Source organism: Spirosoma jeollabukense (assembly GCF_054777855.1).
Genome location: NZ_BAAHAD010000010.1, coordinates 56910 through 172252, shown reverse-complemented (window position 1 = coordinate 172252; position 115343 = coordinate 56910). Strand labels below are relative to the sequence as shown.

96 protein-coding genes and 1 tRNA gene (2 of these 97 cut by a window edge) are annotated in these 115343 nt (G+C 48.2%); 53 read left to right on the top strand and 44 right to left on the bottom strand.

The annotated features are described in order from the left end of the window. From ACYVEA_RS27275 to ACYVEA_RS27265, 3 genes are all read left to right on the top strand, one after another. Nucleotides 1–221 carry the final stretch of an MFS transporter gene (locus tag ACYVEA_RS27275; RefSeq protein WP_461116594.1) on the top strand. The gene continues 1141 nt to the left of window position 1, outside the view, so the window shows 221 of its 1362 coding nt (coding positions 1142–1362); the start codon falls outside the window, past its left edge; its stop codon occupies nt 219–221. Nucleotides 222–282: 61 nt separating this feature from the next. Next, entirely contained in the window at nt 283–1275 is a 993-nt protein-coding gene (locus tag ACYVEA_RS27270; RefSeq protein ID WP_461116593.1) for a PfkB family carbohydrate kinase, read from the top strand. A 159-nt stretch (nt 1276–1434) separates the two neighbouring features. After that, the gene (locus tag ACYVEA_RS27265; protein ID WP_461116592.1) at nt 1435–2940 is read left to right on the top strand and encodes a tagaturonate reductase; all 1506 of its coding nucleotides are present in this window, start codon (nt 1435–1437) and stop codon (nt 2938–2940) included. Between the two features lie 194 nt (nt 2941–3134). On the opposite strand, the gene ACYVEA_RS27260 is transcribed toward ACYVEA_RS27265, so the two are convergent. The 3 genes from ACYVEA_RS27260 to greA form a co-directional block, all read right to left on the bottom strand. Beyond that, a complete protein-coding gene (locus ACYVEA_RS27260) occupies nt 3135–3956 on the bottom strand; it encodes an aldo/keto reductase (protein ID WP_461116591.1) in 822 nt (273 codons plus the stop codon). Nucleotides 3957–4021: 65 nt separating this feature from the next. Next, nucleotides 4022–4411 carry an HIT family protein gene (locus ACYVEA_RS27255; protein ID WP_461116590.1) on the bottom strand — a complete coding sequence of 130 codons (390 nt, stop codon included), beginning with the start codon at nt 4409–4411 and terminating at the stop codon, nt 4022–4024. An 84-nt stretch (nt 4412–4495) separates the two neighbouring features. Beyond that, nucleotides 4496–4969, bottom strand: a complete 474-nt coding sequence (greA, locus tag ACYVEA_RS27250) for a transcription elongation factor GreA (protein ID WP_461116589.1) — start codon at nt 4967–4969, stop codon at nt 4496–4498. A gap of 308 nt (nt 4970–5277) precedes the next feature. Here greA and fmt point away from each other — a divergent pair, with 308 nt between their 5' ends. The 9 genes from fmt to ACYVEA_RS27205 all read left to right on the top strand — a co-directional run bounded on the left by fmt (nt 5278) and on the right by ACYVEA_RS27205 (nt 23266). Beyond that, nucleotides 5278–6201 (top strand): methionyl-tRNA formyltransferase, encoded by a 924-nt coding sequence (fmt, locus tag ACYVEA_RS27245; protein ID WP_461116588.1) that lies wholly within the window; start codon nt 5278–5280, stop codon nt 6199–6201. A 113-nt stretch (nt 6202–6314) separates the two neighbouring features. Continuing rightward, on the top strand, nt 6315–7319 hold the full coding sequence (locus ACYVEA_RS27240; RefSeq protein WP_461116587.1) for a polysaccharide deacetylase family protein: 1005 nt from the start codon (nt 6315–6317) through the stop codon (nt 7317–7319). Between the two features lie 68 nt (nt 7320–7387). Further along, a complete protein-coding gene (locus tag ACYVEA_RS27235; protein ID WP_461116586.1) occupies nt 7388–7888 on the top strand; it encodes a dihydrofolate reductase in 501 nt (166 codons plus the stop codon). Nucleotides 7889–8060: 172 nt separating this feature from the next. Further along, nucleotides 8061–11408, top strand: a complete 3348-nt coding sequence (locus tag ACYVEA_RS27230; RefSeq protein ID WP_461116585.1) for a caspase family protein — start codon at nt 8061–8063, stop codon at nt 11406–11408. Between the two features lie 135 nt (nt 11409–11543). Next, the gene (locus ACYVEA_RS27225; protein ID WP_461116584.1) at nt 11544–14606 is read left to right on the top strand and encodes a caspase family protein; all 3063 of its coding nucleotides are present in this window, start codon (nt 11544–11546) and stop codon (nt 14604–14606) included. A 28-nt stretch (nt 14607–14634) separates the two neighbouring features. Beyond that, complete coding sequence (locus ACYVEA_RS27220) at nt 14635–17019, top strand: tetratricopeptide repeat protein (RefSeq protein ID WP_461116583.1); 2385 nt, start codon at nt 14635–14637, stop codon at nt 17017–17019. A 116-nt stretch (nt 17020–17135) separates the two neighbouring features. Next, nucleotides 17136–18695, top strand: coding sequence for a CHAT domain-containing protein (locus tag ACYVEA_RS27215; RefSeq protein WP_461116582.1), 1560 nt, complete (start codon nt 17136–17138; stop codon nt 18693–18695). A 5-nt stretch (nt 18696–18700) separates the two neighbouring features. Then, nucleotides 18701–19699, top strand: coding sequence for an AAA family ATPase (locus ACYVEA_RS27210; RefSeq protein WP_461116581.1), 999 nt, complete (start codon nt 18701–18703; stop codon nt 19697–19699). A 3-nt stretch (nt 19700–19702) separates the two neighbouring features. Continuing rightward, a complete protein-coding gene (locus tag ACYVEA_RS27205) occupies nt 19703–23266 on the top strand; it encodes a hypothetical protein (protein WP_461116580.1) in 3564 nt (1187 codons plus the stop codon). Between the two features lie 39 nt (nt 23267–23305). Here ACYVEA_RS27205 and ACYVEA_RS27200 read toward each other — a convergent pair whose 3' ends face one another. Continuing rightward, nucleotides 23306–24352 (bottom strand): DNA/RNA non-specific endonuclease, encoded by a 1047-nt coding sequence (locus ACYVEA_RS27200; protein WP_461116579.1) that lies wholly within the window; start codon nt 24350–24352, stop codon nt 23306–23308. Between the two features lie 129 nt (nt 24353–24481). Here ACYVEA_RS27200 and ACYVEA_RS27195 point away from each other — a divergent pair, with 129 nt between their 5' ends. Further along, nucleotides 24482–25708, top strand: a complete 1227-nt coding sequence (locus tag ACYVEA_RS27195) for a BaiN/RdsA family NAD(P)/FAD-dependent oxidoreductase (RefSeq protein ID WP_461116578.1) — start codon at nt 24482–24484, stop codon at nt 25706–25708. Between the two features lie 67 nt (nt 25709–25775). Here ACYVEA_RS27195 and ACYVEA_RS27190 read toward each other — a convergent pair whose 3' ends face one another. The 6 genes from ACYVEA_RS27190 to truA form a co-directional block, all read right to left on the bottom strand. Further along, nucleotides 25776–26708: a bifunctional riboflavin kinase/FAD synthetase gene (locus ACYVEA_RS27190; RefSeq protein WP_461116577.1), complete on the bottom strand. Its 933-nt coding sequence runs from the start codon at nt 26706–26708 to the stop codon at nt 25776–25778. After that, nucleotides 26705–27415 carry a tRNA pseudouridine(55) synthase TruB gene (gene truB, locus ACYVEA_RS27185; protein ID WP_461116576.1) on the bottom strand — a complete coding sequence of 237 codons (711 nt, stop codon included), beginning with the start codon at nt 27413–27415 and terminating at the stop codon, nt 26705–26707. Before truB ends, ACYVEA_RS27190 begins: the two co-directional genes overlap by 4 nt. A gap of 105 nt (nt 27416–27520) precedes the next feature. Beyond that, nucleotides 27521–28366 carry an undecaprenyl-diphosphate phosphatase gene (locus tag ACYVEA_RS27180; protein WP_461116575.1) on the bottom strand — a complete coding sequence of 282 codons (846 nt, stop codon included), beginning with the start codon at nt 28364–28366 and terminating at the stop codon, nt 27521–27523. A 120-nt stretch (nt 28367–28486) separates the two neighbouring features. Further along, a complete protein-coding gene (locus ACYVEA_RS27175; RefSeq protein ID WP_461116574.1) occupies nt 28487–28828 on the bottom strand; it encodes a DUF3098 domain-containing protein in 342 nt (113 codons plus the stop codon). 102 nt (nt 28829–28930) lie between these two features. Then, the gene (locus ACYVEA_RS27170; protein ID WP_461116573.1) at nt 28931–29812 is read right to left on the bottom strand and encodes a cell division protein FtsX; all 882 of its coding nucleotides are present in this window, start codon (nt 29810–29812) and stop codon (nt 28931–28933) included. Nucleotides 29813–30021: 209 nt separating this feature from the next. Beyond that, nucleotides 30022–30795 (bottom strand): tRNA pseudouridine(38-40) synthase TruA, encoded by a 774-nt coding sequence (gene truA / locus ACYVEA_RS27165; RefSeq protein WP_461116572.1) that lies wholly within the window; start codon nt 30793–30795, stop codon nt 30022–30024. A 128-nt stretch (nt 30796–30923) separates the two neighbouring features. On the opposite strand from truA, the gene ACYVEA_RS27160 reads away from it, so the two are divergent. Both ACYVEA_RS27160 and ACYVEA_RS27155 read left to right on the top strand, forming a co-directional pair. Then, nucleotides 30924–31526 (top strand): TetR/AcrR family transcriptional regulator, encoded by a 603-nt coding sequence (locus tag ACYVEA_RS27160; protein ID WP_461116571.1) that lies wholly within the window; start codon nt 30924–30926, stop codon nt 31524–31526. A 120-nt stretch (nt 31527–31646) separates the two neighbouring features. Further along, entirely contained in the window at nt 31647–32522 is an 876-nt protein-coding gene (locus ACYVEA_RS27155; protein ID WP_461116570.1) for an SDR family oxidoreductase, read from the top strand. 72 nt (nt 32523–32594) lie between these two features. Here ACYVEA_RS27155 and ACYVEA_RS27150 read toward each other — a convergent pair whose 3' ends face one another. The 5 genes from ACYVEA_RS27150 to ACYVEA_RS27130 form a co-directional block, all read right to left on the bottom strand. Next, nucleotides 32595–33953, bottom strand: a complete 1359-nt coding sequence (locus ACYVEA_RS27150) for a DUF6600 domain-containing protein (RefSeq protein ID WP_461116569.1) — start codon at nt 33951–33953, stop codon at nt 32595–32597. Between the two features lie 142 nt (nt 33954–34095). After that, nucleotides 34096–34920 carry a mechanosensitive ion channel family protein gene (locus ACYVEA_RS27145; protein ID WP_461116568.1) on the bottom strand — a complete coding sequence of 275 codons (825 nt, stop codon included), beginning with the start codon at nt 34918–34920 and terminating at the stop codon, nt 34096–34098. 102 nt (nt 34921–35022) lie between these two features. Then, nucleotides 35023–35973: a magnesium/cobalt transporter CorA gene (gene corA, locus ACYVEA_RS27140; RefSeq protein WP_461116567.1), complete on the bottom strand. Its 951-nt coding sequence runs from the start codon at nt 35971–35973 to the stop codon at nt 35023–35025. A 91-nt stretch (nt 35974–36064) separates the two neighbouring features. Next, a complete protein-coding gene (locus ACYVEA_RS27135) occupies nt 36065–36520 on the bottom strand; it encodes a hypothetical protein (RefSeq protein ID WP_461116566.1) in 456 nt (151 codons plus the stop codon). Between the two features lie 19 nt (nt 36521–36539). Next, on the bottom strand, nt 36540–37802 hold the full coding sequence (locus ACYVEA_RS27130) for an asparagine synthetase B (RefSeq protein WP_461116565.1): 1263 nt from the start codon (nt 37800–37802) through the stop codon (nt 36540–36542). A gap of 149 nt (nt 37803–37951) precedes the next feature. Between ACYVEA_RS27130 and ACYVEA_RS27125 the strand changes: the two genes are divergently transcribed. The 10 genes from ACYVEA_RS27125 to ACYVEA_RS27080 all read left to right on the top strand — a co-directional run bounded on the left by ACYVEA_RS27125 (nt 37952) and on the right by ACYVEA_RS27080 (nt 46799). Continuing rightward, nucleotides 37952–39190 (top strand): ABC transporter permease, encoded by a 1239-nt coding sequence (locus ACYVEA_RS27125; protein ID WP_461116564.1) that lies wholly within the window; start codon nt 37952–37954, stop codon nt 39188–39190. A gap of 136 nt (nt 39191–39326) precedes the next feature. Then, nucleotides 39327–39410, top strand: a tRNA-Leu gene (locus ACYVEA_RS27120). Between the two features lie 179 nt (nt 39411–39589). Further along, the gene (locus ACYVEA_RS27115) at nt 39590–40654 is read left to right on the top strand and encodes a site-specific integrase (protein ID WP_461116563.1); all 1065 of its coding nucleotides are present in this window, start codon (nt 39590–39592) and stop codon (nt 40652–40654) included. Then, nucleotides 40651–41817 (top strand): hypothetical protein, encoded by a 1167-nt coding sequence (locus ACYVEA_RS27110; protein ID WP_461116562.1) that lies wholly within the window; start codon nt 40651–40653, stop codon nt 41815–41817. The genes ACYVEA_RS27115 and ACYVEA_RS27110 overlap by 4 nt, the downstream gene beginning before the upstream one ends. A 145-nt stretch (nt 41818–41962) precedes the next feature. Continuing rightward, nucleotides 41963–42298 carry a helix-turn-helix domain-containing protein gene (locus ACYVEA_RS27105; RefSeq protein WP_461116561.1) on the top strand — a complete coding sequence of 112 codons (336 nt, stop codon included), beginning with the start codon at nt 41963–41965 and terminating at the stop codon, nt 42296–42298. 281 nt (nt 42299–42579) lie between these two features. Continuing rightward, nucleotides 42580–43014 carry a DUF4373 domain-containing protein gene (locus tag ACYVEA_RS27100; RefSeq protein WP_461116560.1) on the top strand — a complete coding sequence of 145 codons (435 nt, stop codon included), beginning with the start codon at nt 42580–42582 and terminating at the stop codon, nt 43012–43014. Nucleotides 43015–43054: 40 nt separating this feature from the next. Then, nucleotides 43055–43333: a hypothetical protein gene (locus tag ACYVEA_RS27095; RefSeq protein ID WP_461116559.1), complete on the top strand. Its 279-nt coding sequence runs from the start codon at nt 43055–43057 to the stop codon at nt 43331–43333. Continuing rightward, entirely contained in the window at nt 43330–44721 is a 1392-nt protein-coding gene (locus ACYVEA_RS27090) for a replicative DNA helicase (protein ID WP_461116558.1), read from the top strand. Before ACYVEA_RS27095 ends, ACYVEA_RS27090 begins: the two co-directional genes overlap by 4 nt. A 14-nt stretch (nt 44722–44735) precedes the next feature. After that, the gene (locus ACYVEA_RS27085) at nt 44736–45158 is read left to right on the top strand and encodes a hypothetical protein (protein ID WP_461116557.1); all 423 of its coding nucleotides are present in this window, start codon (nt 44736–44738) and stop codon (nt 45156–45158) included. A 1233-nt stretch (nt 45159–46391) separates the two neighbouring features. Then, nucleotides 46392–46799, top strand: coding sequence for a type II toxin-antitoxin system HicB family antitoxin (locus tag ACYVEA_RS27080; RefSeq protein WP_461116556.1), 408 nt, complete (start codon nt 46392–46394; stop codon nt 46797–46799). Between the two features lie 648 nt (nt 46800–47447). Here the strand turns inward: ACYVEA_RS27080 and ACYVEA_RS27075 are convergent. After that, nucleotides 47448–48092 carry a DUF4145 domain-containing protein gene (locus tag ACYVEA_RS27075; protein ID WP_461116555.1) on the bottom strand — a complete coding sequence of 215 codons (645 nt, stop codon included), beginning with the start codon at nt 48090–48092 and terminating at the stop codon, nt 47448–47450. Nucleotides 48093–48204: 112 nt separating this feature from the next. Here ACYVEA_RS27075 and ACYVEA_RS27070 point away from each other — a divergent pair, with 112 nt between their 5' ends. The 8 genes from ACYVEA_RS27070 to ACYVEA_RS27035 all read left to right on the top strand — a co-directional run bounded on the left by ACYVEA_RS27070 (nt 48205) and on the right by ACYVEA_RS27035 (nt 53487). After that, nucleotides 48205–48405 carry a hypothetical protein gene (locus ACYVEA_RS27070; protein WP_461116554.1) on the top strand — a complete coding sequence of 67 codons (201 nt, stop codon included), beginning with the start codon at nt 48205–48207 and terminating at the stop codon, nt 48403–48405. A 210-nt stretch (nt 48406–48615) separates the two neighbouring features. Beyond that, nucleotides 48616–49152: a hypothetical protein gene (locus ACYVEA_RS27065; RefSeq protein WP_461116553.1), complete on the top strand. Its 537-nt coding sequence runs from the start codon at nt 48616–48618 to the stop codon at nt 49150–49152. Further along, nucleotides 49149–50888 carry an NUMOD4 domain-containing protein gene (locus ACYVEA_RS27060; RefSeq protein WP_461116552.1) on the top strand — a complete coding sequence of 580 codons (1740 nt, stop codon included), beginning with the start codon at nt 49149–49151 and terminating at the stop codon, nt 50886–50888. The genes ACYVEA_RS27065 and ACYVEA_RS27060 overlap by 4 nt, the downstream gene beginning before the upstream one ends. Nucleotides 50889–50954: 66 nt before the next feature. After that, entirely contained in the window at nt 50955–51674 is a 720-nt protein-coding gene (locus ACYVEA_RS27055; RefSeq protein ID WP_461116551.1) for a hypothetical protein, read from the top strand. 357 nt (nt 51675–52031) lie between these two features. Continuing rightward, nucleotides 52032–52274 (top strand): hypothetical protein, encoded by a 243-nt coding sequence (locus tag ACYVEA_RS27050; protein ID WP_461116550.1) that lies wholly within the window; start codon nt 52032–52034, stop codon nt 52272–52274. Between the two features lie 108 nt (nt 52275–52382). Further along, nucleotides 52383–52982 carry an AAA family ATPase gene (locus ACYVEA_RS27045; protein WP_461116549.1) on the top strand — a complete coding sequence of 200 codons (600 nt, stop codon included), beginning with the start codon at nt 52383–52385 and terminating at the stop codon, nt 52980–52982. 27 nt (nt 52983–53009) lie between these two features. Next, on the top strand, nt 53010–53288 hold the full coding sequence (locus ACYVEA_RS27040) for a hypothetical protein (protein WP_461116548.1): 279 nt from the start codon (nt 53010–53012) through the stop codon (nt 53286–53288). A 4-nt stretch (nt 53289–53292) separates the two neighbouring features. After that, a complete protein-coding gene (locus ACYVEA_RS27035; protein WP_461116547.1) occupies nt 53293–53487 on the top strand; it encodes a hypothetical protein in 195 nt (64 codons plus the stop codon). Nucleotides 53488–53745: 258 nt separating this feature from the next. Here ACYVEA_RS27035 and ACYVEA_RS27030 read toward each other — a convergent pair whose 3' ends face one another. Next, entirely contained in the window at nt 53746–56910 is a 3165-nt protein-coding gene (locus tag ACYVEA_RS27030; RefSeq protein ID WP_461116546.1) for a hypothetical protein, read from the bottom strand. Between the two features lie 42 nt (nt 56911–56952). Continuing rightward, on the bottom strand, nt 56953–57462 hold the full coding sequence (locus tag ACYVEA_RS27025; protein WP_461116545.1) for a hypothetical protein: 510 nt from the start codon (nt 57460–57462) through the stop codon (nt 56953–56955). A 332-nt stretch (nt 57463–57794) separates the two neighbouring features. Here ACYVEA_RS27025 and ACYVEA_RS27020 point away from each other — a divergent pair, with 332 nt between their 5' ends. The 4 genes from ACYVEA_RS27020 (at nt 57795) to ACYVEA_RS27005 (ending at nt 60187) form a co-directional block, all read left to right on the top strand. Next, nucleotides 57795–58106: a type II toxin-antitoxin system HigB family toxin gene (locus tag ACYVEA_RS27020; RefSeq protein WP_461116544.1), complete on the top strand. Its 312-nt coding sequence runs from the start codon at nt 57795–57797 to the stop codon at nt 58104–58106. Further along, nucleotides 58090–58449 carry a helix-turn-helix domain-containing protein gene (locus ACYVEA_RS27015; RefSeq protein WP_461116543.1) on the top strand — a complete coding sequence of 120 codons (360 nt, stop codon included), beginning with the start codon at nt 58090–58092 and terminating at the stop codon, nt 58447–58449. The genes ACYVEA_RS27020 and ACYVEA_RS27015 overlap by 17 nt, the downstream gene beginning before the upstream one ends. A gap of 376 nt (nt 58450–58825) precedes the next feature. Continuing rightward, complete coding sequence (locus ACYVEA_RS27010) at nt 58826–59377, top strand: hypothetical protein (RefSeq protein ID WP_461116542.1); 552 nt, start codon at nt 58826–58828, stop codon at nt 59375–59377. Between the two features lie 294 nt (nt 59378–59671). Beyond that, nucleotides 59672–60187 carry a hypothetical protein gene (locus ACYVEA_RS27005; protein WP_461116541.1) on the top strand — a complete coding sequence of 172 codons (516 nt, stop codon included), beginning with the start codon at nt 59672–59674 and terminating at the stop codon, nt 60185–60187. An 881-nt stretch (nt 60188–61068) separates the two neighbouring features. On the opposite strand, the gene ACYVEA_RS27000 is transcribed toward ACYVEA_RS27005, so the two are convergent. Next, complete coding sequence (locus tag ACYVEA_RS27000; RefSeq protein ID WP_461116540.1) at nt 61069–61737, bottom strand: TetR/AcrR family transcriptional regulator; 669 nt, start codon at nt 61735–61737, stop codon at nt 61069–61071. A gap of 391 nt (nt 61738–62128) precedes the next feature. Here ACYVEA_RS27000 and ACYVEA_RS26995 point away from each other — a divergent pair, with 391 nt between their 5' ends. Both ACYVEA_RS26995 and ACYVEA_RS26990 read left to right on the top strand, forming a co-directional pair. Continuing rightward, nucleotides 62129–62521, top strand: a complete 393-nt coding sequence (locus ACYVEA_RS26995) for a hypothetical protein (protein ID WP_461116539.1) — start codon at nt 62129–62131, stop codon at nt 62519–62521. Between the two features lie 167 nt (nt 62522–62688). Continuing rightward, the gene (locus ACYVEA_RS26990) at nt 62689–64575 is read left to right on the top strand and encodes an alpha-amylase family glycosyl hydrolase (protein WP_461116538.1); all 1887 of its coding nucleotides are present in this window, start codon (nt 62689–62691) and stop codon (nt 64573–64575) included. A 111-nt stretch (nt 64576–64686) separates the two neighbouring features. Here the strand turns inward: ACYVEA_RS26990 and ACYVEA_RS26985 are convergent, their stop codons facing one another. The 3 genes from ACYVEA_RS26985 to ACYVEA_RS26975 all read right to left on the bottom strand — a co-directional run bounded on the left by ACYVEA_RS26985 (nt 64687) and on the right by ACYVEA_RS26975 (nt 69868). Continuing rightward, nucleotides 64687–65088: a hypothetical protein gene (locus ACYVEA_RS26985; RefSeq protein WP_461116537.1), complete on the bottom strand. Its 402-nt coding sequence runs from the start codon at nt 65086–65088 to the stop codon at nt 64687–64689. 172 nt (nt 65089–65260) lie between these two features. Next, nucleotides 65261–66643 carry a RagB/SusD family nutrient uptake outer membrane protein gene (locus ACYVEA_RS26980; protein WP_461116536.1) on the bottom strand — a complete coding sequence of 461 codons (1383 nt, stop codon included), beginning with the start codon at nt 66641–66643 and terminating at the stop codon, nt 65261–65263. 6 nt (nt 66644–66649) lie between these two features. Further along, nucleotides 66650–69868 (bottom strand): SusC/RagA family TonB-linked outer membrane protein, encoded by a 3219-nt coding sequence (locus tag ACYVEA_RS26975; protein ID WP_461116535.1) that lies wholly within the window; start codon nt 69866–69868, stop codon nt 66650–66652. A gap of 323 nt (nt 69869–70191) precedes the next feature. Here ACYVEA_RS26975 and ACYVEA_RS26970 point away from each other — a divergent pair, with 323 nt between their 5' ends. Further along, on the top strand, nt 70192–73146 hold the full coding sequence (locus ACYVEA_RS26970) for a TolB family protein (protein ID WP_461116534.1): 2955 nt from the start codon (nt 70192–70194) through the stop codon (nt 73144–73146). 77 nt (nt 73147–73223) lie between these two features. Here ACYVEA_RS26970 and ACYVEA_RS26965 read toward each other — a convergent pair whose 3' ends face one another. The 4 genes from ACYVEA_RS26965 to ACYVEA_RS26950 all read right to left on the bottom strand — a co-directional run bounded on the left by ACYVEA_RS26965 (nt 73224) and on the right by ACYVEA_RS26950 (nt 79542). Beyond that, complete coding sequence (locus ACYVEA_RS26965; RefSeq protein WP_461116533.1) at nt 73224–74546, bottom strand: ABC transporter permease; 1323 nt, start codon at nt 74544–74546, stop codon at nt 73224–73226. A gap of 149 nt (nt 74547–74695) precedes the next feature. Beyond that, nucleotides 74696–75610: an ABC transporter ATP-binding protein gene (locus tag ACYVEA_RS26960; RefSeq protein WP_461116532.1), complete on the bottom strand. Its 915-nt coding sequence runs from the start codon at nt 75608–75610 to the stop codon at nt 74696–74698. Between the two features lie 767 nt (nt 75611–76377). Continuing rightward, nucleotides 76378–77298, bottom strand: coding sequence for a hypothetical protein (locus ACYVEA_RS26955; protein ID WP_461116531.1), 921 nt, complete (start codon nt 77296–77298; stop codon nt 76378–76380). A gap of 96 nt (nt 77299–77394) precedes the next feature. Continuing rightward, nucleotides 77395–79542: an aryl-sulfate sulfotransferase gene (locus tag ACYVEA_RS26950; RefSeq protein WP_461116530.1), complete on the bottom strand. Its 2148-nt coding sequence runs from the start codon at nt 79540–79542 to the stop codon at nt 77395–77397. 396 nt (nt 79543–79938) lie between these two features. On the opposite strand from ACYVEA_RS26950, the gene ACYVEA_RS26945 reads away from it, so the two are divergent. The 4 genes from ACYVEA_RS26945 to ACYVEA_RS26930 all read left to right on the top strand — a co-directional run bounded on the left by ACYVEA_RS26945 (nt 79939) and on the right by ACYVEA_RS26930 (nt 84825). Continuing rightward, nucleotides 79939–81561 (top strand): NADP-dependent glyceraldehyde-3-phosphate dehydrogenase, encoded by a 1623-nt coding sequence (locus tag ACYVEA_RS26945; RefSeq protein WP_461116529.1) that lies wholly within the window; start codon nt 79939–79941, stop codon nt 81559–81561. Between the two features lie 145 nt (nt 81562–81706). Further along, nucleotides 81707–82687 (top strand): SPFH domain-containing protein, encoded by a 981-nt coding sequence (locus tag ACYVEA_RS26940; RefSeq protein ID WP_461116528.1) that lies wholly within the window; start codon nt 81707–81709, stop codon nt 82685–82687. A 29-nt stretch (nt 82688–82716) separates the two neighbouring features. Then, nucleotides 82717–83808, top strand: coding sequence for a TFIIB-type zinc ribbon-containing protein (locus ACYVEA_RS26935; RefSeq protein ID WP_461116527.1), 1092 nt, complete (start codon nt 82717–82719; stop codon nt 83806–83808). Nucleotides 83809–83820: 12 nt separating this feature from the next. Beyond that, nucleotides 83821–84825 (top strand): ABC transporter ATP-binding protein, encoded by a 1005-nt coding sequence (locus tag ACYVEA_RS26930; protein ID WP_461116526.1) that lies wholly within the window; start codon nt 83821–83823, stop codon nt 84823–84825. A gap of 97 nt (nt 84826–84922) precedes the next feature. Here the strand turns inward: ACYVEA_RS26930 and ACYVEA_RS26925 are convergent, their stop codons facing one another. From ACYVEA_RS26925 to ACYVEA_RS26885, 9 genes are all read right to left on the bottom strand, one after another. Next, nucleotides 84923–85885, bottom strand: a complete 963-nt coding sequence (locus tag ACYVEA_RS26925; protein WP_093829566.1) for an AAA family ATPase — start codon at nt 85883–85885, stop codon at nt 84923–84925. A 113-nt stretch (nt 85886–85998) separates the two neighbouring features. Next, nucleotides 85999–87378 (bottom strand): peptidylprolyl isomerase, encoded by a 1380-nt coding sequence (locus ACYVEA_RS26920; protein ID WP_461116525.1) that lies wholly within the window; start codon nt 87376–87378, stop codon nt 85999–86001. Nucleotides 87379–87495: 117 nt separating this feature from the next. After that, the gene (locus ACYVEA_RS26915; RefSeq protein WP_461116524.1) at nt 87496–89850 is read right to left on the bottom strand and encodes a peptidylprolyl isomerase; all 2355 of its coding nucleotides are present in this window, start codon (nt 89848–89850) and stop codon (nt 87496–87498) included. A gap of 168 nt (nt 89851–90018) precedes the next feature. Then, a complete protein-coding gene (locus ACYVEA_RS26910) occupies nt 90019–90750 on the bottom strand; it encodes a hypothetical protein (protein WP_461116523.1) in 732 nt (243 codons plus the stop codon). Nucleotides 90751–90813: 63 nt separating this feature from the next. Beyond that, the gene (locus ACYVEA_RS26905) at nt 90814–91890 is read right to left on the bottom strand and encodes an agmatine deiminase family protein (RefSeq protein WP_461116522.1); all 1077 of its coding nucleotides are present in this window, start codon (nt 91888–91890) and stop codon (nt 90814–90816) included. A gap of 65 nt (nt 91891–91955) precedes the next feature. Further along, entirely contained in the window at nt 91956–92645 is a 690-nt protein-coding gene (locus ACYVEA_RS26900) for an HAD family hydrolase (RefSeq protein WP_461116521.1), read from the bottom strand. Nucleotides 92646–92717: 72 nt separating this feature from the next. Then, on the bottom strand, nt 92718–92981 hold the full coding sequence (locus ACYVEA_RS26895) for a hypothetical protein (protein WP_461116520.1): 264 nt from the start codon (nt 92979–92981) through the stop codon (nt 92718–92720). Between the two features lie 74 nt (nt 92982–93055). Next, a complete protein-coding gene (locus ACYVEA_RS26890; RefSeq protein ID WP_461116519.1) occupies nt 93056–93757 on the bottom strand; it encodes a 3-keto-disaccharide hydrolase in 702 nt (233 codons plus the stop codon). Nucleotides 93758–94003: 246 nt separating this feature from the next. After that, complete coding sequence (locus tag ACYVEA_RS26885) at nt 94004–94999, bottom strand: amidohydrolase family protein (RefSeq protein WP_461116518.1); 996 nt, start codon at nt 94997–94999, stop codon at nt 94004–94006. 413 nt (nt 95000–95412) lie between these two features. Between ACYVEA_RS26885 and ACYVEA_RS26880 the strand changes: the two genes are divergently transcribed. Both ACYVEA_RS26880 and nspC read left to right on the top strand, forming a co-directional pair. Beyond that, entirely contained in the window at nt 95413–96414 is a 1002-nt protein-coding gene (locus ACYVEA_RS26880; protein WP_461116517.1) for a DUF4886 domain-containing protein, read from the top strand. An 81-nt stretch (nt 96415–96495) separates the two neighbouring features. Then, nucleotides 96496–97647, top strand: a complete 1152-nt coding sequence (gene nspC, locus ACYVEA_RS26875; protein WP_461116516.1) for a carboxynorspermidine decarboxylase — start codon at nt 96496–96498, stop codon at nt 97645–97647. Nucleotides 97648–98021: 374 nt separating this feature from the next. Here the strand turns inward: nspC and ACYVEA_RS26870 are convergent, their stop codons facing one another. After that, nucleotides 98022–99002, bottom strand: a complete 981-nt coding sequence (locus ACYVEA_RS26870) for a UDP-glucuronic acid decarboxylase family protein (RefSeq protein WP_093829536.1) — start codon at nt 99000–99002, stop codon at nt 98022–98024. Nucleotides 99003–99111: 109 nt separating this feature from the next. Beyond that, nucleotides 99112–100443 carry a UDP-glucose dehydrogenase family protein gene (locus ACYVEA_RS26865; RefSeq protein ID WP_461116515.1) on the bottom strand — a complete coding sequence of 444 codons (1332 nt, stop codon included), beginning with the start codon at nt 100441–100443 and terminating at the stop codon, nt 99112–99114. A 358-nt stretch (nt 100444–100801) separates the two neighbouring features. Between ACYVEA_RS26865 and ACYVEA_RS26860 the strand changes: the two genes are divergently transcribed. Next, nucleotides 100802–101971, top strand: coding sequence for an acyl-CoA dehydrogenase family protein (locus ACYVEA_RS26860; protein ID WP_461116514.1), 1170 nt, complete (start codon nt 100802–100804; stop codon nt 101969–101971). A 93-nt stretch (nt 101972–102064) separates the two neighbouring features. Here the strand turns inward: ACYVEA_RS26860 and ACYVEA_RS26855 are convergent, their stop codons facing one another. Continuing rightward, complete coding sequence (locus ACYVEA_RS26855; protein ID WP_093829530.1) at nt 102065–102307, bottom strand: GlsB/YeaQ/YmgE family stress response membrane protein; 243 nt, start codon at nt 102305–102307, stop codon at nt 102065–102067. Nucleotides 102308–102376: 69 nt separating this feature from the next. Next, nucleotides 102377–103150 (bottom strand): peptidoglycan editing factor PgeF, encoded by a 774-nt coding sequence (pgeF, locus tag ACYVEA_RS26850; protein ID WP_461116513.1) that lies wholly within the window; start codon nt 103148–103150, stop codon nt 102377–102379. A gap of 213 nt (nt 103151–103363) precedes the next feature. Between pgeF and ACYVEA_RS26845 the strand changes: the two genes are divergently transcribed. The 4 genes from ACYVEA_RS26845 to ACYVEA_RS26830 all read left to right on the top strand — a co-directional run bounded on the left by ACYVEA_RS26845 (nt 103364) and on the right by ACYVEA_RS26830 (nt 109085). Next, nucleotides 103364–103762, top strand: coding sequence for a hypothetical protein (locus ACYVEA_RS26845; RefSeq protein WP_461116512.1), 399 nt, complete (start codon nt 103364–103366; stop codon nt 103760–103762). A gap of 549 nt (nt 103763–104311) precedes the next feature. Further along, the gene (locus tag ACYVEA_RS26840; RefSeq protein WP_461116511.1) at nt 104312–105961 is read left to right on the top strand and encodes a putative maltokinase; all 1650 of its coding nucleotides are present in this window, start codon (nt 104312–104314) and stop codon (nt 105959–105961) included. Nucleotides 105962–106170: 209 nt separating this feature from the next. After that, entirely contained in the window at nt 106171–108186 is a 2016-nt protein-coding gene (gene glgB, locus ACYVEA_RS26835; RefSeq protein ID WP_461116510.1) for a 1,4-alpha-glucan branching protein GlgB, read from the top strand. Between the two features lie 140 nt (nt 108187–108326). Beyond that, nucleotides 108327–109085, top strand: coding sequence for a hypothetical protein (locus ACYVEA_RS26830; RefSeq protein WP_461116509.1), 759 nt, complete (start codon nt 108327–108329; stop codon nt 109083–109085). Nucleotides 109086–109197: 112 nt separating this feature from the next. Here ACYVEA_RS26830 and ACYVEA_RS26825 read toward each other — a convergent pair whose 3' ends face one another. After that, entirely contained in the window at nt 109198–110160 is a 963-nt protein-coding gene (locus tag ACYVEA_RS26825; protein ID WP_461116508.1) for an alpha-E domain-containing protein, read from the bottom strand. Nucleotides 110161–110307: 147 nt separating this feature from the next. Here ACYVEA_RS26825 and ACYVEA_RS26820 point away from each other — a divergent pair, with 147 nt between their 5' ends. Next, a complete protein-coding gene (locus ACYVEA_RS26820) occupies nt 110308–111090 on the top strand; it encodes an NIPSNAP family protein (protein ID WP_461116507.1) in 783 nt (260 codons plus the stop codon). Nucleotides 111091–111208: 118 nt separating this feature from the next. On the opposite strand, the gene ACYVEA_RS26815 is transcribed toward ACYVEA_RS26820, so the two are convergent. From ACYVEA_RS26815 to mutS, 4 genes are read right to left on the bottom strand one after another with little or no spacing between them, the layout of a single operon-like run. Then, nucleotides 111209–111709, bottom strand: a complete 501-nt coding sequence (locus ACYVEA_RS26815; protein ID WP_461116506.1) for a Rad52/Rad22 family DNA repair protein — start codon at nt 111707–111709, stop codon at nt 111209–111211. 39 nt (nt 111710–111748) lie between these two features. Continuing rightward, on the bottom strand, nt 111749–111958 hold the full coding sequence (locus ACYVEA_RS26810) for a hypothetical protein (RefSeq protein WP_461116505.1): 210 nt from the start codon (nt 111956–111958) through the stop codon (nt 111749–111751). After that, nucleotides 111945–112415: a DUF6932 family protein gene (locus tag ACYVEA_RS26805; protein ID WP_461116504.1), complete on the bottom strand. Its 471-nt coding sequence runs from the start codon at nt 112413–112415 to the stop codon at nt 111945–111947. The genes ACYVEA_RS26810 and ACYVEA_RS26805 overlap by 14 nt, the downstream gene beginning before the upstream one ends. After that, a complete protein-coding gene (mutS, locus tag ACYVEA_RS26800; protein ID WP_461116503.1) occupies nt 112415–115060 on the bottom strand; it encodes a DNA mismatch repair protein MutS in 2646 nt (881 codons plus the stop codon). Before mutS ends, ACYVEA_RS26805 begins: the two co-directional genes overlap by 1 nt. A gap of 111 nt (nt 115061–115171) precedes the next feature. Between mutS and ACYVEA_RS26795 the strand changes: the two genes are divergently transcribed. Next, nucleotides 115172–115343 carry the start of a PH domain-containing protein gene (locus ACYVEA_RS26795; RefSeq protein ID WP_461116502.1) on the top strand. The gene runs 368 nt beyond the window's last position, so 172 of the gene's 540 nt are visible here — the first part of the coding sequence; it begins with the start codon at nt 115172–115174; its stop codon lies beyond the right edge, outside the window.

The following is a 115343-nucleotide window of genomic DNA, read 5'->3' as shown; positions in this document are numbered from 1 at the left end:
CAGGAATTGGGGGGATGTTTGGTGCCGTTGGCGGCATTTTACTATCATTGCTGGCTGGGCGCATCATCACCGCCTTTGGCTACTTACCCATGTTTATGATTGCCAGTTGTACCTACTTGCTAGTCCTGGTCATTATTCACCTGGTCTTACCTAAATTAGAACCCGTTACAACGGAGGAGTTAGAGAAAAGTGGTAATTGGTCATTAGCCAGTGATCAGTAATGATCGCCACCAGTCCCTCAACGCCCAACGGTGAAGCGGGCCCGTATTTAACTACGAACAAATGAAAATTGTCACTTTTGGCGAAGTCATGCTACGACTAAGCCCACCGAGCGTCGGTCGATTTGCTCAGACAGATTCACTGACGATGCACTTTGGCGGCACCGAAGCTAACGTAGCGGTATCGCTGGCGCAACTTGGTTTACAGACAGCGCATGTTACCCGTTTCCCGGATCACGCGCTGGGGCGGGCGGCTTCCGGTTACCTGCGCAAATACGATGTAAGCACAGAACATGTCCGCTACGGCGACGGTCGACTGGGCCTGTATTTTCTGGAAACGGGTGCCGGAAGCCGGGCCAGCCAGATTATTTACGACCGGGCTGATTCGGCGTTCTCGCGCATCAAACCCGACGATATTGACTGGGAGCCGATTTTACAGGGAGCGTCGTGGTTTCACTGGACGGGTATTACGCCCGCGCTCTCGCAGGGTGCCGCCGACTGTTTACTAGCTGGTATACAGACGGCTAATCGTCTGGGTGTTCCGGTATCGGGCGACATTGTTTACCGCAGTAATCTCTGGCAATATGGCAAAACGCCCCAGGAGATTATGCCCGCATTAACCGAAGGCTGTACGCTGGTTTTGGGGAGTAAAGGGCTGTTTTCTGAGCTATACGACGTAGTGGGCAGTACCTTTCAGGAGTCAGGGCGGGCGATGATGAAACGATTTCCCAATGTTCGCTACTTCACCGATACCAAACGCAATTCGCTGAGCGCATCGCATAATCAATTGTCGGCCAAGCTATTCGACGGGCAAAGCGTTTACAAATCAAGAACGTATGATATTCAGCCCATTACGGATCGAATCGGTACGGGCGACGCCTACATGGCGGGCTTGATTTATGGGTTGCTTACGTTCAATGATCTACAACGGGCCGTTGAGTTCGGAGCGGCCGCTTCGGCCTTAAAACATACCATTCCCGGCGATGTAAATCTGGCAACTGTAGCCGAGATCGATACGTTGGCCAGCGGTGATAGCTCAGGACGATTAAAACGTTAAGAGCTTAATCGTCGTTCATTCGATAAATTAGCGGTTACGGTTAACAAAGTAGTTTGTAATATTGCTGAATTATGAAATATCCAACATCAACATTCAATTTTAGTTAATAGTAAGCCTGTTCAACTGATGACCGCAGAATCCATTGCCGCCCACCCAACTATGACAAAGCTCACTCGCTCGACAAACCCCGCTCCCGTTTTTCCCGAAAAAGTTCTTCAATTTGGCACAGGCGTTCTTTTACGGGGCTTGCCCGATTATCTGATTCAAAAAGCGAATGCCGAAGGGCGATTTGAGGGATCAATCGTCGTCGTTAAATCCACAGATAGCCAAACCAACGAATTTTCAGATCAGGATAATCTCTATACGGTGGCAGTTCGGGGGGTTCAGCAGGGTCAGGAGGTTGTCGAAAATACCGTTGTCTCGGCGATCAGCCGGGTGTTAGCCGCCCAAACGCAGTGGAGCGACGTACTGAAACTTGCCAGAAACCCGAAACTGCAAATCATTATCTCCAATACCACCGAAGTGGGTCTGAATTACGTTGAAGAAAGCATTTTTCAGAATCCACCCCAGTCATTTCCGGCTAAGTTGACGTCGTTTTTATATGAGCGTTTTCGAAGCGTTGGCGGCTCCAAGGCTAAAGGGCTGATCGTGATTCCAACTGAACTCGTGACGGATAACGGGTTAAAATTGCGGGACGCCGTTGAGCAACTGGCCAAGTTCAATGAGCTGGGCAAGCTGTTTACGAAATGGCTCAAATTTCACGTTCGTTTCTGTAACTCCCTCGTTGACCGCATCGTAACACGCCCAACCGACGAAGCAAAGCAGACATTGGAACAGGAAGTTGGCTATAAAGACGATCTGCTCACCTTCACGGAGCCCTATCATTTATGGGCCATCGAAGGCGATGATCGTGTTAAACAAACACTGACTTTTGCGGACGCCAGCACCCCTCAGGTGATCATCGACGAAGACATCAATTTCTACAAAGAGCGCAAACTTCGGGTGCTCAATGGCTCACACACGCTCACCATGCCGCTGGGTTATTTGCTGGGCCTCGAAACCGTTGCCGATGAGATGACGCATCCAACCATGAGCAAGTTTATTGAGTCGCTCATGCTCAATGAAATTGTGCCGACGGTACCAGATTATGGCATTCCCGGCATGGATAAGGCCGCCATTTCGCAGTTCGCTCACGACGTACTGGACCGCTTCCGAAACCCCTATCTGGATCATCTGCTGCTGAACATTTCCCTTCAGGAAACGGCTAAAATGCAGGCCCGCAACGTAGCGACCATTCAACGGTATTACGAACAGTTCAACGCCGTGCCGAAACTGACCGCCTTGGGATTCGCAGCGTACCTGCTATTTATGAAAGCGGTGCGTGAAGAAAAAGGGCAGTTTTTCGGCGAGGTTGCCGTTAAGGGAGGCCAGTTAACGTACCCTATCCGGGATGACAAAGCGGGGTATTTTTATGGCGACTGGAAGACGGTCAAAACGAATTCGCCTGCTACGGTTCAGGCGTTTGTTAAGAGTGTCCTCTCGGACGTTACACTTTGGCAAACCGATCTAACGGCCCTACCCGGTTTTTCAGAAGCAGTGGCCGCCGATCTTAACGCCTTGTTGACAGCGGGCGTCGAAAAGACGCTGGAGAAAGCCGTTTCGTAAGATTGCCAATTAGATGTGCGGAGCCTGGTTTTTAACTATGTTCGAGTTGTTATCCGGTCTACGATGTAAAACGCAGCAAAAAGGCCGGTCGGAGACCGGATAACACTCCGACGAAGTTGAAAACTTCGCCGAACCACCCCTGAAAAACTTACTCAAACACATTCTATAGCTTTACATTACGTCGCTACTAATCATTAAAAGCCAGCAACAAGAGCCGCCATTTTCTCCCGCGTTGCTTTGTCGGGTAAAGGACCGATACCGGCTTTGGCGTTATCCGCCATGTGTTCAGGCTTGCTCGTTCCTGGAATAACACACGTAACGGCCGGGTGAGACAGGATAAATTTAAGGAAGAATTGCCCCCAACTCTCTATTCCGTACTCTTTGACCCAGTCGGGCAAGCTTTTTCCACGCACGCTGGCAAACAACCCGCCTTCGCCCAGCGGCCGATTGATCAACGTAGCGACACCATGATCGGCAGCCGCGGGCAGTAACCGCTTTTCGGCATTTCGGGAGGTGATGGAGTAGTTGAACTGGACAAAATCGATTGGGACAGACGACAGAATCTGCTCTAGCTCGCCATGCATGGAATCGGTGTAATGCGTGATGCCGATGTAGCGTATTTTGCCAGCCGCTTTCCACTCTTTCAGCGTCTGCATGTGCGTTTTCCAGTCCGTCAGGTTATGAATCTGCATCAAATCCATCGTTTTCCGGCGCATAAGCTTGAACGATTCATTCATCTGCTGAATACCCGCTTCCCGGCCCTGCGTCCAGACTTTGGTCGCATAGAAAAACTGGTTTTCCAGGTCCGAACCAGTTGTCAGCTCACCAACTACCCCTTCCGAGCGCCCATACATGGGTGAACTGTCAATTAATGTTCCGCCGTACTGGTGCATCGTTTTCAGTACGTCCTTCAACGGCTCTTTGGCCGATGGCGTCGATACATCAAAGGTTTGCCAGGTACCGAGCCCAACCACGGGCAGTGCTTCTTTACTGTAAGGAATTAGTCGGGTTAACATAGCGACGGCTTTAATTGAGCAGCCTGTTAGAAGCCAATTTGCTTAATGGAGAGACGGACCGCTTCCTACAGAAAAGCCCGTATTTCAGCGGCAGTGGCCGCTAATTCGTCCTGGCTCACTTTCATCTTATGGCTGAAATTCATATCGGCCATGGAGTTGAGCGGAATCAGGTGGACGTGCGCGTGGGGCACTTCCAGCCCAACAACCGCCACACCGATACGTTTGCAGGGGACTGCTTTTTCAATGGCGGGAGCGATTTTTTTGGCAAATGCCATCAGGCCGTTATAAAGATCATCATCAAGATCGAAGAGATAATCGACTTCTTTTTTAGGGATAACGAGCGTATGGCCCGTGGTGGTGGGCATTACGTCGAGAAAAGCCAGGTAGTCGTCGGTCTCAGCAATCTTATGAGCCGGAATTTCACCGGCAACGATGCGGGAGAAGATAGAAGGCATAAATGATATAGAGTGGAGAATGAAGAGTGAAAAATAATTGCTAGTGCCTGTATTCTTCACTTTTCATTCTACATTTTTCACTAACTATCGGGCGATTTCGATTACTTCAAATTCCACAACACCAGCGGGCACTTTTATTTCGGCCGTCTCGCCGACGCGCTTACCCAACAACCCTTTCCCAATGGGTGAACTTACCGAAATCCGGCCCGCCTTCAGATCCGCTTCTTCTTCCGAAACCAGCGTATAATTCATTTCAGCGCCATTTTTCTTATTCTTGATCTTCACCTTCGACAGCACGGATACCAGCGAAGTATCAATGGTAGATTCGTCCAGAACGCGCGCATTCGACAGGACCTCTTCGAGTTTCGATATCTTCAATTCGTGCAAACCCTGCGCATCTTTCGCGGCATCGTACTCTGCATTCTCGCTCAAATCGCCTTTGTCGCGCGCTTCGGCAATCTGATGAGCAATTGCCGTCCGACCTTTTGTTTTCAGTTCAACCAGTTCAGCCTTAAGCCGGTTGAGTCCTTCCTCGGTGTAGTATGAAATTTTTGCCATGATACTTAAATACTTACTCGTTTTTCACATTGGTTTTGGGTACTCCTTAAAACAAAAAGAACGGTACACCGACCGTTCTGCAACCAAATTGGTTTTCTTTGCAGACGCGTCAGGGTCGCCGTCGGATGTCCGAAGCCAGCGGTTCAGAAATATAACAAATCGTTCGTCGCATAGACTCAGCCGTTTATCGGCCATCACATTCTGACGTGGTACGTTTGGTGCAACGCATCGCTGATACAAAAATAGAAATACTTCCCGGCTATATCAACAAATAGCTGATGGGGACCTTAAAAACAACGTATTGATTCATGACTCAGCCGCTTCGTATTGTGTTTATGGGTACGCCCGATTTTGCTGTTGCCAGCCTGCAACGACTGCTCGTTGCAGGCTGTCTTGTGGTCGCTGTCGTTACGGCTCCAGACCGTCCGTCAGGACGGGGGTTGCACCTAACGCCATCACCCGTTAAAAAAGCCGCCGAGGCCGCAAATTTACCGGTCCTTCAACCCGAAAAACTACGCGATCCGGCATTTCTGGAACAGCTTGCCAGTTATAACGCTGACTTGCAGATTGTTGTTGCCTTTCGCATGTTACCAGAGGTAGTTTGGTCAATGCCGACGATTGGTACGTTCAACCTGCATGGGTCATTATTGCCGCAGTATCGTGGAGCTGCGCCCATCAACTGGGCCATCATCAACGGGGAGACGGAGACCGGCGTAACGACGTTTTTTATCGAGAAGGAAATTGATACGGGCCAGATGATTTTTCAGGATTATGAGCCCATTTACCCGGATGATAACGCCGGAACCGTGCACGACCGGCTGATGGAACGGGGCGCCAGCCTGGTGGTAAAAACGGTTCACGCCATCGAAGCGGGCGACTACCCCCGCCTACCGCAACCTGCATCTAACGACCTGAAATCAGCCCCCAAGCTTAGTCGGGAAACCACCGAAGTCAATTGGAATCAGCCTGCTCAGGTTATTCGAAATTTTGTGCGTGGTCTGTCGCCCTACCCTACTGCCTGGACGCTGATCAATGGGAAAGTATTCAAGTTGTACGACGTATCCATCGCCAACGAATCACCATTTACCGCCGAGCCGGGCCAGGCCTATTCCGACAATAAAAAAGTCATTATGGTTCGCGCTGCCGACGGCTGGCTACGTATCGACACCCTCCAGGCCGAAGGCAAACGACGCATGACCGCCGAGGAGTTTTTGCGGGGGAATAAATTGTAATTTTGAACACAGAGCCACAGAGATCACAGAGATTATATATTCCAATAAATTCAATACTCTGTGACCTCTGTGGCTCTGTGTTCAAAATCTTTGTTACAAACCCTAAACCATTCATGAAATCACTCTTACTTAGCTTGACTTTTACCGCTATCACCTCTATCCTAGCTAATGCCCAGTCAGAAACGTATGCCGAGAAACTGGGCTTTCCGAAGGGCAAAAAAGTGATTATTTTCCACGTCGACGATGCGGGCATGAGCTACGAATCGAACATGGGAACCATCAATGCTATCGACAAAGGCATTGCCAACTCGACCAGTATCATGATGCCTTGTGGGTGGGTACCCCAGTTCTTTGACTACGTAAAAAAACACCCAACGGTCGATGCGGGCGTTCACCTCACGCTCACATCCGAATGGAAAAACTATCGCTGGTTTCCGCTGGTTGGCAAAGACAAAGCACCGGGTTTATACGATGAGCAGGGCGCCTTCTGGCACACGGTCGAGGAGGTTGCTCAGCACGCATCAGCGGAGGAAGTTTCGGCCGAAATCCGGGCGCAACTGGCTCGTTATCGGTCGTTTGGGGTACAGCCTACGCACATGGATTCGCACATGGGCACGCTGTTTGAGCCAAAATTTTTGATGAGCTACGTCAAACTGGCGATTGAAGAGAAAATCCCGATACTGTTTCCCGGTGGTCATGCCTCCCTGATCATCAAAGCCAACAGCATACCAGCCGATAAGCAGCAGTTGATCAAGCAGGTTGGCAAACAGCTCTGGGACGCTGGCCTGCCCGTTCTGGATGATCTGGACGGTAGCATTACCAGCCAGAATTTACCAGCCGGGACATCGGACGACGCCTTACAGAAATTTAAAACACAAAAATTCATTGAGCTGCTAAATTCAACAAAGCCGGGATTGACCTACATCATTATGCATTGCACGGCGCCCACGCCAACCTTCGATCAGATCAGCAGTTCGGGCCAATCCCGCAAAGGCGATATGCTGGGCATGATGGCCCCCGCGCTTAAAGCTTTTGTCGAAAAAGAAGGCATCATTGTCACCACCTGGCGCGAATTAATGGAACGGCGCAAAACTAAAGGCGAAAGAGCGAAAGAATGAATGAGCGAAAAATGGCTTACGTGAGCCCACTCTTTCGCTCATTCATTCTTTCGCTCTTTTTTAAATATATGAAAATAAGCCTCATTGCTGCCGTGGCACAAAACGGCGTTATTGGCCGCGACAACGATATGCCGTGGCACCTTCCCGACGATTTTGCGTTTTTCAAACGCAAAACCAGCCACCATCCCATCATCATGGGCCGTAAATCGCTGGAAGCCCTTGGCAAACCCTTACCCAATCGTACCAATATTGTTCTCACGCGCAATCAGGATTTTAAGGCGGAGAACGTAACGGTTGTGCATACGCTTGACGACGCCATCGACGTAGCGACGAATGCACCCCGAAAAACCGACGAAATCTTTGTCATTGGTGGAGCCGAAATTTACGCGATAGCTTTACCCATTGCCACAACGCTCTACCTCACTGAAATTCATCAGTCGTACGACGGCGATACGTATTTCCCTACATTCAACAAAAATGAGTGGCAGGAAATCAGCCGGCATCCTCACCCTGCCGATGAACGGCACGCGGTTTCATTTGACTTCGTGACGTATGAACGCAAGCCATAATGTAAATCTAACGTAGTGGATTCTCTCTCAGATAAACTAGGGAAGTTATTTTTCGTGATTACCATAAAGTAAAAAGGCTGACCAATGACGTAATAAAGCTTGCGCAGCGAATAAATTTTCGGCTGGTTACTACCCAATTTTCTATTGGTAAAGCCCCATTCCTTTCCCGACCATGCCGAACGTTTTTGCACTCCTTATCGCCATTAACGAGTACCCCATTCCGCAGCACCGGCTTAGCGGTTGCGTCAATGACATGCTGTCTGTGAAGCGGTACCTTGAAAACCATTTCCCGGATCGGCTGACACTCGAGATCAGGCAGGATTCGCAGGCCACCCGACAGGGCGTAATCGATGCATTTACCCTGTTTGATAAAGCGCAGGAGGGCGATGTCTGTTTTCTATATTACAGCGGGCATGGCTCGCAGGCGGTTGCGCCGAAAGCGTTCTGGACGGAGTCGGATGGCATGAACGAATCGATTGTACTCTACGACAGTCGATTACCAGGTGGGTATGATTTGATGGACAAAGAACTGGCTTACCTGATCTGGAAAGCCAACCAGCACAAATCCATCCATTTTGTGGCCATGATGGACTGCTGTCATTCCGGCAACAGCACCCGGTTTGCCGAAGAAGTGGGCAGTAAGGTTCGCATGGCCGAGCCCTTGTTTACGCCAATGGCAGTTAGCGACTATCTTGGCCACGAATCCTACGTTAAAACCACGTATGCCGACGGGCGGGTGGAAGTAGCTCCCCCGACAGGTAAGCACCTGCTGCTGGCGGCCTCCAAAAGTTACCAGACAGCTAAAGAAAAATCGATTCAGGGCGACCATCAGGGCGTGTTTACCTATTCGGTGATTTCAGCGCTGGAAGAACAGGGAGGACAGCTTTCCTACGCGGGACTTATGCAACAGGCAGGCATTCGGGCCGCGCAACTGGTGAATGATCAGGTGCCGCAACTGGAAGCTACTCAGGCGGGTGAGAGCCGCCACATCTTTCTGCTGGGCAACGTAGCACTGGCCGATTCGTGGCTCATCAGTTTCGAGAAAGGCCAGTGGTGGCTCAATGCCGGAAGTGTTCAGGGCATTCGAACGGGTGGGACGTTACAACTAACGGATTCAGAAACCAGCATGTCGCTGGGCGAGGTTTCGGTAAACCGTAGCGCCATTACGTCCGGAACCGATGGACTTGATATAACCACCCCGTACCGGGTTCAGTATCAGCCGCCTGCCGATCAGTTGGTCAACGTAGCGATTGCCCCTGACAGTGATCCTGATGCACGCTCTGCGTTGGATGCACTGAAGCAACCTGATCAACATTCGTTCCGCCTAGTTGATCAGGTTGAGAATGCCCGCTTCCTAATTCGGGCCAGTCAGCAACAACTCTATTTAACGCTTCCCACCAGCGATGCTCCGTTGTTCCTTCCCGTCGAGAGGTACGACGCAGGTGCGGTGATGGATTTAAGCGAAAAGATAGACACCGTCATTCGCTGGTACAAGTTGCTGGACGTCAACAACCCAACCAGCCGTCTGCTCGAGAACGCTATTACCCTAACCTGGGAACGAGTAACGGACTATGAGTCGCCCACCGACGCGTCCCCTTCCCAAAGGATTGTTAACCCCACCGACCCCGTTGCCTGCTATTATCGCTACGAGAATGGCGAATGGAAACAGCCCTATTTCCGACTCCAGGTAACCAACACCAGCAACGAAACCCTGTATGTCAGCGCCTTATACCTTTCCCAGAATTACGAAATCAGCAACGCGCTCCTGCAAAAAGCTGAGCTAGCACCGGGAGAATCGGCCTGGATGACCTACGAAAGTTCACGTACAATCCCCCTGTACATCTGGCCCGATCCTGAGCAGTTTAAAGAACTGGGTATCGACGAGATCACCGAATACATTAAAATTCTTATTGCCACCGAGGAGTTCTCGACGGAGCATTACAATCAGGAGGGGATTGCCCTGGAAAAGATGCGGGACGCAAAAGAAAGGGGATTTGGAATGCTCAAACCAATTCGCCCCAAACTACCGGCCTGGACAGCTCGCACCATTACGCTCAACATCATTTGCCCGCCCGACACGACTACCGTCTCGCCAACGAAGGACAGTAAGGTACATGGAATCGTAATCAAACCACATCCAACCCTTCAGGCCTACGTAACGCTTAGCTCGGTGAAGGACGCCACCCGATCGTTAGGAAATGACTCAAAAACGGATGCCGCTTTCCGGCGGTTTTTCGACGATGAATCATCCCGTTCGGTTTCCTTCGCCCAAAACGAACTGACTGGCACGCGTGGCATGGGTAGCTCGCCAAACCTGAACGTAGTAGAGTTAGTCGACGTCAGCCAAACCGAGTCCGTAACAGCCGAAAATCCACTTCAACTGGACGTATCAACCTATTTGCAGGACGACGAAACCCTGCTTCCTTTTGGCTATGATGACGAAACCGGGCAATTCTACCCGCTTGGATTTGAACGCAACGGAATTATCGACGTCGAACAACTCCCCGACCCATCGGCGGTGGGTGAAAAGAGTCTGGGCGGTTCGATTAAGCTATTCTTCAAAAAAATAACTGCAGGCAAAAAACCGGTCGGCACGCTGAGTTTAGTCGTTGTCGATGAGCAGGAAACCGTCACACGCATCCGGGAAGATGAGAGTGATGGCCTCCAAAAAATCATCGACGCTGTCGCCAGTGCCCATCGGGTGCTGCTCTTCGTTCACGGGATTATCGGCGACACCGAAGAGATGGTCAAAGCCGTTAGGCGGGTCAAATTTGCGGCTAGTAGTGAACCGCTGATTGCCCGCTATGACGTAGTACTCGCCTTCGATTACGAAAATCTCGACACTGAAATTCAACAAACCGCCAAACTGCTAAACGAGCGGCTACAGGCCGTGGGGCTAAAGCCCGCTGATGCCAAAACCTTCCACATCATTGCGCACTCGATGGGTGGGCTGGTCGCGCGCTGGATGATCGAAAAAGGGCAGGGCGGCCAATACGTCGACCACCTGATTATGCTCGGCACCCCCAACAACGGATCGCCCTGGTCGGACGTGGAAGCGATGGTCGTGCCCCTGATTACCAAAGTGATCAACGGTTCAGCGCTGGTCAAACCGTATTTAATTCCGCTGGCGTTGCTGGGCAAACAGGCCAATCGACTGTTCGTTACGTTGCGCCAGATGCACGAAGACTCGGAATTTTTGAAGAGCCTCAACGACGGCACTGTTTCGCCCGTTCCCTACACAATCATCGCTGGGAACACCAGACTGGTACCAGTAATCTTTGAGAAGGATATGACCTTATGGCGTAAGATCTGGGTGCGTTTTAAGAGCCGTGCGGCCTATACCCTACTCGATACGTTCCTGTTTCATGATGCCAATGATATTGCCGTATTAGTCACCAGCATTCAGGACGTAGCCGGTCCACACGTAGTGAAACAGATACCCATTGCCTGCGATCACATCAGCTATTTTGCCGACGACGAAAGCCTGAAAGCACTGGGCGAAAGCATGTTGACGATTTGAAGCAAGCTTTGACAAACCGGGCCGCCGGAGCGGTTCTAAACTTTGTCAAAGCTGCGAGCCGCTTTGACGAATTAAAAGACAGACGTACTTTATCCGAATCCACCTGCCAAACCTCTTTCCTTAAACTTTATCCTGATGAATACCGATCCTGCACCCGATACCCCTCAACCAAAGCTGTATTCATTAATCATTGGCATTAACGATTACCGAGCTGACCTGATTGTTGACAACGTCGCCCGTTTTCCACAACTCCACGGGTGTGTGGCCGACGCCGATAAAATGGCTGACTACCTGAGCCGCCAGACGAGTTTCGAGTTGCACCCCAAACGTTTGTCGAATAAAGAGGCCACCAAACACGAAATTGTCAGTCAATTTCGGGAACATCTGGGTCAGGCCGGACCGAACGACGTAGCACTGTTTTATTTCTCGGGACATGGCACACAAGAGTTGGCCGACTCGGTCTGGCAGGACGAAACCGATAGCGGACTCGAATGCCTGGCCTGTTATTACGATGAAACCAATGTCAATAACTTCCGGCTGGCCGACAAGGAGCTTCGCTACCTGATCCATGAACTCTGGAACGAGAAAAAGCCCCACATCGTCACCCTCTTCGACTGCTGCCATTCGGGCGACAACACGCGCGCGGTTGACGTAGCGCAGGCAGAATTTCCGGATAAAAAGCCCGTTGAGAAACGAATTCCCATCGTTTTCGGAAATCGGCTCTGGTCAGATTTCATTTTTGGCGATAGCATTAGCCGCGACGAAGTGCAGCAAAAAGGCACGAGTGCCGTCCTGCCCGAAGGTGTTCATGTGCATCTGGCGGCTTGTGATTCCCACCAGTCGGCGGTGGAAGTAGGCGGAGAAGGGGTGTTCACGAAAGCGCTGATTACCATTCTTAACCGAGCCGAAGGCCGTATTACGTATCTGGACCTGCAAAGCAAAGTGCGGGCCTACCTACGTACTGTCTATGAACAGCAGCCCCGATTCCGGGTAGCGGGGGGATCTCACGGCTTACTCTATCGAACGTTTCTGAACCGGGCCGATCAGAAGGATACAGCCCTGACGGGGCTCATTATCCATAATTCGGCGGGCTGGACGCTGAACAAAGGGGCCATTCAGGGTATAGGTGAGTCACATGAGTATGTAACCGGCATTGATCCAGCCGGTAAACGTCCGTCCGTCAGGTTTACACTAAAACAAGTCTTTCCCGACTTCACTACGCTGGTCCCAGACCCAACAGACGTCAATGAACCCGACGAAGACATTGACTATCAGACGCACATCGCGGGTATTTTGGCCCAGACCATCCGCGTGGGTTTTCAACTGGAAGACACCAGCCGGGAAGCCCGCGCTACGTTGCTCGATAACCTTGGTGAACAGATGGGTGACCGGCTGGAAGTAGTCGACGAAGCCGATGAAAAGCCTGCCAGCGTGACTAAACAGGCGAATTTGGCAACAGCTAACGCCAGTCAGCCAAAAGCCAACTACGTAGTGCGGGGTCGTAAAGGGCAGTATTACCTGACTTATCCCATCCTCAGCACCGCCCCTGACGACGGCAATGCCTACCGCCCCCTGGCAATGCCCATCGAAGCAAATTCCACCGATGCACTTGACGTACTGGCGTCTGACCTCAACCACGTAGCCCGTTGGGAGTACATCCGTCAGTTAACCAACCAAAGCCAGATCAATAAACTGAAAGACAATCCGCTCGACGTTAAACTCTGGCTGGTAGGTGCCGATGGAGCAGAAAAACCGATTACTATTGAAAGCGGCTCGTCTGTCAAACTAAGCTGCGAAAAAATAAACGACACTTGGCAATTCCCGATGCGGGTCGAAATCACCAACGTATCTGGGGTGGATCTGTATGTCAGCGCCCTCTATCTGACAATGGGACTCGAATCCTATTTATCCTTTCTGCCAGACGAGGTGTTCCGGTTGGAAAAGGAGGCAAGTATTGGTTTTGCCTATGAAGGCAACCCCACTATTCCATTCAACCTGAGCGATACCATTACGCTTTATAACTGGCCGGAGCGCGTGGAGTATGTCAAATTCATTGCCAGCACCGAAACCTTCGATCCCTTTGAGATGCAATTGGACCCTCTCCCCGAACCACCAACGTTAGCCGATCAGGGCACTCGGGGAGAAATGACGCGAAAAGGGGTAGGCATGTTAAAACAGAAAGCTCCTGTACGAGGCTGGACCACGCAAACAATTGCGCTGCACTGGCAGAATCCAACTTATAACAAAGTTGAGCAAACAACCATCCAGGCGATGCTCAGCGACGACCGGTTGATGGACTTTGCCCTGGGTCTTTATTTTGACAATGCGCCCGACGACAAATTAGCCAATATCCAGTTGAAGTCTGTCCTGCAAGACCTGACTGCCAACGTACCGCTACGTGAAAAAGGTATTTTCGGCGAATGGGGCCTGGCACTGGCCAACAAGATTGCCCGCGCCCGCCGGAACCAACGCTATAAACGAACGCTGAAAGAATTCCCCGATCGGATCAAACTTGTTTCGGAAGGTGATTCATGGTTCCAGCACCCGCTTGTAAGCGATACTATCGATCATTTGTCGGCGCACTACGCTATCTACTGCGTGGCTGCCGCTGGCGATACGTTACGTAACATCACGATGCCCATTGGCGCGCCACCGATTGAAGAATACCTCAACGCCATCGAGGAGCAGCAACCGCGCGTTTTTGTCCTGAGTGGTGGCGGCAACGACATCCTGGGTGAGCAATTCCGTCGCTACATCAAAGCCGGTGTTCCGGCGGGGTCGGCGCCGGAAGCCTACCTCGATAATCTGCTGGCGTCTGATCTGGACAGTCTTCAGGCCATGTACCGCACGCTGTTTCAAACCCTGCAAGCGAAACGCCCTGATTTACCCATTCTGGTGCATGGGTACGACTACGTTATCCCGCTATCTGTCACGAACAAAGGCTGGCTGGGCCGCTACATGATTGAAAAAGGCATTACCGATAACGACACGCGTAAAGCCATTCTGCACTATATTCTGGATGAGTTCAGCAGGCGGCTCAAAGACGTAGCAAAAGATTTCCCGATGGTTTCGTATATTCCGACATTAGGCACCGTACCCGATAACGAGTGGTACGACGAGATCCACCCCAACGGCGAAGGCTTTGCCCGCGTGGCCGAAAAGTTTAAAGTGCGGATCGATGAATTGGTGAGTCAGTGATGTAAGTTTGAAACTCTTAAGCCGCGCCATGAGTGCTCTGCCCGTTATCTTATGCTACTTCGCGCAAAATCAGGATCAGGCGCATTTGCAAACCCTGGAGCGGGAACAGAAAGCGATCAATAATGCCTGGGTGAACGCCAATGCCAGCGATGACCCGATTCAGGTTGTCTGCCTGACGCGTGATAACGACCTGTCGAAACGGGATAGCGTCATTGAAGACATTGAAACCTACAACCGACGTATCGTTCTGTTCCAGTTCAGTGGACACGCCGGGCCTAGTTCTCTGGCATTCAGCGATGGCGAAGGCGATCCCACGGGTATTGCGGGGCTTTTGAAAAAAGAATTGCCCCATCTTCAACTGGTCATACTCAATGGTTGCTCTACGTTCAAGCAGGTCGAGGCCATGTTTCAGCAGGGTATCCGTGCCGTCATAGCCACTCATTGTGCCGTGAAAGATACGCACGCAACTGAGTTCGCTATTGAGTTTCATAGAAAGCTGTGTTCGGGAAAAACCATTCCGCAGGCCTATAAAGATGCCCTGACCAATATCAGCACCAAGAAAGAACTGCGTCAATTACTACCAGCCGTTGTCAGGGAGTCGCCCATCTCCCGAAGCATGCTCGACACTACGCCCGAAACAAGTCAGATTTGGGGCCTCTATGTTCAGGATAATAGTGAAAAAGAGGTCGACAATCGCCATTGGTGGGATATTAGTGATACGTCTAACACCGGCCAATTGCCAGCCAATTTTTACGATACGCCCCAATACCGGGCGCTGAAAGGGCAATTGGACAAACTCAACAATCGGTTTAACTGGCAATTGAAAGATGTGCGCAACCAGCCAAATGATCTGCTGCTACGTGAACTGCTACTGGAAACAGGCGACCAACGTAGTGAGGTGCAAACTAAAATAGATACTCTGATCAACGCAGTGCTGAAACTCGCAGACGAGTTCGCCCACATCCCGCTCAACACCGAACGGCTGAAGACAGCCAGGCACTACTTTGACGCGGGCGAATATGAAAAAGCCCAAGCTATTTTTGATGAGCAACCGGCGTTGATGCAAACGGAGCTTGCTGAGTTACTCGGCCAGAAAGACAATGCAGCCGTCGACACAGATCGGCCACTCCTTGACAAAGCCAATGAATACCTGATCCTGGCCAAATTATCGTCCATCAACGCTGGCCCAGACTCTGCTGAGCAAGCCAGAACTTATTTTGAGCAATCGCTGAAAGCGGATCGAAATCAGGATAACCTGTTTGCCTATGGCAAATTCCTTCATGAGCAGGCCGAATTCAGCCAGGCGCAATCGCTCTATGAGGAAGCCTTGCACTTCAGGCAACGAGTCGCCCAGACTGATCCTGAATTGTATCTGCCCAAAGTAGCCCAGGTACAGAACAATCTGGCGGCTATTCACACAAACCAGCATGAGTTTGCCAAAGCACAACTGCTTTATGAACAAGCGCTGACTACCTACCAGCAGCTAGCGCAACGTAGTGCCGTCGAGTATACACCGAAAGTGGCCCTGTTACTTAACAATCTGGCCTTTGTCTATACCAGACAAAACGAGTTGGCCAAAGCTGGGTCGCTTTACGAACAAGCGCTCAGGATGTATCGGGAGATGGATCTTCCGCAATACGCGGGAGACATGGCCAGAACGCTCAACAATATGGCCGATTTATACGCCCGCCAGCACCTGTTTGATCAGGCGAAAAGGCTGTACGAAGAAGCGCTGGCGATTAGACGAGAGCATGCCATAACGAGTCCTCAAACTTACTTACCCGGCGTAGCCCAGACCCTGAACAACCTGGCCGATTTATATAACGAGCAAAGCACCGAACCCCAGACGGCCCGGGTACTCTATGAAGAAGCCCTGAAAATCAGGGAGGAAATGGCGGTAGCCAATCCTCATATCTACCTGCCAGCGGTGGCGCAGACGCTTAATAATCTGGCCAATTTGCCCAACAATTCACAGGCAGGCCCTTTATTTGAAGAAGCCCTCCACATTTACCAGCAGCTAGCCCATCTCAACAAGACGTATTTGGCGAAGGTGGCTATGGCACAAAACAATCTGGGCGATTTCTATGCCGATCAGGCTTTGTATAATCTGGCACAACCCCTTTATGAAGAATCCCTGAGAACGTATCGGCAACTGGCGGCCGAAAAGCCAGACATCTACAAATCCGATGCAGCCCAGGTAGCCGCTAACCTGAGCGGTTTCTACCACAAGTGCTACGTCGACAAAGCGCTCTCGCTACGCTATGCGGAAGAAGCGATACGTTGCTCACTGCCGTTTACGGAAGAATTACCCACACCGGTTGAGGATGCATTGAACATCGTTAAAGCTTGGGGCGAAGACCCCGACGTGTTTCTGCAACAAGTTAAAGATTCCATAAAGCCGCCGGACCAATAACCGCTACGTCCCTCCTTCCCATTTACCGTTCCCTAAAAGCTACGCGGCTCCCCTTGCCAAGCTCGGACGAAAAAGGCAATTTCAAGAAATAATACTGACTTCTTTATCCGTGCACCATGAACGATCTGCCCGTTATTCTGAGTTACTTTGCCCAGAGTCAGGATCAGGCGCATCTGGACATGCTACAGCAGGAAGCCAATGCCATTCAACTGGCCTGGGAGAAAGCGACCGATCAACCGCAGAACCCCATTTCGGTCAAATACGTAGCGCGGGGCAACGGGCTGTCCAATCAGGATCGTATCATCGAAGATATTAAACTGTACGGCAATCGCATTGTACTGTTTCACTTCAGCGGGCACGCGGGGCACGACGAACTGTTGCTCAACGACGGTGCCGGTGGGCCCGATGGTATCGCCGGACTGCTGGCGGCTTATGCGCCAAACCTCAAACTAGTGGTCCTGAACGGCTGCTCCACCCGCGACCAGGTTGCTACGTTCTTTCGGCGGAGTATCCGGGCGATGGTGGCCACTCAGTGCGCGGTGAAGGACACGCACGCCAAGGATTTTGCGATTTCATTCCACCAGACATTGTGCGCGGGCAAATCCATTCAGGATGCCTACCGCGACGCGATTTTGCTACTCAGAACGAAGCAGTTAGACAAGCTCCTGCCGGAGTCGGTGAGCGAGTCGGCCCAGACGCGGGGGATGCTCGATACCCGGCCCACGACCGAGACTATCTGGGGACTCTATACGCAGGATACAGGTCCGGCTATTGTAACAGACATAAACTGGTGGCGTATCACGTATCAACTGGGCAAACCGCGCATCAATCCCGAGAAAGCGTATGTCTGTGAGCGTAGTCACGCCGATTACGTAGACATTTTCAATGGCTATTTTGATCCGTACCGCAACCCCAACCGGCCCCGGATTCAGCATTATCTGCTGGCAGGTGCCCGGCCTGAGTCGCCCCTTGGCCTGATTCGCAAGCTCTTTTACGAGAGCATTATGCAAACCCGTAACCGGCAATTCTATTACTACTCCTTCAGCGATCTGTTTAACGACACGAAAGTGGTGGATCTGAGCCGAAGTGACGTATCGGCGGTACACGTACTGAGTCGGTTGCTGCTGGCCGTAGCAGGGCCTCCCCCGCCTTTCGTCAATGTTGGCATTCGAAGCGCCGATGATCTTTGCACGGAAATTTTCAATCAGAACGCGTTCAAGCAGCGTGAGTTTGTCTTTATTGCTTTTCGGATTCAGGCCGACGACCTGACCGATGCCAATATTAAGGCCATTGGCGAGGCTATTACATATCTGAACCACCAGGAAAGTAACCTGCCGACCGGTCAGCCATCTTTCCTGTTTTTCTGGACCGTTGTGCAGGAGAAAACGTTTTGGAATTCGTTGTTTTCGTCCAGTCCGCTAAAGAAGTTGATTGCCCGTTTCGATGCGATCCGAACGGACAACTGGCAGTGGTACGTGATAAACAAGGATTACAAATTCCTGAAGGTGCCCGCGCAGGATGACATCGACAACTGGCTGAATGACCATTACCGGCCGTTTTCTACGACGAGTCCCGACGAGACGTTTGTTCAAACGCTTTATCGACAAACCAACGTCGAGACACTCGAAAATCAATTGCTTGACCTTATCGAAGCCGTAAACAGCAAACCCACCTGATCCTCATGGCTTTAGTAGACCGTTTTTCATTTGACCCCGCCGACCTGGCCCAGCCCCGGCTACGCCCTAATCCACCCGATTATATTGCGGATTCAGCGCTTTACAACGCGGTTCGGGTCGCCATATTACTGAAACAGCCGCTGCTACTGACGGGTGAGCCGGGAACGGGCAAAACACAACTGGCCTATAAAGTGGCCGCTGATTTAGCCGAAGAAACCAACGGCAATTTTCTGCCGACGCCCTTGTTGTTTTCAACCAAAACTACGTCGTCGGCTACCGACCTGTTTTACACCTACGATGCGATGGGGCATTTTCATGCCGCCCATTTGCAGAACAATCCGGTGCCCCCCCAGACGGCCGATTTTATTCAGTTACAGGCGCTGGGGCAGGCTATTCTGCTCAGCCACGATCCCGTGCCTGGCCGGTATCTGCCGCTGCCGGATGTGGACGGAACGACGTCGAAAGGCTCGGTGGTGCTGATTGATGAGGTCGATAAAGCGCCACGCGATTTTGCCAATGATCTGCTCAATGAACTGGACCGCTACGAATTTACCGTGCGCGAAGATGGCAGCCAGACGTATCGCAAAGGTGATGCCCATCCCATTATCGTGATGCTGACCAGCAATTCGGAGAAGAACCTGCCCGACGCCTTCCTGCGTCGGTGCGTATTTTTCCACATTGAGTTTCCCGATGCCGAACAGCTCAAACGTATCGTTACCCGCCAGGTCTTCGGACGTGAACCCTTTTATCAGTCCAATGAAGTCCTGCGCACGACCGTCGACAATCGGCTTGACGAATACATCACCAAATTTATCGGCCTGCGGGGAATTAATCTGAAAAAGAAACCCGCTACGTCTGAGTTGATTAGCTGGCTGTTTTTCCTGCGGAAAGAAATCCTGGCCGATGTAAGTCTACCGAACCTGCCCGCCGACACAAAATTGTCGAGCCTGAGTATTCTGGCGAAACACCCCGACGATCTGGTTCGGCTCAAAACGGAGCTTTAAGCCATGCCCAACGAGCAAATCCATAAACCTGTTCCAGTGGGGGAACTGCTCGAACGGCTCCATGCCGCAGGGTTTGCCATTGGCCCCGGCGTGTATGATCGCGTGTTTAAGGTGGTTGGCCGCATTTTCCCGGATGGTCTGCCCACCGGCGTAGCAGACGAATCGACTCAGACGCTACGTGAATTAATTGGCCCCATTGTTTGCCGGACAGACACCGAACAGGAGCAATTCGCGGCCCTGTTTGATTCGGTCATGCGGCCGGGCGGCCACAACGAAACTACGTCAACGGAAAATGAACCTGCGGGCAATGACGATGTTTCCCCGACTCCCACTTCCTTTCGCTACCTGTGGCTGGCGCTGTCCCTAGCGGCTATGAGCATAGTCATTGGCCTGTTTTTCTGGAAGTATCCGAAGAAAAAGAAAGACGAGACGCCCGTCATTATAGAGGTAAATTGTACGGTTGACTTTGGGGTGCAGGCCACGCAGGGCGATTCCATAACGTTCATCAACCGAAGCCCTGGTTTAAAAAATCAGCAGGCCTATCAGTGGAATTTTGGGGATGGTTCTGATTCGGTCGTTACGAAAGAAGTTCTCGTTTCCCATCGGTTCAAAACGGCTGTTAATCAGTCCTCGTTAGGCAACGTTACGGTCAAAGCGATTGGTTGCACCAGTATACCGCCACCATCTCCAGAACCAAGTGAGTACAACCCAACGCCCCTGTCGTTTCGTCGATCGGCCGAGCAGAAACAGTATTCGCTGTCGGGCTGGGTCCCCTTACTATTGATGGGGTTAGGGGGTTTGCTCGGTGCGGGTTTATGGACACGTTTGTTTCGGCGAAGCCAGGTGAAGTCCGTTGAGCGCCCTTCAACGGGGCCCTTCTTTCTGAGTTTCCCCCATCAGGAAAATGGTATTCAGCCCAGCGCGTCCCTCCTGAACTGGGCGCAGCAATTGCAGCAGCGCGAAGAGAGTGACCGCCGGATCTTATCTGTTAACGCCACCATTAGCCAGACGATACGTAACGGTGGCATGCCGACGATCCAGTATGAAAAGATCAAACGACGGCCACGCTATCTGGTCCTGCTCGATGATCGATCGGCCTACGATCAGCAGACCCGACTGTATGGTTACCTGACGAGTGTACTGACCACCCGCGACGTGGAGATGGACGTATTTTTCTTTCATGGTGATCCCCGCTACGCCTGGAGCGAACAATACCCCAAAGGCTTATCCATTGCCGACATTTACCGGCTCTACGGCACGCACTACCTGACGCTGGTCACGGAAGGAAATCGGCTGCTCGATTATGACACTGGCGAAGTAGCCACCTGGGTAACCGAAGCGCTGGCTGGCTGGGACAACCGCGCCCTGCTGACGCCCGTATATCCGCAAAACTGGAACTACCTCGAAGCCGCGCTAAGTCGTTTTTTTATCCTCCTGCCCGCCACTCCCGACGGACAGTTACGGCTGCGCGATTATTTCGGACAGGGCGAAAGCACACCAGCCTATGAGGATCTGCTACGTCAGTTCGAGGTGTTGCCGGGCACCCCCGACCGGGGCATTTTTGGTAAGTCAGTAGCCAAACTTACCGTGGCTGATGTCGAGCTTTTTTTGCGGCAGCCTGCCGGCACAATCCTCATATCGGCTGACCTACAGGACTGGCTGATTCAGTGGGCCTGCGCAACGGCCGTTTTCCCCACACCCGACTGGGCTATAACCCTCGCCATCGGGAAGGCACTCGAAGCAACGTTTACGATCGAAGGGTTAGTTACGACTACGAACTTACTGAAATTGACAGCGTTACCCTGGCTTCGGCAAGACACCATACCGGAGCCGCTCCGCACCAACCTACTCACCCGCCTGCGATCCGATATCGAACCAATAGCCCGGCAAACGGTAATCGACTTATTAAACGAACTCCGGCCGACACCGGGGAGTATGGCCTATCAGGAGCGTCAGGTACGAATGTGGGAGCAGGAACTTCATATCGGGCAAACCAATCTGCACCAGCTCGCGCCCTACTACGAAACCGATCTGATCAAAGACCCCGCCGTTCGGCAGCAGCTGCATAAGCGGCATCAGACATCAAAAATCAGGAATCAATACATCCCGCTGGCGCTAATGCTGCTGTTGATGCTGGCTCCCCTCCTGCTCTACGTGACACCCCCGCAAACGCAGATGGCGTCCTGGGCCGTACCTTTCTATAAACTCGATGTAGCATCGGTTGACAGTGCGGCCTATTACAACAACCGGGCCGTCGATGTCTTTGCCCGACCCAGTCGAAAACTGTACGAAAGTCTTCATAAAGAGGCAATTACGTTGTTATACAGATCACTACGTCAGCGACTTACGTTCGCTGCGGTTTATAACCTGAACGTAGCCCGCTATAATCTAGGGGTATCGTTATTTGATCGGACAACGAATTCGTACGGCCCCCGGGATCTGGTTTCTATTGACAACGTAGTGAGTCCCAACAACGGCGTTCTCACCTTACTGCGTCCATTCAAACTGTTTGATGACGATTGGGTGCCGGACAGCGTCACCACCCGAAATTACCTGATGTTGCTAACGACCAACGTCCCTACCGATTCCATTTTCCGGTACGTTCAGGCCGTCAATCGTGCGTCGGTACGGGGTAGCCAGAATCAGTCGATCTCCGTTGGAAATCCAGTCGATCAACCAGCCATTAACGCCAGCATCGATGCCGCTAAAAAGGCATTCCAAACGCCGGGAATCCTGGAAATGGCAACAACGCGTTACGTTACGAAGCAGGACAGCCTCAGCCTGATGGCATTCAAACCAACGCCCCTGGAACGCGATTCATTGGTGAGCATCGAAGCAGCTAGAGCCGTTCTGTATTTTGGTGGTCCCCGTCAGACGACAAACTTCCCGATAGCAGCATCAATTTCTGCTCCACCACCGACAGCCATTCCAACTGAGTCGGCAATCAACCCTTCGATCATCCCGGATAATCGTCCGGCCAAAGCCAAACCAGCAACCAAAAAAACCACGATAACGAAGGCCAATAAACGCCCTATCGCTAAAACACCAATTACCAAATACCCAGACATACGCACCACTACGCCAAGCTATGCTCAAGACTCCATTACCGGAACAAATCCAGTCCAACAACGTCCCAAGGCCGATTCCGTGAGAGATAGAACCGCTTCGGAAACGAATCCCGCGCAAACCAACGTAGCGCCGACGACTAATCCGCGGTCAAAAAACCCAGGATATTCCCCCGTTCAGCAACAACCGATTCAGCAACAGCCGATTCAGCAGGCGCTGCCAATTGCAGAGCAAATTAAAACGCTGGGATTAAGCCAGGTAAGCCGTGAACAGGGCAAATGTCTCGAGAACGAGGTATCGGTTCAGGATAAAACAATACGTCCGGGAGAATCCGTTCTTATTCCATTGGCCCAGGCCGTCGACGTAGTGGATTGGCGGTGTGGCTCCACTCAGGAACGTCTGTACAGCAAGCAACCCGTCAATTATGTCCTGGTTGAGCGCTCCACAAATGGCCTCATCCAATGGACGCTGTACCGAAGATCATCGCCCACAGCAAGATGACGCTATGTGTCCGTGTGCCTGGTAGTGAAGTGCGCTGATTCAGTTGCTAAACCACTCATCCACCATTTCACTACGCCCTTTGCTCTCCAGCTTCCGCTCCAGCTCGTCGGGGATTTTGGGGAAGAAGTCGATGCCCGTTAGTTGCTCAATCTGGTCGACGGGCACCACAAATTGCTTGAGTGAACTTGTTGACCCTTCGTTGTTCAGCAGGAAGCCAATCATGCGGATGTCGGGCTTGTTGGAGTACAAAATTACTTTGTAAAACTTCTCGGGCACACTGACTTCCGTGGCTTTGCCGATGGTTGGCAAACCGGGTTTTAGTACAGCGCCCGTTATGACGTAGAGACCATTATCACGTATTGCCCACGCCCGCACCTGCTCTTCGAGTTCTTTCCATATTCCCCGATTAAAATCCGGTGTTTGGGGGGTTATGTTGCTCATAAAGAAGGTTTCTTTCATCATGCGCTGCGAAAACTTAAAATCGCCAGCCGGTGCCAAATGCCCCCGATCGTAACCCGAACGGGTATAATCGGATGGAAGGGCCGTGCCGCCTGATACTTCCGGATCGGGCTTAAACTGCTCGTATTTGCGGTCGGCATCGCCCGTGGTTTCGTAATCCAGCAACGGGTAGGCGACCCATTCGGCATCTTTGTACTCATCGCGATAACTCAGCGTGTAGCCTTCATGACGGATCAGTTCATGGCCCGATTTGGACACCGGCAACATAAAGTCAACCTGTTTCTCGAAGTCAAACCGTACCGTTTTGGGTGATCCTGCTGATGGAGATGGCGCATTGCCTTTGGTATCGCTGGCTTCGCTTTCCGTTGACGAAGCTCCGCCCCGTTCCGACTTGCCAGGCTCTGGTGCTTTGTAGGGATTGTCTTCTCTGGGTTCCGATTTAGAACGGCCCAGGCCGATGATCTGCCGGAAATCATTCCAGAAAGCAACAACCGGCTGGGTTCGGCCGCCGTAGTGAAGAAACAAGCCAATCAGGAAAAACACGAAGAGCAGAACGAGCGTATTACCCCGCAGGCGGAAACCCCGGCGATGATAGTTTTTGGAGGGAGGTCGAGGATTGAATCGCATAGCGGTAAAGTTACACAAGTGTTTAGGGTTTAGGGTTCAAGGTTTACGATTTCATACGGATGATCGTTGAACTGACAGTCTGAATCACTAAACCGTGAACCGTATACCGTATACAACTGTTGAAAACCCATGTCATCGTTAACTATTGTCGTAATCGGCGGGGGAGCAGCCGGTTTCTTTGGCGCCATAACGGCAGCCGAAACGTTTCCTAACGCCCGCGTTACAATTCTCGAAAAAAACCGCACGGTACTTAACAAAGTCCGCATTTCGGGTGGGGGGCGCTGCAATGTTACCCACGCCTGTTTTGACAATCGACAGCTCGTTAAACATTACCCACGTGGGGAAAAACCACTACGTTCATTGGTGACTCAATTCGATGCCACCGCCACTGTAAAATGGTTCGAAGAGCGGGGGGTACCTCTGAAAACGGAAGCAGATGGGCGCATGTTTCCGGCGACTAACACCTCCGATACAATTGTTGACTGCCTGCTCACAACCGCCCGACGGCTGGGCATCCAGGTTCGTACTAGCTGTGGCGTTGCCGAAATTCGACGTAGCGAATCATCCGACTGGATGGTTCATCTGCTGACTGGCGAAACGATTAGCGCCAACCGGGTGATGATCGCAACGGGTGGCTACCCACAATTGGCTTCGTATGGCTGGTTGCCTGAACCGGCTGAATCCATTATCCCACCCGTACCGTCGCTGTTCACATTCAACATTCCTGATAGTCCATTTCTATCGCTGGCCGGTGTAGCGGTGCCCGATGCAAAAGTGTATGTGGTGGGAACGAAGCAGGAACAGCGCGGGCCTTTATTGCTAACGCATTGGGGATTCAGCGGCCCGGTTATACTACGTCTCTCAGCCTGGGCGGCCCGCGATTTAGCTGATACTAATTACCAATTCATGCTTCGCGTGAATTGGGTACCCACACTGAACGAAAATGAGTTACGTACTACGTTGCAGAACTTCCGGCAACAGAACGGGCGCAAACAAGTCGTTTCCCAGAACCCGTTGGGGCTACCGAGTCGACTCTGGCAGGCGCTGGCCTCGGCAGTAGACATTCCCGAAACACAACGCTGGGCCGACCTACCCGCTAAACCACTGAACAAACTAATTGAACGGCTAACAAACAGTCAGTTTCAGGTAGCTGGCAAAAGCACGTTCAAAGACGAATTCGTGACCTGCGGGGGGGTCATGTTCGACAGTCTGAATGTACAAACGCTTGAGAGCAAGGCTCAACCTGGGTTGTTTTTTGCAGGCGAAGTGCTTGATGTCGATGGCATCACGGGCGGATTCAATTTCCAGAGCGCCTGGACAACCGGCTACGTAGCGGGGTTGAATATTGGGTTGTGACAAGAGAAGATAAACAGGCAGTCGTGCCACCGGTCAGACCGGTGGCACGACTGCCTGTTTAGGTTTATCAAGGCAATCTCAACACATCCCTTGCCGCTTCCTCATCAATTTTTAGCTGTGCTACAAGGGCAGGAAGACCGTCGAATTTCTGCTCCGGGCGTAGAAATTCACGGAATTTAAGCGTCAGGTGTTCGCCGTAAATGTCCTTATCAAAGTCAAAAATGTAGGTTTCGATGGTTTGATGTGTACCAGCAACCGTTGGCCGGAAGCCAATGTTAAGCATTCCTCCCAGCGTCTGTCCGGCGTAAAGCACCTCCACGGCATAGACGCCATTGGCCGGAATAAGTTTAACCGGGTCATCGACCTGCATATTAGCCGTCGGAAAGCCAATCGTGCGACCTAGCTGCCGCCCTTTCACAATCGTCCCCGTCAGGCTGTAGGGACGACCTAGAAATTGATTCGCTGATTGAATATTCCCCTCATTCAAAGCCGACCGAATTTTGGACGAACTTACGCCGACGGCTTCAATATCCTGGCGAGGAATTTCTTCAACCTCAAATCCATATTCGCGCTGGTGCGCCTGAATGTAGTCGAAGCCACCCTCGCGGTCGCGGCCAAAGCGGTGATCGTAGCCAATGACCAGTTTCTTGGTTCCAATCTTATCAATCAGAATCTGCCGGATATATTCTTCAGAAGTTAACTGAGAGAAGGACCGCGTAAAAGGAATAACAACCAGATGATCGACGTCGGCCTGATCGAGGAGTTCGATTTTCTCGTCTAATGTCGTTAGCAGCTTCAGGTTCAGGCTGTCGTTGGAAACGACGGTGCGCGGATGTGGCCAGTACGTTATCAGGACCGATTCCCCACCAATCGTTTTAGCAACCTCCGTTAGCCGGGATAAAATAGTCTGATGGCCACGATGAACACCATCGAAGGTGCCACTTGTCACCACGGCATTCACTATCGGCTGGATATCGTCAAGACCCGTATGGATAATCATTCGTTTACTAGTTGTGGACGGCAGGTGTTAATAAAACTCTCAATGGTATGCGCATCGTCTACCCAGAAATCGCCGATACGCGTCCGGCGAAGACCGCTCATATACGCACCATTGTTGAGCAAGAGTCCTAAATCACGTACTAAACTGCGAATATACGTGCCTTTGGAACACACAATACGAAAATCAACTTCAGGGAAACGCTCGGCGTTGACCTCAAATACGGAAACCGTAACCTGCCGCGACTTGATTCCCCCTTCGACACCAGCCGCCGTTTCACCCCGACGGGCCTTTTCATAAAGCCGCTCCCCATTCACCCGAATAGCCGAGTAAATAGGTGGTACCTGCAAAATATCGCCCGTTAGTTGTCGGGCAGCTTCCTGAATTTGTTCGATTGAAATGGCCGACGTATCGAACTCCGCATCAAACGTAGTTTCGAGATCGACGGATGGCGTAGTTTTACCCAGGACAAGCGTACCCGTGTACTCTTTTTCCTGCGCCTGATATTGATCGATCTGCTTGGTCATCTTGCCTGTACAGAGCATAAGCAGACCAGTAGCCAGCGGATCGAGTGTTCCGGCATGGCCAATTTTCTTGAATTTACAGGCGTATTTGAGCTTGTTCGCTACGTCGAACGATGTCCAGGTAAGCGGCTTGTCGATCAGAATAACCTGGCCGGGATCGGGTTGTGGTGTGGTTTCTTGTAACACAGAGATACACGGAAAAAAACAGAGATAATGGAGTTGGCATGATAGTGATTCAGAGCAAACCTCTGCGAATCTTTGTTTGCCTCGCTATATCTCTGTGAACTAATTTTAAAGCACGTCTAATTTCACGCCAGCGGCCATTAATCCCAGCAACAGCAAACCAAGCGCGATTCGATAGTAGCCAAATACTTTGAATCCGTAGCGCGTCAGGAAACCCACAAAGCCACGAATAGCAAGCAAGCCGACGATAAAGGCAATCACATTACCAATCAGTAAGGTCTGGTAGTCAGTGGGTTGTAGGAGCTTGTAGGTTTTAAGAAGCTTGTATCCCGACGCTGCGGCCATTGTTGGCACAGCGAGAAAAAACGAAAACTCAGCCGCCTGCGTCCGGGTCAATCCCTGAAACATGCCACCGATAATGGTGGCAGCCGACCGTGACACACCGGGAATCATAGCGATACACTGAAAGAATCCGATACGTATCGCGTCCGGCACCGTTACGTCCCCATCCTTCGGCTGGCGATTCACGATGCGATCAATAAACACGAGTACGATGCCACCTAACAGAAGTGAGATAGCTACGGTGGTAATGCTTTCGAGCAGTGAATCGATGAAATCGTTCAGGAGAAATCCAATAACAGCCGCAGGCAGGAAAGCAATCAGGATTTTGCTATAAAAATCCGCCATTGGTTGAAAGCGAACCGGTACCGATTTCAGATAAGATGGAACCACAAACGTACCGGTACGGGTGTCGGTCAGGAAACGGCGATGATAGAGCACCAGGACCGATAAAATGCAACCGAATTGCACGTCGACGGTATACAGTTTGGTGAATTCGTTTCCGGCAATACCCGCCAGCGACGAGTAGATAATCATGTGACCCGTTGAGGAAACGGGCAAAAACTCAGTTAATCCCTCAATGATAGCCAACGCAATCGCGTGAATAAGATCCATTTAGCAGGTTGTAAAAAGTATAAAGTCACAAAATAGTCCGCCGTAGCGGTTGTAAAGTTACCAGTGGAAACCTTACAACCGTTACGGCGGACCATTCAATACCGGTAAACTTTATAACTTTTACGCCTTGGGCTTCACAAGAATCGCAAAGAATTCGACCACAAAACCGCTCATAACCACAATAGGTCCGAGCGTGAGGCCAAGAAAACCAAAGCCAAATTCTTCTTTATCAAGGCTCATAATGAAGAATCCAGCCAGAATAATACCAATGCCAGCCAGCAGCAAGATGTAGTTCTGCCGACCAAATGGCATGGCAGCCGCAGCTACTACGTCCCGGCGGGTTGACTCCGTTACCGACGAACGGGTAGGAACCGTTTTTGGCGCTACAGGTGATGTAACTGTTGTTTTTGCGGCTGGTTCATCGCGGGTTAGCGTTGAGCCATATTGTTTATCTTTTGCCATATCCTTTTTGTGTTTTTAATGAATAACGTAAAATGAATAATGGCCGTTTATCGACCCTATCTTATTCACTCTCAGCACTCATTATACATTATTCATTTTATATTAATAAAGCTCATCCAATGTGAGGCCCAGATACCGGTTAACCGCCTGAAACGTACTAAGAAAACCAATCAGAACGCCCAATCCGATAATACCGGCCATCAAAATAACCATCTTCTCAATACTCTGAAAAGCCTCCAGCTCAGGCATGTTATGCTTGGCAACCTCCCATCCGACCAGAAGTAGCAAGACGGCCATAACGCCAGCCAGAAAACCCTGCCACATACCCCGTCCCAGAAATGGCCGGGTAATGAAAGCGTTCGTTGCCCCCACTAACTGCATGCTCCGAATCAGCATTCGCTGAGAATGTAGCGCCAGTCGAATGGTATTGTTCATCAGCACAACAATAATCACGAGCAGAATCAATGCAAAAGCCGACATCACAATGTAAATCTGGGTAATGTTTTGATTGATCTTGTCCACCAGATTTTCCTGATACACCACTTCAAACACACCATCAATCTGCTCTAAATCCTGCTTTACTTCCTGTAATTTAGCTTCTTCAAAATAGGCTTCATTGAGCTTGATCCGATAGCTGTCGTGCAGCGGATTCTCTCCTAAAAACTTCGAAAAATCTTCCTTTGTTTCAGCAATGAACTCTTTAGCGGCTTCCTCTTTTGTAACCAGATTAATTTGAGGAGTCCCATTGGCTTTCAGTATATAAGGCCGGTCAGCAATCGTTTTGTATAAAGCGTTTATCTTTTTCAGTTTAATACCTTTATCCAGAAAAGCCCGAACCTCGTAGTTCTCCCGGATGTAGGTTACCAATCGCTTCGACTGGATAGCCAGCAACCCGCAAAAACCAATTAAAAATAATGCCAGCGTTAAACTAAACAGAATGATCCCGCTGGGATACGCACCTACTTTCTTATTGTTACGAGCCATTTATGGGGTTCGTGTTATGAAACAAAAATAACCTATTCAACCACTGAATGGCCGAATTTAACAAACTTTAAGGGAAATAGGCAAACTGGCAGAGGGGTAAGGGCAGAGAGCAGGGGGATATTGCAGCACAAGGGGGGCATAAAGCGGGGAATTTGTTTACTACATCAACAAAATTATTTCACCTTGCCCACGCCATTGGTACTTGGGTGCTACTCCCTTAACCCTATGCCCCGTGCCACCATCACCTCCGCCGGATAACCGACTTCCACGAGGTATAACCCATTGGCCGGTGCCGCCCGACCCGCTACGGTACGGTCTCTGGCCAGAATAATCTGCTCAAATCGGTCAAGACTCATCCGCTCCTGCCCTATTTCGACCATTGTCCCCACTATAGTACGTACCATGCCCCACAGGAACCGATTGGCTTTGATATGAAACGTCAGAGAATCCTCGTTTATGCGTTCCCAATAAGCGAAATCAAGCCGGCAGTGAAAGTGCGTTACGTTGGCACGGGCCTTACTGAAGCTCTGGAAATTGGTATGCTGGAGGAGTATCTGGCAAGCCTGATTCATCAACGCTACGTTCAGCAACGGCCTGAAATGATACGTCAGGCCCGTCTGAAATGCATTTTTTTGCCGGGTAATGTGGTATTGGTAATAGCGGGAAACCGCCGAAAAGCGGGCATGATCTTTATCTCCAACGGGAAAAATAGCGTGAATGGTAATGTCGTCGGGCAGAATGCAGTTGAGCGAGTAAATAAACGCGTCCGTTATAGGTAATGGCTCATTACTATCAAAATGAGCAAACTGCTGCCGGGCATGGACCCCGGCATCGGTACGACCGCTTCCCATTATATAGACTGGCGTACCGATGCGCTGCGTTAAGGCCGCTTCAAGTGTAACTTGAACACTTACTCCATTGGCCTGCGTCTGCCAACCGTGATAATCTGTTCCCCGATACGATAATTCAATAAAATAGCGCATACCACGCAAAAGTACCGCTTACTGATCAGTTGTCATTTTACTACGTCTTTTTCAGGACGAAAATACGCGGCTAAAAAATAAACTACTGTAAAATTTGGTATTCATATACCGATCGGTATATTTGCATCATGAAATTTCAACCCCGCTCAGAAAGCACCCGTCAATTTATCATTGAAAGTACCGCTGGTATCTTCAATGTGAAGGGCTATGCGGGTACGTCGCTCTCGGACCTGACGGAAGCCACAAAGCTTACGAAAGGAAGTATTTACGGAAATTTTGAAAACAAGGAAGACGTAGCACTGGCCGTTTTCGATTATAATGCTGCCAATCGGGCCAAGGCAGCACGCGATAAAATAAGCACTTATTCAGCTTACAAAGACAAACTGCTGGTTTATGCCACGCTGTATGGCAGTGGCGCGGATATAACCTTACCGGAGGGTGGATGTCCATTGCTGAATACGGGTACGGAAGCTGATGATACCAATGAACCCTTACGACAACGGGTTGCAGAGGCATTGCTACAATGGAAAAACGACCTTGTAGACCTTATCCAGCAAGGAATTGCGGCTCATGAATTCCGGGCTGATGTAGATGCCAATCGGCTGGCGTTGTCCATGATAGCCTTGATTGAAGGTGGCATTTTGCTTGGCAAATCCACTAAAAATTATGTGTACATGAGTAGTGTATTAGAGACAGTTAAGGAAATGATCAACGCTATCGAAGTGAATTGATGTTTTTTTGCTTATCCATATACCGATTGGTATATGGATAAGCAGGCCAGTTAGTCAATTATTGCTTTATTTTTTTATCAACCCATATACCGATCGGTATATATAATTTAGTAGATCCCAATGAAAAACATCATTCTCACCGGAAGTAGCAGTGGTTTCGGTTTACTCACGGCTCAGACACTGGCCAAACAAGGACACACTGTTTTTGCCACCATGCGCAATGTCGGCACAACGAACGCCTTGGCAGCGCAACAGATTCAGCAGTGGGCAGTTGCCAATAATGCCAATATTCAAGTCGTGGAACTAGATGTAACCAGCGATACGTCTATCAAAACAGCCATTACCGAAATAGCGGGCAAAGCAAACGGAAAAATCGACGTATTGATTAATAACGCCGGTATTGCCGCCATCGGCCTGAACGAATCGTTTAGCTCAGAGCAGGTTAATCAAATTTTCCAGGTAAATGTAATTGGAGCCGATCGCTTGATTAAGGCGATTCTTCCCTATATGCACCAACAGAAAAATGGGCTGCTCATTCAATTGTCCAGTGGTTTGGCCCGGCTTCATTTGCCGCACATGGGTGCTTATGTGGCTGCTAAATCAGCCATTGATGCGCTGGCCGAGACCTATCATTATGAACTCCGGGCGTCCGGTATCGACTCCGTCGTTGTTCAACCCGGAAGTTATCCCACAACGGATATCATTGCCAAGCAACTAACGCCCGCTAATTTATCGGTAGAAGCAAATTACAGTGACGAAACGCTTCAGCTTAAATCTGCCGTTGCGGGCTTATTTGTCCCTTCCGAAACCAGTTCTGATCCACAGGAAGTGGCTGACTTGATTGCCGACATTGTGGAAACACCCACTGGTCAACGGTCAATCTGGTACCCAATCGGCGTTGGTGCCATTCTTCCCTATGTCCAGCAGTTAAATGCGGGTACCGAGCAACTGGCCGGTGCAGTCATCAGCTCGTTAAGTCCTGAAGTTCCAGCATAATTCGAAGCCAGAAACAGAAAATCCTCACATTCAATTGAATGTGAGGATTTTCTGTGGTCAACTCAGTATCCTTTAGCGCGGTCCACGGCCCTGGCGTTCGCCACCAATACTGGGCCGCTGAGGTTGTGGAACAGCTTGTGGGCTCTGCCCGCCACGACTCTCCGGCATCCGCTGAAAATTCCCCCCATCGCTACGTCCGCCCTGCATCGGCTGGCTATTCGATGATCCCTGCTGTTGACCCCGCTCAAACGACCGGTTTGGCAGTGGCAACGAGCCGGATGAATAGCTGCCTCGAGACGTATTACCCGACGAATTATCGCTCGGTTGCGTATTGTTCGGCGAATAGTTATTCGGCTGAGGGCCTCCCGGTGAATAGCCGCCCCGATTTGGTGTCGGCGTTGTGGGTGTATTGTTATTATACGCTCCACCTCGGTCAGTTGAATTGTTACCGCCATAATTACCTCGACTTGGGGAATTATTGTTCCCGTCGTAATTCCGGCCAGGTGTTGAATTACTATTATAATCCCGATCTGGCGAATTGTTATTACTGTTGTTGTAGTCTCGGTTTGGCGTATTGTTGCCATTATAATCCCGATTTCCGCCACCGTAATTGCCGCGATTCGATTCACTATTCCCATTATAACCAGAGCGGGGTGTGTTATCAAACCGATCATTACGCCCGTAGTTCTGTCCGTATCCCGACGACTGCCCAGGCCGGTAAAAACCTACGGAACCATTTCCAACCATCGAACGACCGGGGCGATCCATTGGATCAATGCGGTATACAGGAACCGACTGGCGGGTTATTCGTTCAATGTCGCCCCGTGGTGGTCCGTACACGTAGGAACGGTTATTTGAGCGATAAATATTATTGATAATTGTCGTATTCTGGTAAATGTTCACTACGTTAGGCCGGGGCACACGGTAGCTGTACAAGCGCGGGCTTGTGATGTATATCTGCGGAACAAATGTCCAGTATGGCGCAGGAATATTAATGTTCACATTGATATTCAAGCCAGGTCCCAAGGGCGCCCACCCGTAGTAGCCACCTCCTGATCGCCAGGATACCCAGGCTGGTCCCCAGTCACTACCCGGCACCCAAGCCCAACCATATTGATTATCGAAATACCAGCGGCCGTAGTGAAACGGTGCCCAACCCCAGGGGTAATCGGACACCCAGGTATTCCCGAATTCGGTTACAACCCAGTGACCATCTGTGGCATAGGGCTGAAAATCAGGTCCAACATTTGGCACCCAGACCGAACCATAGTTGGGGCTTGGCAACCATTGTCCATAGGGAGCGAGTTCGTTATAGAACGTTTGTACTGGAACACTTATGCCCGGTTGAGCCGTAGCATCGCGGGCAACAAATGGACCAAATGCAAGTATCGCAATCAGACCAACCAGTTTTATTTTATTCAGACTATTCATGATGCTACGCTGTTACGTGCTGAGCTTTTGCACTCATCGGAAATTAGACTACCTAGCCTATCAAACGTTTAACGTACGACAAAAAAATCGCCCGACTGTTTCATTCAGTCGGGCGAAAGTCTTAGCTATATGCACCTAAAAATCAGGCTTCGTTGGTAATAAACATTTTCGGTTTGGGCGCTTCGATCCCATCTTTCCCAAACTGCCGGGCAATGTTTTCGAGCATGTAATAATAGGTATCCCAATAATTTTCACTCTTCGTCCAGACGCGCACATCATATTCGCGCGAATTTGGATTCAGTTTGGCAATCAGTACGTCGTGCTGGCGATCTTTAAGCGCATATGGACAGGCATCGACTACCTTTTGAATAGACGCTTTCGTAGCATCCAGATCATTCTGGCTCCCAACACCATAGACCTGATCTACCCGAATGACACCTTTGGTACTGATATTCGTAAGCGCTGACGTTGATAATGACCCATTTGGCAGAATAATCGTCTTGTTATCCAGCGTGACCAGTGTTGTATCGAAAATACGGATGGCTTCAACATTACCAGTAAAGCCCTGTGCCGAAATCAGATCACCTACTCTAAATGGCTTAAAAATTAAAATCAGTATGCCACCGGCAAAATTCGCCAGACTGCCCTGAAGCGCCAGCCCAACGGCCAGCCCTGCCGCCCCTATTATAGCGACAAACGAGGTCGTTTGAACCCCTAAGGTACTGGCAATGCTCAGGAGCAACAGTACACGTAGTAAGCCATTCACTAACGACAAAAGAAACGGCTGCACGTCGCGATCGACATGCCGCCTGGTCATGGTCGATGTTAAAAGCTTCGAGATCCAACCAATAACCCAAAGGCCAACAAATAGGGTGATAATAGCCAGTAATACCTTGCCGCCATAAAGCGTGGCAAAGGCTAGTACCTGGCTATAGAATAGCTCAAGTCTGGTTTGCGCCTGTTCCATAAATAAAAGGGGAGTAGTGTTTGGAAATCAGACGCTAATAAACAGAAAAGTAACCTCCTTACCGATCAGTAAACTAACTATATTTTTACGTTTTTCTCGAGGCTACAGCCAGTTTTTACGTCGGAATATCCAGACTGTCAGCGCCGAAGACAAAATCATCATGGTCAGGGCAAAAACGTATCCATATTTCCAGTGGACTTCCGGCATCTCATCGAAGTTCATTCCCCAGATACTGGCCAATAACGTTGGAGGTAAAAATACCAGCGACACGACGGTGAAGATTTTGACGACCCGGTTTTGCTCCAGGTCAATGAGACCGAGGTAGGTGTTTTGCAAAAATTCTAGGCGCTCGAATATGAAATTCGTATGGTCGATCAGGGAGTTGATATCTTTGATCAACGTTCGCAAACGCTGCTGTTCAAGTTCGTTAAACCACCCATCAGAACGTATCATGGCCGATATAACCCGTTGTTTATCAACCACATTTTCGCGAATGGACATCGTCAGTTCCTGGTAATCGTTAATATTCAGGAGCATTTCGCGGTCAAGATTGGCGTCCAGATCGAGCATCCGGTTGATCGCCTTAATTTCGCCGGACACCATTTCAATCAAATCGGCATCCGAATCAATTCTGGACTCGAAGATAGAAATTAGAATTTGGGCGCCATCGTTGAACAGAGCCCGACGCGACTTGATCCGCTTCACGGTGTCGGCAAAAGCTTTCAGGTCAGCATTGCGATACGTAAACAACGTGTCATCTTTCAGCAAAAAACTGACGGGCACCGTTACGTATCGATGTTCAGTGTCTGGAACGAGAAAGTTGGAGTTCGCGATCAGAAAATCGTCCTCCTCAATGTAGCGCGAGCTGCTTTCAATTTCTAGCTGTTCCTGCTGGCTCAGAAAATCGACATCAAATTTTTCTTCTACCCGCTTGATTTCGGTAGCCGTCGGGTTTTGCAGGTCGACCCATAATGTCCGCTCCGTATTAGAGAAGGAATCAATATCACGGATTTTGCGAACAGAAGTAGCGTCTTGCTGAAAAATGCGAATCATAACGTCGACAGTAGAATATTCGGCGGTAAAGTTCGCAGAAAACGATCGAACTGTTGGTTATCGCTACGTTATTTCCCCACTGACATTGGAATTAACTACGAACAACGATTAGTTGATCCAGAAAATGCTGCACCTCATCGGACCGTTGGGTGCCAATAGTGATACGTCGATTAGCGTCAAAAAGCACGCGTATCCCCTTATCTCCCGCAACATTATACACCCAGCCTTCAAATCCCCAGCGAATCCCATAGCCTACATAACTATACTGAACGACCGAGGTAGATTGAATAACCCGCCAGGGAATTGTCCGCCAGGGGAAAATCGGAAAAATACGGTAATGAATACCTTCCGAATCCAACTGGGTATCCAATTGCCAGGCGTAGAGTAGTCCCACAATCAACAGCAACGGCATCGTACTTAACCAAGTTACTGGTTTGCTCCATGCGTCAACGGTGGATAATGAGCCAAAAAAAATGAGTACGCTAAAGCCTATAATGAGCCAAACCCATCCCTGGCGAAAACGTTGTGTTTCTGTGAAGGTTTCCATGTTTAGTATGTATCTATTCCTACGTTTTTTGTTTTTTCTTCTTGGCCGCAGGGAACAGGATGTTGTTGAGAATCAGCCGATAACCGGCTGAATTAGGGTGCAAATTAAGATCGGTAGGTTCTTCCCCTATTTCGTGACGATAATCCTCGGGGTCATGCCCACCATAGAAGGTAAAAAAGCCCCGGCCGTATGGCGAGTGAATGTATCGAGCCTCCCCTGCTGCACGATTTTCGGCCATAATTACGACTTCGGGTTTGATGTAGTTTTTCTTGAAAGCCGTTGTTTGACCCATAAATCCCTTGATGACATTTAGGTGATTCTGCGTCAGCATGGTTGGAATAGGATCGTATTTTGCCGAGAACTGAAACAGCGTAAAGTAGTCGTTATGTTCGCTCAGACCGCGTTCTTCGGGCTGGTTGTCAATATTCGAGAATTCAATTAAATACGGATTCGTATAGACCTGAAAGTTTCGGAACGCAAACGTCTGGCTGTAATCCAGCTTACTATTGGCGCTGGGATCAGCAGGATCGCCGTCATAAAACGTATCCACAATGTCTGTGTTGTGAGCCGACAAGGCAATGTCATACGTATCGGTAGCGTTACACATGGCGAACAGATAACCGCCACCCAGCACAAAATCACGAATTTTCTGCGCTACTGCCAGTTTCAACTGCGGAACTTTAGTGAAGCCAAATTTACGGGTAATTGACTCAGCTTCATTTTTTTGAGCAATATACCAGGGCTGATCTTTGAAGTGAAAAAACTTGCCATATTGACCCGTAAAATCCTCGTGGTGCAGGTGAAGCCAGTCATATTCGGGCAGTTTACCGTTCATTACTTCTTCATCGAAAACAACATCGTAAGGAATTTCGGCATAGGTCATCACCATCGTTACTGCATCATCCCAGGGTTGTTTCGTTTTAGGGGAATAAACGGCCACTTTCGGTGGTTTCTGCAGTTTAACCGCATCCATATTGGCATCGGCTGCCGCCACTTCACTTAAAATTTGCGCTGACTGAGCATCCGAAATAACTTCGTAGCTAACACCCCGAATCACCATTTCGTTGATGAACGTCTGGCTTTGCGGCATCATAAACGAACCACCGCGATAATTGAGTAACCAATCAATCTCTGTGTCATGGGTTTTCAATACCCAATACGCTATACCATAGGCTTTAAGGTGATTCTTCTGGGAGTCATCCATAGGAATCAGAATTTTAGATGCCAAAACCTGGCCCGTCAAGACCAGAATTAGGATAAGCGGTAACAGCAGCCGTTTCATTGGTTTCCCCGTTAAGAATGCTCTTGGTAGTTTTGTCATAACGAAATATACACAAATATTGTGCAAAAAAAGTATGGGTCCCAGGGTTAAAGTATATAGGAATTTGTTAATGCCCTTGCCCCAAGCCCCATGCTCTATGCTCCCTGCAAATGAACTTCATCGAAAATATACGCGAAGGTCTTCGCTCGATTGCGGGTAACCGCCTGCGTACCATCCTGACTTCGCTTATAATTGCCATTGGCATTACGTCGCTGGTTGGCATCCTAACGGCCATTGACGGTATTCAGAGTTCGGTTGACAATAGCTTTGCCGGACTGGGTGCCAATACGTTCAGTATTGTAGCCCGGCAAGATGCTTTCCGTCGCGGTGGCCGGGTGCTGAAGCAGGACGCACCCATTGATTATTTCGACGCTATACAGTTCAAACGGCGATTTCAGTACGGGGCTACCATCTCCGTTTCATCCGTTGTAACAGGATCGGCCCAGGCTAAATTCGGTTCAAAAAAAACGAACCCCAATATCCAACTTACCGGGGGCGACGATACGTATCTGACCGTGAAAGGATTCACGCTTCAGAGCGGTCGAAACCTGACCCCCAATGACTTAACGTATGCGCTCAATGTGGCTATTATTGGCAGTGAAGTAGCCAATACCCTATTCGAAGGGAAATTAAACCCACTTAACCAAGTGATTCGGGTATCCGGTACGCAGTATAAAATTGTGGGTTTGTTAGCTAAGAAAGGCGGTTTTTCGGGTGGTGGTGATGATCGTATGATTCTCATTCCTTTGAACAATGCACGCGCCCTGGCCGGAACGCAGAAACTTTCATTCGACATTACTACGTCCGTGCCAACCGTTTCTGACCAGGACGAAGCTGTCGATGAAGCGCGTGGGGTTATGCGCCAGGTGCGTCACGATCAACTTGGACAACCTGATTCCTTTGATATAGAACGTGCCGACGAACTGGCGAAGGAAACGGCTAATATCACGGGGTATCTACGCATGGGTGGCTTTGGAATTGGATTTATTACGTTACTGGGCGCTTCCATTGCGCTGCTGAACATTATGCTGGTATCTGTCACAGAGCGAACGCGGGAGATTGGTATCCGTAAATCACTCGGTGCTACACCCAAACGTATCCGCGAACAGTTTCTGATCGAGGCCATTGTCATTTGCATTCTTGGCGGTTTAGGCGGTGTACTACTGGGCTTAGGGATAGGCAATTTAATTTCGGGCGTTGTCAGTCAGGGTAACGGCGGATTTGTAGTACCCTGGGCCTGGATGGGCTTGGGCATTGTCGTCTGTGTATCGGTAGGACTCTTTGCGGGTATTTATCCAGCCGTTCGTGCGTCGAAACTGGATCCTATTGAAGCCTTGCGTTATGAGTAGATGGCATGAAAGATGGGGAATGCAGTGCCTGGATTTAGAATAAATTTCTAAATTAACCATTGTATATTGTTTATAGATCCTTACTTTTGCACCCACGTTTGACAAACGCATCTCTGGAAACAGAGACGATTCTGTCGCCGGGATGGCGGAATCGGTAGACGCGATGGTCTCAAACACCATTGTCTGCAAGGACATGCCGGTTCGAGTCCGGCTCCCGGTACAATAGGCCCTAACAAGGGCAAACAAGAGAAAGTAAAAGCCACTGATAATCAGTGGCTTTTGTGTTTTTATAGCATTCCCTTTTCCATTGTTTTCTGTTACTTATTCATTTCTTGTTACTCATTTGTTACTCATTAGTTCTTATATTAGTAACGGAAAACAAAAGCGTAACAACGGCAAATGGCGGTTAAACTCAGAAAGAAAGTACTTGCAAATGGCAAATTGAGCCTCTATCTCGACTTATACAACGGTGAGCAGCGCAAGTACGAGTTCCTTAAACTTTACCTCTATAAGCGGCCGAAAGACGATTTAGAGAAGCAACATAATAAAGCTGTTACCCAGACGGCTGAGAATATTAGGGCTAAACGAGAGCTTCAGGCAGGAGCCGAGCAAAACGGGGTCGCTCCCGCCTTAAAGCAAAAGGTCAACTTCTTCGACTATATGCAGTCGTATATTGACCGCTACACTAAAAAGGATATACGTATGATGCGTTATACCCTTAAGTACCTTCGAGAATTTGCCGCAACCGATTACCTGTCATCTAAAGAAATCACAGAGAATTTTTGTCGTGATTTCCGAATTTGGATGGATGATCATCCGAATCTCAGCGGAGAAACGCCGTATGACTTCTTTGCCAAGTTCAAAAAGGTCATTAAACAGGCCGTACGCGATGGTATATTTCTGGCGAATCCCTCTCAGGACGTTCCCAATAAAAAACCAGAGATAACTGTTAGTAAAGACATTCTCAGCGTCGAAGAGCTTCAATTACTAGCAAAAACCGACTGTGGTAACGACGAAGTGAAACGAGCCTTTCTCATCGCCTGTAATACGGGGCTACGCTACAGCGACGTAAAGAGTTTGCAATGGAAGCATTACCAAGAGGGACGACTTAGAATTATTCAGAACAAAACTCAGAAGCCGGTAATCATCAACCTCAACCTAACGGCACAGCGGCTATTAGGATCGCCTGGAAAGCCCGACGATTTTGTTTTTATACTTCCCTCCCACACCGGTATATCTAAGAGCCTAAAGGTCTGGAAAAATCGAGCAGGGCTATCCAAAACGGTCACCTTTCACGTTGCACGTCATTCGTTCGCTACGAACCTTATCATTTTTGGCGCTGATGTAAGTAGTGCTTCCTCTCTACTAGGCCATACCAGCTTTGAGCATACTCAGAAGTATGTGCGTATTGTAGAGTCCCTCAAACAAGATGCTGTTAACCGTTTACCTGAGATTGAATTATGAAGACCGTCACAGAACATATCAATGAGGCCATTATTAAGATTCAGGAGTTTAATGAAGGATTTTTAAAGGATTCAATGAAGGATCTATATACTGCTTTCGCAAAACTATCTTTTGATAAAAGTAGTACAGATGATTTATTTAGAACGGCAGAAAATGTATTTACCAGTAATGTGTATATAACTCAGAACAGTTTATCGGCTCTCTTAAAGAAGCCCATATTAATTGAAGACAGACAAGGGTCTATTGAATTTGTTGAAGCCTATCAAAAGCTCGAACGGCTTATTAACTTTAAAGAGCTCATTGCAGACTATAAAATACGCGAGGTAATTGTTGAAGATCAACAAACATTAAGAGAACTTATTGATGATCAACAAATATTAAAAGATCTCATTGAAGATCATCAAATATTCGAAGAGCTTATACAAATACTTGACAGGTATTTTAGTAATGTTGATAAAAATTTGGGCTTCTTACAATCCCTTGCTGAGGGATTACTTGTAAGAGATCCGAGTTTGGGTGTCTTAAAACTAGCTACTCGTACCTTATTCTACCTTAGAATCAAGCGTGAAAACAATAAACATATAGATTTGGAGTATGATAAACAATTCAGCTATCTAAATGAATTATCTGAAGAAAAAAGACTACAAGAAATTGATAAATTAATTTTATTTGAGAGCAACGTCGAGCAGTACCATAAAACATTATTACCATTTTTTATTAAAAACGAAAAAGCCTCTAAGGCCTCGCAACCTTCCTTAGAATCATCAAAAAAAGAGAGTATTTTTTCATACAGATGGATCAACGGCAACGAGGATGATGAGCTGTTATTACTTTACAATAAACTCATTAATCAACACATTTATCAAACAAGCATCAGCGATTTTAAAGCCGCGTTCTCTGGAGTAAAGATTGGGACATTCCAGCCAGTTAAGTGGAAAGCATTGCCAAGTGAATTACTGTATTTCGTTAGATCTCTCTCAGAAAATGGATATATTAATGCCCTAACTAAACCCATGAATTACCAAAAGATAAAGGTCTGTTTTGTACAAGCAGATGGAAGCCCATTTGACTGTGATTTTAAAAGTCTTAATCAAAGGTTAGAGGTAGATTTAAGTTACAAAAAAAAGGAACAGATTGACGCTTTGTTAAGTGAGTTTTTATAATCCTCCACTCCTCCACCTCAACCTCCACCTCCCTTTTATGTGGAGGTGTTTGCTTTCTTTTATAGCCCACCTTTGCCAACGCTAGCGGTTGTTAGCTGGGCCTTTGCAAAAGCCCATCTTTTCTTCCTGTTCACAGTTTTGAAAAATGGTATCAACTACAACAAGTGGGGCTGATTTAGGCTTACAACTTTATCAACAAGGCCAGCAATTGGCTCGTATTGAAAGACTATTGGCCGGGCAAAAAGAAACATTGACCCTGGAGGAGGCTTCTACCTACTCAGGTATTAGTAAGTCATATCTCTACAAATTGACCTCTTCCAACTCGATCCCACATTACAAACCTGAAGGAAAGACGATTTATTTTGATCGTGATGAGCTAAACGCTTGGTTGAAACGTAACCGAGTTAAAACGACAGATGAAATTGAACGGGAAGCGTCGGCTTACGTAAGTACAAAACCATTGAGGAAGAAAAGTGCTTAGTATGAGCCTTCACCAAATTACTTCAGCTATTCGAGCTTATAATGGTGAAGTGCTACTTTGCGGCCCTACATCCTTCGGGTATATCGTTCGGGCTGTTATTAGCGGAACCTCATGTCGAATTGTTACTGATGCTTCCAAAGGCTCTCTCAAAGTACTTCCTTGGGAAACGAATGTACAAACCCATATCGTCTCCGAAGCTCCAAGTTTGCAAGCCTGGCTCTATTTGCTTACCAAAACACAACAGGGGTTGAGCATTGGCTGCAAATCCTGATCACTAAACTATGGCCCGTCCTTCCCGTAATAATGCCGATTATTTCACCCACAATGCTAATTTCCGTAACGACCGACGCATTAAGGCCATTCGAGCCCGGTTTGGAGCCTCTGGATATGGCCTGGTGCTAATGCTGCTCGAAGCCTTAACAGAGGCCGACTTTATACAGCTCAGTACTGAAGAGTTGGAAATGGAACTGTTATCAGGCGACTTTGGGGTTTCTGTCACAGAAATAAACAGTTTGCTACAGCTTGCAGAAAAAATAGGGTTGTTTGCGAGGAATGAAGAAGGATTTTTGATTTGCCCCGATCTAAATAAAGCCTTAGAACCGGTGTTTGATAAGCGAGACAAGTCTCGAAAAGTCGCTCAGACGGCGCGAGAACGCCAATCTGTCACAGAAACGCCGGTTTCTGTGACAGAAACACCACAAAGTAAAGAAAAGTAAAGTAAAAGATACTAACGTATCTAAGGATAAAAGCGTCGATTTGATTGATGTAAAGCAAACCTACCGGGAAAACGTCCGACTTAAACCCGACGAGTATAATGCCTTAGTAGTAAAATATGGCAAGCCTTTCGTCGAGCGCTGTCTGGATAAGCTCTCCAGTTACAAACTGGCCAACGGAAAAGAGTACAAATCTGATTACGGAGCTATCAATAGCTGGGTCATTGATGAAGTCGCCAAAACGCATCCCCAAGCCGGATCTGCTATCAATGTAACAAAACCCCTTGCCGCCCGTCCTACCCAACTCGCTGAGATCCGATGACAAGCTTACAGGAAATCCCCAATCATCTAGTCAACGTTGACGAAGACCTCGAAGCGGCCGTATTAGGAGCCGTGTTGGCAGAGCCGAATCTAGTTTACGACTTGCTTCGGCTCTTACCCAAAGCCAACGCATTCTATATTCCCAAGCATCAACATATTCACCGGGCAGTAGCCGACATTTTTGCCGCGGCTCAGGGGGTAGATATCCATTCGGTGACGCATTACCTCCGCACACATAATCTCCTTGGCACCGTCATAACTATGTACGACCTGGTCGACATTGCCGGACGGGGTGTATCCGGTCACTTTGAGGAAAAGTGCCGAATATTATTCCAACTGGCACTACGTCGTTATCTACATACCTATGGCGGGAAACTAGCTAGAACGTGCCTGGACCCATCGGTTGATCCACTGGAGATGCTGAGCCGGGTCCAGGATGATCTTAGTCAGATTACCGCGCAACTCGCCACCTCTGAAGAAGTTGGCCCCGATCATTTTCTAACAGAAGTCTTATCCGATCTGGAAGCTCGACAACGAGGACAAGCGCCAGGTTTAACAACCGGCATACCATCACTTGATATTCGTACGGGCGGCTTTGAGAAGGGAAATTTTGTCATCTTGGCTGCCCGGCCTGCAACGGGGAAGAGTGCTTTTCTCCTGCACTGGCTGCTTCACCATACCTTGACCCTTGATCAACCAGCTGGACTATTTTCACTAGAAATGAAAGGCCGCGAAGTGATGCGTCGCGCCTTAGCCCATCAGACCGGCTTTTCCAATTTCCAGCTTCAACAGGGAAAAGGAGTCGACATGCCTTTGGTTCATGAACATTTAGGAGCCTTGGCAAAACTACCACTACACATACGCGATTCGTCAATCCAATTACCGGACTTATTAGCCACTGCTCGCGAGTGGCATCGTCGGCATGGTATTACCCTGCTAGCTGTAGACTACATTCAACTGGTGCGGGATAGTCGATTTAGTAAAGCCTACGATCGGGTCAGTGAAGTATCTAACTCACTTAAAGCATTGGCTCAGGATACAGGCATGGTTGTAGTAGGGCTATCTCAGTTAAGTCGGGAATGTGAGAAACGTGTAGGCTGGGATAAACGGCCGGTGTTAGGTGATCTTCGGGAAAGTGGTAGTCTAGAACAGGATGCCAATAATGTCTTAATGCTGTTTAGCCCCCACCGAAACGGGCTGAATTACGAAGATGGATCAGCAGCGGAAAGTACACTAGAGATTCACGCGCTCAAATTGCGGAACGGAAAAGCAACTCAATCGGGCGCCGATCCGGGTAGTAACGGTCCTTTGATTACCCAATACGATGCGCCAACTAATCGCTTTCATACAAGCTCACAAGACGACGAATCACGCGAACCGAAATTCTAAACAATACCATCGCTATGAAGAAAGGATTGATCTCACGGAAGTTCACCCAAACCTTCCCAGCAACTACCCTGTATTGGCACACCTGTAAGTTTACGGGTAAGCGCTTTGTTTCGCCGAGTCGACGAGTTACGTACTCAGCAGAGGGGATGAAGTTAAAGAAAGAACAGGACCGGCTTATCAAAGAGGCCGCTAAGCTGATATGTAAGGTTTACTTCTACCTTTGCCCCATCACTGACCAGTGGTTCACTACCCGCATTGCCGGCTCAAGGTTCTCCCCTGCCTCTAAAGCAATCACCTATCAGTCGACAATAGACTATGCCAGAGAACACCGGAAGAACCCAGAGGTGAGGGAACGTGAACGGATCAGAAGTCAAGCCCGTAAGGACTACCGTAAGCAGTGGCACCAACGTAGGGCAGCGGCTAAGGGGAACGTATAGAGGTGAGCGGTAGAGGATAGTCAATGAATGATAGTTACAAAGGGCTATCAGTAATCTAGATTCGACATCATGTCGAACCCCAGGGGGGGTAAAATCTTCAAAAGAACGCGACTGCTAAACCGTAAGAGTACCCAAAAAATATCCGTGTCAAATTACAGGCAAGGGAGTATTTGCTGCACCGTTACTGTTGCCGAAAAAGATTCCCGTCAAAATTCACACGCGTGAACAAGTGGTTACATTGCGTTTAGTGGCAATAGGGTCTTATTTTGGCGTTAATTCCCTATCAATTAATTGACATTTTTGGCATAAAAACGCGCGATGTCACCGCTTTTTCGAGGAAAAGTAGGTATCTCAAATACAGAATTAGCTGCACCGTAAACCCTGCCAGAAGAAATCCCCGCCAAAATAGCATATGGGGGGGGTGTACCGTTAAGTACAGGGTATCAATCAACTTTTCTGAACGAAAATAGGAACCGCCCGATACTATGTGCCATTTATGGGTGTAAAGAGATTAACCGCCTGACAGCTGCTTTCACCTACTCTAATACTGAACCGTAAACATTGCCGAAAGAAATCCCGGTCATAATATCCTCGAAATTACCCTTGTTCTATATTGACCGTTTCGGTTACATCTATCCGTAAAGGATTGACCTCTGCACAAGAGACAGATTTGAATTAATGCTGATAATCAGCACTTCAACCCCCTCCCGACTTTTGACGAAATGCGTTTAAATTTAAGTTAACGGTTCATTTAGGCGAAAGGCATGGAGATCTATGTGCCGTTACCTTTGATTTTTACCCAAAATGGTAAAAACCTACCTTGCTACTCGACATCCGGTCGAGTTAAAAACTTGCTTGCCCAAAATGGCAAGCAAACAGCATATACGTTGCTACTCGACATCCAGTCGAAAACCCTTTCCCCAATTTTGAGGAAAAAGAAGTGAAGCGCCTATACCTTACGCTTTTCCGGATCGGGCTCTGTGAGTCGGACCTTGTAGGTATCCCAGACCCATAGCCGAATGCTCCTAAAGTATTCTGTTATGACCGTCGTATCAAAATCAGATAACGTTGATCAAAAACAATATCTCTTCCATCACCACTTCTTCCATAAGCATTAGAAACTATTTGCTTTCATTGAATATCATTTGATCGAATTGTTTGTTCTATATTTGTTACATATTTGTAATAGGGACGTTACAATATAAACGCCCGCCAGGGACGGTGGGCAGAAAAATGGATTATACTTTAGCGATTAATCATCGAAGCGAACCTTGTGCTCAAAACAAGCTCACCATTGATTATGGGCGGGGGATGATAAAGGGCACATTTAGTATATACACATTCGAGGACAATGGATTTATCGTGCACTATATACCATCCTTGAATTTGTCTGCATACGGAGATACTGAACAAGAAGCCAGCGAAATGCTTAAAGATGCCATTTTGCCTGATTTCTGCCAAAAGCTATTTGCCGCATCCAGGCCAAAATCATTTGAACATCTTAGTAAACTAGGCTGGTCAGCAGTAAGCCGAGAATCGGACAAGTTTGAAAATACGGCTTATGTTGATAGGAATGGCGTATTAAGGAATTTTGACTTACCGGAAGATACCCCTATTGAAGAACAATTGCTGACTGTCTAAATGGGGCAAAATCGACCGATCAAAAAGAGTTGCTGGCTGAAATTCCTAAAAGCACATAAGTGTTTCTACGTTGATACTAACCGGCACGAAAAATGGGAATGCCCTGATTGCTTTCAATCAATTATCTTTCGTGCCCCCAAAAAGGAAATTCCCTTTTCCCATATTTCTACCAACCTTGAAACAATGGGTAAATCGAAGGACTACTTCTGGGATTGGATTGCAAAAAATTGTTAATCAAAAAAGCCGCTAATTCTTTAGCGGCTTTTTTAGTGTTATTTCACTCTAATAAGTCTTGTATTCAGTATACAAGTTCGTTAATATATAATCTATCATTTATATAATTGATAAAATGATTAAGGGGTGTTTCATCATATGAAATCTCAGCATACCCCCCCCTGTAATTTTGCCACGATACGTGTGCAACTGGCTAACGGTTTAGCAAAAGCCGATCTTCCAGACAATAAACCCGCCCCCTCCCCAATGCCTATAGGTAGATTGTTTAATCGGGCATCGACGCTCATAAATGCGATTTAAGACGTTTTCCTGCCTTTGCCCTAACGGGGATGAGCATCTTTATAAATTTCTAAGCTGTAAGGCTATTTGATGGGCTATTTGCCTTCTTACTTATAATTCGATAAGTAAACTTTTCTAAGAATCTCTCTTTTGAATTGCCTGAAGTGCAGCAGTTGGCAATGATTCAAATAAATCATCTATGTGTTTAGGCTGACTGATCATAGCATCAGCAATAAGATTTATTAGGTTCAACAGGTTTAGTGCTGTTTGAGGATCATCCTTTATGTTGATTTCGCCAGGATGTACTGCATTGTTTCCAATAACCCTTACAACGTCAAGCGCCTTCTGTATTTTGGGATTAAGACCTTTCTTAACCAACGCTGCTATGTCATCATTGATGTTTTTGCCCTTTTCGCCAAGTTGTATACAAAGCTTTTGAAGGCACAACCTTAGAATAGCCGTAGCCCCCCTTGGTGATAAATGTAAAATGTTTCTCGCCTCTATATAATCGCTTTGTATATCCTCATCCAGATCTTGATTTGGGTCAGGTAGATTACCCTCTACAATCGCTGGGTAAACCAATTTACGAGTCCACTCCAACCATAAGCCTATTTTCTTGCAACTAAAGCAGAGATTTGCTATGTAACCTTTCACCTCTACTGAGTCGTCATCTTCAGACAGTTCAAGATAAACTTTACTCCATTGCTGATTTGCTAACGCACCACAGTGTGGACAGTTGAAAGATGGTTCATGGAGAGAAGGTAATTTATATTTGCTCATATCTGAATTGACTTTATTTGATGTTTAAAGACAACATTAGCACTTTACTACCATTGCCCTATACTTTGTATTGAATTGTAGTGTAGTTTTATACAACAATAACAACTTGTATATGGCAACCTCCAAGCTTCCCCGGTCGATTCGGTTTGAATCCGATACCGATGATAAACTAACTGAACTAATGAAAACCTTTGATGAAAGTGCCGTTCGAGTGCTTCATAGGGCTGTTGAATACCTGTACGAGAATCAGGAAGCTGCCATTGATGCAGAGACGCAAAAAAGGAAAAGTCGTATACAGAAGAATGAGCAATAAATCTTTACTACATTTCATGTTACAAATCTTGTTTTGTAGTAGAATGTAGTTAACTTCGCTTACTAATCAGGAATAATAAAAGAGGCTACACAGTACCGGTGAGGTTGCCTAGCTGAACTATTACCTTACGTAAAACAGTAAACCCCTTCGCTTTGAGTTTCTGAGGCCTGGAGCGGAGGGGTCAATATTAACACTTTAACGTCTATCAAAATGTCAACGGGACAAAATTACTCGGGGAAAGGGGATCATGCAACCCAGCCCAACGAAAACGGCTCAAATCTTGGGTCAATGGCAGGAAATACCGTGTCAACGGCGGCTAACCCTTCCAGACGCCTGTCTGAAGGGGACAGTCAATTGAACTTATCCCTTGGCCTCTATCACTCCGAACGTGATTTATCCGAGGTCACCTCCCTGTATTGGGTGTTGGAGGATGCTATTCATGAAGCAATTTGTAAAGTAGGGAATGAATCGACCGAAGAGGACGAACGCGCCGTACTGCATGATGATATTGGCCGGTATCAGGACATTCAAAACAAACTATTTGGTCAACTTCATAAGTCAGCGACTCACTTACTGAAGAAACTGGAACAGGCTTCTACTGGCCAGAACGCAGCTGATCAAGCGCTGCAAATCAAAGCAGGTCATCAGGAACGTAAAATCGCCGAGCTTGAAAAGGAACTTGCCCTTTATCGGCAGATTATTACCAAGACGATGAATCTCGACCTGAAAGGAGGTGAGGCCTTATGAGCAATTTCCAATATCCCGCGCTAAGCCAGTCTGCCGAACTGTGGAAACCCTTGGCAGAATTCGAAGGTCGCTACGAAGTATCCAATACCGGTAAGATCCGGAGTGTTGCGACTGGAAACCTCATCCGACCGCATAGGGCAAAGAATGGCTACAACTGCATTACCCTTAGGGCGATTGGTAGTACACAATCCAGCCTTATTCGGGTCGAACAGGCCGTTGTAGAGGCTTTTTTACCCAATTATGAGAAATCTACAGGTCAAAAGAGCGCGACTGAAAACCAGCCTGAAAAGCTAGTGATAGCCCCGGTCAGATTGATTAGTAAGAAACATAAGTTCACCCGGGCACGAATGCCTATAACGGTGCAGTTTCGTCTTAGAGAGGTGCCTGTACGGCTCCGAGTTTGTGAGAATGATCGATATCTGACGGTACGTATAAACGTTGACGGTGAACGAGACGCCGGATTTACGGCTCGGGAACGAGTATTTCACCCACAAACTAAAAATGTAACCTTCAACCAAATGATAGTAGTCGATAAAACTCGTTGGAATCAGACCACATGTCAGATGAAGGGGAAGGATGGTCCGACACTAGAGACTAATCGTATTATTCGTCGAATCGAGTCAGATTTGAAGGATATTCAGGAAACTCAGTTTAATCGACATAAAAGAGGAGAATCGCCAGCGCCCACGGTGGATAGTATCAAGTTTGAGTATCAGTACGGAGAACCACCAGTCGCTGCTGGCAATGATTTTGCCTATCCAGCCTCATATATGGCTAGAAAGGGAAGAGTTCGTACTGGCCGTCAGACAATAGTCGAATTGCAAGGCGAAATGGTCACCGGCAACTCTTCGTTAATTGAGGTAATGAGTGCCTCCCTAAGCCAATACAAAAAGAAATTCGAGGCTGGTACAATCGCACGGGCTACTTATGAACGGCGAAAGTTTGCCCTCGATTATCTGACAATCTATCCGCCCGCTGCAGGACTTCGCGCAAAGAGCATTACCCCTTTTTGGTTGGATCGGTTTCATGCCTGGTTACTTCAACAGCCTAGCGGGCCACCCAATAAAAAGCGATTCAATTTGAGAATGTCAGTAGGTACCGCTACCAATCACTGTTCCTGTGTGATCGAAGCCTTAGACTGGCTACGTAGTCAATACCTCATCATTGTCAATCCCGTTGCCGAGGTTGAATTAGCGCGTAATCCAACCAAGGAGGTTTACTTTCTAGAGCCTCAACACATTGATCGACTTTTTGCCATCAATCCGGAGCCCCGCTATAAAAACAGTCTGTGGTGGTTCAAGCTGATCTGTCTGACCGGTATGGATCTACCTGATGCCGTACGGTACGCCTACAACCGGGAGCGTTACGAAGCCCGTACCCTAGCTGGAAAGCTGAAAATTGTCATCCGTCGGGATAAGCCGCCTAAAAACGAATGTAATATACCCGTCTTACCTCGTCTTGTTGAGTTATGGGCTGAGGTGAATGGCAAACCCCCTCGTTTAGTAACTGGCCCTACCCTACGTAATCATCTGAAAGTAATTCAGAAGCTAATCGGCTTTGATAAGCCACTCACCCCGAAGATCGGCCGGAAAACAGCCGGAATGATTTTTCTGGAAAAGTATAGCATCAAAGCCGTTTCGGGCATATTGGGTCATAGCAGTATCAACACAACGGAGCGACATTACGTTAAGATCAGAGGAAGTTACATTGACCAGGAAATGGACTTGATAGGCTAGGTATGTCTCAACCCAAAGCTCCCGTTTGGGCAACTTGTCAGAACGGGAGCTTTTTACCTTACACTGATGAATGAGCTAATCAAAAGTGCCGATCAGGCCAGCATCAAAACCTACTTTGAAACGGTACTTCAGCTGGCCAGGCAAGGCAGTGAATTCCCGATTGATCTGGACGAGGTTTGGCCTCTGGTCTATGCCGACAAAACCAAGGCCGTTCGGGCCATGCGTCGGAATTTCATCGAATCGGTAGACTATCAATCGCTCTCCAGATCGGGAGCGCAAAAAGCGGGCCGGGGTGGACAGAATGAAATCCGCTATCAGCTATCACTTTCCTGTTTTGAATTCTTCATTGCCCGCAAAGTTCGGGAGGTATTCGAGGTATACCGGCACATATTTCACCAGGTCGCTGCACAATCCGAGGAACTTACTCAATCCCGGATACTTGACTATGAAGATCGAATTTCAAGGCTGGAGAGGTCGCTGAATGGTTTACTAGAACGTGAGCAGCATCACCTTGAATTACCTCCGCAGGTGCCTGCCCGACCACAGGCTATTGATACCCTACGTAGCCAGGTTGTTCAGCTACTCCAGCAATCGGCTGAATCCAAGAATATAGCCTATTACAAGGCCTGGAATCAGTTATATGATCAACTGCATGTGGTATACGGCTTCAACGTAAGGATGCAACGGAAAACGGAATATGAAAACCTGTTGGACGTAGCCGAACGGCACGGTCAGCTAGAAAGGCTCTATGCTATATTGAGAAACGAACAAAGCCGCAAACTTTAATTCTTTTCTATATATTTATATAAAACATCACTTATATAAATATATATTTAATCCTTATCTTTAATCAAATGTAATCCTCAAAAACAATGCTCTTTATTGAGAAAAAATCACAGGTTCAGACCTTTCTTATTGAAGCCATATGCCCCCGCTGCGGTGTAGGTCAACTGAGAAAAAAACTAGGGTCCGTCTTTACCCTTAATGAGGACGGTGACGGTTCAGAGGGCGGCATAAGGCACGAATGTACACGGCATTTATGCGGTTATGAAGCCGTCTTACCCGGTAGGGAGCCCTATCCCCGCACCGTTACCGAATACGTTACTTTTGAACCTATGTAGCCCACCGTAACTTTCAAAAACCATGATTACCCGAATTGAAGTCAAGACCTTTATTGAGGATTTTATTTGCCCTAAATGTGGAAAGGGAAACATGCGAAAGGCATCTGATGCCGTTGGTGGTGGCAGTATCCATCGATGTGAACGATCAATAGTCTGTGGACACACAGTCAAGTTAGACACCAATGTTTCGTATCCCCGTACCATCACCGAGTACGTAGAGGCCGATCCTAAAGAAATCTCGTTCAACGTATCTGGAGCTAGATAGCGGTCTGTTACCTGAGTACCTAATACATCATTTATATAAATCAGTAATTATATAAATGATGTATTAGGGGCTTGTTCCTTCATACAAGCCTATCTAATTTGCCCCGCTATGAAGGTAATCACCATCGCTCATCAGAAAGGCGGGGTTGGCAAAACGACCCTGGCTATTAACCTGGCTTACTGCTTTGCGGAGAACTCGCGCGTTGCTCTGGTAGACACCGACTATCAGGGATCAATCACCGATCTAGCGGAGTATTTGACCGGCATCGATATTGTGCCCCTGGACGATTTGCTGAGTGGCAAGCTCACAGAGTATAAATTGGTGATCGTCGATACCCCGCCCTATTTATCAAATCGCCTGGCAGAGTTGTTTGCTGTTTCCGATTACGTGCTTGTGCCGACCAAGGCGGGCATTATGGATGCCATGGCCATCCGCGCAACAATCGCCTTGCTGAGGCAGAGTATGGAGCTTAAGCCCGCCCTTAAAGCGGGTATAGTCCTCAGCATGGTTTTAAGCCGAACAAGCCTGACCGATGAGGTAAAGGAAATACTATCCAAGTACAGTATCCCTCTGCATAACACAGCCATCAGCCAGCGGGTCAGTTACACCCGATCCGTAGTTACTCAGGGTGTTTTTGGTAGTGATGATGACCGGGCAAAGGAAGAGGTCGTAAACCTGGCCAGTGAGATACTGGATCGACTTCCCTAATGGCAATACAATCAATGATACTGATCTATGGCAAAGGAATATAAAAACACCATGAAGGCATTGAGTGATAAGCTCAACAGTGAACCGATTAAAACACCGATTCAGGAGGTACGGCCGGTTGAGTCCGCAGCTGCACCGTCGGCACCTCAGCCCGAAACGGTTAACACTCCCCGAAAAGAAACGCACGTTAATTTCTGGGTACCTGAAGAGTTAATGGAACGGCTCAAAATCCATGCAGCCAAGAGTAAGAAAACGATTAAGGAAATCGGAAATGAAGCCTTAGAAGCCTATTTGCCCAAATATTAGAACTATGGAATCTTATATCAAACCAGAGGACTTGAAGTCCCAAGTTGACACAAACACAGATACCACCGAATTATCTGTTAGTCCTGATCAGTTGCAATCTGTTGGATTGATTTTGCAACGTGGTCAGGGAGCGGTGAAAGGAAGCGGCAGGTTATCGGGCATCGTTACCCGGCCTTCCTCAAAGAAATCTCAGGATTGAAGTGTAGCAACTTATTTACCTAATTAAAGGCAATTGTTTTGAGTACTTAAACAGGAGGTAATGATTGTGAAAAACAGGTACTTAGGCTACTGAGCCAAGGCCTGAAAAAATCTGAATTTTGCCACGATACGTGTGAGTCTACACCCACGGTTTAGCTGGCAGAAGTGGTGAACATATATATGCCCCCTATCATATGTTATAACAAATAAGGGTGCACCTAGACGGGGCACCCTTATAAACTGTCTTGCTAGGCTTCTACTATCGTCCGAATGATCCGGCGGATGATTCGGCCCGACGTAGTATCACCTTCAGATCAGACCCACTAATAACCCCACCAACCTCTATTTTGTGGTGTACGGTCGACGGGCCAGGTTGCCGGTCTCTTAATCGATCAAACCCTACGTTCGAATTTCGGCTGAGCCGTTCACTCATCCAATTCATATTCGGAGTTCTATTGATGTCAGTCATCCAAGCAAAATCAGGTTGCCTCATGGATTTTATGGATGAGAGTTGGCTAAAACTGGTCAGCTCCTGTTTGAATATTTTGGCCATCAATCGCTCGGGTGTGGCAATCTCCTTGTTAGAGCCCGCCCCGGGATATTCACCAAATAAACCCAGTGTCGGCGAATCAAATACGCCCCCTTTGGCATACTTGCCGATCCCCTTCACGGCGGCTCCACCGGCAATCATAACCCCCGCAGCGGCTAACTGAAAACCTACCGGTATGGACAGCAATGGAGCGAAGGGACCAGCGGCCACGGCTGCCGTTTCTTCGAACAAAGCCGCTAATGCCAAGGCCTCCCCCTGTTTGACTAAGTAGTTGCCTAAGGTATCAGTTATGCTTTGAAGAGCCGCTTTCAGCGGATCACCCCCACTACCCAAGGCGGTCCCAATCGACTCCAGAGCCGCAAAGCTGGCCTGTGTAAACATCATAGCAGCAGCTTTCATCTGTTGACCCAATTCCACGGCCGTGACATTGACCTTCTTGCCAGCCGCTTTCATGGCATCGATTCGCTTCTGAGCCTTTTCCGTCCATTTGCTATCATTCCCGTCCCCCGTCTCAGTTTGGGCATTGGCTGAGCTGGCCGCATTGGTTGCCGCGGCCAGCGCTTCTTTCAATGCTTTGAGTTCTTGCATTAGCTTGGGCGGTACAGCTAGATTATTCAGCGTTAACCCGGCAATAGTAGCCAGTATCGCCTGAATCTCTTTCTCTATAGCCTCTAAGCTAGGCCTGGCCTTTTGCACATCAGTCAAGAAATCATTGATTCCTGTTTTGACGAAAAAGCCCGGTGGTAGCAACTCTTTCAGCTTACCAAACTGTTCCACAATAGCCGCGGCCCGTAGATCGGTGCCAGGGCCGAGAATGGCGTTTATACCCAGGATATCAGTCTTCTGATTCTTCGAGGTCAAGGCCTGTATGCTTTCAACCGCAGATCGAGCGTTTGCCAGATTATCGACTAACTCTTGAGAAGCATTACCCCCCAGGTTTTGAATCTGGGTTTCCAGTTCGGCAACGTACCGTTTCAGAATGGCTAAATCACCGGTTTGTTGAGCAGTGGCGCTCTTCCCTGACGTCTTCGTCGAGGATTTGGGGCTGATGTCTTTAACGGCATCCTCAGCTGCTTTCAAGGCGGCTGCTTTACTTTCGTAATCCGTTTGCAGAGAAATCGGAATCTTGACCTTTACCCCGTTTTTAGCAACAAAATCTCTGATTTTTTTGCTAGCTGCGTCAACATCCGCCTTTAAGTCATCATAGGCGGAACCGGTAGGACCACCCACCGCTACAGCCGGTTTGCCCTGAGTAGTACCGATCTGACCCTGCAACCGGGTGATTTCACTCTCACCTAGTTTTTTGTCAATCTGGTGCAGTCTGATTTTCTCCTGAATCTGCTTGATTTGAGCCTGATAGCCATCGACTGTCGTTTTGGTTAGATCGGCTTGCCGGATGGTATTATCTCCCATCAGCTTGTTAAGCTCCGCCTGTGCTTTCTTCTGTTTGGCCGCTCCATTCTCCAAGGCTGAGGCAATAAAATCAGCAGGGTTACCCGCACTTTGCCCGAAATAGCTGGGACGAAATTCGGAGGCCTTTTTTTGTTGAGCGATCTGCTTGGCCAGTTCGATCCGCTGTTTACTGGTCAGTTTCTCCAGTTCGGTAATGGGTTTGCCTGATGACAAGGCTAGGTGTTCTAACGCATCCTGTTGGACCCTGATAGCCGCGGTCATTTCCTCGGTCGCCTTCTTGATTTTCTCCTCACCCAGGGCAATTCTGATCTTTTTCTCATACTGGGTATTGACATCAGCCAGTCGACGGGCTAACAGATCCGTCGTGGCTGACTCACTACCCAGGTTACCCAGAAATTCAGGGTATTTCTGATTTAATTGCTGAATCAGACTCAGTCGAACCGTTTCATTGTCATTAGCCAGGGCGATTGCACCGACCAGGCCGTTGAGCTCACTTTGCTGATTACGTAGATCCTCAACCGGGGAGGTGCCAATCAAATCGGTAACGACTTTCAGAAAGTCTGAAGCTGCACCGAGTGCCAACTTATAACCGCCGGATATCCCACTATTGCCCAACGCGACCAGTAGCCGGTCATAGGTATCACTCAGGTTGCTGACAATACCTTCCTGCGTTTGTGCTACGGCACTCATGCTACCGGCTACACCTGCAAGCTGACCAAACTTCTGAATGGCCCCGGTAATAGCCTCACTGTTGTTTTTGACGGTCTGGGTAACACCCTTGAACGACAACGTTACCTGATCCCCTGACTTGGAAGCCCGTATCCCAAACTCTTTCAGGCGTTCAAATTCAGCCGTCTGCGCATCTAATATGGCCTCTGTGAGCTGGTCAAACCCTTTACCCTGTGAGGCAGCCAAATCACCAAAATTGGTCAGTTGCTCTTTAGTTGGAACTAGCCCCCGGTTGACGAACTTGATAAACGAACCGGTTAATTCCTCCAACTGGTTCGGTGTTTCGGCGGCAAAATCAGTCAGGCCCCGCAGCTGGTCCTTGGCTCCGGATCCGCTTTGCAGGCCGTTGGTCAGAATGCTAAGGAATTTTTCCGACTTGCCCGAAGCGTCAGTTATCGCACTGCCGAAGCTTAGTAACTTATCGACTGCAAAACCACCCGCTACAACGTTCTGAACGGAGGCGAATGTGCTCTGATATGAACTTAACTGACGGGCTCCTTCCCGGTTTATATCCGCTAACATCCTGGCGGATTCTCTAGCTCGTCCCATTGCCTGACTATTACGTCCTAAACCGGCTTCGAAGGTCGACGAAGCTCCACTCGATGACTGGAAGGAGGTAACTAGATCGGCTATGTCCCGAGTAAGGAGATCGGTTATTCGTCTGGCGGCATCTACCGCTGATACGTACCCGGTAGTTGTGGCGGTTATTGGGATATTCGTTGCTGCTCCCATAGTGATTGGTAGGGTATACGTTTAAAAAGTTGAGGTTGACGACTAATTATCAAATCGGGGCAGGTAGGCGTAGGGCTTCAGCGACAGCAATCGGTCACTTTTGTTCCAGGCATCCTGATTGATCTTTTCCAACCAGGCTAAGTGCCCCCTGGCGACGTTAGGGCCAAGAAATCGCGCGAAATTCGTATCAAAGAAAATAAACGGCGTTGTGATGACTCCATCCACTTCTTTGGGGCTGGCATCAATAACGGTTATCCCTTTTGGAACGGCGTAGGGCCTAAAAAGCATGAAGCTTTGTGGCCACGGTAAATTTCTGGCGTTGATATCAGCTTTGTATGCCTCATCGGCGTAGGCATTTACCAAAAACTGAAAGGGTATAACGGGACTGCTCATTATAAACTCACCTTTTTCAGTAGGCGATACAACCATTATTTCACCGGCACCCTGCACTAATCCCCCCTTACTGGCATCAATAATCAATCCTTTCTCCTGGCATTCATAAAAAAAATCGGGCTTCATATACGTTCGCCCTTCCTGCTCATAATAACTCATTGTTACGGTGTTAAAGTGACTTGATAGATGTCTCTCTAATATAACGCTTATTGGTATACGTTGGTCGGATAATCTCCTTTAATTTTTAAATAAGTCGCTGACCTTCATGTATATACACGAAATGATTTAAGCAGGCAAATCCTTGGAGTACCTGGAGCGCAAATAAACTTTTACATATCGTGAACTTTGGAGACAGTAGCCATGTTCCCATATTGGGAGCATAATTTTACAGCTTATTATCATTGCATCCTTTTCCATACTTACTCTCACTTAAAGACCTGTTTCATCCATGACTTCGCAAACCACAGACCTCCAAAAAAACATCAGTCCCCATGAGACTAATTACGCGGAAGTACATCATCAATTTTTACAAAACGTATTCAACATCTAAAAGCAGTTTAGAAGCATTCGTAGCTGAAGTAGAAAGCGCCAATTGGGAGAAACCCAGTGACGTTATTGCGGCTTATCCCTCTGCGGATGTTATAACCGGTAAACGGTTTGTCTTTAACATTAAGGGCAATTCATACCGCTTGGTTGCTGATATAGAATTTAAGAAGAAACTCGTCTTTATCGTGTGGATCGGCACCCATGCCGAGTACGATAAAATCGATGTGAAGACAGTTAAATATGCTAAAAGTGATTAAGACCGAGGCCGAATACGAAGCCGCTTTAGAGCGCGTGTACGACCTCATGCAATTGGATTTAGCCGATGACTCTGACGAGTCTAACGAACTGGAAGCGCTGGCGTTGTTCATAGAAGACTATGAGAGCAAGCATTATCCAATAGCTCCGCCAAGTCCTATAGAAGCCATTACATTTAGATTGGAGCAACTCGGTAAGGAAAAAAGCGAGCTGGCCAAGATCCTGGGTACCCGGGCCCGTCAGTCCGAAATCCTGAGCGGTAAACGTAAACTGAGTTTAGAAATGATTCGAAAACTACACTCGATACTTGGCATCCCTGCCGAAAGCTTGATAGCTGCCTATTAGGCTTTTTTTATTTACCATTCACCCTAAATTCTTGTCGATTCAGGGCTATTTCACTGCCGCATAATAAATCTAGGTTGAGCATTAAGTGCTAGTGGTATTCATTCGCAGGAAACCACACTATGCAAGACCTATGAAGCTAATCTGCTTTTCTGTGCTATTGTGCATATTTGCCTCTTGTTCGCACAAGCTAATAAGGCAAGCCGCCAAAGGTTCAGTTGAACGACATTACTATGTGATCTCGGAGAAATCAACCTGGTACATGGATCGCAATGTAAAAAGCACACATCTGCCGGACTTGATGCCAGGTGACACTATTGCGGTTTTGGGCCAACCCAAAGTACCAGGTCAGTAGAATGTAATTGAAAGTAAAGGTGCATTGGGTTATGTTGCTTACTTTTCAACCTTTCCAACAGAAGAGGAAATTGCTAGAATTAAGGACAAAGAACCACATTCAGCTTTTAATCTGGCTAACGGTTTTGGTATAGGCTTTGGGTTTGGTACAGAAAAAGCCTTGCAACTAGAAGTTCTTTACAAGCGAAATAGGAGTATGTTTCGTGCAGGCTATCTCTATCAATTTAATGGCCAGCTAGGAAAATTAGAAGGTAGTCGACTGTCGAACTACGGCACCGCTGTTATTGGCAGCAATACTTATTTTATTGCATTCCTGGCGGGTTATGACTTTTGGCTGACGGACAGGTTGGCCATTGGGGTAGACGGCTGTATTGGCACCAATGGGGCTTATCGAAACTATTCAGATAAGAGATTCAAAGCGGGAGGCTATCACATGATTACTCAATCAGAATTGGCCTATGGCTTTGGCGGAAGAATTGACTACTTAGCCTCCAAACTGATTATGCTTTCGGGGGGCTATAATTACCTAACTGGTGCAAACCTGACTATTAGCTTCGTACCTTATGGATATCGCTAAACGTAGATAAATTAGGGACATATTGTACTTTGCTACTATCACCTGCTAACAGGCTCAAAACAGGTATAAAAAGTAGTTGGTAACAGGGAATTATTAGGGAAAAAGAAGATTACTTGCGACTCATTCTTTACGGTAGCGCCGGTTTCTCGTTTGACATTTTGGTCAAATGAACAATAGGCTTCACCTTCAAAATATTCCTTCCTTAAAACCCGAATTGCCACTCTTTTTACGATAACATACCTACCTTAATGATTGTGTATTTTTACAATAGATTAATAATCGTTACAAGTAGAAATGAAATTAAAAAATAAACAGACCATTCAGACGAATAAACCAAGCATAGCCTTTAATCCGTTCGGAGTGGTAATAGTTGGCCTTGAGACAATTGTTACAATTGTTATTTATGGCTTCACTGACCTTTTGCCTAAACTTTTAAAGTCATTGGGCTGGGATGTACTTATAAAGCATTGGATTTCTACACCTAGTTCTGGACCCTGGCTCTCATTACTAATTTTTCTCGCTGGCGTTCAGCTATTTAAGTTTAAGCAGTCGAACCAGTTTTGGTATGGCATAAGCGAGGTTGGCTTTGCTATTTCAAGCTATAGTTATTTCTTGATAACTATTCGATTGCAAATTTTAGATAAAGGGTTTGGAACTGCATCTTGGATTAGCCTTATTGGGGCACTTTACTTAATTGTTAGGGGTAATTCCAATATTCATGATGGATTAAAAAGTGAAAAGGGGTTTTGGAAAAAATCTTGGGTTGAAAAAACGATAAATAAGCAAAATCGCTTAATTGGTAGTATGTAAGTCCACGGAAGGAAATAAATATCCGGTCTTAGTTATCTGGTTATTTACTACCATTTAAGGATAAGTTCGAGATCACCTTTTTACACTGTGCCAGTCCCTCTCCTATCCATTCCTATATCAGAACCAGCTAATAGTACAACGGCTCTACATTGTTTATCCGTTACTAGTTTCAGTGTCGGATTATCGGCTCTCTTCACTCTCCTAGGCCGGTCTAGGTATGCATGAAATATGGAGGTTTTATTAAAAATAAATTGACCTTTCGATAAATTTTTTACCTGCCTTCGCAATATTTGGTTCTTATTTGTTACTTGTCATCGACTATATAGCTGATAACCAACAGCTTAAACTAGATATTTTGTACCGGCTCCCGGTACAAAAACGACGCCTGATTAACTAGAAATAAGTTAGTTAGGCGTTATTCTTTTTAGGCAGTGTGCCGTTAGTTTAAATAGTACTCCAGAAAACAAGCTGATTATCTGTTCTCCCTACCAGTCATTTATTAATTCTTTTGTGCAGTTAGTTGGATATATTGTTTTGGCGGCACTACGTCATTTTAGGCCTTAACGAGCCAAATCCACGCCAGTCCAATTATGCAGCAATGAATAGACCCGCCTTGATTAAATTGAAAAAAGCCAGCTCCTAAGGAACTGGCCTGTAAAGTCGGCACATTCACGCCCTACTTTAGCGCTTGCGTGAACTATAAAACGGCCGGTGAAAAAAATAGTGTAGCCAATTCCAGGATACTGAAGGCTGTTTCAGATCCCCTGGTGCTTCACTCACTATGCTGGATACTGCATTGAGCTGAGTGCGGTACTGTTTTAGATTTGCTTTATTGCCTCTTTGAGTCGTTTTCATAACTATTCAAGTACGCTAACTATTGTCTACCAAGTGCTTACCGCTACGCTGGATGGCTTAACCGCTGTCCGACCCGTAGACGAATCGATAGCCACTTGAGCCATGACCTTATAGAATCCTTTAACAACTTCTTCAATCCGTTTCCAGCCTTCCTCACTACGTAGATCCAGCCCAATCATAGGACGGTCGTTCTGAGCCTGAATGGTCAGAAAAGACAAAGCACCTAATATTACGGCTGAAGTAGCCTGATGATCTCCCCCTTCGACAAAAGCCAGTTGATTAACCAACCGGATCAGTTCCGTATCCAGGCTACTGCTAACTACGTCGTTCAATGAATCTTTTTCCTGAACGGTAGCCTTGAGTAATTCACGAGAAGCTCGGGAAGCCCGTAACTGGCGAAAGAGTTGCAGGGATTGATTAGACCAAACAGAAGCCAATTCTCCTGGTTGAAAGGGTTGAATCTGTTCCAGCCAGGCGGGTGTGTAATGAGGAACGATGCGCCCCATTCGTACGTAGTATTCCAATAACCCTTCCAGGCCACCAAAATAGCGATAAATAAGGACTTTGCTCACCTGGGCCTTCTCGGCAATAGCACCAATAGCTACTCCCTCCAATCCATGTTCTGTTAGTACTTGTTCCAACGCGTCCACAATACGTTGGGTAGTAGCGACTCTATTGCGATGCTGTTTTTCCATATTAGTTTGCAATACGTTGATAACGTTATATTACTAGACTCAATAGTTTTCAAATAGTCACTTTTTTGATACTATTTTTTTTAATAAATTTATAATTAACAGGCGTACATCTCCCCTAAGTGACGGAAATTCCATATTCAACCATTTAGTTAGTATAATTTACTCAATTGTGTTGTGTATATATTTTAGTATAAGTGGCTAAAACAAAGCATTCCTCTGGCGCCACAGTTTAAGTAAAATGACACTACCATAGCCCGTTAGTTCCTAAAGCACCTTTTTGACCTCTTGTAGTGGGTTAAGTAAACTAGTCCTTATCTAATAGCTAGGAATGACTGAAAGAAGTGGACTTGTAACTTTTGTTGCTAAGTTTGTTATCGCTACCTTAAGCACCATGAAATTAACCTGGACATTCTATAAAGCTGGCCAATCCGTTACGTTGACGGTTATTTACGTTGCCAGCCTCGACACCCAGAACTTACTCTCTGGTGGTTATCTTGACATTGATGCGAACACCGCTTATGTAAATTGGGAGACCTTCAAACGCTTTAATAGCAAGTTAGTAGCGGAACGTAAAGACGCATTCGGGATGCTACAAAGGTTGCCCGACAACATGGAATACCGCGACGAGCGTTTGTTATACATAGCCAATGGCAGTGAATTTGGCCCGAACTATACAAGTCCTGCTTCAGAACCCGATCCACCAACGCCGGAGTGGACAGAGCAACAAGTCAAGCAGGCATTTGCCGAATTTGAGCATATTCCTATTCCCCGTTATATTGATTAGAAGCCTTTTATAGTTCGAAGGGTAAAACGTTTTCGCGTTTCCCCTCACTAAATACGGGAAAATCCCCGTTGCCTGCCGTATCTATTTTGCCCTATTTTGGATGGTTCACCAGTTGATTTCAAGCTATCAACGCTGTTTCAAACTACTAATGACTATCCACGATACGTATGGCTATTACGCAGTTATCACAACTGGATTTACGGTCCTTAAAGCCGCCAGGCAACTACCATCCGTCACCCGTAGCCTGGGAAGACCACGTATTTTATTTCCTGTTGATCGACCGCTTCTCCGACAATAATGAACTGGGATATAAGAATATAGCCGGGTTCACGGTAACCTCTGGTACAACCCCCGCCTTCACACCAGCCGATAGCAGGAATGCCGTACAGAATGAAACAGATGCAGCGGAATGGCGAGCGGCCGGTGGAAAATACGCTGGCGGAAACCTAAAAGGGTTGACCAGCAAGATTGGCTACCTTAAGCGCCTGGGCATCACAGCCATCTGGGTTAGCCCAGTGCTTAAACAAGTGCATTTTCAGGAAACCTATCATGGGTATGGCATACAGGACTTTCTTCAGGTAAATCCACAGTTTGGCACAGACCAGGATTTCAAAGACCTGGTAAAAATCGCTCACGATCATGGCATCTATGTAATACTGGATATTATTCTTAACCATGTCGGAGATATTTTTAGCTACGATCCTACCCGTCAGCCCAACTATCAGACGGATGGCCATTTTGATCCCCGCTGGGACAGAAATCCTTATCCGGTACTGGGATTCAATGACCCGGCGGGCAATCCTACCATACCTTTTGTACATACTGATCTGACTAATCCAGCGGGTTTCCCGGATCGAAACGGAGCGATCTGGCCGGTCGAGTTTCAGAACCCTGGTTATTATACCCAAAAGGGACGTATCACCAACTTTGATTATGACCCCGAGTTTCGGGAAGGAGACTTCTTCGACCTCAAGGATGTAAATCATGGCGCAGGCGATGTCGATAATTACCTCCCTTCCCAGGCACTTCAGGATTTAGCCGAAGTCTATAAATATTGGATAGCCTTTGCCGATATCGACGGTTTTCGCATTGATACGGTGAAGCACATGGACCTGGGAGCTACTCGCTTCTTCACGTCGACCATGCATGAATTTGCGCAGAGTATTGGCAAGGACAATTTCCTGCTTATCGGTGAGATCACTGGCGATCGGAAGTTTGCGTTTAACACGATGCAACTAACTGGGCTGAATGCGGCATTAGGCATAGCCGATATTCCTGGTAAACTGGAATTCCTGGTCAAAGGCTTGAGTGATCCCAATGAGTATTTCAGCCTTTTTCGCAATTCTGAATTGATCGGCAAAGGTACGCACACTTGGTTTCGGAATAAAGTGGTTACCTTTTTCAATGACCATGATCAGGTTGGACGAGATCCTAAAGAACGATTTTGCGCTAACCCCAGCCAGGCGAAACTGGTACTCAATGCGCTGGCAATCAACGTATCAACGCTTGGTATCCCCTGCATTTATTACGGCACTGAGCAGCGCTTCAACGGGCACGGTGGCGGGAATGGCGGAGACCGTTACATCCGAGAGGCCATGTTTGGCGGTAGCTTTGGCTCGTATGAAAGCAAGGGCGTGCACTTTTTCAATGAGGATAGTCCGGTTTATCAGGAATTGGCTAAAATCATTCAGTTGCGAAAAGACAATGCCGCGCTACGTCGGGGACGTCAATACTTGCGACCAATTTCCGGCGATGGTCAGCATTTTGGGTTGCCAACATTGCTTGGTGGTCAAATTCACTCTATTGTTCCCTGGTCCCGAATTTTGAGTGAAACAGAAATTCTCTTAGCGATTAATACAGACCCAGATAATGCCAAAACAGCCTGGGTTACGGTTGATGATTCGCTTAATAAACAAGGTGACACACTAACTTGCTTTTATTCAACTGATCCAGTACAGATCGGCACGCAGGCGCAACTTGAGGCTAGAAACGGGTTATCGGTACAACTAACCGTCCCGGCCGCCGGCTTCGTCATCTTCGGACAGAACACGTAGTATTTAACTTACCAGGCTAAATTCCCAACAAAAAAATCCTCATAAGCAGTTGTCTATCAGCTACCTGTGAGTAATTTTTCTGCGTAGTTTCCAACTACCTGATAGTATTCATTACACCTTACTTTCGGGATACATTTTCTTATGATTCGCTACCAGAATCGCGTACTGCTCCGGCGTTAGAATAGGTTTGTAATTATGTACTTTCTCCGTCTCGATGGCAATGGCGAGAACCCTTAATTTTTGCTGACTCATTCCCGACGCTTTGAGTTTCTTGACGCCGTCGTTATACTTGACCGTAGCGTTGGTGATCACCTCCCTGGCCTTGGGCAATTGCGCATCGGTCAGCTTAAGCCGCTGCTTATCAGCTTTTAGCACCGACTTAACGATCATACCAATTGTAACGCCATTGTTAAGAAAAACAAACTTTTCATTCTCTACCGATGCTGGCGTCTGCGCAAACGTCAGCGAGAAGTAGCTAAACAAAAGTCCTGTGGCTAGGATGATTATTTTCATTTGAGTGGTTTTAAGAGTACGTTCAAGCCCGGCCAATATACTATTATTTCGCATTGGCTGCGGCCTGGCTTTTTTGGCGAGCTTACTTTCTATAAGTACAGGCAAGGCCAAAAATAACAAACGAGGCTTTGGGAAGCCTCGTTTGTATTTAAATTAAACCCCGGCGGTAGCATTAATATCCGGCATTCTGGGGGAACGTAGTCTTGTTATTATACACGTCAATCTCTGACTGTGGGATTGGGTAAACGACGCGGTAATCGGGCATCGTAATTCCCGTCACTTTGATGGCGGCAACCGCAGTTCCAGTACGTATCAGATCAAACCACCGGTCGCTCTCCAGGGCCAACTCCAGGCGACGTTCGTTTATTACCGCCGTTTGGAACGCTTCTTTCGTAGCAAGCTGAGCTGCTGTATAATTGGCAACACCCGCCCGGGTCCGCACCCGATTCAGCACAGTAAAGGCTTCGCCACCCGCCTGATAACCAACGCCGTTCAACGCTTCGGCATATAACAATAAGACGTCGGCATAACGTAGCACCGGAAAATCGTTTCCTACGTCGCTCGTTGCCGATAGTTCGTCGTAATACTTCCTCGGCACAGAATTGATACTGGTAGGCACCGGGATCATCACTGTTAATGGTAGCCGTTTGTCACCCGCTGGATAAGCGGCCCGCAACGACGGCTCGATAGGATCGCCAATGCTGGTGCCGAACCACGACCCGTGTCCTTCCCCTAGCAAACCGCCTTTTTTGAACTTCACCGAAAATAGAAGCTCGGCGTTATTTTTATTGGTCACGAGGAATACGTCGGCAATGTTAGGGAGTAACTGATACGTAGTGCTGTTTACCAGATCCTTTAACGTATTCACCGCCAGATCATATTTCTTTTCTGTCACGTAGACCTTACCCAGCAAGCCTTTGGCGGCTCCGGAGGTTGCCCGGCCAACGTCGTTACCGGTGTAGCTAACGGGCAAACCAGCCGCAGCCGCCGTCAGGTCTTTTTCGATGGCAGCATAAATATCCGTTATCTCGTTACGCGAATACGACCGGGCGTCCGTCGTCGTACCAGCCGTCAACACGAGCGGTACTTTGCCCCACAAACGTACCAGGTTAAAGTACGAAAGTGCCCGAATGAACTGCGCTTCCCCTTTATAGCGCGCTTTCAGCGTAGCGTCCATCGGGACGGCGTCAATCTTGTCCAGGATCAGATTACAGCGATTGATGCCGGTGTACAAACTACCCCACGTATCGCGCAGAACGCTATTGGTCGTTGGCTCGATGAAGCGATCAATGTTATACCGCAAACCCGAACCCGATGATGGATCATTGTCGAGCACATTGTCGCTTCGGGTCTCAATAATCGTGTTATAATCGCCACCATACTGGTTCGGGCTTTGCAAGGCGTCGTACGCCCCGTTAACCGCGTTACCAAAATCATTGGCGGTTTTATAAAAATTATCGACGTTCGGCTGCGACAGAGGTTTCAGGTCCAGAAAATCTTTCTGGCAGGCGGTCAGGCCCAGGATGGCCGCAAAAAGTATCGTTATTTTTTTCATGGCTGTTTAGAAAGATAAGTTTAGACCAACCGACGTAGTACGGGGCAGCGGATACGTACCATAATCCTCGCCCGACGATAATGCGCTGTCGGGGCGGCTGTTTACCTCAGGATTGTAGCCCAGGTATTTGGTAAACGTAAACGGATTTTGGGTGGTCACGTAGATACGCGCCCGGCTCAGACGCAGCTTCTGCAGCAAGGCTGTTGGGAGGGTATACCCCAGCGTGATGGTACGAATACGGACGTAGGAGCCGCTTTCGATATGCCAGGTCGAGATTTCGCCGTTTGAGCCCGAAGCCAGACGGTTCGCCCGGTTAACCAGGCCATTGCCCGGATTTTCTGGCGATTGCCAGCGATCCAGTGCGCCTTTGAACAGATTGCCATTCCCCTCCATATTATACACGTACCGACGTAGCAGATTCAGGATTTTATGCCCCTGAACACCCTGAATGGCAAAGCTCAGGTCGAAGCCCCGATAGGCGAAGTTGTTGGTAAACCCAAACGTGTACTTCGGAAAGTAGCTACCCGTAATGGTCCGGTCGCTGTTGAAATCAATTTTCCCATCTGGTTTTCCATCTGGCCCACCAGCAACGTCGCGAAATTTAAAATCACCGGGACGGGTGGTCGCCGTATGGGGATAGGCATCAATTTCGGCCTGATTTTTAAAGACGCCGTCATTGATCATCGTGTAATATTCACCGATCGGGTGGCCAATCTGCGTGATGAACTGCGCTCCGGCAACCCCCCCCGCAACAATAATGGGATCACCGGAAGGCCCGAGCGCGATCACTTTGTTGCGGTTGGCAGCGATGTTCGCACTGGCATCCCACCGGAACCGGCCAAACGTTTGATGCGTCCCTACAGTAAACTCAATCCCCTGGTTGTTTACTTTACCGATGTTCTGCAATTCGGTGCTGAAGCCCGACGCCCGCGGCACGGGTACGTTCAGCAGCAGATCAGACGTGTTGGCATTGTAATAATCGACGGTCAAATTCAGGCGGTTGCGGAAGAAACTCACATCGAAACCGATGTCGAACATGGCCGTTTTTTCCCATTTCAGCTTGTCATTAGCCGAGTTGCCCGGCGCCAGCCCGCTCACAATTGTCTCATTACCAAGAACGTAGTTCTGGTAGTTGAGCAGACTCACCGAACCATAATTTGGAATCTGGAAATTACCCGTTAAGCCATAACTGGCCCGCAGTTTCAGATCACTCAGCCACGTAACGGGTTTCAGGAAGGACTCCTGCGATAGATTCCAGCCGCCCGACACCGAGGGGAAATATCCATAGCGGTTATTACGTCCGAAGCGCGATGATCCGTCGGCCCGTACAGCTGCCGACAGCAGGTATTTTCCGTTATAATCATACTGAACCCGACCCAGGTACGACAGCAACGACCACTCTTGAACGTCGGAACTACCCGACGAAACCTGACCCGCGTTGAGCGTGTACACCAGATCGTTCGGGAAGTTGGTGGCCGTGAGTTCGTTCGCTACCCGACGATCTTTCTGCGAAGAGAAGCCCGCCAGCGCTGAAACGGTATGCAGCCCGAACGAATGGTTGTAGTTCAGGGTGTTTTCAACCAGCCAGTCTACGAAGTTCTGGGATCTGGAAAAGCCTGTTGGGGTCGAAGGACCTTTCCGATCGCGAATTTCGAGCGTCGATGGCCGGTAATAATCCCGTTGGAACGTATTGATATCGGTACCCAGGCTCAGTCGATATGATAAATCTTTCGTGATGTTATACTGCGCATATACGTTTCCGAGTACGCGCAACTGGCTCATTTTATCACTGACCTGATTGGCAATGGCTACCGGATTCAGAATCGACGTAGCCCCATACCCCCAGCCATTGTTCCCAAAATTATACGTACCGTCGGCATTGTAGACCGGGAAAATAGGAGCCGACTGCAAGGCCAGCCCCACCACGCCCTCGCCCAGATAAGGCCCTTCAGCTTTCACCAGGTCATGGTACGAATACGTTGGATTGAGGTTGATACCCGCCGTTAATTTGCCAACTTTAACTTCAACGTTAGCGCGAGCACCATAGCGCTTAAAACCGGAACTGATTACGACACCCCGCTGGTTGAGGTAGTTACCGGATACGTAGTATTTAACGTTGTCCTTACCGCCCGAAATAGACAAGGTATGATTCTGGATAGTTGCCGAGCGAAAAATAGCATCCTGCCAGTCGGTATTGGTCAGGCCGGGCGTACCGGAAAGGTAGGGCACGATTTCGGGCTGAATCAGCGTACTTGGTGCGCCCACGCCCGCATTCCGGATCGTGTTCGAATCGGTTGGTTTTCCCGTCGGATTCCGGTCGATGTAAGCGTTGTTTTTGGCCTCGTAACTCAGTTGAGAGTACTGATAGGCATCGAGCAGGTCAATTTTTTTCGTCACCTGCTGCACCCCCACATACGAATCATAACTTACGAGAGTTTTGCCTTCTTTACCGCGTTTGGTTGTCAATAGCACAACCCCATTTGAACCACGTGACCCGTAAATCGCCGATGCCGACGCATCTTTCAGCACCTCAATGCTTTCGATGTCATCGGTGTTTATCGTACTCATCACGTTGATCGGGTTGTCGGGAAACTGCGTGTTCGTGCTACCGGTCGCGTATTTTGTATCCCGGGAAAGCGGAATACCGTCAATAACATACAACGGATCATTACCCGCGCTAATCGAACCAGTTCCCCGTACGCGGATGGATAAAGCGGCACCCGGCGCGCCCGACGTTTGCGAAACCTGCACCCCGGCAATTTTAGCGGCCAGTGCCTGATCGAAGCTGGCTACGGGCTGGTTCGCCAGATCTTTTGCTTTTACCGACCCAATGGCTGTCGTTATATCGCGTCGGTTCTGCACCCCGTATCCCACCACGACAACCTCACTCAACGCATTGTCGGTAGCGGTTAATTGCGCATTTACTACGCTCCGATTCCCTACGGCGATTTCGAGCGGCTGGTAACCGATAAACGAGAAAACCAGTATTTTTCCCGTTGCGGGTAAACTAATCTGGTACTTACCCTGCGCGTCGCTGGTAGCACCAACGTTGGTACCTTTGACCTGCACCGTTGTACCGGCCAGCACATCGCCGTTGGCACCGTCTGTCACTGTACCGGTGATCGTTGTTTGAGCATGGCTGAGTTGAGCTGTTAGGATAAACAGACTCATCAGCAACCATCGTCTATACCCTTTTTGGGTAGAATCTGGTAGCGAAAAATACATAGTAAGCTAATTTAGTTTGAGTACTATTTGTGGGCCTTTGGTGAACAGAACTGCCTATAACTTTCCCGTGCAACCAGGCAACTTACAATATTACCGACATTCCATCAGTCTAGGTTTATTGCTATTACTATTTGATTAATCAATTTTTAACATTTTACAGAACAGTCTTTCTTATATCTTAATAATTAAGGATTTTCTCACCAAAATACCAAATTTTCAAGTATCTATAGTCACTCTATATACTTTAATAAAGCCTATTTGATTCATGTACATCCGGCGCGGCAATAATCAGATTTCAAAAAAACTTCGTACTTTGATACCGCATGTTACGAAGACACAATTTTACGGCGCTACTCCTGCTTGTTGCGCTAACAGGCACGGCCCAAAGCTTACCTATCCTTTCTCAAAATCCGGCAAGTCTGCATTGGTACCGGCTGACCACTCCCCATTTTAGCGTGCTTTATCCCCGCGGGTTCGACTCAACGGCTCAGCGCACCGCCAATCGGCTCGAAAGTCTGTACGAACCCGCCAGTGCATCACTCGGGAAACAGCCCCGGCCTATTTCGGTACTGCTTCAGAATCAGACAACTAACAGCAATGGATTCGTTACGTTGTTTCCACGTCGGTCGGAGTTTTATGCCGTAGCCCCGCAGGACCCCAATCTGTCGGGTACATTGAACTGGCTCGATCTGCTGGCTGTCCATGAATACCGGCACGTTGTTCAGAATGACAAAGCGCTGCAAGGATATGGGCGAGTTCTTTATACTTTACTGGGCAGTGTGGGCCTGGAATTTCCTTTACTAACGGTACCCGACTGGTTCGCAGAAGGCGATGCGGTTAGTAATGAAACGTTATTAAGCAACAGCGGACGCGGCCGGATTCCGAACTTCGATCTGGGCATGCGGGCGAATCTGCTGGCGGGAAAACAATTCGATTATCCGAAGGCGGTTGGTGGTTCATTTCGCGACAACGTACCGAATCACTACGTGCTGGGTTATTTCCTGACGACTTACCTCAAACGTACCTATGGCCCCGATGTGTGGAGCCGCGTCCTGAATCGCAACTACCGGCGGTGGCCGTTCCCCTTTGCCTTTTCGGCCAGCATCAGGGAGGAAACCGGGCTAAGAACCGAAGAGCTGTATCGAAAAACGATGGACGATCTAGTGGAAACATGGCAGAAACAGCAGGGAAGTCTGAACATCACACCCGCCACTACGTTCTCCGTCAATGCAGAAAAACAGCAGTCTCAGCGACCGAATCCACGGCGGCCAGTATTCACCAATTACCAGCATCCGCAATTTCTGACTGACTCTACGGTTCTCTGCGTAAAAAGTGGCCTGGGCGATACGCCAAGATTGGTGATTCTGGGGAAAGACCAACGCGAAAAGCAGACCTTCGTTCAGGGATTTACCAACGATCCGGGACTGCTTTCTGCTACGTCTGCCAAAGTCTGCTGGATTGAATACGGCTATGACCCGCGCTGGGGCCAGCGGATTTATTCGAACATCCGACTACTCGACATTAAGACCGGTAAACTTACCCGGTTAACGCACCGCGCCCGGTACACCGTTGCGGCCTTATCCCCCGACAATACAAAACTCGTCGTCGTTGACAATACTGATCGCTATAAAGTACGTTTGCTGATACTCGACGCCAAAACGGGCAGGATTCTAAACGCTTTAGCCAATCCCGACAATGTGTTTTATCAGCATCCGCGCTGGTACGAAGACAGCAAAACGTTCCTGGTCGTCATCCTTAAAGATGGCCGGAAAACAATTCAGCGTATTGATACCGAATTAGCTACGCATACTGATCTTTTGCCCTCTGTTAACGAAAACATCAGTAATCCGCAGCCTTGGGGTAAGTACGTTTTGTATAATTCACCCCGGTCAGGCATTGATAATCTGTATGCAGTCGACATTACATCAAAACAGGTTTTTCAGGTTACCTCACGACCGTTGGCGGCCTATCACGCAGCAGTTTCCCCCTCGGGGACACGATTAGCGTTTGAGGATTTTTCGGCAACGGGTTATCGCATCGCCGACATGCCGCTGAATCCCGCGGACTGGAAACCCGTAACGGAACCCGCTCAGGAGCAACCACTACGTTACTTCGGTGCGTTGCCAAAACTGGAACCGGGGGGGGCAGTGGGTCGTAAAATCCTATCCTCCGACTCGGCTGCCGGCACGATGACAACGTATACACCCAGTCGTTTTCGGCGCCTGCCGAATGCTATAAATGTGTATAGCTGGGGTCCAACGGTTGCCAGTACAGGACAAGCGCTGTCGGTGGGGTTAACGTCGCAGGATTTGCTAAGTACGACCCAGATTGGCGTTGGCTATACCTACAACCAATCTGAACGGGTGGGGAATGCCTACGCCCTGTTGAGTTATCAGGGTCTTTTCCCCATTCTTGACCTCAGTTTTCAGCACGGCACACGTAGTACGTCCCTCTATATCGACCGAGCCCTGCCACTTGACAGCCTGCGCACGGATCGCTGGCAGTATGACCAGCTCACGGCTGGCTTTCGAGTACCGCTGCAACTGACTAATTCTAAATACATTCAGGGAATCAGTCTGTCGGCTTATTACAATTACCTGCACGTAACGGGCTATGACTTACCCTTCCGGTACGTATCGGACGTAGGCAGTCAGGGATCGGTGAATGCGCTTACGTACGGGATTAGTTATTCGCGGTTTCTCCGCCAAAGCAAACGAGACGTAGCACCCCGCTGGGGTCAGTCTCTATCCGCTACGTATCGAAATACACCCTTTGGTGGTAGACTAAACGCGGAGCAATGGGGCGTTCAGGCAAACGTTTATTTCCCCGGACTGGCGAAACATCATTCCCTGCGGCTGCGGGGAGGCTATCAGCAGCAGGCGCAGGGAACGTATCAATTCAGTGCCATCGTATTTTATCCCCGTGGCCAGCTCTACATCGCTGACGACCAGATCAAGGCAGGTAGTGTCGAATACAGGTTACCCATCGCCGATACCCATTGGTCATTGGGACGATGGCTCTATGTTCAACGCATCAAGGCAAATGGTTTCTATGATATGTCGCAGGGCCAAAGTTCAGTAGAAGTTCGCGATGTATTCGGTCGATTACGTGGTTATGAAACCCAGCGCCGTACGTATCAGACTACGGGACTCGACGTATCGTTTGTCTTCAACACACTTCGACTTCGTACTCCTTTCGAGGCTGGTTTCCGCACGATCTACAACGTCACCACGCACCAATGGCTGGTGCAGCCGCTGGTGATAGACATTGGGTTTTAAATGGCATAGAGCATGGGGGGTTGGGCATAGGGAATTGTGCTTTTTACCCTATGCCCACCCCCCATGCCCTATGCCACTTACCCCTTGTAGAACACCCACTTCGCTAATTCCCGGAAGGAGGTTTTCTTGCCATACATCAGGATACCAACACGGTAAATTCGGGCGGCTATCCACGTAGTACCAACGAAGCCCAGGACCAGCAATACCATCGATAATGCCAGTTGCCAGCCGGGAACACCAAAGGGAATACGTACCATCATGACTACCGGCGAGGTAAACGGAATAATTGACGTCCAGAACGCTAAGGGGCCGTCGGGGTCGCGAACGGCGATTTGGGCGAAGGCAATGGCGGCAATAATGGGCATCATGATCGGAAACATAAACTGTTGTGTCTCGGTCTCGCTGTCAACAGCGGCACCCACCGCACCAAACAAGGCACTGTAGAGCAAATAGCCCCCCAAGAAATAGAACAGAAAACAGGCTACAATTAGCGGAATGTTAAGTGTTCCAATGGCGGCCATCACGTCGGCAACGGGATTTTTAGCCGTAGCCATCTTACTCTGAACATCCTGCCCACCCGGCATGCCGTTTATGCGGGCCGTCATAGCCGACTGCGCCGTTTCTTTCTGCCCCATTATTGTTGATCCTACGGTTATCAGCCCGACCGTCAAGACGATCCAGAGCAAAAACTGCGTCAGACCCACCAGGGCTACGCCAATAATTTTACCCAGCATCAACTGAAACGGCTTCACCGATGAGATAATAACCTCGACAATACGGCTGGTTTTTTCTTCCATTACGCCCCGCATCACCTGGGTTCCGTAAATGAGCACAGAGATGTAAATGAGTAAGGCACAGAATCCGCTGATGATGGTGGTGGCGATCCCGTTGCTGCTCTTTTCGCCTGCATCGCTCAGGCTGATTGTCTGGGCGTCAACGTTAACTTTGGCATCCTGAATAATTTTTTGTGTAATACCGGCCTGTTCTAACTTAATGGTTTCAATTTCCTTCGAGATAGCCCGCTCAATCTTACTCTGCATGGATAGGCTAACGCTTTTTTCGGCGAAAATCTGGACGGTTTTGGGCCGTTCTATTACGTCCTTTGGAATGAATACCAGGGCATTATAACCATCTTTAACAAACGATTTCTTAGCGGCAGCCAGCGACTTGTTTGGGAAGGAATAGACGGTTTCGTCATCGTTTTTGAACTTACCGGCAAATCGTCCGCTTTCGTCGACTACTTCAATTTTCTTCTGGTTCATTGAGCTGACAGCCGCCCAGCCGATGATGGCATAGAAGCCAAAAATCAGCACTGGTCCCAGAATTGTCATGATGATGAACGACTTTTTGCGCACCCGTACCAGGTACTCGCGCTTGATAATGAGAAATATTGTATGCATAATTCTAAAGAGTGAAATCGGACCGCCAAAGCGGAGCGAATGAGTGAAAGAGCGAAGCCAACGACCTAAAGGCGAAATCGGGCCGCCGAAGCGGTGCGAAAGAGAATCGGGCTTAAATTTTCGCTCATTCACCTTTCGCTCTTTCGCCCTTAGGTCGTTGGCACCTCGCCGACTGTCTGGATAAAAATATCGTTCATGCTGGGGATATTCTCGCCAAATGACCGGACAGCTACCCGGTCGAGCAGGTAACGAATAAGGTCATTTGCTGCGGCATCGGGTGGAATTTTGATATTGGTCCGAAGGAAACCGTCGTCCGTCGTCAGGGTGTTCAATACGTCGAAGGCGGGCGGCAGATCAACAATTTCGCCTTTGTACTCAACGTGATACGTATGGGTTTTGAACTGCTCTTTTATCGCCCGCTTGGAGCCATCAAGCACTTTATGCGAGCGGTTGATGAGCGCGATATAATCGCAAAGTTCCTCAACGGATTCCATGCGGTGAGTCGAGAAAATAATCGTCTTGCCCTTATCGCGTAGTTCCAGAATCTCGTCTTTGATGAGGTTGGCATTGATTGGGTCGAAACCGGAGAACGGCTCATCCAGAATGATCAGATCGGGCTCGTGCATGACCGTGGCCACAAACTGCACTTTCTGCTGCATGCCTTTGGAGAGATCTTCGACCTGCTTGTTCCACCACGTTTTGATGTCGAACTTGATAAACCACGTTTTCAGTTTATCCATCGCCTGTTTTTCGGTCAGTCCCTTGAGCTGAGCGAGATACAGCAGTTGCTCGCCAACCTTCATTTTTTTATACAATCCCCGCTCTTCGGGCAGGTAGCCAATACGTTTGATGTGGCTGGGATTCAGGTGTTCGCCACCCAGAAGCACCTCCCCCGAGTCGGGAGCCGTAATCTGGTTGATAATGCGAATGAGTGAGGTTTTCCCCGCACCGTTGGGGCCAAGTAAACCAAAAATACAGCCCTGAGGAACAGACAGACTTACGTCGTCCAAAGCACGATGTTCAGCGTATTGTTTAACAATGTGATGGGTTTCGAGTATGTTCATTTAGTTTAGGTTAACGGTTGGTAACGTTCACTAGACCCAAACTACAGGCATTTGTTACAGAACACCAACAATTTACGGATGAACTGTCAATCGGCCTTTCAAACGGTCATAAAAAAGGGGCCGAGCTTCTTCGGTTATGACCGATACGTTATTGACGCATACAACAGTGATCTCAGTTGTACGAATCTCATACGTATAAAATATAATTCCAGTAATATACCCAGGACTTCCGCAGTTGAGCGAATCAGGTCCGTGACTGTAGAATATGCGTAGCTCGAACAGTTGTTGAGTACGCCCAGCCATTATACTTGTACCAATTGCTTTAATTAAAAATCTAACTTGAGCTACTGATAAATGGCAGGTAGATTTAGTTTCATATTAGCTGATACATGAGTTAGCGAATTCCAGAGGCCAAGCAATTACACGACCAACTCAAGTTATAGAATTACTACTTTCCTCAAGATTTAGCATTCAGCAGAAATTAAGCTTATAAGCCATTATTCAATACAAATCAGACTTGACACTTAATCTACTACATATCAAATACTTGACAAAAACAATCAATATTAATAACCACTATAATAGCCTAAAGGCAAACATTATTTGGAAGCTATTTGAATTAAGTTAACAGAGAAATCCAGCCAATCCAAAGAAACATGTTTTCTTTTAGATTAGCTGGATTGTAAGTATGCATTGCAAGCGAGCGAATTATGCTGTGAATATTGCCTAAAGTTCAATAGATAGCACAATTCCTATATTAATGAATCTTACTTATTGAAATAGTGAATCACCTCAGCATCACCATTATTTGAAATATTAAGCTCACCCATACTAGCGGCAACAACAGAGCCGATACTAAAGACCCCAGTTGTATTACCAGGACTGATTACCCCATTTAACCCAAATGACATCCTGCCAAGAGCAGGGAATATCTGCTTACTGGTTAGTACATAAAAGTCAGCATCCGAATCATCAAAGTTCCAGGCGCTATTCTGCACTGGACGACCTCCTATTAAGCCTGCAAGTGGATCAAAGTTCAAAACAAGTCGACTATCTCGAGCAAGCTTAACGGTTATTATCTCATTGGAAGCTACTGAATTCAATTCCAGCACATTGACTACTACACTAATTGAGGAAGTACCGTAGGTTAAGGAAGGCAGAGCAAAAATAATTGGTACTAAATCCGGGCCTGGGTTAGCAATGACAGCCACTGAACTAATACTATTATCGTTGAACGTTTTATTGTTCGATGTCTGAGAGTCGAGTGAAGCCACCACATCGCCAACGCTACCAGGTTGATCTAGAACAGCACCCCGAACTATTACATTAAACGTTATACAGTTAGAATTGGCTAACGGAACCGTATTGGATAGGCTAATTGTTTGGCCAGTATTTGACAAAACGGCAAAATTTGTCAGTGGGCTTCCATCTATATTGGTTACACCAAGTATGGCTACGTTCGACGCAACTGAAATCTGAGGTCGGAGTTGGCCAACTGGGGCACTTGTATTCGTGGGATCCGTATTGCAAAGATCGACTTGGATTACACCAGTTGTACTTAAAGGCAACGTAGCAGGAACACTAATAATGTTAATCGATACATCCTGTGCAAAGGCAGCGGGTATTGATTGCAAACCTAAAAAGCTAATCAGCAACAGGGCTTTATAGAGAAGTGAAGAAGTTTTCATGCTGGTTTTGATTTGATTGATAATTCTGACTCCGTCAGAATTATCAGTTGTTAGATGATTCACTCGTTTTAGGATCTGGATAAAGGAGTAGAGACACTAGGGATAAGCACTTATTTTTTTAGCCCGGTGAAACCCGAATTGATTAGTCGATGAAATACTTATTTCTGACACGACCTGTTTAGTAGCGAAATCTATTTCGACAACTTTGCCTCCCTGCCCGTTTGTATTTAGTACTTGATAACCTGGCCCAAAGACTATGTGATTATTGGTGGGTAGAAACTGGGCACTACTAATAATTTTTGAATACGTTTCGGTTCCTCGCTCTTTACCATACGTCCAGGTTTGCTGAACAGTCAGGTTTATCGGGTCAATTTTATACGTTACCGCTCGGCTATATTTAGCCGCAGACGGATTAAACTCCCGTACTGATCCATTATCAAATATCATCTTATCCCCATTGGGCAATTGCGTAATGTTGTGCTGGTACCAGTTCCACTCAAAATCAGGGGTAACGGTTGTGCCAGCAATCACACCCGCGTCGGTAATCAGATTACCAGTAACGTCAAGAGGTTTCAACAGGAACTGGTTTAAGTCTTCGCCACGTCGGTTTGTTTTCCAACCCGCGTGGGCCGACAGAATCCATTTAACATGATTCGTATAATCTAGCTTTACCAAGCCTTGTGTACGCCCTGATACCATGATGGTATTATCAGTTGAATCGTACTCAACGGCATTACCATGAAACCAGTCACTGGCCGGTTGAACGCCATCAGGACTTGTCAGGTTAGTTCTCGTTTCATCGAGCGATTCTTTCAAATCCCACACAGTTGAGAGGCTGCCGCTTTGTCGATCAATTTCTATGACAAAATCCTCAACAGTCGGACTGACCCCATCTTTATACGTACTACCAGGCTTGTTAGCGTTTAATAAGAAATTGCCATTCGGTTTTTCGCTAACTTCGTGATGAAATGTATAACCTGTAGCACTAACATTCCAACTGTTGAGCACTTTACCCAATAAATCAATTTCATAAATTGCTTGCGATCTGCTGTCTCCAAAAAAGAAATTACCATTTCTCAGGCGACTAATACCGTCTTCAAAATTTAGTATATTCAACTGAGGATGAGAGCGGTAATCCATTACCCAACGAATTTCGCCGTACGCGTCCATAAAAAAGGGAGTATGCGGGGCACCAACACTGTAGTTGCTCACTAGAATTAATCCTGGAGCGACTTTTGTTTCATCAAAAGGTGCGGCTACAATAGAAGTTGGCATACTAGGCGGCAAACCGCCTGTTTGCACAGTAATAGTACTTTTCGCCAGCGTATCGCCACTTGCACCAACGACACGAATATCAACGGTGTTGGCATAATTAGCATATAGGCCAATCAATGGTATTGAGTGCTGTAAACCAGTATCATTAAAGAGATGCTCTACATACGTAATCTTGCCATGTTTACCACGGACACTAATAAACGTTTTCCCCACTGCCGATACCGAGTAATTAACCAGTGCTGACAAAGGTGTGTATCCGTAAGGATTCAATTTGATCGAATCAGCGGCAATAGTGAATACTAACGGGGAAGGCGTATTAGTAGCGTTGACTTTAACTCCAGTAATATTATCAGATGTTTCCTGTTCACCACCCGAACCAGCCAGGATCGACGCGGTTATATTTTGTTGGGTATGTTCAGGTACGCCCGTTTTACGAGTAATACTAAACCCTACCACTTTGTTATTATTAGCCCCAATGACAATTCCCGCCTTACTTGTAACCGTAATATAATTGCTAGTTTCCGAAAAATCCCAATCACTATTCGAATTGGTGACTCCAGGATACACGTTGGAAGTCCCGCTATTGGTAGGGTAGGCGATTGTAAAAGCGGATAGCTTGAAAACTCGAAAAGAAATTACTCCGGATGTAGGATTGTTATTGGTTTCGTTAATGGTTACCAAGAAATCACGCGGGATACCCGTCGATGCTGAATTGAAATTCAGATCATTCATCAGAACAGTAGGCGATAAATTAGGCGTGGTAGCTTTTTTTGATGAAAAGGCTACGCCAAGTGTTTTTACTATACGATTCCCCTTAGACACTAAAGTTACCTTTTCTGAAGATAGCCAAGAAGTATGATTCTCAGCGTTAGTCTTTGTAGCTGGAATGCCAGCTTTACTATTCATTTGATGATACCCGGCAAGAGCTATAAGCAGCCAGACAGAAAGCTTAAATATTTGTCTTTTCATCGTCTTCAAAAGCGTTTAGCATGAAAGTGTCTCTACCGTTTAATAAACAATGCACGATTACCTAAATCCCTCGTAGATATGCATTAAAAGTGCCTAATACGTGGCAATAATAAACTAACGTAGCATCATTAACAACTTACTTTTATGTAAAAAAAGAATATTTTTATATAATAAGTATAAAAAATGTGTCTCTATTAAACAAAGTAGTTAATATCTATAGAGTTCTTATACCTAATAGAACTGATCGACTATAGGGTCTTTTTTACTTTGCAAAAGCAAGGGTATTCTGGCAATTCAGCATCGAAAAATCTGCGAATTTTGTTTCTGGCCGGGTTGGATTTCGTTCTGCGAATGGCGACGTTTGCCCCGTTCTTTTTATAAGCCATTTTCTCTGTTATGAACAATCCACAGCTTACTGCACTCTTTCCAACCGAAGACCAAATTCCAGCCGAATACCGTATCCAACCGATTCACCAGCGCGAATACCTCATCAATGGCGAAATGCGGCAATGGGATGGTCCCGTTTCCGAAGTGTACTCACCAATTTGTATACCTGCCGCCGATGGTACGCTACAACGTAAACTGGTAGGCAGTTTCCCAGTCACGGGTCCTGATGAAGCTGTTGAAGCATTAGAGGCTGCGGTGGCGGCTTATGATAATGGCCGGGGCGAATGGCCAACCATGTCGGTTGCTGACCGGATCAAATGTATGGAAGTCTTTATCGGTAAAATGCTCGAGCAGAAGAAGCTGGTCGTGAACCTGATTATGTGGGAGATAGGCAAGAATCTGGCCGATGCTACCAAAGAATTTGATCGGACAGTGAAATATATCTATGACACGATTGACGCGCTGAAGGAAATTGACCGGGCCAGCTCACGGTTTCGCATTGAAGAGGGAATTATTGGCCAGATACGTCGGTCGCCGATGGGCGTTGTACTAGCAATGGGTCCGTTTAACTACCCGCTAAATGAGACGTATACAACCCTGATCCCGAGTATTTTGATGGGAAACACGATCCTGTTCAAAACGCCGAAACATGGTTCCCTACTCCACTACCCACTACTGGAAGCCTTCCGCACCAGCTTTCCGAAGGGCGTCGTCAACTCCCTCTACGGGCGAGGGGCGAATGTCATTCCACCTGTAATGAAGTCAGGGAAAGTTAACGTACTCACGCTGATTGGTTCCAGCCGGGTAGCCGATGAGCTGCAACGCCAGCATCCTAAACTCAACCGACTGCGGTCCATTATGAGTCTGGATGCCAAAAACGCAGCGATTATTCTGCCCAATGCCGACCTGGACGTAGCCGTTAAGGAGTGCTTGTTAGGTACGTTGTCATTCAATGGGCAGCGATGCACGGCGATCAAAATAATCTGGGTACATGGCTCTGTCGCCGACGAGTTTTTGAAACGCTTTAGCCCGGAAGTAAGTAAACTGAAACCCGGCATGCCGTGGGATGCCGGTGTACAGATTACACCCCTACCCGAACCAACCAAGCCCGGTTACCTCGCCGATTGCATCCGTGAAGCTGAAGAAGGTGGTGCGGCCGTTATGAATGAGGGCGGTGGGCTAGCGTCAGAATCGCTGGTCAAACCGGCGGTGGTCTATCCGGTTAAAGCAGGCATGAAGCTTTATCGCGAGGAACAGTTTGGCCCTGTGATCCCGGTGGTGCCTTTCGACTCCATCGAACAACCCATTGATTACCTCATTACGGCCGATTACGGACAGCAGGTGAGCGTTTTCGGTACGGATACCGATCAGATTGCCGAGTTAATCGACCCGCTCGTCAATCAGGTTTGTCGGGTGAATATCAATGCGCAGTGCCAGCGTGGACCCGATACGTTTCCGTTTACCGGCCGAAAGGATTCTGCGGAAGGTACGCTGTCGGTGGAGGATGCACTGCGTTCCTTTTCAATACGTACCGTCGTGGCCACCAAAGATACCGATGTTAACAAGGGCATCCTGAACGACATCGTTGGTCAACACAAATCTGAATTCCTGAGCACGAATTTTATATTCTAAATAATTGAACACAGAGGCACGGAGAACACAGAGCCAAAAGCAATTTAAAACTCTGTGTTCTCCGTGCCTCTGTGTTCAATACATTTCTTTTTTCGTATGTTTAACATAAGTCATTCATCAACACTAACCTGTCAATTCCTGAACAATGGGCCTTTTTGATTTCATACGCAATGAATTTGTCGAAGTAATCGACTGGGTGGATAACTCCACAGATACGGTTATTTATAAGTTCCCCGATAACGGAAACAACATTAAATACGGCGCACAGCTAACAGTCCGGGAATCGCAGATGGCCATTTTCCTGAATGAAGGCAAAGTAGCGGATGTTTATCCGCCCGGTCGATACGAACTCACGACGCAGAACATGCCCATTATGACGACGCTGCGGTCGTGGAAATACGGCTTCGAATCGCCTTTCAAGGCTGACGTATACTTCGTGTCCACCAAACAATTCACGAACCTGAAATGGGGCACGCAAAACCCGATCATCGTCCGCGACCCTGAATTTAAACAAGTACGCGTTCGGGCATTTGGCGTGTTTTCACTACGGGTAACCGATGGGGGCAAATTCCTCCACGAGTTCGGCGGCACCACGCCCGTTGTCCGCATCGGCGACCTGGAAGAACAGCTACGTACCGCCATCGTCAGCAAGTTTTCGGATACGGTAGCCGAGTCGAATATTTCGGTTCTTGATCTGGCGCGTAACTATCAGGAATTGGGTGAAAAAATGCGTCCGATTCTACAAGATGATTTTACAGCTTATGGACTGGAACTGACGCGTTTTTACATCGAAAACACCAGCCTGCCGCCCGAGGTTGAAGCGTTTCTGGACAAAACAACTCAAATGAACATGGTTGGCGACATGGCTCGCTTCCAGCAGTTTCAGGCGGGGGTATCGCTCGAAAAAGCCGCCGAAGAAGGGGGTGCCGGTGGTGCGGCCGTGTTGATGGGCGGTTTGGGTAACTTCATGGGTGGCGCGAGTGCTCAGAACGCGCAACAACCCGCTGCTGATGACAAAGCCAAAACGATGGAGTTGCTTAAACAGTTAGCCGACCTCAAAACCGCCGGTGTGTTGACCGAAGACGAGTTCGCGGCTAAAAAGGCGGAGCTATTAGCCAAAATTTAGGTTGGTCCTTTCCTTCATATTCTTCAGTAATGCCACCAACCGATTTATTTCGGGTTCCCTGCCCAACCTGCGGTTCGCAAATGCGGTTCTCGGCCGAGAAACAGCAGTTAAGTTGCGACCATTGCGGCAACACGCAGGCCATTCCATTTACAAAAACGAAACTGGAAGAACGGCCCCTGCATGGGTATCAGGTCGAAAACCAATTATTGCCAAATGCGCCTACCGAAGAGAAAGTTGTATTCGACTGTCCCAATTGCGGAGCCAGAACAACGGCCAACGCCGATGTGCCAACCATTACCTGCGCCTTCTGTGGCACAAAGAACGTTAACCCTGAGGCCCGTAAGACCCGTCTGATCGAACCGGCGGGTGTGTTGCCTTTTCGGCTGTCTCGGGAACAGGCGATCGAGCGATTCAAAACGTGGGTTGGTGATGACTGGTTGGCTCCCTCCGATCTGAAAGCGGGGGCCATCCCCGATAATTTCCGGGGTATTTACATCCCGTTCTGGACCTTCGATGCGCAGGCCTATTCAAACTGGCAGGGAGAAGCCGAATTTTATTACTACGTATCCGTTCAGGTGCCTGACGGCAAAGGTGGCACAGTCCGTCAGCAGGAACAGCGCGTTCGGTGGGAACCCCGTAGTGGATCGCACGCTGCTTTTTACGATGACATTCTGATCATGGCCTCGAAACAGTTGGCCAATCAGGAAGAGAGCGTAGCTGAAGCCAGTAGCTATAATATGGCCGATGTTGTTGATTACGACCCGCGATTTCTGCTGGGCTGGGATGCCGAAGTCTATAGCATCGACTTGCCCGATAGCGCCCGTCGGGCCGAAGTCGACATTCACAATCGGGAGGAAGCGGCCTGTGCAGCGGAAATGGGTGGGAATGTACAGCGGAATCTACACGTATCAACTCAGTTGTCGAACCAGACGTTCAAGCACATTTTGTTGCCTCTATGGATTTGTGCGTACGTTTACAACGGAAAAGCCTATCGATTTTTAGTCAACGGCCAAACCGGTCGCATTGCTGGCGAACGGCCTAAATCAGCGGCTAAAATCACATTAGTAATGCTTGGTTTCCTTTTATTAATTTTACTTTTCTACATGCTGGGAAAGAAATAATCACTACCTCATTTGCTCAAAGCCACTACGCTAACAAAGGCCTACGGCTCACTCGCTGCCGTCCGAAATGTATCGCTCGCCCTCGAACCGGGACGCATTATGGCACTCGTCGGTGCCAGTGGTTCAGGAAAGAGTACATTACTAAATCTGCTGGCCGGACTGGCCGACGCTGATTCCGGTGAGGTGCAATTAAATGGCAAACGGATTGAAGGACCATCGGAAGTACTGGTGCCGGGGCATGACGACATCCGGTTGGTGCATCAGGAGTATCAACTGATGCCGAACGTATCGGTGCGTGAAAATATAAATTATGCCCTCCGTTTTTTCGAGAAAAGTTACCGTGATTTTCGCGTCAATCAATTGATTAAACTCTGCCGTTTGACCGACGTTCAGGACCGAATTCCGCGCCAGATTTCGGGGGGCGAAAAACAACGTACCGCCATTGCCCGAGCCATTGCCGACAAACCCGCTGTGCTCCTGCTCGATGAGCCATTCAGCCATCTTGACCTGCCAAACCGGCTGATTGTCCGGGATTTATTGTTCGATCTGGTTCGTCATGAAAATACCGGGTCACAGGCGACAGCCTGCCTATTTGTAACCCATGATGCCACCGATGCTCTCTCCATTGCCGATACATTGGGGATTCTGCGCGACGGGAAATTGATTCAACTAGGCTCACCAGTAGACGTTTACCGACGACCATCAACGGCCTATGCTGCCCGCATGACCGGCCCAGTCAACATTCTCAAAGCCAAGCATTTGCCTTTATTTGGCTTTTCGGACGTAGTGACTCCGGAAGAATTGGTTTGTCTCCGACCCGAGCAAATTAAGCTCGACGATACAGGTATTTCTGCTATAGTCAGGTCGGTGTACTTTAAAGGAAGCCACTATGAAATTGAGGTAAACTTGTCGCGCTACGTATCACTACGCTTACTAACTACGCGGGATGACCTAGAGACAGGTCAGCGTATAGGTGTATCGCTGACGGATGGGGCAATTTGGAGACTGAAGGGATAAGTCTATGGTATTTGGTATTCGGTGGGCTTGCGCAGACATAGCCACCATCAGCCCCTGTAGCGATGGACCACCGTATACCGAATACCGTAAACCAAAATTACATCAGACGCTTAATCAGCTGCTCGACCGAAATGCCTTCAGCTTCGGCTTTGAAGTTACGAACGACGCGATGGCGCAGAATTGGCAAAGCAACCGCCCGCACATCTTCAATATCAGGCGAATATTTTCCCATCAGCAGCGCATTGCATTTGGCGGCCAGAATGAGCGCCTGCGATGCCCGGGGGCCCGCTCCCCACTCCAGGTACTGGTTAGCGTCTGCTGCCCCCATGTCGGTATTTGGCCGGGTTTTATGAACGAGTTTAACGGCGTATTCAACCACATTGTCTACGACTGGCACCCGCCGTACCAGGTGCTGGAACTCCCGAATTTCCTCGCCCGTAACCACCCGTTGCACCTCATAGCGTACATCAGACGTCGTATTTTTCACGATGTCTACTTCTGACTGATAAGACGGATAATCCAGGTAAATGTTGAACATGAACCGATCCAATTGGGCTTCGGGTAGCGGATACGTCCCCTCCTGCTCAATGGGATTCTGGGTAGCCAATACGAAAAACGGTCGTCCCAATCCATATTTCTGGCCTGCGATGGTCACCGAGTACTCCTGCATGGCTTCCAGTAAAGCCGCCTGCGTTTTAGGTGGCGTCCGGTTAATTTCGTCCGCCAGAATGATATTGGCGAAAATTGGTCCTTTGATGAACTTGAAATTGCGCTCCTGATCGAGGGTTTCGGACCCAAGAATATCGGATGGCATCAGGTCGGGCGTGAACTGAATCCGGTTGAAATCGAGGTCCAGCGCACCCGCTATTGTCTGAATAAGTAGTGTTTTAGCTAAGCCGGGTACTCCAACCAGCAGGCAGTGGCCCTGGCAGAAGATAGCCGTCAGCAACAGACGCACTGTTTCGTCCTGACCTATGACAACCTTCGAAATTTCGTTTTTAAGCTTTTGGTAAGAATTAGTAAGGGCTTCCGCAGCCGCGACATCCGATGAGTAAGGCACAGGTAAGAAAGGTTAATGATGAATAATTAATGATAAATGATGACCGGGTCGCCGGGGCGATGATGAAGGATAAGTGTGTGGCTTATCCTTCATTATTCATCATTTATCATTCACTAATTACTGCTCGCACCGAGCGCAGCGGCACTGTTCTGGGTAGTACCGAATATTCGACAACTGTGAAATTCGGGATCGACCGTGATGTATACGTCGGCAACCGATTTTTTAAACCAGTCGTCGATGGCACGGTTCTTTTTATTCTGAAGAACAATCGTCTGTAATTTCTCAAAATCTTTCGTAAAATCGGCGGTATGGGGTGGCACTTTACTCTTGAAGTAGAGCAGGCGTACCGCACTTTTACCGTCTTCGGTACGATAAGGCAGCGGGGCCGAAATGCTACCTACTTTCATGGTATCAAGCATCTGAAACATGGCATATTCCATCGAACCATCCATGGCCAGCCGACTTCCCCCCGACTGTGGATCGCGGATCAATCCACCTGCATCGGCCGTATTTTTATCTTCTGAATAATCATGAGCCGCTTTTTCGAATTTCAGTGAGTCAATCTGAATAAGATTGCGCAGACTGTCTAAATAACGGGTTGGACCGGTCATATCCAGACGATTGTAGTCGGGACGCAGCAAAATGTGCCGGGCGCGGTATTCGGCTCCACGGGTTTCCAGTAATTGAATCAAGTGCAACCCGAAATCAGACTCCACTACGTCCGACATTTCATTCGGTTTCAGTTTCAACGCTGCCCCCTCAAAAGGAGCCACCATCATACCGCGTTTGGCAAACCCTAAATCACCCCCTTTTTCAGCCGATCCAACGTCTTCGGAGTTTTCTTTGGCTAGTTTGGCAAAATCTTCCCCTTTCTCGACCCGGTGTTTGAGATCGATCAGCCGCTGACGCAGGGCTTCCTTTTGCTCTTTGGTCGGTTTGGCAAACCGTACAATCTGTCCCACTTCTACTTCGGCGGGCATGTAGGGCAAACTATCCCGGGGAATGCCGTCAAAAAATTTACGAACATCACGGGGAGTCACTTTCACGTCAGTCGTAATTTTATTCTGCATTTTTTGCACGATCTTCTGATCTTTCACCTGCTGGCGCAATTCGCTTTTCAGCATTTCCAGGCTCTTGCCATAGGCTTCAACAATATTTTTCTCGGAGCCGAACTGCTGTGACATATACTGCATCCGGGAATCGAGCTCGCTGTCCACGATCTTTTCCTCCACGACTACGGAGTCGATTTCAGCCTTAGCCAGCATCATTTTGTTGACCACCAGGCTTTCCAGCAACTGGCACTTTTGCGGAGGTGTCTGGTTTTGCCCAACGTAGGATTGATACGCTTCTTCCAGATCAGAACGAAGAACGTAGTAGTTGTCGACCTTCGCTATGATTTTATTCAGGCTGATGCCCTGCCCCTGCCCAAAGGTAGGCACAGTCAGAAACCAGCCAACCAAAACAACGAGCACACTGCTAATAACTTTTTTCATGTTCTAAATATAAGCACAGAACGGCTAGCGGTCTGCGATTTAAGTAATTTTAAGAGGTAAGTAGACCATTTTTTTACTTTCGTCCGGCTACCCAACTTCGTTAGCCAACAAAATACTCTATTTCGCTAACTTCCGGATTTCATCTTCATTCACTTTCACCGGATAGGTTTGCCGAAGCTGGGCCAGCCATTGTTTTTCTAACATTGCCTGATACTCGTTAATTACCGCTCCCCGGGCTTCGGCAAACGTTTTGACACGCGCGGGTTCGATACGGTCAATGACAACGGCAATCGCCTTGTTATCACGATGCAACGTAGTGGTACCCACTTTCCACTGAGCAGAAGCAGGCAGATAGGGGTTTTCCCCCTGCGCAAACGCACCGGTCGTGATCACTACTGCCGGATCGCCTGTGGTGGATTGATATTTGCTGTTAATAACTTTTACTACGTCTTCTTTGGCGTTGCTGAAATACTGGAATGTTACATTACGCTGGGCGTCTTTCGCGGCTCCCGGACGGGCGCCCTGGTAATCTTTTTCCATGATCCGGCTGAGCGTAATACCATTTTTCTGCAAGTAGCCAACCACCGCCCGGATTCGCCCGGCCGATACCGAATCACGCTCGGTGGGGTCATGCGAACCCGACACCTCCACGACGTAGTCAGGATTGCGGTTCATGACCACCAGTACGTCGAACAGGCTCTCGCGTAAGTCTGAGGTGATCGCTGTCTTCGTTTTGGCAAAGGTCAGCGCGGGAGCCGACCGCCGAAGCTGGTAGGGCGGTTTACCACTGAACATACTCATTGTCTGCTTTAAGAGACTATCGTTTTTTGCCACCACGATTGTCGATACGGCCCGCTCAGGCAACCGGTAATTGGCTTTATGCTGTTCAAAGTAGTACCGTTGGCCAGTGGAGTCGGCCATTGAGCGATCCCAGACGTTCTGCTCCATCCCCAGCGATAGCAACACGCCATCGTGAATTTCATTTAACAACGCGCGAAACTCCGGCGACTTTTTGTCCAGGTTCGCTTCTTCCGTTGCTAGTAACTGATCACCGACAAACCGGTCAAACAATCGACGCATGGCCACTGCGGGTGAGCCCGAAACAGCACTTACTACGTTGGTGGATCCGTTCGTGGCCATGGCCGGGTTTCGCGGAGGTTGTTGACGCTGACGAACGAAGTCGAAAAACTGGTTGACTGTATAAGGCCTATTAGCAATCGTTACAACTGACTTGTTTTGAAGCGCTGGATCAAGGGGCTCTGTATATTTCCACTGACCACGCAGCAAGCTGCTGTCGGCTTTGGTCAATGCGGCATCAAGCAACGATGTATTCTCCTGAACCGTATATTCTTTCCGAAGGCGTTGGACGGTAGCTTGCCGCAGTATTTCGGCGCGGGTATCGGTCGTGACGCGTTGGCGTAACGAAGGGGAAAGCGTGGCGTAGGAATCCAGCGGCTTCCGGTCAATAAGTTTGATAATGTGCCAGCCGTAGTTGGTGCGTACGGGTTTCGAATAATCGCCCGGTTTGGCTAAACTAAACGCAGTATCTTCAAAGGCGGGTACCCATCGGCCCGGTTCAAACGCGGGCAAAACCCCACCGTTGGTTTTGGACGTAGCATCATCGGATATATCCTGACAAACGGTTTCAAAGGAATCACCTTTCTGTAAACGGGCATAAGCCGCATCGATTCGATCCTTTGCCACTTTCTGACCGGGTTCATCGGCGCTGGGGCTCAGCCGTACCAGAATATGCGCCACCCGAACCCTACCCCGACTTGGCCGACGATTATTGACTTTAACGAGATGATAGCCAAACCGCGTCCGAACAGGCTGCGAAATATTTCCCACCGGCGTTGTATAAGCCGCTGTCTCTAACGGATACACAATGCCGAAGGCCGAAATATACCCCAGGTTTCCCCCGTTGGGAGCCGTAGTGACATCTTTCGAATTTTCGCGGGCCAGCCTGGCAAAATCCTCTCCGGCCGTAGCCTGTTTGCGCAGTGATAGTATGGATTGATAAGCCGCTAACGTATCCGCAGGCGTCGCATCTTCCGAAACAGGAATCAGAATATGCGACGCATTTACTTCCTGCTGCATCCGCTGATACGCTTCGGCTGCCAGTGACTCAACCAGCACTTTATCGGTCAGGTAGGATTGCGCCAGTTGCTTCCGGTACGTATTCATCTCTTCCCGAAATGCCTCGGTGGTGTCGCGTCCCTGGGCTTCGGAAGCCAGCACTTTTAACTTCAGATTGGTATACAGATCGAAGTACTCTTTCACGTCGGTCCGCTGAGCCGAATCCGACGAAAGTTGATTTTTGGTAAACGATTGAAAAAAATCGTCGGTTGTGAAGGTTTTGTTCCCCAGTGTCAGAATTACGGGTTGCGGGGGCGTTTGCTGAACAACCGGTGCAGCTGTTTTACAAGCTGTTAAGGCGAGAGCCAGCAAGAGTCCGCCTGTAAGTTGGCGCATAGCGTCGATGTGAAATTATAATGTATGGACGATCTACCGTAGTGGTCTTATTATCAATTTTCGGTACGGGCGCCGAGGATAATTATCGTAGGGTAAAAACCAAGTAAATGGTAAAAACATTCGTTTTTGGGCTACCTCTTACCGTAAGAAACGACCCATATGCGTCGCTTATTGGCGAACGGCCTGAATTTTCACGGCTTTAAGCGTGATGTCGTATTCTACTTTGTATTCAAATGAATCTTGTTGATTTTTCCCCGTAAAGACGACCGGGACCTTAATAAATTGCTGTTTTTTCTGGCGTAAGGCCGCTTCATGTAGTTCAACGCTACTTTGGCCCAGTACATCATCATTGTCGAGTTTGTCAGCCAGTTGCAACCCAACGCCCGATGCAACCAGCCCGGCCGATATGTATTTCAAGGGCGTCAGCACTTCTGCAGCCGTCAGCAGCAACGTAGCAGGAATGGAAACAACGTTATGGATTTTCTGAATTTTGGTCAGTGTTTCCTTTGCCTGATTGTAATCGTCCACTTCAACCAGGATCAGTGACGCCACGATTTTTCCGTTTTTAGGCAAGGCGAGTTGAATTGGACGGGCCGGGTGTTCGTTCGTTGCTAAATCAAGTAGCTGGCCTTTCTTAACCGTTTCAACGCCCCAGCCACCATTGACAACACCAACAGGTTTATTCTGCGCATCATAGCTCGTCAGTGAATAAGCCATCATCAGCTCATCGCGTCGGCTTAACGTTTCCTCCAGATTAACGGCGTTCAAGGTCCGGGGGGTTAGTTCGGCCGTGAGCACCGGTTGACGGGCGCAACCGGTCTGAACCAGAATTACACTGATTAACTGACAAAAAATGATTAATTCGCTACGTATACGCAACAGCGTGTTGATTACTGGCATTGATTGTTAGGCCTCAAGAAAATCGTTTAAATCCTGTAAATACCGGTAGGGGCGCCCGTGCGATCAGACGCTTGGTTCCTGCTGGCTGAGGCAATGGAAACTCCCTAAACCCCAGACGATGTCCGTTGAGTCGATGCCAATAATTTTACGATCCGGGAAGCACGTACCGATAATGTCCAGGGCTACCTGATCTTTATGGCAACGAAATGTTGGGACAATCACCGCGCCGTTGGTGATCAGGAAATTGGCGTAGGAAGCGGGTAACCGTAGGCCGTCACTTTCGACCGGATCAGGCATGGGCAACTCTACGATGTTTAATTGCTTGCCGTTCAGCAGCCGCATCTGTTTCAATTCGTGATGAATTTCCTGCAAAAACGGATAATTCGCATCGTTCCGGTTCGACTCATAAGCCGCAAGGACGGTATCCTCATTTACGAACCGAACCGTATCGTCGATATGCCCGTCGGTATCATCGCCAACAATGCCTTCTTCGACCCACAGCACTTGCTGAACCCCGTAGTAATCACACAGATACTGCTCAATGTTTGCCTGCGTCAACTGGCTATTCCGGTTCTGGTTAAGCAGGCAGGCCCGGCTGGTCAGCACCGTTCCCGCGCCGTTAAACTCCACCGAACCGCCTTCCATGATGATGCCCCCAGTGGATGCTGCCGGTGTTACGTAATCTAACTGACGATACCGGGCAATTTCTACCGGAATCAGATCATCCCGGTCATAGGGCGGATATTTACCTCCCCAGGCGTTGTAGCCCCAGTTCACAATCATCCGTTCCTTTTTCTGAGGATTGATCAGAAAAGCCGGTCCATGATCGCGGCACCAGGAGTCGTTCGTAGGATGCGGCAGCAACGTAATACGGCTCATATCGGCACCAGCCGCCAGCAGTCGCAACGTAGCGCCTTGTATAACTACCTCATTGTGCGCATTTATACAAACCTGCTCACTTTCGGAAATCGCTTTGATAAAATCAATGTAAGCCGGAAACATCAGTTCCTGCCGCTCACGCGTCCAGGAAGCTTCCGTATGGGGCCAACTAAGCCAGGTTGCTACGTGCGGGTGCCATTCGGCCGGAAAGAAAAAACCCTCTTGGGCAGGAATCAGCGTAATGTCGGATGCGGTATTCAAGCGTATGTCGTTGGCAACTTGGCCAATTTTTCTCCAAAGTTACAAAATTAGGCGGGGTCAGGGTGTTACCTTCCAGTTACTAATTGCCGCACGGCATCTACCGACAGGCCCCTGAAGTCGTCAATGATGAGGGCCGCACCGGTGTCAACGAGTTCGTCATGCGTGTGTGTCGTGGCTACAGCCACCACGCTCATCCCGCCCCGAAGGCCCGCTTCGATACCCGCAAATGCATCCTCAAAAACGATGCAGTGCGCCGGTTCTACCCCAACGCGTTCGGCGGCTGTCAAATAAATTTCAGGGTCGGGTTTTCCTTTATGAACCATGCTGGCATCCACGATCGCATCAAAATAAGGACGTAGTGGCAGGCCGTCGAGCGTAAACCGAACATTACTTTCTGGAGCCGATGTTCCCACGGCCAGTTTCACCCCCTGCGCACGCAACGCCCCCAAAAAATCCAGCAGGCCCGGTGCAGGCTGTAGATGTGGTCGGTATAAGTCGCGGTAGATGGCTTCTTTCTCTTCGGTCAATACGATCAACTCGCCGGGCGGAATGGGTCGTTGAAATACGTATGCCATGGCATCAGCAGAAACGCGTCCGTTGATATTTTCTACATACTGCTCTTTCGTCAGTGGCCGATTGTGTTTCTGGGCAAACTGTAGCCAGGCATTGACGTGAAAATCGGTATTGTCAACCAGAACGCCGTCCATATCGAACAGACAGGCCCACGCAAAATCGGAAGAATGTGTATCAGGCATAAAAACAGGTAAGACTCTTGTTGAGCCGCAAGGTATTGCAGGTATGTGCGTGCAAAGAACGCAGATTGCAGCTTATGCTACGTCATCGATTGCCGTTGGCGGTACATTTCCCGGCAAAACATCACCGGCTAAAACGGCGGCTTCATGCAGCAATTCGGTCGCCACCAATTCATCGGTTACGTCTTCAATGCGCTCATCGAAGGCGTCGATTCCTTCGTCCGTTATAGGCGAAGGGGATTTCATGCCCAGCAGCAACCGACCCACATAAAGCAGGTTGAGCGAAAAACGTAATTCAGGTAATGTCGTGCTATGACGAGTTTGGGGTTCGATTAACATAGTACTTCGAGAACACCAACTACCAGCCAATGGGTTCGCAAAGTAATATGTAGTGCGTAGCCGGGCTGGTGTATCTACAAGGCTTTAATCTTCACATTCCGGTAGTAAATCGGGGCACCCGCGTGTTTGCCCTGTAGGCCAATGAAGCCATGCAAGGGCAGATCGGCGGCTGGTTTATTGAGCCAGGCAGGCACTTCAGACCCATCGGGATTTGTTTTGGTAGACGTAAACTTCGTCAGATCGATCGTATTGACTAATTCGTTGTTCAGTACAACATAGATCATTTTCCCCTGACACGTAATGGTATAGCGATTCCACTCGTCGGGCTTTTTGACGGTCCGTTTCGTGGGTGCCTGATGGCCGAAGAAAGCGCCACACTGCCAATTTGCCGGCGAATCGGCCCATTTTTTTGCGTAGTCGTCAGCAATCTGAATTTCTACCGAATTAGGAATCCAGTTGGTTGTATCACTCGCATGAACGACCACCCCACTGTTGGTTCCCTCGGCTGTTTTGAAGAGCAAATCCAATATAAAATCATCGTATGGCACTGCTGACCAAATGGCTTTATCTTCTGTGGCGGTCAGTATCCCCCCATCATCCATACTCCACACTCCTTTGGGATAAGAAGCCTCCGAAAGGTCACTTCCGAATAACGACTTCCAGCCAGCTCCACTCGGATTAGGATGGCCTTTGGGCGGCAAACTAATCGCTGGCGTTTGAGCATAAAGGGAATAGGTCAGACTCAGGGTCGCCAGTAACAGGAAGTATTTTTTCATTGGATGGCAATTAGATTTACTACACAAAGACGATCGCATCTGAATATCAATTTATTATGGACCGTTCAGCCTTCGCAGGAAAATATTGAAAACAGACTAGATTCTTTCACAAATATACACCCCCGATTGGTTCACGAAAGGGGACGTAGCAGATCAGAGAGTGCTTCTGTAGAAGAAAGCGAAGAACGGAGATGTTGTTGGAGGAGGAAGCCCACCTACCCCTAATCGGCAGTTGGGCATTCTGGACTAGGCGCGTAGCTTTAGGAGTCGATCAGCATTGCCGTGCGCAATCTTTTCAACGTCGGTGGGCGGTAGATTAATGCTATTCAGAAAAGCGCGGCCCTGCTCGTTGGCACTGAACGGATAGTCAACGGAAAATAGAATTCGATCCACGCCAAACGTGGCCAAAGCAGCCAGCAGGGGAGGTTGAGTGAAGATGCCACTGGTCGTAATATAAACCTGCTGTTGCAGCGTCTGACTGATGGTGCGGGGCAGGTGAGTCATCTCCTGGCTAAAAATCAGATCGCACCGGGCCATCATAACCGGCAGGGTTTCGCCCATATGACCAATAATCAGTTGCAGGTTGTGAAACCGTTCGAAGGTGCCCGACAGAACGAGCCGTAATACGTGAATAGCCGTTTCGGCATGCCAGCCGAAGCCCGCCATGCCTAGTTGCGTAGATAGAGCCGGAGCCAATCCATCGTAATACACCGCTTGGATGGCTTCAGGTGGTACACCCGGGTGCAGGTACAACGGCACCGCCAACCGCTCGGCTCGTTCGAGTAAGGGCGCAAAGCGAGGATGATCTAAAAACTGGTTCTGTGTCAGGCCATTAATCATCGCTCCGCAGAAGTGCAGGTCTGTTACCGTGCGTTCCAGTTCATCAGCTGCAGCCTCGGGATTCGACATCGGCAGGTGAGCAAACCCGGCAAAGCGGTTCGGATAAGCAGCGATTCGCCGGGCCAGAGCGTCGTTATAATCACGGGCCAGGATTGGCCCCTGCCCAGCATCTAACAGGTCGGCTCCCGCGCCGGAAACCGACAATACCTGTACCGTAATACCAGCCTCATCCATCGTTTTCAGTCGTTTCTCCCCCACTTCCGCGAGTTGAGAACCCACTCTTTTGGTGGGTGAATTCGGACTGTCGGTTGCTGGCCAGCCACGCGCGGTGATGGCAGCTTCGGGAATACGACTGGTTAATTCGGAAAAGCTGATGTGTTCTTCCAGGGCTATAACGCGCATATGAGAGAGTTTCTTTGACTCAAAAAGCCGATTAATAATCGATGATTAAAGGGATACTTTCCGTTCTAATCGGGTTTCCATGAAATTAAAATTTGCTGAGTTTGGGGCATTGCTATTTGTACTAACACGCTATGAGCGCGTTGGTTAGGCTAAGATATATTAAGTGAGGGATTGGCTATAATCTTCCCGTCGCCCGACGGTAGTGCCGCGTCTGCTGGATCTCGTCAAGTTGTGACAGGACTTGCCAATCGGGTTAATCTCTGGCAGGTGTATTGTGGCGAGACATTATCCTCCAGCAGGCGATTAGCGATTTCCTGTGAGTAGATACCTATCGAATTGGCTATTTGTCGAGTACAGACCTACATTTTAACTACTAACTGTAGAAGTCAATAGTCGGAAATAGAATCAATTATATGCAACAATTACAAAACAGGGTCACTTTCAGCCGCTTTAACAAAAAGACATTCCTGCTTTTTTTAGCGCTTTTTTCGGTCAGCGTCGCGTTTGCGCAGTCAGGAGCTACGGTAGCCACTGACAGAAAACCTACGTTGCATCTGTTTATGATTGGCAATAGTTTTTCGCAAAACGCGTCAAAATATCTACCCCAATTAAGTAAGGAAGGCGGGCATGAATTAATAATCGGACGCGCCGAACTAGGGGGTAGCTCTCTACAGCGGCACTGGAATCATGCCGAAGCTGCCGAACGTAATCCGGACGACCCTGAAGGCAAACCCTATGGTGGAAAATCCCTGAAGATGCTGTTATCCGAAGGCGTTTGGGACGTAGTGACCATTCAACAGGCGTCAATACTTTCCGGCGATGTAGAGACGTATCGACCTTATGCCCGTAAGCTGTTTGACTATGTCAAAAAGATACAACCGAACGCTACCATTGTTTTTCACCAAACCTGGGCCTACCGTTCTGACTCAAAGGATTTTAGCCAAATTGCACCGAAAGATTCCGCGAAGAGCGCTCAGGAAATGTGGGGAAAATCAAGAGCGGCTTACCACACGATGGCTGACGAGTTAGGGATTCCGATCATTCCCAATGGCGACGCCTTCTGGCGGATCAACTCAATGGCTAAATGGGCTTACCGAAAAGACGATACGTTCAATTTCAGCCAATCACAGGCACCAAATCTGCCCAACCAAACTCATTCGTTGCACATGGGGTATCGCTGGGATAAAGGCAAACTAGCCTTTGATTCCCATCATGCCAATGCAGCCGGATGTTATTTAGGTGCCTTGGTCTGGTATGGTTTCCTGTTTAATGAATCACCGGTTAAGCTGACGTTTTGCCCTGAAGAGGTTGAGCCAGGTTTTGCTAAGCAGTTACGGAAAACAGCTTGGTCAACAGTCAGGAAAGAGAGCAGGAAGTTGGCTAGTATGAGGACGTGGGTTAAAAAACAAATATGATGTTCAACGGAGAGTCGCCAATCTAAAGGCATACGATAAACTTCCAGATTACCCCATTCTAAAACACCCTACCTTTGCAGTATGAATACGACCTTACTGCAACACCTCAACGATCCAGCTATTCCGTCGCCCTGCTTTATTCTGGAAGAAGCTAAACTTCGCCGAAATCTTGAACTCATTGATTCCGTACAACAGGCGGCTGGCGTAACGATTATTCTGGCTCTCAAGGGCTTCTCGATGTACAGCGCCTTTCCGCTGGTGCGCCACTATTTAAGCGGAGCCACGGCCAGTTCGCTCAACGAAATCAAACTGGTTAATGAATACATGGGGGTGAAAGCCCACGCCTACATTCCGGCTTATCAGGATGCCAGTTTTGACGAAGTAGTGGAACGTAGCAGTCACTTGACGTTTAACTCATGGAGTCAATGGGAGCGGTTTAAAGATCGGGCTGTCGGGCGAGTATCGTGTGGAATCCGGGTAAATCCGCAGTATTCAGAAGTGGCCACCGACATGTATAATCCTTGTGTACCGGGCTCAAGACTGGGTGCTACCCGCGACCAGTTGCCCGATCAATTGCCCGAAGGACTGGATGGCATTCATTTTCACACGCTTTGCGAAAACGATTCCTTTACGCTCGAACGAACGCTCGATGCCCTTGAAAGTCGGTTTGGAGACTTGCTGCATCAGGCCAAATGGGTCAACTTCGGCGGAGGGCATCTGATGACCCGCGAAGGGTACGACACGAATCACCTCGTTGGATTACTGACCACTTTCCGGCAGAAATACAATGTTGATGTGATACTGGAACCGGGTTCGGCCATTGCCTGGCAAACGGGAGTCCTAACGTCTACCGTACTTGATATACTTGATAGTCAGGGAATTAACGTTGCTATTTTAGATACGTCCTTTGCTGCTCATATGCCCGATACGCTCGAAATGCCCTACAAGCCCCGCATTATTCATTCATACCATGAACCCGTTGCCGGAAAACCAACCTACCGGCTGGGTGGAATGACGTGCCTCGCCGGTGATTTCATGGGCGACTACTCGTTCGATAAACCGCTCGAAATCGGCGACATTATTGTGTTCGACGACATGATTCACTACACAATGGTGAAAACCACTACGTTCAATGGAGTCAATTTGCCAAGTATCGGTATCTGGAAAGAAAACGAATCGTTTCAATTAATTAAAACCTACGGGTACGAGAGTTTTAAGGATCGATTAAGCTAGTAGCGCTACTGTCATTGGTTTTTCATTAATCGCATAAAATATCCCGTAGGGATTTAACAGCGTAGCGTCGGTAGTGAAAACGGGTTCCTAGATAAACAGCGTGCCGTCAGGTACGCAATTATTCAATAAAGTTGCGTGCCTGACGGTACTTAAGGTATTTTACAAATTATTCTCTCTACCGACGCTACGCTGTTAAATCCCCACGGGATAGCTTGCTCGATGAGCAACTAAGACAATCGAAATGACGAAAAAACAAAAAACCTGCGCACAAAGATGGTCGCAGGTTTTTTTCTTGACAGCTAAAGGTGTACTGCGTAAAGCAGTTACGCAGGTAAAATTACACAATTTCCCGGAATTGCAATTTTGTAGCAAGATCACTGCTTCACAAACTCGCGATGGTAGGCCGCTTTATAAAGTTCTTCTTCAGGCAGGCTCTTGAAATATTCATACGTAATGCGCAACCCTTCATCCCTCGACACTTTGGGTTCCCAGCCAAGAATCGCTTTGGCTTTCGTAATATCGGGCTGACGTTGTTTCGGGTCATCTACCGGCAAATCCTTCAGAACAAGTTTCTGCGTTGTTCCAGTGAGTTTAATGATTTCTTCGCCGAATTCCTTAATGGTAATTTCCGACGGGTTACCAATGTTTACCGGGTATGCATAATCACTCAACAACAGGCGATAAATCCCTTCAACCAAATCATCGACGTAGCAGAATGAACGCGTCTGGCTGCCATCGCCAAAAACGGTCAGGTCTTCCCCTCGTAATGCCTGACCAATGAAAGCGGGCAATACCCGACCGTCGTTCAGGCGCATCCGGGGTCCATACGTATTGAAAATCCGTACGATACGTGTTTCCAATCCATGGTATGTATGGTAGGCCATCGTTATCGCTTCCTGAAATCGCTTGGCTTCGTCATACACACCACGCGGCCCAATTGGATTCACATTTCCCCAATATTCTTCTGGTTGTGGGTGAACGTTGGGGTCGCCGTACACTTCCGAAGTGGAGGCAATCAGTACGCGTGCGCCCTTTACCCGCGCCAGGCCTAAGCAATTATGAATACCTAACGACCCTACTTTCAGCGTCTGAATCGGAATTTTAAGGTAGTCGATCGGGCTGGCTGGCGACGCAAAGTGAAGGATGTAATCTAGTTCGCCCGGCACATGGATATATTTGGAAACGTCGTGATGGTAAAACTCGAAATTGGGCAGGTGAAAGAGGTGCTCAATATTACGAATATCGCCCGTAATGAGGTTATCCATCGCCATGACGTGATACCCTTCTTTAATAAACCGGTCGCAAAGGTGCGACCCTAAAAATCCGGCTCCGCCGGTTATTAATACACGCTTCATAAATTGCTCAGGAAAGGACTAAACACAGAGAAACAGAGTTTGACAGAAAAGCAACGGAATACGCTGTATTTTCCCGACAAATCTCTGTTTCTCTGTGGTAAAATAAAAATCAAACTTTCTGTTCAACTGGCGCCAGTACGGCTTCGCGGCCAACGCTGTAGTAGGTATAGTTCAACTCACGCATTTGATCAACTTCATACACGTTCCGGCCATCAAAGATCACTTTCCCTTTCATCAGGAGATTCATCTTGTCGAAATCAGGGGTGCGGAACAGCGGCCATTCCGTAATAATAACCAGTGCATCGGCGTCGTCAAGTGCGGCATACTGCGTATGGGCATACGTAACAGCGTTCCCAATCTGATTGCGGACATTATCCATTGCTTCAGGATCATACACCGTCACTTTCGCACCAGCTTCAAGCAGTGCCTGTATGTTATCCAGAGCCGGAGCTTCACGAATATCGTCGGTATACGGTTTGAAGGCCAGCCCCCACACAGCAATTGTTTTTCCTTTCAGATTACCACCAAAGTGATTGCGAATCAACGGCATCAACTTTGTTTTCTGCTCGTAATTCACTTCCATGACCGACTTCAGCACTTTGAAATCGTAATCGAAATCTTTAGCGGTTTTGGCCAGCGCCTGTACATCTTTCGGGAAACAGCTACCACCGTACCCAATGCCTGCAAACAGGAATCGCTTACCAATACGGCTGTCGGTACCAATACCCCGGCGAATATCGTCTACGTTGGCACCCGCCCGCTCGCACAAGTTGGCGATCTCGTTCATGAACGTAATTTTCGTAGCCAGGAATGCATTAGCGGCATATTTGGTCATCTCAGCCGAACGCTCATCCATGAAAATGACGGGGTTCCCCTGACGTACCAAAGGCGCATACAGGCGATTCATTACCCCTTTCGCCCGATCAGATCGAGTACCGATAACCACCCGGTCGGGTTTCATAAAATCTTCAACGGCCACACCTTCCCGCAAAAATTCGGGGTTCGACACTACGTCGAAATCAACCTTGGCATTGTCGGCGATGTGTGCGTAAACTTTCTCTGCCGTACCAACTGGCACGGTACTTTTGTCTACAATAACCGCATACTGATTCAGGATGGGACCCAGATCGCTGGCTACTTTCAGGATATATTTAAGGTCGGCTGAACCATCTTCACCCGGAGGGGTTGGCAAGGCCAGGAAAATTACTTCGGCGCCTTTGATACCTTCTTCAAGGTTGGTTGTAAACGACAAGCGGCCTTCCTCCACATTCCGGTGGAATAAAGTCTCAAGGCCTGGCTCATAAATGGGAACGATACCATTATTCAGTTTTTCAACTTTTCGTTCGTCAATGTCAACGCACGTTACCTGGTTGCCCGTTTCAGCAAAACAGGTCCCCGTCACAAGGCCTACGTATCCGGTTCCAACGACTGCTAATTTCATAAAGTAAACAGTATATAAATGAGATTTATAGCTAACACTCAGGATAAGGCAAACTAACCGATCTTTGCAAAAATAGGAGATTTTTAATAACCTACTACTACTGCATCAACGAATACTGATTGATGGGTATAAACGATTCATTCGTTAAAAAAATTAGTACCAGCACCTAAGAATAGCCCAAATTAGCAAATCAATTAACTTCTTGTTAACTATTATGACTAAAAATTTATTTTCACTGGCCATACTCCTTTATTTCGTGCTGATTTGATGTTTATTGTCGTTATGTATGCAACTAATGTTGATACTTGTCTGAACAACTTTTTATACACATCAACAAACGAAATGAACAACTGGATTTATGAACACTGAAATTGGAGAAAACCAAGTAAGCTCCTCTGATCGACTAGCGCTTGCACAATTGATTATACAATCCGTGCGCGATTTAAGCGAACGGCTTATTCGTCCAAATATCCGCCAATGGGATGATGAACAGCATTTTCCGGCTAATCTGTTTCAGCAGTTAGGCGAACAGGGCCTTATGGGTATGCTGGTACCCGTTGAATATGGTGGAGCTGGACTCGGTTATCCCGAATACGTAGCAGCCATTGTCGAACTATCGCGGGTAGATGGATCGATCGGATTGTCGATGGCTGCTCATAACTCACTCTGTACCAACCATATTTTATTATTTGGTAACGATCAGCAGAAGGAAACCTATTTACCCCGGCTCGCTGCTGGCGAATGGCTCGGCGCCTGGGGTCTGACTGAACCTAATACGGGTTCTGATGCGGGCAACATGCGTACGACGGCTGTTCGCGATGGTGATGACTGGGTGTTGAATGGAGCAAAAAACTTTATTACACATGGCATAAGTGGTAACGTAGCGGTAGTGATCGCCCGAACCGGCAACCCGAACACAGCCCATAATGCTACGGCCTTCATCGTCGAACGAGGCACACCCGGTTTTTTGGGTGGTCGGAAGGAAGATAAGCTGGGGATGAGAGCATCAGAAACGGCCGAAATGCTGTTTCAGGATTGCCGAATTCCGGATAGTCAGCGATTAGGTGCCGTTGGCGACGGGTTTGTACAATCGCTGAAAGTATTGGATGGAGGCCGCATTTCAATTGCCGCGCTGAGTTTGGGCATCGCTTACGGTGCTTACGATGCCGCTCTGGCCTACGCAAAAGAGCGTGAACAGTTTGGCCAACCTATTGCTAACTTCCAGGGAATCAGCTTTAAACTGGCGGATATGGCTACTGACATAGAAGCAGCTAAACTGCTTACCTACCAGGCCGCTGAGTTGAAAGACGCTGGAAAGCCAGTTACGAAAGAATCGGCAATGGCGAAACTATTTGCCTCGGAAACAGCTGTGCGGGTCGCTAATGAGGCCGTACAGATTTTTGGCGGATATGGTTACACAAAGGATTTTCCCGTTGAAAAATTTTACCGGGATGCCAAACTTTGTACCATTGGCGAAGGGACAAGTGAAATACAAAAAGTAGTAATTTCGAGACAGATTTTAAAATAGAGGAAAAAAGAAAGAAGGGGATTCAAGGATAATGGAAAACACAGTGTGAATTCCTTTTCTCCTTGTATCCCCTTCTTTCTTTTTTCCTTCTCTTTATACTGTGCTGCTACGTCCTTTGATTAACGCAGCAATACCAAGAATGATAACTGCGCCCACAAAAGCAGTCAGAATTTGGTCGATCATACCACCATCCCGACCAAAAATCCAGCCACCTACAAATCCACCGGCAATGCCAAGCAGAATTTCAGCGAACAATGAAAACGAAAACCGTTTGAATACTAAGTCGGCTAGCCAACCGGCCACCGCACCTACCAGAATTGAAACTAAGATTCCCATGACTATTACGTGTTGAGTAAGATGTGTTCGAAATAAACACATACATAACTGGCAACCGTTAAAATTTGTTTAAGACTTAATCCCGATAACCGTTAGCATTCGTCCCGTTTGCCCCTTTTCGGCACGATGGGAGAAATACGTATCGTTATTTAAAACCGTCGAAAAAGGTGACACATCGATCTGCGCCCGTGGAATGCCAAAGTCAATCAGGTATTTCATGTTGGCAGCTTTCAGATCAACGTAGCTCTTGCCAGAATCAGCAATAGCCTGTTTAAACGCTGGCGCAAACTGTTCGGCCACGTCTGGCCCAACGTCAAATGAGCATTCGTCAATGCATGTACCAATGTAAGCGTAGCACTGGGCTCCCAACGTATCAAATTGCCGTTTCATAGCGTCCAGTGTCTTTGCCACAATGGCCCCAATAGTTCCCTTCCAACCTGCGTGAATAGCCGCGACTGCCTGATGAACCTGGTCGTATAGTAGGATAGGAACACAGTCGGCCACAGTTACGCCAATGAGCAGGCCAGGCTGGTTGGTAATGAGCGCGTCATACCCTTCAAATCGGCCCGGTTCGGTTGCCTGCAAAACTTCGGTACCGTGAATCTGATGCGAAGACGCAAAAGGAGCCGTCCCTGCCGCGCCAATGGCCTCAAAAAACCGACGGCGGTTCTCGTCAACGTTAGCGGGATCATCGGACGTATTGATGCCCAGATTGAGCGATGAAAAGGGAGCTGGGCTAACACCGCCGTGCCGGGTGCTTTCGGCAGCAATCAGGTTTGTAAACGGGGCAAAGAGAGTTGGAATGCGATACGAAACGGCCTTGGAAGCTAGCTTGGTTGACATATGATACGTTGTTGACTCTACAAATTTGCGCCTGTTCGCACATTATTCCTACATACCGTTCCCTCAATCATCCCTATTTTCCCACCACTTATCCTGACGATGATCCGTTCCGGTAGTTTGTTATGCATAGTACCATCTACGACCTATATCTTTGTTTCACCAATCGGGAATAACCCGACCAGATTCTAAACAAAAGATAAAAACATAAAAGTCATGAAAACTCTCATCAAACCTCTGCTAGTTGCCTTCACATTAAGTTTTGTTACGTTGTCTGCTTCATTTGCCGAAACCAACCCAATCGGTCGCACTACGGCAGTGGCGTCTTACAAAACGGGTATCTACACCACGATAGAAGGTAAACTGAACGTTGCCGTTAACAAAGAAACGGGTGGATCGGTCGATATCCGCCTGAAGAAAGCTGATGGTAAAGTAGTGTACAGCCAGCACTTAGGTAAAAACGAAACAGCTTACCGCGTGCGGTTGAGTCTTGATGAGCTGGAAGATGGCGTCTATCAGTTAGAAATCACGAATGGCGTTGAAACAACAATCCAGAATGTAACCGTTGCTACTAATCAACCAACCACACCTAGCCGCATTGTTGCGGTAAATTAATTACTCCCCACCATTCACGATGAACAAAACCGCACCTGGCATCAGGTGCGGTTTTGTTTGTTCACTACGTATCAGCTTGTCTGGAGGTGAAGATTTCTGTCGATTCATCATATAGATCCCGCTTTCACAACTCAGAAGGACCATTCCCATACTTTTCAGATAACCTGAGCAGCCGTTTGATCCCTCGTTTTTCTACAGAGGTTGATAAGCCAAAATCAGTACTGAGCCCTACAGTATCCATGAGAGTGGCTGCTGTAGTTTGTAAATGGGTCTGGTTAGTAGGCAAGGCATTGATTTACAGACTAAACGAATACAATAACAATCATTTTTACGGCGCTGGGGTGCTGACCTCTGCGACAAAAAAAAGCAAATAAAAAGCTATATAGGTAACTACAAAAAATCAGCCGCATCGGCGTAATTAACTCTTAGACCAAACTATTTTGTCCAACATAGGCCCTCATTTTTTGTTGTATATTCAAGAAATTTTTGACCGAATAAGCGTTCCCACTACAGCGCCTATCCTACATCCGACTAAGTACCCTTGCATTTATGCTCAATACACAAGTATTAATCTCTTCAGGCACCTGGTCTACGGCTGCTTCAGACGCCGATTTCTGGAAATTATTGACGGAAACGCTACTTCCTCCCTACGTCAACTCGTGCCGCTGGTTTGCGGGAAAAGCCCGGCAACAAACTGGTTTTTCCGTACGAACGGTGCATACATTGCCGCTGGCCGACGGCGACGTAGCCTACATGGTCATTTTGGAAGCTAGTTACGCTGATGGTATACCCGAAAATTACTTATTACCCCTGGCCTTCATCACCGATAGCTGGGGTTCCCAATTAGCCGATATACCCGAGAAAGGTCGAATTGGGGAACTAACGCTGGATGGTCGAAAGGGCCTGCTGATCGATGGCATCTACGACGAACGCTTTCGACGCGCCTTGTTCGACGGATTGTTTACCAACCAGGTATTGCCACAAACCACCGGGCAGTTGACCTTCAAGCGGGGGCGGGGTTTGGAAGAAGGGGATGAACAGCTTCGCTCGCGGGTGTTGCCCGTCGATTCGAGTAACTCGGCTATGACATTTGGTGATAAATACTTCCTGAAACTCTACCGCAAACTCTTTCGCGAAACCAATCCGGAAGTAGACATGATTGCTTTCCTGACCGACGAAAGCAACTTCGCGCATATTCCGGCGTTTGGCGGCAGCATTATCTGGCAACAACCCAACAGTGCCGACATAACACTGGGAATGATGCAGCGGATGGTCCCGAACGACAAAGACTCTTGGATGCAAACCGGCGATTACCTCAATGATTTCCTGTTCAGCGTACCGCAACGGATGTTTGCCATTCGGGAAGATGTATTTGAAAAAGTGGAACTACTGGGCCGCCGAACGGGTGAGATGCACTGCGCCCTCTTTAAACCCGCCCGGGACGGTGTACCGGCAAACCCTGACTTTGCCCCGGAAACGTTCACCAGTGAATATCGTGAGTTTTTGATCAGGCGTTTTGAGGATTTGCTCGAACGGCGCTATTCACTCTTGATCGACAATTACACGAAACTCGATCCACAGGCGCAGCGGCTGGCCTGGGTATTTATGGAAGCCAAAGAGATGATCGATACGTTTATTGCCGACTTCCGCCACCGGGACATTGGCTCACTACGCATCCGCATTCACGGCGATTATCACCTCGGCCAGGTACTGGCAACGGAAGATGATTTTGTGATCATTGACTTTGAGGGCGAACCCGAAAGCAGCATTACCGATCGCAAAATCAAGCATTCGCCCCTGAAAGACGTAGCGGGTATGATTCGGTCCTATCACTACGCTGTCTCGGCAAAACTTTTTAATTCCGTTGAAACGGACAACCTCCATCCCGATCATTTGCAGCGCGTGTCGGACCGCTGGTTTTACCTCATTCGTGATACGTTCATGAATGCCTATTTAGATGTGTTTGGCAATCCACATCCGCTATTTAAAGACAACAGCGAGATCAATTTCCTACTGTTGATTTATCTGCTCGAAAAGGCGGTGTATGAACTGGGGTACGAAATTAGCTACCGGCCTTCCTGGGTGAAAATCCCCCTCAAAGGTATTATCGACGTAGTGCGTGAAATCGAAAAGATACGACTCAGTGACGGCACTACGGCACCGGGCATACCCATGCTGCAAACTGGCCTGCTTAGATAGGGAAGTGGGCCTAAGCCCATCCGGGACAGAAACGTTTCTAACGTAGACAAACCCGGAAAATTAAATGAAAGACTTTTGGTGCCATTCTGGAGTAGTGTGTATCTAAGCAGCCCGCAAATTGACCGAGCGTTTCCTAGGGAAGGCTAAGTTTTTTTCTAACTTTCCGGCTCTGATCACGTTCAATAACGTAGTTCTATAAGTTCCAACCAATGGCAAAACGCAAAACCACTGTGCCCCCGGCTGAATCTGACCAGTCGGTACAGCCTAATCTACCCCAACAACCTGCAACCGAACCGAGCTTTCCGAGTGATTCACTCAGCAATGACGAGTCGGTCTATTCCCGCTTCTCCGATTTCGACGTTTTTTTGTTTCGAGCAGGAAAACATCAGAAACTATATGAAAAATTCGGCTCACATGTCGTTGAGCACAATGGTGTTGTTGGTACCTATTTCGCCGTCTGGGCTCCTTCAGCCAAGTATATTGCCGTGATTGGTAATTTTAACGGTTGGAACAAAGGTAGCCACGCTATGAAAGTTCGCTGGGATTCATCGGGTATTTGGGAACTGTTCGTCCCGAATATCGGCCGGGGTGAACCTTATAAATATTTTATCGTCCACGAAAGTGGTCGCGAGCTGGAAAAAGGTGATCCGTATGCTCACTGGTGGGAAGTTCCTCCCCAAACCGCTTCGGTTGTCTGGGATACGTATCATGAATGGCAGGATCAGGAATGGATGGCTACCCGCAAGGACAAAAATGCGCTTAACGCCCCCATTTCCGTCTATGAAATGCACATGTCGTCCTGGCGACGTGATCCTGGCAATCCCACCCGCGAATTGACCTATGGTGAAATTGCGGATGCGCTCGTTCCTTATCTTCAGGATATGGGTTTCACGCACGTGGAGTTTATGCCCGTCATGCAATATCCTTATGCGCCTTCGTGGGGTTACCAGATTACCGGATATTATGCACCCAGTAGTCGCTTCGGTACGCCACAGGAGTTTATGCAACTCATTGAACGATTGCACCAGGCTAATATTGGCGTATTGCTGGACTGGGTTCCCTCCCACTTCCCCGGCGATGCAGCGGGCCTTTATGAATTCGATGGCTCGCACCTGTATGAGCATCCTGATATGCGCAAAGGCTATCACCCCGACTGGAAAAGCTATATTTTCAACTATACCCGGCCTGAAGTGCGCTCGTTTCTGATGAGCAATGCGCTGTTCTGGCTCGACCGCTGCCATGCCGACGGGCTGCGCGTAGATGCCGTAGCGTCAATGCTTTACCTGGATTATTCGCGCAATTCTGGTGAATGGGAGCCAAACATTTATGGCGGGCGGGAGAATCTGGAAGTGATTTCACTGTTCAAGGAAATCAATGAAGCCATTTACAAAGAATTTCCGGATACACAGACCATTGCAGAAGAATCGACGGCATTTCCGGGCGTATCGCGACCTGTTTATACGGGTGGCTTAGGTTTCGGCATGAAATGGATGATGGGCTGGATGAACGACACGCTACGTTATTTTCAGCGTGATCCGGCTTTCCGAAAGTTTCACCAGGACGAGATTACATTCAGTACGGTTTATGCGTTCACAGAAAACTTCATGCTGCCACTTTCGCACGATGAAGTTGTTTATGGAAAGCGCTCATTAGTTGGAAAAATGCCCGGCGATGAATGGCAACGATTTGCTAATCTTCGGTTGCTGCTATCTTATATGTTCACCCACTCTGGCACCAAGCTCCTCTTTATGGGAAGTGAATTCGGACAGACATCGGAGTGGAAATTTGATGATAGCCTGGATTGGCACCTGCTGGAATTTGCCCCACACAAAGGCATGGCGAACTGCGTGAAAGCGCTGAATGCATTATACAAAGCCGAACCTGCTCTATATGAGCTTAATTTTTCGGCCGATGGATTCGAGTGGATCGACACGACAGACCGGGAAAACACGGTCATTACGTATAGCCGGAAAGGGACGCGTCCAGAAGATACGTTATTGATCATACTGAACATGACGCCCATTCCACGCACCAATTATCGTATTGGCGTACCGTCGGCAGGTTTATATCGGGAAGTGTTCAATAGCGACTCGTCCGATTTTTATGGCAGCGGTATAATAAATTCGGCGCCAATCGGTAGTGAAGAGGAGCCCTGGCATGGTCGGCCTCAATCGCTCCAGCTAAACGTGCCACCCTTGGGGGCTGTTGTGCTGAAAGTATCTTAACCTACTACGTCGGTTCGATAGGCTTTACGGGATTATGCAGATTTACAAGCGTTGATACCGGTCATGGGAATCAACCCGGTGAATCCATAAAATTCCGTAAAGCCTATATCTTTGTCACCAGAACTGCCCGATTTGTCTGCATGAAGAAAATCCTTGTTGCCTTATTGAGTTTACTTTCTGTTCATAGTTTTTCCCAGTCGCGTGTAGCAGCTCGTCTTAGCAGTGGAGTCGATTTGGGCATGGCTTATTCAACAAATACCTACAACCCATCTATTGCTTACTACCAGCTTATTAATGTTGGAGAGCGTAAACTGCTACAGCTTGGCTGGACGGCCCGATTCGGTGCTTTCTACGGCGATAATCTAAATTATTACACGGCCCCCGCCCGGCTGACACGCGGTAAAACTGGCTTTGGTGCGCTATCGGAGCCACTTATCGTCCAGAACATTGATACCGTCCGGTATGATTATGTAACGATAACGTCGCTCAACGTTGGTGTTCGGGCGCAGATTAATCTGGGTCGAGTTGAACTGGGCGCAAGTGCTGATTTACTGGGTCTTACGATTGGGAAAAGACGCATTGGCCGCTATATCTCCTCAACCGGTCAATTCGCAGACACAGATACAACCAACGCTTATTTTCAGGGAGTTAATACGTATCAGTCCTCGAAGCCAGGTACTGTAAATGTGCGCTTACTTGGCGATAACGATCGAGGAACGCTTTCTACGGAAGTATACGCCCGTATCTACATCACCAGGCAGGTAGGCGTAAAATTTGGTTATCAGTGGCTTACGACCGAAACTGTCGTGACCAATCGTGACATTGTTTCCAACAATAACCGATTCAGGAACCGCGCGGGCATGGCCTATCTGGCTCTGACGTTTCCTGTCTTTCAATGAGTTATAGAGGTTGATATACGTCCACGTTATACTTTATAACGAACCTGTTTAGACGTATTGACAAAATTTGAAATTGTAAACAGCTTCAAATCTGTGACTTTACAACTTCGACTTACACCTCTATTGGCTTCAGATCGAAGTAGGTTTTAAAAATTGTTTCCCCGATTTCATTTGTCCGCGTCTGGAAATTATCGAGATATTGATGTAAGCCTGTTTTGAAAATATCAGCGGTTTCAGTAAACTCAATTTCGGTACGTAATTTTGACATTGCCCGCTCTGCCGGATTGCCGAAACCATTCGTAATATTATTACCCGATATTTCGTAAAGTGACAATTCAGCCTGTCGAATGCAGTGAGCCATCGACCGGGGGAACATTTTATCTAAGATCAGGAATTCTATTATGCTCGCCGGTGTGAGCGACCGGTACTGCTGACGATGCATGTTGTAGGCGCTAACCGACTTTAATACGGCCGACCAAATCATCAGATCAATGGTAGACCCAACGGCATCAATCTCGGGTAGCAGTGTAAAATATTTCACATCCAGAAATCTCGACGTCTTATCAGCGCGTTCCAGGAACCGGCCCAGACGCCCAAAATGCCAGGCCTCACTTCGGGTGATGGTTGCATCGATGATCCCGTAAAAAAGTTGGGTGCTGTTGCGTATTTCGGTAAAGAAATCCTGGGTTTGCGACTGGCTCCACTGCTGTTTGGGAGCGGTATCACGTACCATCAGGTAAAATTGATTCAGGTGCTCCCACATCTCCTTCGAGATAACCTCACGAATGGTGCGGGCGTTCTCACGAGCATCACTCAGACAAGATACTATGGAGTTTGGATTCCGCTTGTCGAAGGTCATAAAATGAATGACATTCTCGCTCGTCGGCTGGTCGTAGTGTTTGGCAAACAGGTTATTATCGGCAGTAGCAATGAGCAGCGGCTCCCACTGCTGATCCACATTTGGGGGTAAATCGAGGGCCAGATTAAAATTAACGCTCATAAAACGAGCATAATTTTCAGCCCGCTCGATGTAACGATGCATCCAGTAAACAGAGTTGGCAACACGACTTAGCATAACGTATGGACTTGGGTAAAGCGGTGGGGTACGGACAAAAATAGAGGATTATGCCTGTTTTACAAGTATAAGAAATCAATTATGACTTTTCTGAATAGAATCGTCTAAAAAGGGATTATTTTACAACGCTCTATTTTTTCACTGTTTATGATGCATACATTTTATTCCTTGCTTACAGTAAGCCTGTTGTTCAGTACGGCACTTGTCGCCAAGCCTGAACCAGCCAAACCCAGTGCCCGGCCAGCCGCATCCCGATTTTATGAAGTGCGTATTTACCATCCAACGCCGGGCAAATACGCAGAGATCGTTGATCGGTTCCGGCAGTACACGACAAAAATTTTCGAGAAGCATGGGATGGAAAATATTGGCTACTGGACACCGACCGACACAACCATGAAGGAGTTGATCTATATACTGGCTTATCCCAACCGCGAGGCTCGGGATGCCTCTTGGAAAGCCTTTGGTAGTGATCCGGAATGGAAGGCAGTGGTTGCCAAAACTGAAGCCAATGGCAAATTGGTTGATCATGTCGATCAGATCTTTATGACCGATGCCGATTTCTCGCCTAAACTCAAATTGAAGAAGGAATCGCCGGAGCGCACCTTTGAGTTGCGTACATACACGCCAGCGCCGGGAAAACTTCCTAACCTGCTGACGCGCTTCCGCGATCATACGATGAAGTTATTCAGTAAACATGGGATGACCAATGTGGCGTACTGGGTTACGGAAGAAAAGGACCCCGCCACTCAGCCTAAGCTCGTCTATATTCTGGCGCATCCCAGCGAAGCAGAAGGCAAAGCGCATTTTGATGAGTTCCGCAAAGACCCTACCTGGGTTAAGGTCAAAGCTGATTCCGAGAAAGATGGCTCGCTGACGACAAAGGTGGAGTCTATTTATATGAAGCCAACCGACTATTCGCCGATTAAATAAACGACGTACCGGTAAAAACACTGTCCTTGGTACAAACGCAAAACGCATCCCTAATTGAATTGGGGATGCGTTTTACCTTTATAAGCCTACTAACTCTCAAAGACCGTATGGGTTTGAGTTAGGCTTTCATTGCTGGCTTGGCGTGTTCGGGCTTTAAAACGACCACATCACGGACGATACCACCTGCATTGAGTTTGTCTACCATTTTATCTAATAAGGGTGATGCCCAATCGGGAATGTATTTGTCAGTGGTCTGGATCAGCACCTTCGGGAAATCGTACAACGCACGACCCAGCCCAAACTGCACGGCGCACCGTTTCATGGCATCGCTAATGCCGCCCTTCACCGGCTCAACGCTTGTGCGGCTGGCTCCATCGGTTTTTTTTACGATTTCGCCACCGGGCAAAACCGCCGTGATCGTACACAGAAAACCGCCTTCAATTTCCTTGATTTCATTCTGCCAGCCTGCCCAGCCAAACTGGTCGTCGAAGCGCTGCATCACACACCGGTTGGTGATGTAGGGCACTACAACGATTTTCTGACCGTCTTTGGTCTGGCTCTGTACGCGCCATTCAACTTCCTGCGCCGTAAGGGGAGCGGTTAATACGTTTAGGTTCATTAGTCGTTTTTATTTGTTGTTTATTATTCTGGTATTCTTTTAAGCAGCTACCTGCCACCGAGTTTCTGTAGCTTGTGAAAGTAAAACTTGCAATTCATTCGTTAACCGATTTTTCACTTCCTGAAACTGCTCAATCATGAAAGTATTCGGGTCATCAGTCCGCTGGTGCCTACGAATAGCCTCATTCATTCGCTTTACCTGTTCGAGTGTGTGGAAAATCTGAATTTCCAATTCATCATTTATTTCCATAATCAAACCAAAGTTCAAGACTGCCTTTAGATCGTTTTCGGCGGTCAGTACGTAGGAAATGATACCAGTCAAGTTCATCTGCCCTTCCAATTTCATGCTTAGGATGGTCAGGAGGAAATGTCTCCACAAAGTAGCAATCAACTAAACCTGCAACATTATTTTTGAGCTGTCTTAGTTCACCTGCAATAGAAGAAAAATGCGTGTGTGGAACAAATACTATTACATCAATATCGCCCGGTTCTTGATTTTGACTAATGAAGCTTCCATCAACCCATTGTCGATGATTTACTGGCAATAGTTCACCCAAGATAGCCAAAAAGCTTTCATACGCAGTAAGGATATGTTTTCGATAAGGATTGTTGCCAAAATAACTTACAAAAACTTCCCATTCTATTGAGACAATATCATAAGGTGACAAATAGCCATTCCGGTCAAACGTTAGTTGTACGTTTCCCATTACTCCATCATCTTCAGCAACTCATTCAACTTCAGCAATGCTTCGATGGGTGTCAGTCGGTTTACATCGATGGTGCGTAGTTTTTCCTTAATCGCTTCCGATTTTGGATCGCCGGATTCGATGATACGTAGGGCTAATTCCCGCTCCTGCGGCACCGCTTCCCGAATCCGCTCCTTGTTGTTCTCCCGCCCGTGCGATGACTCCAGCTGTTTCAGGATCTGGCTGGCACGCGTCACAATCTGGGCGGGCATCCCAGCCATCTGTGCTACGTGAATCCCGAAACTATGTTCCGAGCCACCTTCTTTCAGCTTGCGCAGAAAAATCACCTTATTGCCCATTTCCTTAACCGCTACGTTGTAGTTTTTAATCCGAACGTTGTCGTTAGCCAGATCATTTAGCTCGTGGTAATGGGTCGCAAAAAGCGTTTTGGGACGGCAGTCAGTTTTAGTGTGCAGGTATTCGGCAATCGACCAGGCAATTGAAACTCCGTCGTACGTACTGGTCCCCCGGCCGATTTCGTCCATCAAAATCAGACTTCGTTCGCTGAGGTTGTTCAGAATACTGGCCGTTTCAGTCATTTCGACCATGAACGTACTTTCTCCCCGTGAGAGGTTGTCGCTGGCACCAACACGCGTAAAAATCTTATCGACAATACCAATCTCCGCCGACGATGCCGGTACAAAACTTCCCGATTGGGCCATCAACACAATCAAAGCCGTTTGACGTAACAAAGCGGATTTACCTGCCATGTTTGGTCCGGTGATGATGATGATCTGCTGGGTTTCGTCGTCCAGAAAAATGTCATTTGGAATATAATGCTCGCCGGGTGGCAATTGCTGTTCAATTACCGCATGTCGACCGTCTTTAATGTTCAGCACTTTACCCTCGTTGATCTGCGGGCGGACGTATTTATTCTTCACCGCCACCCGCGCAAACGACGACAGTACGTCCAGCACCGATAGTACGCGGGCATTTTGCTGAATAGCCCCAACATACTCCCCGGCCGCCATAACCATCTCGTTGAACATCCGGGATTCGATCTGAAAAATCTGCTCCTCGGCATTCAGAATTTTCTCTTCGTATACCTTGAGTTCGGGCGTTATGTAGCGTTCAGCGTTTACTAATGTCTGTTTCCGAATCCAGTCTTCAGGGACGCGATTTTTATGCGCATGCGTGACTTCCAGATAATAGCCAAACACTTTATTGTACGCTACTTTGAGCGAACTGATACCCGTTTTTTCTACTTCGCGTTCCTGTAATTGTATCAGGTAATCTTTGCCCGAATAAGCAATAGACGTCAGCTCGTCCAGTTCAGCGTTGATACCCGGCTTAATGATCCCGCCCTGATTTGAGAGGGCTGGTGCATCTTCACGCAGTTCGGCCTCAATGCGGTCGAGTAAAAACGAAACGGCATTAAGTTGATCCGCATATTTTTTCAATGATGGCGACTCACTTTGACTCAGCGCCGTAATCAGCACTTCTTTGATCGGCAATACGTGTTGCAATGACCGTTTCAATTGCAACAATTCACGGGGGCTAATCCGCCGGACTGCCACCTTGGAGACCAGTCGTTCAAGATCGCCAATTTGCTTCAGGTGATTGACCAGCGTATCGGCCAGATCGAGGTCATTGACCAGCAAGTCAACCATGTTGAGCCGCTCGTCAATCAGGGCTTTTTCTTTCAGCGGGAGGCTGAGCCATTTACGGAGCAGCCGAGCGCCCATTGGCGTAACCGTCTGGTCGAGAATCTGAATCAGGGGAACGCCCCCCTCCTGTTGCGCGGCAGTCAGTTCGAGGTTACGTATCGTGAAGCGGTCCAGCCAGACGTAGCGATCTTCTTCAAGCCTTGTAACGCGGGTAATATGCTGAAGGTCTTTATGCTCTGTCTCATTCAGGTAATGCAGGATTACCCCGGCCGCGATGATACCATCGGGTAAGCCCTCGATACCAAATCCTTTCAGCGAGGTAGTCTGGAAATGCTGCTTTAAAAAGTTGTAGCCAAAGTCGTAGGTGAATGCCCAGTCTTCGAGGGTATAGGTATGAAATTTATCACCGAACAGCGTCCCGAACTCCTGCCGATTGCGCTTGCAGTACAGTACTTCCGACGGATTGAAGCTTTGCAAAAGCTTATCGACATAAGCCGAATTACCCTGCGAGGCCAGAAACTCGCCCGTCGAAATATCCAGAAATGATATCCCGAACGTATCATCAGCTTTCCCGAAATGCACAGCCGCCAGGTAGTTATTCCGACGCGTATCGAGCACGTTGTCGTTAAACGAAACGCCGGGTGTCACCAGTTCCGTAACGCCCCTTCGCACAATACCTTTGGCCAGCGCGGGGTCTTCGAGCTGATCGCAGATGGCCACGCGTTCACCCGCCCGGACAAGCTTAGGCAAGTGTGTATCAAGGGAGTGATGGGGAAAACCGGCCAGCTCTTCATTCGATCCGCCGTTGTTCCGTTTGGTGAGGGTAATGCCCAGAATTTTGCTGGCTCGCACGGCATCTTCGCCGAAAGTTTCGTAAAAATCACCGACGCGAAAAAGCAGCAACGCACCGGGATATTTGGCCTTAATCTGGTTGTATTGGCGGTTGAGAGGGGTTTCGGTTTTCTTGACGGGCGGCTTTGCTGCGGTAGCTGATTTCACTGATTTTTGTTGGATTGTCGTAAACAAAAATAGTGATTTTTGGCGAAAAATAGGCTATTTACAGCCGTAATTAAAGGCATGCCTGATTCAAACTAAACTACCATTTTTACCATGAACCCAGCTACCAATACATTTCCAGTACGCGTTGCATTTAACCCGGTAATTCGAACCTATTTACTGTTATACGTAACGTTTTTTCTATTTATCTCCATCATTGGCATCATCTTCATCCCGATCTGGCTGCTGGGTGTCGGGCAATGGTGGAGTGGCCATTACTTCAAGA

Bases quoted from the DNA above. Each gene is read 5' to 3' on its own strand.
- ACYVEA_RS27270 (WP_461116593.1), top strand. From the start codon at position 283: ATGAAAATTGTCACTTTTGGCGAAGTCATGCTACGACTAAGCCCACCG.
- ACYVEA_RS27265 (WP_461116592.1), top strand. From the start codon at position 1,435: ATGACAAAGCTCACTCGCTCGACAAACCCCGCTCCCGTTTTTCCCGAA.
- ACYVEA_RS27260 (WP_461116591.1), bottom strand. From the start codon at position 3,956: ATGTTAACCCGACTAATTCCTTACAGTAAAGAAGCACTGCCCGTGGTT.
- ACYVEA_RS27255 (WP_461116590.1), bottom strand. From the start codon at position 4,411: ATGCCTTCTATCTTCTCCCGCATCGTTGCCGGTGAAATTCCGGCTCAT.
- greA (WP_461116589.1), bottom strand. From the start codon at position 4,969: ATGGCAAAAATTTCATACTACACCGAGGAAGGACTCAACCGGCTTAAG.
- fmt (WP_461116588.1), top strand. From the start codon at position 5,278: ATGACTCAGCCGCTTCGTATTGTGTTTATGGGTACGCCCGATTTTGCT.
- ACYVEA_RS27240 (WP_461116587.1), top strand. From the start codon at position 6,315: ATGAAATCACTCTTACTTAGCTTGACTTTTACCGCTATCACCTCTATC.
- ACYVEA_RS27235 (WP_461116586.1), top strand. From the start codon at position 7,388: ATGAAAATAAGCCTCATTGCTGCCGTGGCACAAAACGGCGTTATTGGC.
- ACYVEA_RS27230 (WP_461116585.1), top strand. From the start codon at position 8,061: ATGCCGAACGTTTTTGCACTCCTTATCGCCATTAACGAGTACCCCATT.
- ACYVEA_RS27225 (WP_461116584.1), top strand. From the start codon at position 11,544: ATGAATACCGATCCTGCACCCGATACCCCTCAACCAAAGCTGTATTCA.
- ACYVEA_RS27220 (WP_461116583.1), top strand. From the start codon at position 14,635: ATGAGTGCTCTGCCCGTTATCTTATGCTACTTCGCGCAAAATCAGGAT.
- ACYVEA_RS27215 (WP_461116582.1), top strand. From the start codon at position 17,136: ATGAACGATCTGCCCGTTATTCTGAGTTACTTTGCCCAGAGTCAGGAT.
- ACYVEA_RS27210 (WP_461116581.1), top strand. From the start codon at position 18,701: ATGGCTTTAGTAGACCGTTTTTCATTTGACCCCGCCGACCTGGCCCAG.
- ACYVEA_RS27205 (WP_461116580.1), top strand. From the start codon at position 19,703: ATGCCCAACGAGCAAATCCATAAACCTGTTCCAGTGGGGGAACTGCTC.
- ACYVEA_RS27200 (WP_461116579.1), bottom strand. From the start codon at position 24,352: ATGCGATTCAATCCTCGACCTCCCTCCAAAAACTATCATCGCCGGGGT.
- ACYVEA_RS27195 (WP_461116578.1), top strand. From the start codon at position 24,482: ATGTCATCGTTAACTATTGTCGTAATCGGCGGGGGAGCAGCCGGTTTC.
- ACYVEA_RS27190 (WP_461116577.1), bottom strand. From the start codon at position 26,708: ATGATTATCCATACGGGTCTTGACGATATCCAGCCGATAGTGAATGCC.
- ACYVEA_RS27180 (WP_461116575.1), bottom strand. From the start codon at position 28,366: ATGGATCTTATTCACGCGATTGCGTTGGCTATCATTGAGGGATTAACT.
- ACYVEA_RS27175 (WP_461116574.1), bottom strand. From the start codon at position 28,828: ATGGCAAAAGATAAACAATATGGCTCAACGCTAACCCGCGATGAACCA.
- ACYVEA_RS27170 (WP_461116573.1), bottom strand. From the start codon at position 29,812: ATGGCTCGTAACAATAAGAAAGTAGGTGCGTATCCCAGCGGGATCATT.
- truA (WP_461116572.1), bottom strand. From the start codon at position 30,795: ATGCGCTATTTTATTGAATTATCGTATCGGGGAACAGATTATCACGGT.
- ACYVEA_RS27160 (WP_461116571.1), top strand. From the start codon at position 30,924: ATGAAATTTCAACCCCGCTCAGAAAGCACCCGTCAATTTATCATTGAA.
- ACYVEA_RS27155 (WP_461116570.1), top strand. From the start codon at position 31,647: ATGAAAAACATCATTCTCACCGGAAGTAGCAGTGGTTTCGGTTTACTC.
- ACYVEA_RS27150 (WP_461116569.1), bottom strand. From the start codon at position 33,953: ATGAATAGTCTGAATAAAATAAAACTGGTTGGTCTGATTGCGATACTT.
- ACYVEA_RS27145 (WP_461116568.1), bottom strand. From the start codon at position 34,920: ATGGAACAGGCGCAAACCAGACTTGAGCTATTCTATAGCCAGGTACTA.
- corA (WP_461116567.1), bottom strand. From the start codon at position 35,973: ATGATTCGCATTTTTCAGCAAGACGCTACTTCTGTTCGCAAAATCCGT.
- ACYVEA_RS27135 (WP_461116566.1), bottom strand. From the start codon at position 36,520: ATGGAAACCTTCACAGAAACACAACGTTTTCGCCAGGGATGGGTTTGG.
- ACYVEA_RS27130 (WP_461116565.1), bottom strand. From the start codon at position 37,802: ATGAAACGGCTGCTGTTACCGCTTATCCTAATTCTGGTCTTGACGGGC.
- ACYVEA_RS27125 (WP_461116564.1), top strand. From the start codon at position 37,952: ATGAACTTCATCGAAAATATACGCGAAGGTCTTCGCTCGATTGCGGGT.
- ACYVEA_RS27115 (WP_461116563.1), top strand. From the start codon at position 39,590: ATGGCGGTTAAACTCAGAAAGAAAGTACTTGCAAATGGCAAATTGAGC.
- ACYVEA_RS27110 (WP_461116562.1), top strand. From the start codon at position 40,651: ATGAAGACCGTCACAGAACATATCAATGAGGCCATTATTAAGATTCAG.
- ACYVEA_RS27105 (WP_461116561.1), top strand. From the start codon at position 41,963: ATGGTATCAACTACAACAAGTGGGGCTGATTTAGGCTTACAACTTTAT.
- ACYVEA_RS27100 (WP_461116560.1), top strand. From the start codon at position 42,580: ATGGCCCGTCCTTCCCGTAATAATGCCGATTATTTCACCCACAATGCT.
- ACYVEA_RS27090 (WP_461116558.1), top strand. From the start codon at position 43,330: ATGACAAGCTTACAGGAAATCCCCAATCATCTAGTCAACGTTGACGAA.
- ACYVEA_RS27085 (WP_461116557.1), top strand. From the start codon at position 44,736: ATGAAGAAAGGATTGATCTCACGGAAGTTCACCCAAACCTTCCCAGCA.
- ACYVEA_RS27080 (WP_461116556.1), top strand. From the start codon at position 46,392: ATGGATTATACTTTAGCGATTAATCATCGAAGCGAACCTTGTGCTCAA.
- ACYVEA_RS27075 (WP_461116555.1), bottom strand. From the start codon at position 48,092: ATGAGCAAATATAAATTACCTTCTCTCCATGAACCATCTTTCAACTGT.
- ACYVEA_RS27070 (WP_461116554.1), top strand. From the start codon at position 48,205: ATGGCAACCTCCAAGCTTCCCCGGTCGATTCGGTTTGAATCCGATACC.
- ACYVEA_RS27065 (WP_461116553.1), top strand. From the start codon at position 48,616: ATGTCAACGGGACAAAATTACTCGGGGAAAGGGGATCATGCAACCCAG.
- ACYVEA_RS27060 (WP_461116552.1), top strand. From the start codon at position 49,149: ATGAGCAATTTCCAATATCCCGCGCTAAGCCAGTCTGCCGAACTGTGG.
- ACYVEA_RS27055 (WP_461116551.1), top strand. From the start codon at position 50,955: ATGAATGAGCTAATCAAAAGTGCCGATCAGGCCAGCATCAAAACCTAC.
- ACYVEA_RS27050 (WP_461116550.1), top strand. From the start codon at position 52,032: ATGATTACCCGAATTGAAGTCAAGACCTTTATTGAGGATTTTATTTGC.
- ACYVEA_RS27045 (WP_461116549.1), top strand. From the start codon at position 52,383: ATGAAGGTAATCACCATCGCTCATCAGAAAGGCGGGGTTGGCAAAACG.
- ACYVEA_RS27040 (WP_461116548.1), top strand. From the start codon at position 53,010: ATGGCAAAGGAATATAAAAACACCATGAAGGCATTGAGTGATAAGCTC.
- ACYVEA_RS27035 (WP_461116547.1), top strand. From the start codon at position 53,293: ATGGAATCTTATATCAAACCAGAGGACTTGAAGTCCCAAGTTGACACA.
- ACYVEA_RS27030 (WP_461116546.1), bottom strand. From the start codon at position 56,910: ATGGGAGCAGCAACGAATATCCCAATAACCGCCACAACTACCGGGTAC.
- ACYVEA_RS27025 (WP_461116545.1), bottom strand. From the start codon at position 57,462: ATGAGTTATTATGAGCAGGAAGGGCGAACGTATATGAAGCCCGATTTT.
- ACYVEA_RS27020 (WP_461116544.1), top strand. From the start codon at position 57,795: ATGAGACTAATTACGCGGAAGTACATCATCAATTTTTACAAAACGTAT.
- ACYVEA_RS27015 (WP_461116543.1), top strand. From the start codon at position 58,090: ATGCTAAAAGTGATTAAGACCGAGGCCGAATACGAAGCCGCTTTAGAG.
- ACYVEA_RS27005 (WP_461116541.1), top strand. From the start codon at position 59,672: ATGAAATTAAAAAATAAACAGACCATTCAGACGAATAAACCAAGCATA.
- ACYVEA_RS27000 (WP_461116540.1), bottom strand. From the start codon at position 61,737: ATGGAAAAACAGCATCGCAATAGAGTCGCTACTACCCAACGTATTGTG.
- ACYVEA_RS26995 (WP_461116539.1), top strand. From the start codon at position 62,129: ATGAAATTAACCTGGACATTCTATAAAGCTGGCCAATCCGTTACGTTG.
- ACYVEA_RS26990 (WP_461116538.1), top strand. From the start codon at position 62,689: ATGGCTATTACGCAGTTATCACAACTGGATTTACGGTCCTTAAAGCCG.
- ACYVEA_RS26985 (WP_461116537.1), bottom strand. From the start codon at position 65,088: ATGAAAATAATCATCCTAGCCACAGGACTTTTGTTTAGCTACTTCTCG.
- ACYVEA_RS26980 (WP_461116536.1), bottom strand. From the start codon at position 66,643: ATGAAAAAAATAACGATACTTTTTGCGGCCATCCTGGGCCTGACCGCC.
- ACYVEA_RS26975 (WP_461116535.1), bottom strand. From the start codon at position 69,868: ATGTATTTTTCGCTACCAGATTCTACCCAAAAAGGGTATAGACGATGG.
- ACYVEA_RS26970 (WP_461116534.1), top strand. From the start codon at position 70,192: ATGTTACGAAGACACAATTTTACGGCGCTACTCCTGCTTGTTGCGCTA.
- ACYVEA_RS26965 (WP_461116533.1), bottom strand. From the start codon at position 74,546: ATGCATACAATATTTCTCATTATCAAGCGCGAGTACCTGGTACGGGTG.
- ACYVEA_RS26960 (WP_461116532.1), bottom strand. From the start codon at position 75,610: ATGAACATACTCGAAACCCATCACATTGTTAAACAATACGCTGAACAT.
- ACYVEA_RS26955 (WP_461116531.1), bottom strand. From the start codon at position 77,298: ATGAAAACTTCTTCACTTCTCTATAAAGCCCTGTTGCTGATTAGCTTT.
- ACYVEA_RS26950 (WP_461116530.1), bottom strand. From the start codon at position 79,542: ATGAAAAGACAAATATTTAAGCTTTCTGTCTGGCTGCTTATAGCTCTT.
- ACYVEA_RS26945 (WP_461116529.1), top strand. From the start codon at position 79,939: ATGAACAATCCACAGCTTACTGCACTCTTTCCAACCGAAGACCAAATT.
- ACYVEA_RS26940 (WP_461116528.1), top strand. From the start codon at position 81,707: ATGGGCCTTTTTGATTTCATACGCAATGAATTTGTCGAAGTAATCGAC.
- ACYVEA_RS26935 (WP_461116527.1), top strand. From the start codon at position 82,717: ATGCCACCAACCGATTTATTTCGGGTTCCCTGCCCAACCTGCGGTTCG.
- ACYVEA_RS26920 (WP_461116525.1), bottom strand. From the start codon at position 87,378: ATGAAAAAAGTTATTAGCAGTGTGCTCGTTGTTTTGGTTGGCTGGTTT.
- ACYVEA_RS26915 (WP_461116524.1), bottom strand. From the start codon at position 89,850: ATGCGCCAACTTACAGGCGGACTCTTGCTGGCTCTCGCCTTAACAGCT.
- ACYVEA_RS26910 (WP_461116523.1), bottom strand. From the start codon at position 90,750: ATGCCAGTAATCAACACGCTGTTGCGTATACGTAGCGAATTAATCATT.
- ACYVEA_RS26900 (WP_461116521.1), bottom strand. From the start codon at position 92,645: ATGCCTGATACACATTCTTCCGATTTTGCGTGGGCCTGTCTGTTCGAT.
- ACYVEA_RS26895 (WP_461116520.1), bottom strand. From the start codon at position 92,981: ATGTTAATCGAACCCCAAACTCGTCATAGCACGACATTACCTGAATTA.
- ACYVEA_RS26890 (WP_461116519.1), bottom strand. From the start codon at position 93,757: ATGAAAAAATACTTCCTGTTACTGGCGACCCTGAGTCTGACCTATTCC.
- ACYVEA_RS26885 (WP_461116518.1), bottom strand. From the start codon at position 94,999: ATGCGCGTTATAGCCCTGGAAGAACACATCAGCTTTTCCGAATTAACC.
- ACYVEA_RS26880 (WP_461116517.1), top strand. From the start codon at position 95,413: ATGCAACAATTACAAAACAGGGTCACTTTCAGCCGCTTTAACAAAAAG.
- nspC (WP_461116516.1), top strand. From the start codon at position 96,496: ATGAATACGACCTTACTGCAACACCTCAACGATCCAGCTATTCCGTCG.
- ACYVEA_RS26870 (WP_093829536.1), bottom strand. From the start codon at position 99,002: ATGAAGCGTGTATTAATAACCGGCGGAGCCGGATTTTTAGGGTCGCAC.
- ACYVEA_RS26865 (WP_461116515.1), bottom strand. From the start codon at position 100,443: ATGAAATTAGCAGTCGTTGGAACCGGATACGTAGGCCTTGTGACGGGG.
- ACYVEA_RS26860 (WP_461116514.1), top strand. From the start codon at position 100,802: ATGAACACTGAAATTGGAGAAAACCAAGTAAGCTCCTCTGATCGACTA.
- ACYVEA_RS26855 (WP_093829530.1), bottom strand. From the start codon at position 102,307: ATGGGAATCTTAGTTTCAATTCTGGTAGGTGCGGTGGCCGGTTGGCTA.
- pgeF (WP_461116513.1), bottom strand. From the start codon at position 103,150: ATGTCAACCAAGCTAGCTTCCAAGGCCGTTTCGTATCGCATTCCAACT.
- ACYVEA_RS26845 (WP_461116512.1), top strand. From the start codon at position 103,364: ATGAAAACTCTCATCAAACCTCTGCTAGTTGCCTTCACATTAAGTTTT.
- ACYVEA_RS26840 (WP_461116511.1), top strand. From the start codon at position 104,312: ATGCTCAATACACAAGTATTAATCTCTTCAGGCACCTGGTCTACGGCT.
- glgB (WP_461116510.1), top strand. From the start codon at position 106,171: ATGGCAAAACGCAAAACCACTGTGCCCCCGGCTGAATCTGACCAGTCG.
- ACYVEA_RS26830 (WP_461116509.1), top strand. From the start codon at position 108,327: ATGAAGAAAATCCTTGTTGCCTTATTGAGTTTACTTTCTGTTCATAGT.
- ACYVEA_RS26825 (WP_461116508.1), bottom strand. From the start codon at position 110,160: ATGCTAAGTCGTGTTGCCAACTCTGTTTACTGGATGCATCGTTACATC.
- ACYVEA_RS26820 (WP_461116507.1), top strand. From the start codon at position 110,308: ATGATGCATACATTTTATTCCTTGCTTACAGTAAGCCTGTTGTTCAGT.
- ACYVEA_RS26815 (WP_461116506.1), bottom strand. From the start codon at position 111,709: ATGAACCTAAACGTATTAACCGCTCCCCTTACGGCGCAGGAAGTTGAA.
- ACYVEA_RS26810 (WP_461116505.1), bottom strand. From the start codon at position 111,958: ATGGAAATAAATGATGAATTGGAAATTCAGATTTTCCACACACTCGAA.
- ACYVEA_RS26805 (WP_461116504.1), bottom strand. From the start codon at position 112,415: ATGGGAAACGTACAACTAACGTTTGACCGGAATGGCTATTTGTCACCT.